Source organism: Thermostichus lividus PCC 6715, from assembly GCF_002754935.1.
Taxonomy (GTDB): Bacteria; Cyanobacteriota; Cyanobacteriia; order Thermosynechococcales; family Thermosynechococcaceae; genus Thermosynechococcus; species Thermosynechococcus lividus.
In genome coordinates, this window is the sequence record NZ_CP018092.1 from 1,087,776 (window position 1) to 1,203,118 (window position 115,343).

Below are 115,343 nucleotides of genomic sequence, written 5' to 3' on the forward strand. Positions count from 1 at the left end.
TTAACGGTTGAGCCAGTGGATGTTGCCGCTATTGGCGATCGCACCCAAGTTGTATTTTTATCCCTCCCCAATGGCCTTGCCCTCACCCTCGCTCCGCAACTGTTAGCGCGGGGCTGTAAGGTACTGGATCTCTCGGCGGATTATCGCTTTCAGAACCTCAAAACCTATACCCAGTGGTATGGCACCGAGCGGGATGATGCTGCGATTGCCGCACAGGCGGTGTATGGCCTACCGGAGCTTTATCGCGATCGCATTGCCAAAAGTTCCCTGATTGGCTGTCCAGGGTGTTACCCCACAGCCAGTCTGCTGGCGCTTGCCCCCTTGATCAAACAGGGGCTTATTGAACCTAATACCGCAATTATCGATGCCAAATCCGGCACCTCCGGCGGCGGGCGTCAAGGCAAAGTGAATTTGTTGCTGGCGGAAGCCGATAATTCTGTAGCCGCCTACAATGTTGCCCGCCACCGCCATACCCCTGAAATTGAAGCCATCTGTAGCGATTTATCAGGGCAGTCGGTGTTGGTACAGTTTACCCCTCACCTTATCCCGATGCCGCGGGGGATTCTTGCCACGGTGTACGCGACTCTGCGGGATCCAGGTCTGGTACGGGAGGACTTAATCACCATTTATCAAGCGTTCTATCGTCATTCGCCCTGGGTCAGTATTTTGCCGCCAGGCATCTACCCGCAAACCAAGTGGGCGTGGGGCACCAATGCCTGCTTCATTGGCATTGAGGTGGATGAACGCACTGGACGGGTGATCGTTATGTCGGCTATCGACAACCTGATGAAGGGGCAAGCAGCGCAGGCAATCCAGTGTTTGAATATCATGATGGGGTGGCCGGAAACCCTTGGCCTACCTCAAGTAGCCTTTTACCCCTAAACCTCGTCAGCATTCACTAGGGGCAGGCACTCCCCTCGGAGGAGTTCGGTACTCGCAGCACTGAGGTCTAAGCTGAACGCCCACAGGACACGGCCAACACACACCCCCACCAGAAAAGGCGCTGTGCCCAAGCTCAGTAGTAGGGTCGTGGGATAATGGGGCGATCGCGGCATTTTAGTCCCCAGCGGTCTCATCGGGTGGGTTAGGCTCATAGTCCAACAACATTTCGCGGGATTTTTTTAACTGCTTCCAGAGCGCTTTGATTTCGTTATAGGCCTCTTGAGGGGGCAACTTACCACCCGTTTCCAACCCACAGATGTAACTCACCCGCTGAGCAAACTCCTGCAAATTGGCATTAAATGCCAAATTTTGCGGCGTAAAGTTACCGTGATAGCGACTGGTAGGGTACAAAAACTTGTCTTTATCAAATTCTGGTTGGGGCAGTTCAGACACAGGAGTAGCCCTTTGGCAAATGAATCTACTAACTATTCTATCAACACTTGCGGGATCACTGGCGCTGTAGGGTTCCGACAGGGCTTAGCAAATACAAAAATCGCCCTTCTTTTTGGTGGGTTGGGGCGGCACCCCCATCGCTGCGCATGTGGGGCTAAACTAGACCGAGACCCAAACGTGGCAATCAACATAGGGCAGGTGGCATTCAATACCAAGAATATGTTGGAAATCATCTGCGTGATAGCCGAAATTATTGGGTAAAGGTGACTCGGTTTGAACCAGTTGCCTCATACCACCAAGGCTCTTCTCCCTCACGCCAATGAGGAGGGTCAATTGGTGAAATTTGGTTTATTTATGGAGTGTTGGTTGATGGCCACTGATGCTGATCTAGAGAAAGTTCGCCGCCAGTTTGACTATGGTCCGTATCCACGCATTGCCCTTGACAAGTCGCCTAAGGATAACCCCAATGTTCTGTTTGTTCATGATCTGGTCACCGCCTTTTATCTGAGGGATCGTCGTGTCCCCGAGACCCGTGGCAAACGCATTCTTGATGCGGGGTGTGGGACAGGCTATAAGTCCTTGGTGCTGGCGATCGCCAATCCGGGGGCAGAAATTGTCGGCATTGATTTGTCGGCGGAATCCGTCAAATTGGCGGCGGAGCGCTTGAAGTTTCACAACATTGAGAATGTCTTCTTTGAAACCCGCTCCATTTTAGAGTTACCCACCTGGGCAGAGCAATTTGATTACATTAACTGCGATGAGGTGCTGTACCTATTGCCCGATGCCGTAGAGGGGTTACAGGCGCTTAAAAGTGTCCTCAAGCCAGAGGGCATTCTGCGCACTAATTTGCACAGTGCGTTCCAACGGTTTCCCTTTTATCGCGCTCAAGGTCTCTTTCGTTTGATGGGACTGATGGATGGTAACCCCGAAGACTTAGAGATGGAAATCGTGCGGGAGGTGATGCAGGAACTCAAAGACGGCGTGGACTTAAAAGCACGGGCATGGAACCCCCATTACAACGATGTCAACGATGCCAGCAATGAAGCCCTGTTGGCCAATCATCTTCTCGTTGGGGATAAGGGCAGCACGATCCCTGAGATGTTTGCCTACTTGGCGGCGGCTGATCTGGAGTTCATTTCGATGGTTAACTGGCGCCATTGGAACCTGTTGGATCTGTTTAGGGATCCTGAGAATTTACCGACCTTTTTAGCCTTGAGCTTGCCAGATGTGCCCTTACAGGTACAACTCGAGATGTACGAACTGATTCATCCAGTGCATCGCCTTTTAGATTTTTGGTGTGGGCATGGTGGCACTAAGGCTGAGGTTGCGCCCCTTGAAGAGTGGTCAGAAACGCAATGGCAGCAGGCCACTATCCACCTCCACCCGCAGTTGCGAACCGCCGAGATCAAGGAGAAATGGCTCAATTACTTAAGCGATCGCCTGATTGTGGATTTAGGCACCTTCATGAGTGCTGCTAGCCCTAGCTCGGTGTACATCGATCCTCTTGGGTTGGCCACTCTCCTACCCTTGTTTGAGGGATCACTACCCTTTACAGCGCTATGCGATCGCTACCGGCAACTCTCACCCCGTGATCCCGTCACCCTTGACCCCCTTGAGCCTGCCGCTGCGCAACAGCAATTACGGGCACTGCTGACCCGCTTAGAAACAGGCTTATTTGTTCTTGTCAGTCCTAATTGGGGCGAATGAGAACGATGGGGGTTTGCTCATCGGCATTACCGGCCGGGTTTTTGCGCAGGGCAGCGGTCAATAGCTGTGGCGATACGCCCGCACTTGCCGCCAGCACTTTGACCGCACCGAGATCGTTGACATCGACAATGGCTACCCCAAGACCTGTTTTGGCCGCGAGGTCGTCCACTACCACTTGGGGGTTGGCAGGTCCCATGACAATAAATTGATCGTAGGGGGGTAAGGTGCCGGTGACATCATCAATGAGTCGCGCTTGCTCTCCGGCCAACTGGTAAAATCCACCCCGATAGCCAAATAGTTTGGCGATCGCCCCACCTAAGAAGGCCAGCAGCACCCGTAGCTCGCCTACCTCCTCAACCAGAGCTTGCATCCCACAGGCCGTGGCAAGGCTAGAGGTCGGCAAAAAGAACTGACACACCCGCGTAGCCACCCAGCCCGGTGTTAACTGCGCCGGATCCTTGAGGCGACCTTGGATGATGGCGATCGGCGTTTCGCCAATGGCCACAATATCTCCCGCTTGGGCGTGGGGGAGCACGTAGCGATTGACAACCTCCAGCGGCACATCTAGGGGTGTGAGTAAGTGGGTGCGAATGGGCAGCACTTGACAGCCTTCCGCCGGCCGCCACACACCGCTTTCCCCCTTGGCTGGAAATTTCAGGGGGATAAATTCATGGTGGGTCTTGGCAAAGCGACCATGGGGACCATAGGCAACGTAATGCACCTTAACCCAAGCTGCCTGCACGTCTGCCACATTCACCCCCCGCAGATCCACCCGCAGTTCAACACTGGTTTGCTTTGTGGATTTCACAATATAGGCAAACCAATAGCCATCGGCGCGGGGGGCAAATTCGGGTTCTGGGTGCCGGGGGGTAACGTACACCTCTGTTTGAATGGTGTCCACGGCGCTGTCGGCCAAGAGAACTACTTCAGCCGTGAGATTCGGCACCATGACTTCTAGCCCACGGTGCGGATTGCTCAGCCCCAACTGGCCGACAAAGCGATAGTGCTGCGGCTCGTAAATTTCAAGGTTCCACACGGCAGGAATAATCTCTAAGGGATGGGCTGGCCGCTTACGATAGCGCCATTCCAACCCTAGAGCCACTAGTGCTGCCAGTACCCCAACTCCGGCTGCGCCAAGGGCAATCAGTTGAGCGACCATACCGTCTCCTATTACACCGTTGTCCGCGTATTCGTTACATTACAGTTAATTGCGCACGTTTGGAGGTCAATCATTTTGGAATGGCAAGAGGTGCGTGGCAACTGGCTGTTGGTGCCACGTCGTCCCGTGGGCTGGATTCATTTTCTTGGGGGAGCCTTTGTGGCGGCAGCCCCCCAGTTGACCTATCGGCGATTGCTGGAGCACTTAGCCAGCGTTGGCTATGGCATTATCGCTACCCCCTTTGTGAATACCTTTGATCACGCGGCGATCGCCCTTGAGGTGCTCAACAAACTTGACTATGCCCTTGACTGGCTGGAGTACCGCCAAAACTACCCCCCTGGGTTGCCCATCTACGGGCTGGGGCACAGTATGGGCTGTAAGCTCCACCTGCTGATTAATAGCCTCTACGATGGCGATCGCGCCGGTAATATATTTATGGCCTTCAATAACTACGCCGCCAGTCAATCCATTCCTTGGATGGAGAACCTTGCGCCGGTGGGCGTTGAATTCAGCCCCAGCCCCAAAGAAACAGAACACCTGATCCAAGAGCGCTACCCCGTCCGCCGCAACCTCCTCATTCGCTTTCAAGAGGATGACATTGACCAAACAGCCCGCCTGCGTAGCCTCTTAAAAGCCAAATTTGCCGATCTGGTCACTGCCTTAAGCCTACCGGGCAATCACCTGACCCCCCTCAGCCAAGGACTCAACTGGCAAGTGGGGGCAGAATTTTCCCCTCTAGATGCGATCGGGCAATGGCTGCGGCAAAGCCTTTTTCCCGAAATGCAGGTTTTAGAGGCGTGCCTAGATGATTGGCTGAACCCAAGCCGCACCCTCAGCCGCCGTCTGCCATGACGTGGCACAATCCTATAAGACCCCCTCAACATTACTCGTGAAGGATTGTGCCTGTGACTGCTGCTTCTACTGATGCTTTGAGTACTGCTGCCCGCCCCGATCATCGTGGCCGCTTTGGTCGCTTTGGTGGTCAGTACGTCCCCGAAACCCTCATGCCGGCCTTGGCAGAGCTAGAAGCGGCCTTTAATCACTATCGTCAAGACCCCAGCTTTCAGCAGGAACTACAGCAGCTCCTCCACGATTATGTGGGTCGCCCTAGCCCCCTATACTTTGCTGAGCGCCTCAGTGCCCACTACGCCAATTCCTACGTTCAACCCCAAATTTACTTAAAACGCGAAGACTTAAACCACACCGGTGCCCACAAAATCAACAATGCCTTGGGACAGGTACTCCTTGCTCAGCGCATGGGCAAGCGGCGCATTATTGCCGAAACCGGTGCCGGACAGCACGGTGTGGCCACGGCGACTGTCTGCGCTCGTTTTGGCCTACAGTGCGTGATCTATATGGGCGTACAGGATATGGAGCGCCAGCGGCTGAATGTTTTACGGATGCGGCTGCTGGGTGCAGAGGTTGCGCCGGTGAGTGCCGGAACAGGCACCCTCAAGGATGCTACCTCTGAAGCAATTCGCGACTGGGTGACCAATGTGGAAACCACCCACTATATCCTTGGCTCTGTGGCTGGCCCCCATCCCTACCCCATGCTAGTGCGGGAGTTCCATGCCATTATTGGGGCGGAAACACGGCAGCAGTGTCAGCAAAAGTGGGGTGGCCTACCGGATATTCTCCTAGCCTGTGTTGGCGGTGGCTCGAATGCCATGGGACTGTTCCACGAGTTTGTCCCCGATACCCAGATTCGCCTCATTGGTGTTGAAGCCGCTGGCGAAGGGATCGATAGCTCTCACCATGCCGCCACCCTCACCAAGGGACAGGTCGGCGTGCTGCACGGTGCCATGAGTTACCTGCTCCAAGATCAAGATGGCCAAGTGGTCGAGGCTCACTCTATCAGCGCAGGCTTAGATTATCCGGGGGTGGGGCCAGAGCACAGCTACTTAAAAGACATTGGCCGGGCGGAATACTATAGCGTGACCGATGCCGAGGCGATCGCCGCCTGTGTGCGCTTAGCGGAACTCGAAGGCATTTTGCCTGCCCTAGAAACCGCCCATGCCCTTGCCTACCTTGAAACCCTATGCCCGCAACTTACAGGCCAACCACGGATTGTCCTCAATTGCTCGGGGCGTGGGGACAAGGATGTGGAAACCATTGGTCGTTACTTCGAGGCTCAGCAAGCATAATTTGCTCCGATGATTCATCAGATGATCTGAATCAACACTCTTGTCCATAGCAGGGTAAGCACCAATGGATGTCAGCAACCCCATTTTTGTCTTTACGGTTCTGCTGGCGGTGATTCTGCTGATTCCCCCAGTCTTTGAACGGCTGCACCTTCCGGGTCTAGTGGGATTGCTGTTGGCCGGGGTGATTCTTGGCCCCAATGGCCTGCGGTTTCTCTCACACGAGACCGAGACAATGAAGCTGCTGTCAGACATTGGCAAAGTCTATCTGATGTTTGTCGCTGGTTTAGAAATTGATCTCAGTCAGTTTCGCAAAACTCGCCAACGCTCGATGGCCTTTGGCTTTCTCACGTTTATTGTGCCAATTTTCACCGGTATTACCATTGGCCGTTGGTTTAATTTTGGCTGGAATGCGTCACTGCTCATTGGCTCTTTGCTGGCCTCCCATACCCTTTTGGCCTACCCCATTGTGCGGCGGTTGGGGGTGGTGCAAAACGAAGCAGTGACAGTGACCATTGGTGCCACCATTTTTACGGATACAGCCGCACTGGTCGTCTTGGCTATCTGCGTGGGGATTAACCAGGGGGAGTTTACCGCCCTAACGCTGGTGAATCAACTCATCACCCTAGGGCTGTACTGCGTCTTAGTGCTGTGGGGGTTTGACCGCGCTGGGAAGGAATTTTTCCGGCGATCGCGCGACGATCAAGGGAATCAATTTTTGTTTACCCTTTTGGCGCTCTTTGTGGCATCGGTGGGTGCGCAAGTCATTGGTGTTGAGCAGATTGTCGGTGCGTTCTTGGCAGGGTTGGCCGTCAATGACGTTTTAGGCGACAGCCCCGTCAAAGAAAAGGTGGAGTTTGTGGGCGGGGTGTTGTTTATCCCCTTCTTTTTCGTCGATATGGGGTTACTGATTGACATCCCGGCCTTTGTAAAGACGTTGGCATCCATTGGGATTACGGTGGCCATTGTGGTTGGCCTCATTGGCAGCAAGTTTATTGCCGCATGGCTCGCTGCGCTATGGTACCGCTACACACGGGTAGAGATGCTGACGATGTGGTCTCTTTCGCTGCCGCAGGTGGCAGCCACCCTAGCCGCCACCCTAGTGGGGTTTCAAGAAGGGATTCTCACCAAAGACATCCTGAACAGTGTCTTGGTGCTGATGGTGGTGACCTCAATTCTGGGCCCCATTATTACCGCCCGCACCGCCAATCGCATTCCCATTCCACAGCCGGAACAGGAGGCCATTGATGAAGTGGCGGCATGGTGGGATAGCTCCCATGGGGACGCTGAGGATCCGCAGCCGCCGTTTACGGTGGTTGTGCCGGTCAACAATCCCCAAACTCAGCGATCGCTCATTGAACTAGCGGCATTGCTAGCCCGCTATGAGTCAGGACGAGTCGTCTCGGTAGCGATTGTACGTGGTCAAGTCCACATGGACGATCCCCGACTCGAGGGTGAGTTGATCCGCAGTCGTAAGTTAATCCGTCGTGCAGTTGAGCTAGCGGATGCCTACGGAGTGGAAGTAACTCCGGCCATTCGCATTGATGATGATATTGCCTTGGGCATTACCCGCCTCAGTCGTGAACAAAATGCCAGCCTTATTGTTATGGGCTGGTCAGAAACCAGCAGTCTCAAGGCACGGTTGTTTGGCAGCATGATTGATAGCGTCCTCTGGTCAAGCCCTTGCCCTGTGGCCATTACGCGCCTGTTGGATGCACCAGAAAACATTGCTACCATCCTAGTACCCACGCGGGATTTAACCCCCATGACCCTGCGGATTGTTCGTTTTGCCCAAGCCTTGGCGGGAGTGAGTAACGCCAAAGTGATTTTGTTGCATGTGGTGCTGCCCAACACTCCCCAAGAGCAAACCTCTCAGTTTGAAGACGATTTAGGGAGCATCACTCAAGAGCAAGCCCCACAGATCACGACTATTATTAAGACTCTGGTTAGCAACGATATTGCCGCTGCAATTTTGCAAGAGGCACAACAGTGTGACCTAGTGCTAATGCGCTCTATTCGTCGCGGTACTGCTGGGGGGTTAACCGTAAGTGATATTACAACTCAAGTGGTTCAACAATTGCACACATCAGTGATTTTATTTGGTGAGCCTCATAAATGAACCGTTGCTGCCGTCAAAACTGGTTGTCTAATCGATTCAACTCCCCTCTCCCGTTCTAGGAGAGGGGCTGGGGCTGAGAGCGGATGCGATCGTTTAAGGGTAAGGTGGATGTGAACAATCGCTCTGTACCCCGATGCCCAACTCCTCTTCATCCCAAACGAATGGCGCCAACCTAGGTTATGAAGCCGAACTTTTCAAGGCGGCGGACAAATTGCGGGGCAACATGGAGCCGTCAGATTACAAACATGTGGTCTTGGGTCTAATCTTTCTCAAGCACATCACCGATCGCTTCGAGGCGCAACGGCGCAAATTAGAGGCATCATTTCCCAATGACCCAGACATCTTGGAAGATCGCGATGAGTACCTAGCAGAAAATGTGTTTTGGGTTCCGCAGGCGGCGCGGTGGTCGCACTTGCAAGCCAACGCCAAACAGCCAACCATCGGTAAACTAATTGACGAAGCGATGCTGGCGATTGAAAAGGATAATCCATCGCTGCAGGGGGTTTTGCCTAAAGAATATGCCCGTCCTGCCTTAAATGCGGTGATGTTGGGGGAGTTGATTGACTTGATTTCTAACATCGCGTTGGGAGAGGCACAGGATACCGCCAGGGATGTATTGGGGCGGGTGTATGAGTATTTTTTAAGCCAGTTTGCCGGGTCGGAGGGCAAGCGGGGGGGTGAATTTTACACGCCGCGATCGGTGGTGCGGGTGATGGTGGAGATGTTGCAACCCTATCGGGGACGGGTGTATGACCCCTGCTGTGGTTCGGGGGGAATGTTTGTGCAGTCAGAAAAGTTTGTGCAGGATCACCAAGGACGGATTGGGGATATTGCCATTTATGGACAAGAGAGCAACTACACTACTTGGCGCTTGTGCAAGATGAATTTGGCAGTGCGGGGGATTGATGCGGATATTCGCTGGAACTCGGACGGGTCATTTCACAAGGACGAATTCCCCGATTTGCGGTTTGATTTTATCTTGGCGAATCCACCGTTTAATACCTCGGATTGGGGCGGGGAAAGGCTGAGAGAATCTGCCCGCTGGCAGTTTGGCATTCCGCCGGTAGGCAATGCAAACTATGCCTGGTTACAGCATATCTGGCACCATTTGAAACCGACAGGGACAGCGGGGGTAGTGTTGGCGAATGGTTCGATGTCATCCCAGACCAGCGGGGAGGGGGAAATCCGCAAGGCAATGATTGAGGGTGAGGCGATCGATTGCATGGTTGCCCTACCGGGACAGTTGTTTTATTCTACCCAGATTCCCGCTTGTTTGTGGTTTTTGGCAAAGGATAAGTCCAACGGCATCGCACGGAATAAGAAATTAAGGGATAGGCGGGGGGAAATTTTATTTATTGATGCCCGCAAGCTGGGACACATGGTCGATCGCACACGGCGGGAATTGAGCGATGAAGATATAGCCAAAATTGCTGATACTTATCATGCTTGGCGGGAAGGGAGCGGCTATGAGGATGTACCAGGTTTTTGTAAGTCAGCAAGTCTAGAAGAAGTTCGGGGGCATAACTATGTGCTGACCCCTGGGCGGTATGTGGGGGCAGCAGCGGCTGAAGAGGACGATGTGCCTTTTGAGGAAAAGATGGCAGAACTGACGGCAAAGTTAGCGGAACAATTCGAGGAGTCGGCACGGTTGGAGGGTGTGATTCGTCAAAATTTGGAGTGGCTGGGGTATGAGGTATAAGATAGTATTCCAGCTCTGGAATTAGGAGAATCCTATGATTGCTGTCAAAACACAAGATCGTTACTTTACTCCCGAAGAGTATTTTGCTTGGGAAGCACAGCAGTTAGAAAAGCACGAACTGATTGACGGTCGGGTTCATGCGATGAGTGGTGGGACAAAAAATCATAGCGTGATTGCCATAAATTCCTTGTTGTTGATTCGATCGCACTTGCGAGGAAGTCAATGTCAGGTTTTCAACTCGGATTTGAAGATTAGGATTCTCCATACAGCCAACTACACCTATCCAGACTTGAGCGTAACTTGTGACGACCGCGATCGCGAGCATCCGCTCTATATTACCTATCCTTGCCTAATTGTAGAGGTTTTATTACCAAGTACCGAGGCTTACGATCGCGGCAAAAAGTTTGATCGGTACCGTCGCAATCCTAATTTAATTGATTATGTGTTGGTCAGTTCTGATGAGATGGCGATTGATATTTATCATAGAAAAGATACGGGCGAATGGGTAATCCTGAGTTATAGAGAGGGCGATCGCGTAGATTTGAAGAGTATCAATCTAAGTTTACCGATCGAGCAGTTCTACGAAGAAGTGGTTTTTGAGTCATCAACAACTGAAGATGAGAATGGTTCAGAGAAAATCACACTATAAAATCATGTTGATGCAAGAATTAAAACTAAAATTGCCCCTTGAAGTTTCACCAGATGAAGTCAAACTGTTATTAGCCATTAAGTTATATGAAGTTGGCAAACTCTCGATCGGTCAGGCGGCAAAAGTAGCGGGCTATTCCAAACGGGCATTTATGGAGATTTTGGGGCATTACCAAGTGCCTATATTTTCCTATTCCCCTGATGAATTAGCCGCAGAAGTTGATCTGTTGTCATGACTCAAACTCCGATCATTACTGACAGTGGATGCTTAATTGCTTTGGAGCGGATCGATCGCTTGGATATTCTATCTAGCTTGTTTGGTGAGGTGTGGATTCCCCCCGCTGTCTCTCAGGAATTCGGTAGTAGTTTATCTTGGCTTAAGGTTGTAGTTCCAAAAGATCAAGGAATGGTTGCGGCGCTTTCACTTTCGGTTGATGATGGCGAAGCACAGGCGATCGCCCTTGCCTACGAATATCAATATCGATTGATTGTGGATGACCTAAAAGCTCGGAAAGTAGCTCAAGGCTTGGGTCTAAAAATCACGGGAACTATCGGAATCTTGATTTTTGCTCAGAAAAGGGGAATAATTGCCTCGATTCAAGATGCGATCGTGTCGCTGGAAGCCGTTGGCTTTTATATGAGTGATGCCTTGAAATTACAAGCGTTAAAGTTGGTAGATAATGTTTCAGCAGATGTTAGCGGAGGTGGCGATTCGGTAAAGCCGACGCTAGGCGAACGATGAGTGAGTGGAAAATAATTAACATTGGACAACTAGGCAGTTTTCGTAATGGCTTGAACTTTTCTCAAGATGATTACGGCTCTGGTTTTTCAATCATAAATGTTAAACAGCTTTATGGTGGAAGGTTTGTACAAATCAACAATTTAATGGAGGTTAAAAAATCAACAGTTCGGAACCTTGATAGTTTAGCACTAAAGTATGGAGACATTTTATTTGCGCGGTCGTCAGTCAAAGCATCAGGTGCAGGTCAAGTCGCAATGGTTAATGTACATCCCATAAACTGTGTTTTTAGTGGGTTTATTATTCGTTTTCGTATTGAGGCACTTGATCAAGCTTATCCTCTATTCATAAACTATCTTCTAAGGTCGCCAGAATACCGAGAAATTCTGACTAGGATTGGGAGTGGGACAACTATTACTAACCTTACCCAAGAAACGCTATCTGGTTTAGAGATTTGCTTACCCCCACTTACTGAACAAAAAGCGATCGCCCACATTTTGGGCAGTCTCGACGACAAGATCGAACTGAATCGGCGGATGAACGAAACGCTGGAGGCAATGGCAAGGGCGATCTTCAAAGATTGGTTTGTGGACTTTGGACCCACCCGCGCCAAAATCGAGGGTCGCGCCCCCTACCTACCAGAGCCGATCTGGTCGCTGTTCCCTGATGCGATCGATCCTCAGTCGGGCTTGCCCGTTGGGTGGGAAAAGAAACCGTTGCCTGAAGTTATCGACTTTAAAGAGGGTCCAGGAATCAGGAATTGGCAATATACTAATTCGGAAGAAGGGACTCGTTTTATAAATATTCGATGTATTCAAGATAACGATCTAAATCTTAAAACAGCAAATCGCATAACTGATGATGAAGCAAATGGTAAATATTCTCACTTTCACTTGAGAGAGTGGGACATTGTTGTGTCCACTTCTGGCACGCTGGGTAGAAGTGCAATAGTGCGTAAGGAACATTTACCTCTCGTTTTAAATACCAGCGTCATCAGGTTTAGACCCATTGATCAGAAAATTACAAAATCTTTTTTGTTTTTATATTTAAATAGTCCATATTTTCTCGAAGAACTAATGGCGATGGCTTCAGGAAGTGTTCAAAAAAATTTTGGGCCAATGCACCTAAAAAAGATGAGAGTTTTAACTCCACCATTTGATCTTGTATGCCAGTTTGAAAAAAGAGCAGGTAGTCTTCTCAACAAAGTTATATGCAATCGATCCGAGTCTGATTCACTAGCAGAACTGCGCGATCGCCTATTACCCAAGCTCATGTCAGGGGAGATTCGGGTAAAAGATGCTGAGAAAATAGTAGAGGAAGTGTTATAGTGAGGGTTTACCTAGACACTAGCGTTTTTCACCGTCCATTTGATGACCAATCCCAAGCCAAAATCTTTTTAGAAACTCAGGCTACTATATTGATTTTTCAAGTCATTGAGAGTCGACAAATAGAACTTGTCGTTTCTGAGGTATTGGAATATGAAATCAGCCGCAATCCCAAGCAAGAGCAAACCTTATTTGTCCTTACATACTTTCGGTTTGCTACTCACAACCAGACACTTACACCAGCGATCAAAGATCGTGCTAAAAAACTACAAGAAAGTGGCATAAAATTATTAGATGCCTTACATGTTGCTTGTGCTGAAGCCGCAAACTGCAACTATATGCTAACCTGTGATAGACGGCTCATCAACCGTTGTACTAGCTTGACTATTTCCGTTCTTAATCCAGTAGATTTTATTTTGGAGTTGGGCAATGAGGGTTAACTTAGCATCCGATCAACAAATCCTAGCAGAAGCTCTAAAAATTTTAGTCAAAGAAATGGAGCCTTGGAAAGTTGCCCGTTTTGTTGCCTCTTTAGGCTTAGGAAGTGGCGACTATCTCCAAACCAAAGATGAACTATTTGCAGGCGAAACAGTAGATAGTTTGTACGAAAAAATCCAAGCCTTCACAAAAGAAAAACAAAACAATCCTTGCACCCAAGCTGATGTCAGGGCAGATTCGGATTAGGGATATTGACGGCTTGATTCGCTTGGCAAATAACCTACTATTGAAGAAAGCATCCATGCCTTAACCCACTGCTCGCATGAGTTATCTATCCGAAGCCGATATTGAACAACTGCTAATTGAGCAATTCCAAAATCTCGGTTACACCTACCTGCCCAATGTCATCGCCTCCCCCGACGGTTCCCAGCCCGAACGGGAATCTTATAGCGATGTTATCCTCGCCCGCCGACTCAAAGAAGCGATCGCTCGTCTGAATCCCACCATCCCCCCAGACGCCCGCGACGATGCCTTTAAGAAACTCATCGCCACCGCCAAGCCTAATTTAATCGAAGAAAACCGCCGCCTGCACCAAGCCCTCGTCGAAGGAGTTGATGTCGAGTACACAATAGACGGCACTATTCGCGGCGATAAAGTCTATGCGATCGATTTTGCTAACCCAGAGAATAACGACTGGCTGGTACTTAACCAATTTACCGTCATCGAAAATAGCTACAACCGCCGCCCCGATGTCGTAGTGTTTATCAATGGACTGCCGATCGCTGTCATTGAGATTAAAAAATCCCAGCAGTGAATCCGCTACCCTTACCGCCGCCTATAACCAACTGCAAACCTACAAAAACCAGATTACTTCCCTCTTCCGCACCAATGCCCTGCTCGTTATTACCGATGGTCTGACCGCTCGCATTGGCTCTCTCACTGCTGACCTAGAGCGGTTTATGCCTTGGCGCACCATTGACGGAGAACGCATCGCCCCCAAAGGCACACCAGAAATGCAGGTATTGATTGAGGGCGTATTTGCCAAACAGCGACTGCTCGACCTCGTGCAAAACTTCATCGTTTTTGGCGATACAGGCTCTGGCATCTACAAAATCATCGCCGGATACCACCAATTCCACGCTGTTAAAAAAGCTGTAGCACGAACCATTGCCGCAATTCAGAGCGATCGCAAAGTGGGGGTGATCTGGCATACCCAAGGTTCTGGCAAAAGCCTATTGATGGCATTTTATGCTGGGCAGTTGGTGCGCCGTCCCGAACTGGAGAACCCCACGCTCGTAGTGATCACCGATCGCAACGACCTAGACAATCAACTGTTTGCCACCTTTACCATGTGCCTCGATTTAATTCGTCAAAATCCCGAGCAAGCCGAAAATCGGCAAGACCTGCAAGCGATTCTCAGTCGAGCCGCTGGTGGGGTTATCTTTACCACCATACAAAAGTTTTTACCAGAGCGAGGAGAAAGCCGCTTTCCCCTGCTAAGCGATCGGCGTAATGTGATCGTGATTGCTGATGAAGCCCACCGTAGCCAGTACGGCTTCAGGGCAAAAGTAGATCAAAAAACTGGAGAAATTGCCTACGGCTTCGCTAAATATCTGCGCGATGCCTTACCCAATGCCTCCTTTATTGGCTTTACAGGCACGCCGATCGAAGCCACCGATGTCAACACCCCCGCCGTGTTTGGCGACTACATCGACATCTACGACATCAGCCGTGCGGTAGAAGATGGGGCAACAGTTCCTATCTATTACGAAAGCCGCCTCGCTCGGATTGAATTGCCCGAAGACCAAAAGCCCAAAATTGATGCAGAGATCGAAGAACTTTTGGAAGACGAAGAACAAACAGAGCAGGCGAGACTCAATCAAAAATGGGCAAAGGTGGAAGCCCTCGTTGGGTCAGAAAACCGATTAAAGCTGGTCGCCGCTGACCTAGTGAGCCACTTTGAAAACCGAGTCGCCGCCCTCGCGGGTAAAGCCATGATCGTCTGTATGAGTCGGGCGATTTGCGTCAAACTCTACCATCAAATTATCGCTCTCCGTCCCGATTGGCATTCTGACAACGACAATGAGGGCAAAATTAAAATTGTGATGACAGGTTCTGCCAGCGACCCCCAAGAATGGCACTCCCATATTGGCACTAAAGCCCGCCGCGAGCTATTGGCAAAGCGATTAAAAGACCCTAACGACCCACTCCAACTGGTAATTGTGCGGGATATGTGGCTCACGGGGTTTGATGCCCCCGCACTGCATACCCTGTATGTGGATAAGCCGATGAAAGGGCATAGCCTAATGCAGGCGATCGCCCGTGTGAACCGCGTTTTTCGGGATAAACCTGCGGGCTTAGTAGTGGATTACATTGGTATTGCCCAGCGGCTAAAAGAAGCCCTGCGGGACTATTCCCCCCTAGACCAAGGACAAGTGGGGATTGATGAGCAAGAGGCGATCGCCCTGATGCTGGAAAAATACGATGTGGTGCGCGCCATGTTTCATGGTTTCGATTACCAGCGGGGCTTGGTGGGTACGCCCCAAGAACGCCTAGCGGTGATGGCAGAAGCGATCGAGTGGATTCTGGAACAACAACACCAAGCCGCCCAAGGGGAAACGGACGACAACGCCAAAAAGCAAGCACACCGCGGCTATCAAGATGCAGTGCTGGCACTCTCTAAAGCCTTTGCTCTCGCCTCTGCCAGTGATGAAGCCCGTCAAATTCGCGATGAAGTCGGCTTCTTTCAGGCTATCCGTGCCGCTTTGGTTGGCTCCCGCACCCCTAATGGTAAGTCAAAAGCAGAGCGGGAATTGGCTGTCCAACAAATCATCGATCGCGCCGTAGTCTCTACCGAAATTGTCGATATTCTCAGTGCGGCTGGGTTATCCTCCCCTGACATTTCCATTCTCTCCGATGACTTCCTGCTGGAAATTCAGCAGATGCAAAAGAAAAACCTCGCCCTTGAAGCCATGAAACGATTGTTGAATGATGAGATACACTCCCGTACTCGGATAAATATAACAGAGGAGAAGAAATTTTCCCAACGGCTGGAGCAGGCGATCGCGCGCTATCACACCAACGCCATTAGTACCGTTGAAGTGATCCAAGAACTCATAGAACTTGCGAAAGACATTCGTAACGCCCGTCAGCGTGGGCAAGAGGAGAGACTATCGACTGAAGAAATCGCTTTCTACGATGCCCTAGCAGAGAATGAAAGTGCCGTACAAGTCATGGGGAATAACCAGTTAAAAGTGATCGCCCGTAAATTACTCAAAAGCCTGCGATCGAATATCACCGTTGATTGGGCGCATCGTGAGAGTGCTAGAGCCAAACTGCGGAGGACGGTTAAACACATTTTGAGGAAGTATGGTTATCCGCCCGATCTCCAGACTGCTGCTGTTCAGAATGTACTAAAGCAAGCAGAAGCGCTATCGGCTGCATGGGTGGCTGGTAGTTCGGTTCAAATTACCTAGAAGTCCTAAATATGAAGACAATACACCCAAGATCTCACTATGTCTTAGTTTATCGTTCTGCTCAAGAACCCGATCGCCTACTCAAATCCACTGATTCTCTCGATGGGGAAGACGTGATTCCCGGATTCACGCTGCCCGTCGCCGAACTGTTTCAAACCCTCTCATTCTAGGTTGGCTTATGTATGCTGTCATCTCCCGTGAAAAAATCCAACTTCCCCCCGGTAGCGTCATGCGAATGCCCGGCACCTGGCAAGACTACTGCACTCTACGCGATAGTCGCGGCGACGGCTCCATCCCCCGCATCAAGTATCGCGACGGAGAAATTTTGCTGATGAGTCCCCTACCCCGCCACGGACGCGAAGCTAATATTCTGGCTGATGTGGTTAAAATCCTCCTCGATAGCGAAAATCGCAATTACGAAGCCTTTACCCCCATCACAATGGATATTCCTGAAGTAGGGGGCATTGAACCCGACTACTGCTTCTACATCGATAACTGGCAGGCAGCCGTCGGCAAAGACCGCATCAATTGGCAGACCGATCCGCCCCCGGATCTGGTGATTGAAATTGACGTGACCACCTATACCGCTGCTGAAGATTATGCCCCTTACGGTGTTTCTGAAGTCTGGCTGCTCGAAAAAAGTGGTTTAAAGATGTATGCCCTGCAAGGGGAAACCTATGCACTTCAAACCCGCAGTCGCTATTTTCCAGGGGTGGATCTGCCTGAACTCATTGCTCAAGTGTTCGCTACCGCCGCTGAACAAGGTACAGGCGTTGCGCTCCGCAACTTGCGCCAACAATTAATGCGCTAATGATGAGCTAACCTCTGGGATACCTTGATCACTGTAAATGCGAGCTTTAGTGGATACGCAGCGGCCTAGCTTATGACCTCCTCCACCCTCAATCCCGCCGTTCTCGAACCCCTGTTTGCCCCTTGGCAAGAACCCAACGCCCATCGCGTGCGGGCGGAAAAGACCGGCGACCCCGCTGTGGTGAAACAGGGACGCAGAGCCTCCCCGATCGAGGTGGTCAACAACCTACGGGCAGCGGTGCGAGAGTGGCGAGAAGCCTTTTACATCGGCGCCAGTGATACCACGATTCAACTGCTGAACCACTGGTTTAACCGCGCTCACCGTAAAACCACGCCCGATGGGGAAGAATTTGAGTTTCGCTACTACTTCTGCCAGCGAGAAGCCGTCGAGACTCTGATTTATCTCAAAGAAGTGCGGCGGATTGAGTGCCTATCCCAAATCATTGCCGAATTTGGCGGCGCCAATGCCGAATTGCAAGCCCTGGGTATCACCGAAGATGAAGATGCCTGGAGCCGCTATGCCTTCAAACTGGCAACCGGAGCCGGAAAGACAAAGGTGATGAGCCTGTGCATCGTCTGGAGCTACTTCCACGCCCTGCGGGAATCCGATTCAGAAATGGCGCGGCATTTTGTCGTGATCGCTCCCAACCTCACCGTGTACGAACGCCTCAAAGACGACTTTGGCAACGGGCGCGTGTTTGACGAAGACCCCCTGATTCCTCCCGAATGGCGCGGCGACTGGAACCTATCGGTAGTGCTGCAAGACGAAGCCAGCGGTGCCGCTACGGGGGGGACGCTCTACCTCACCAATATCCATCGCCTCTACGACACCGCCAAACGCAAACAGAAAGCTGAGCAAGAGACCTATGATTGGCTGGGGCCAGCCGTCTCTAAGACGAAGGCGCTGGATACGGGGGCAGCCTTGCGCGATCGCATCACCGCCCACCGCCAGGTGATGGTACTCAACGACGAAGCCCACCACGTTTGGGACCCCGGCTCTGCCTGGAACGAAGCCATCCGCACCCTGCACGAAACCATCCTGTCTCGCAGCGGTTGCAAACTGGTGGCTCAACTGGATTTCTCTGCCACCCCCAAAGACAATAAAGGGTTACTGTTCAAACACATTGTTTGCGATACGCCCCTAGGGGAAGCAGTGGATGCCGGAATTGTCAAAACTCCCGTCATCGGGCAAGCCAGCCGCAAGCTGGTGGAGCAAGCCACCGACAACGCCGCCTACCGCTGGGAACAGCATTTGCTTTTGGGCTACGAGCGCTGGAAAAAAAGTTTGGAGGAATGGCAAGCCAGCGGTAAAAAACCCCTGCTGTTTGTCATGTGCGATAACACCGAAGCCGCCGATCAGATTACCCAACGCCTCAACACCGACCAGCTGTTTGAGCAACTCAATGGCAAAACGATCAACCTGCACACCAACCTTAAGGGCAAGCTCAAAAAAGTCGGACGGGGCAAAGAGGCGCGGTATGAATTTGTCGAAGACGAAAAAGCCATCAGCGATGAAGACCTGAAAGCTCTGCGAAAACTCAGCCGGGAACTGGATAGCAACGCCAGTCCCTATTTCTGCATTGTCTCGGTGCTGATGCTGCGGGAAGGCTGGGACGTGCGAAACGTGACGACGATCGTGCCCCTGCGTCCCTATAGTTCTAAGGCGAACATTCTACCCGAACAAACGCTAGGGCGAGGCTTGCGCCGCATGACTCCCCCCGGTCAAGCCAATGAACTGGTGACGGTGGTGGAGCATCCCGCCTTTGCCAGTCTCTATCAGCAAGAACTGGCTCAGGAAGGCTTGCCGCTGGATATTGTGGAACTCGATCGCGTTCCTGCCACGACGATTTCCATCTTCCCCGATGAAGCCCATAAAGATGTAAATGCTCTGAACATCCAGATTCCTACCCTTTCCGCTGGCTTTCGGATTGTGCCCAAGCTGGAAGGGTTGACGATTCAAGACGTGAAAAAAGCGTTTAAGCCCTACAAACCATTACCGTTAGGCAAACAGGGCAGCAACGAAATTCAGTATGAGGGACGGCACCTGTTTACAGGTGAAGTGGTGGAGAAACTACAACTCAATCTACCGCTGTTAGCATCAGGGATTGGCGCGGTTTCCTACTACGTCAAGCAACTGGAAACCATTTGCAAACTGCGGGGACTCCATCCCATCCTTGCTCCCCTGATCCAGACCTTCCTAGAAGAGATTCTGTTTGAGCAGAAAACCACCCTATTCGATCCAGTGCTGGTCGCTCGCCTAGCCGACTCCGATGTGGGCGAACACCTGCGGGCAGTGTTTGTGCCCCTGATTCGCAGCCGCACCATCACCACCGAAGAACGGCTGATGGTTGAACTGCCCAAATCCCTGAATGCCTGGAAACCCTTTCAAGTCACCCTGAGCGAACGCCGTCCCGCCCTGGAAGCGGCCAAGACCCTGTTTAACCTCGTCCCCTGCAACCGAGAGCTAGAGGTGGCAGTCGCAAAGTTCTGCGATCGCGCCCCCGATGTCGTTGCCTTTGCCAAAAATGCTGGCCCCCAGTGCTTGCGGATTGATTACCTGGCAAATGGAGACAGACTTGCCTTCTATACCCCCGATTTCTTTGTCCGCACGATTGATGGTCACTACTATCTGGTAGAAACCAAAGGGCGCGAAGATCGGGATGTACCCCTGAAAGCTAAAGCGGCGATCGCCTGGTGCGAGGCTGCTAGTCGCCCTCATCCCCTCACCCCTTCTCCCGTTCTGGGAGAAGGGGAACAAGAAAAAGCATTGGCTCCCCTCTCCCCACCTAGGAGAGGGGCTGGGGGTGAGGGAGTCCAATGGCACTATCTCTACATTCCCCAGGGCGTGTTTGAACGCATGGCAGGCGATACCATTGCCGAACTCGCCCGTGCCTGTGCTCCCGCTCTGCAAAACTTGCTCCAATCCGAGGAATTCCAAGATTTACCCCTGTTTGTGAATTTGGGGCAATCTGACGAAGAAGTTGCTATTGTGGATAGCCTGATTGACCCAGCCATTCTCAATGCGCTGCCTTCCCGCTATCGCCGTGCTGCCGATCAAGCCGTTATGCTCTATCGCTTCTTTGAAAACAAAGAAGGCATGAATTATGCTCCTGTCTTTACCGCTCTGCTGGGTTCAATCGATGAAGTGGCTAAAGGCTTCCTGGTACGTCGGCTACAACCGGAGATGCCTGCTACCGTAGATGACCAAAAAGCCTGGTTTGCTCCCTACCTGGGAGGTGTAGACCGTAAATCTGAAGACTATTATCGAAAACTCGCCCAAAATCTGAAACGAACGCTGGTGTTTAATAACGGGCTATCAATGATTGGCTTGCTGCGATCGTGCCTAGACTATGCGCTGAATGACACGACTAAAATCGGTGGTGTATTTGAAGCCTTGCAAACTCAGTTACGTTTTCAGGGCGGACGAAAAATTTTAGAAACCGTCACCCGCATCAATGATTTTCGGAATACTTACATCGCCCACCAGGAACAGGAGTTGACTGATAAAAACCTAGCTGAGCAAGAACTCAAGATCTGGATCGAGGCATTGCACATGATTGGAAAGTAAACCAAATGTACTTGCCAAGTAAGATAACAAATCGTTGGCGTAGCCTCGACCCAGGAGTTTGGAGCCGACCGCCGAAAGGTGAAGAATCTCTACGATCGCCCTTGTCCTGTCCCTACCCACCACGCCTATTCCATCCAGTAAGCAGTTGGGGCAGTGACTATAATTAATTGACGGCAGATATTTGATCCTCAGTGCCTTTTATGCCCCAGCAACCCACCTACGGCCCCCACAACCCCCACCCCCTCTCCCAAATGCGGACGGAACTGATCTGGGAGGGCAAGTATGACGAGTATGGCAACCGGCGAGAGGTGGATATTGCCGGGTGTGCCATGCCCATGCAGAAGATTGAAAGCATCGACGAACCGCGGCGGGCGGCGGCGGCAACGGGGCAGTTGGAACTGTTTGAGCAGCAGAATCCCCGTGTGGATGACTTTCGCAATCGGCTGATCTGGGGCGACAACAAGCTGGTGATGGCTTCCCTGTTGCAAGAGTTTAAGGGCAAGATTGACCTGATTTATATTGATCCGCCGTTTGATGTGGGCGAAGACTTTACGATGGATGTGCCGATTGGTGAGGATAAAGATACTCTTGAGAAAGATCAGTCCACTCTTGAAATGGTTGCATATCGAGATATGTGGGGTATGAACACAGATTCTTACCTTCACATGATGTATGAACGGCTGACTCTCATACGAGATCTGTTATCTGAAAAGGGAATTCTTTATGTTCATTGTGATTGGCACATGAACTATTTTCTACGTGCGCTTCTAAACGAAATCTTTCATGTTGATAATTTTCTAAACGAGTGTATTTGGTATTACTACAACAAGATGCATGACGTGAGGAAGCCAATCTTTCCTCGTTCACACGACACAATCCTTTCATATGCAAAACAGAAAGGGGGACATACTTTTAATCTCCAGCTAGAGAAGCGAGATAAACCTGTGACTCAACTTGTACGGAAAAAAGTTGACGGTCGAATGGTAAACGCAAGAGATCAGGATGGAAATGTTCTTTATCAGCAACGTGACGAAAGAACGGTAGATGATATATGGCGCATTCCGATGATTCAACCAGCAGACAAATCTCAAAATACAGGATATGCCACACAGAAGAATGAGCTTATCTTAGAACGCATCATCCAAGCCTCTTCCAACGAAGGCGATCTGGTTGCCGATTTCTTTTGTGGCAGTGGCACCACCGGGGCGGTTGCCGAGCGGTTGGGGCGCAGGTGGATTATGTGTGATTTGGGGCGGTTTGCCATCCACACCTCGCGCAAGCGGCTGATTGAGCTACAGCGCAAACTGCACAGTGAGGGCAAACCCTATCGCGCCTTTGATGTTTATAACTTGGGGCGCTACGAGCGGCAGTGGTGGCAAAAAGACCGCTTGCAGGGGGCGGATGAAGAACATCGGCGGGTGATTCTGGAGTTTTTCAAAGCCGAAATTCTCACCAACCCACCCTCACCCCTGCTGCATGGGCGCAAAGCGGGGGCATTTTGCCATGTGGATGGTATTGACTCCATCTTTACCCGTGAGGAAGCCAAACAGGTCGCCCAAGCGGTTGCCTCTGCGGGCGGGCGGGAGTGCTATTGCCTCGCTTGGGAATTTGAGATGGACTTGCACTTAACGGTGAATGCCCTGGTGCAGGAGTTGGGCGTAAAGCTCAAGCTGGTGCAGATTCCCCGCGAGATTATGGAGAAGAATCGCAAGGCACCGCCGCCATTTTTGGAAGTTGCCGTCCTTGCCGCCGAACCCGTTTATCGTTCTTCCCCCCTCTCCCCCTCTGGGAGAGGGGCCGGGGGTGAGGGACTCCGCACCGTAGACATCAAACTTACTCAGTTCATCCCATCTCTTGCCGAAGTGCCCACCAAAGAACTGGAAGCGATCAAGGAACGAGCTATTAAAAGCGGCTTTGATTTTATTGACTTCTGGGCGGTAGATTTTAACTGGCAACCGGGCAAGCCCTTCACCCACGACTGGCAAGATTATCGCACCCGCAAAGATCGCAGCCTCAAAACCATCAGCGATGCGGGCTACACCTACCCCGAACCGGGCAAATACACCGCCTGCGTCAAAGTGGTGGATACCTTCGGCTGCGACACCTCGATTACCGTAGAAATAGATGTTTAGGAGGTCAGACCATGCAACAAGTTGATATTGCCGACGCTCAAACTCAAATTAACCAACTTCTGCAATCTGCCCTGCAAGGCGAAGAAGTGATTATCACCCGCATTGACTTCTCCCCTCCTTGAAAGAGAGGGGATTCCCAAAGGATGCTACGCAACGGGCTGAAGCCGCGTTGCTTCGCTTTTCCCTTGAGCTGTCACCCACAACTTAATGCGGGTGGGGGCAGTCAAAGACCCCCTACTCACCTCAAGCATTTCTGCTATTGGGACTACGTTTATGTTTCGGTTCGTGGTTTCGCGCTTTTCAACACTAGCCAATTCGATACGCTCAACATCCTGCCATTGCTTGCAGTGGTTTAGGCTTGCCGCCAAAGCGGTAGTGACTTACTTGCCGGGATTTCTCCGTACTAGGATGTTTCTTCGCGTAGTTGATACGCCTACTTTCCACGTCTCTAGTTTAACACATAGAGAGGGCTAAAGCCCCCTGAGTTGGCTGTATTCCCTCGCTAAAGCGGAGGGGTTTTAGCCCGCCCACATCACTCCTATAACCAGCCTATTCTGAAGTTGATTCAGATTTTGTCTCCTGCCAAACGACGACAACGAGGCAGTGCCAAAGGTCAAATCTGGATGGCTCCTGACTTTGATGCACCCCTTGAAGACTTTCAGGAGTATAGGTCATGAAACTACTCCTGGATACGCATACCTTTCTCTGGTTCATTAACGATAGTCCCGAACTGAGTAGCTCTGCTGCCGATCTTTTGGAGTCTGATGTTGATTTACTCCTCAGTACAGCTAGTCTCTGGGAAATCGCGATCAAAGTCAGCCTGAATAAACTGATGTTACCTGATAGTTATCAAGGTTAAAGGTGGTATAATTTGGAAAATCGGTTTTGATGGGGAACAGCCATCAGACGCAAGGGGGAAAGTGCAGTGTGAATCTGCCGCTGTCCCGCAGCTGTGAAGAGAGGCGCAACTCTCTGAGTCAGAATGCCCGCCGAGCTATGAACCCGTTACGTATACATCTGCGAGGTACGGATGATGCAAACTTCAAGCTTTTGCGATTCGATTTTTGTCGGAAATTTAAAGGTTGTAGCGTTCTGTGTTGAACCTCTGAGCTGAACGCAAGGCTGACATTTAGCATTAGTGTTCTGTCTAGTGACGGACTGTTTCCCAGTCGGGGAACGGTAGTTTTTTCACGCTTATTCACAGAATTTAGGACGCTACAACCATGATCATTCAAACTGCAACGCTGGGATATCCCCGCATTGGTAAAAATCGTGAAGTTAAAAAGGCACTAGAAGCCTTCTGGAGCAGTAAGTCCGATGCAGAAACCTTACTGCAAACGGTGCGAGAGGTTGAATTTGCCCACTGGCAGACGCAACTCCAAGCCGGGATTGATCGCATTGGCATTGGCGACACTACCCTTTATGACCATGTGCTGGATTGGAGTGTGCGTTTAGGGCTAATTCCTGATCGCTTTCGTCATCTGACTGGACTGGATCAATACTTTGCAATGGCGCGAGGCAGGGATGGCATTCCGGCACTGGAAATGACCAAATGGTTTGATACCAACTATCACTATCTGGTGCCCGAAATCGACCCAGTTCTGCAACCAGCAGATTTTAGCGATTTCCTGGAAACAGTGCATCGTGCCCAAACTCTCTTGGGTCAACGGGCAATTCCCATCGTGTTAGGACCGCTCACACTGCTGCGACTCAGTCGTCTGGAGTTAAACGTAGAGCAAGCGGTTTCCTATCTGCTCGATCGCTATCTTGTCTTACTGGGTGAACTGAAAAATCTGGGTGTGGTCGAGGTACAAATCCATGAGCCTGCTCTGGTTCTGGGAGATGCCGACAATTTCAAAGGAGCTTATCAGTTAATCTATGATTCTCTCGGTCGAGTCGGTTTGCCAATCCATCTTGTTACCTACTTTGATGATTTGGGGTCTGCCTATCCCTGGGTGATGGAATTGCCTGTGGCTGGCATCAGTTTAGACTTCACCCGTGGGCGCAATTTAGACTTACTCCAGCAGCATGGTTTCCCAGCAGATAAACAGTTGGGTGTGGGCATTGTCGATGCGCGGAACGTCTGGAGAGTTCGACCTGAATCGGTATTATCAACGCTAGAAACCATTCAAAGCATCACGCCAAATATCAGATTGCACCCTTCCTCATCTCTGCAATTTGTGCCCTACGATGCCCAGCGAGAAGCCAAACTACCAGAACCCCTGAGAAATGTGTTGAGTTTTGCGGAACAAAAGCTGGAAGAAGTCGTAATTCTGGCACAAACCTTGGCTGGGGGTGATCCGAGCGACAAATTGGCAATGGTGCAAACGCAGTGGAAAGCCTTTGAGCAGTTCAGCCCCGTGAATCCAGCCGTACAGGAGCGACTCCGCAACCTGACTGTTCAGGCTCTGGAGCGTGCTATGCCCTACGAGCAACGCAAAAAACTCCAGCCAACGCTGCCGCCCTTGCCGACAACGACCATTGGCTCGTTTCCCCAAACCACAGAGGTACGGCAACTGCGAGTCAAGCTCAAACGGGGTGAAATCACTCAAGCCGAGTACGAAGCGGCGATCGATGCAGAGATTGCCAAATGCATTCAAATTCAAGAGGAAGCTGGGCTAGATGTGTTGGTGCATGGCGAGTTTGAGCGCACGGACATGGTGGAATTCTTTGGGCAGCAACTCTCTGGGTTCGCCTTTACCGAGCAGGGTTGGGTGCAAAGCTATGGCAGTCGCTGTGTGCGTCCGCCCATTATATATGGAGATGTAGCGCGAGCTGCACCGATGACGATTCGGGAGTTCAAGGTGGCACAATCCCTCACCGACAAAGTTGTCAAGGGAATGCTAACTGGCCCTGTAACTATGATCAACTGGTCGTTTACTCGCACGGATATTCCCCGCAGTGAACAGGCGATGCAGATTGCCTTCGCCTTGCGAGATGAAGTCGCAGATTTAGAAGCGGCGGGCGCGAAGATGGTGCAAATTGATGAACCCGCTCTGCGGGAGGGATTGCCCCTGAAGCCAGAACGCTGGAATGAGTATCTGTCTTGGGCAGTCGATGCGTTCCGTTTGGCGGCAGGAGTTGCCAAGCCGGAAACTCAAATTCACACCCACATGTGCTACTCCGAGTTTGGCGACATTATTCAGCACATTGAGCGTCTGGATGCAGATGTGTTGTCGATCGAGAATAGCCGCAGTAACAATGAAACTCTATTTGAAATTACGGATGCAGGCTACCAACATCAAGTTGGCAACGGTGTCTATGATGTCCATAGTCCAGCTATCCCTAGCACTGAACAGATGGTTCAGCAGCTCAAAACTGGGATTGCCAATCTACCGATCGAACAGATTTGGGTCAACCCTGATTGCGGATTGAAAACTCGCCGTTGGGAAGAAGTGATTCCGTCGCTGAAAAACATGGTGGAAGCCGCAAAAATCATGCGGGAGGAAATCAATGCGACCCAGGAGTGAGGTATGGCAAGGATGCTCTGGCTACTGGCAAAATCAATTCATTCAGGAAAACCTGTTACCCCTAGGACATGCGGCATGGCAGGGGTTTATGACTCAGGGAAGAGGCATGGTGGTATGCAATGTGATGATGCCTACAGCACGCTATGCCAATGTTGAGGCTGTCGATTGGCGCATTGACATTGTTGATTACACCGTTCGGTTTGTTCCTTCATCCCATGTTTCAGCCTATTTGCAATCTTTCAGCCTGGAGGCAAGCTTAATTGAATGTTTGACCGATACCGTTCAAATCTACGATCCTGAACGGGCAGTCCTGTTATTAATTAATGAAAACGGACGGGTAGATATTAATCTACTGCAAAACCTCAAGGTTTCTCCAGTTGATTGTTACCAACAGGTGCAACGGCATTGGATAGAGTTTCAACTTGATCAAATCCCCGGAGATTTATATGAACAAAGACTCTGATTTGATGGACTGGCAGCAAGAGTTTATAGCTACAAATTTGTTGGCGATCGGCTATAACGCTTGGGCAGGATACCTCGGTGGAGAACGAGGCGCACTCATTTGCAGCACTAATTCTCCAGCAGTTGGCGTTACAGGGGAATCTTTCCAAACTTACTTTATTCGGCGATCGCGCCTAGCTGCTTTTCTGAACGCCTGGTTAGTCGCTCCTGACACGGTGATTTTGCGCCATCACTTCATGAATGCCCACATTCTGGAAGCGGTGGATTCTTATAATCCAATGACGGAATTGGTCTTTCTGATGGAATCGTTTAACCAAGTGACGTTCTTTTACCTCAAGAATCTGCCCATCTCACCACCCCAATGCTACGAGCAAGTGTGTAAAACCTGGGAGGAGTTTCAGCCAGCAATTTGTGCCTTACAAAAGAATGTTGTGTCCTGACCCTGATGGTCAATAGCACTGCGACTACTGAATCTCTGAACCGATCACCCAACTCAAGATCTATTATGCTCAAGTATTACTTGCATCGCTCTGGAAAAATTCCTGCATCTATTCATCCATTCGTGAAAAATCAGGTCAACTCTCAATCTAATTCACCGCCTCAATTCGGTTTAATTCAGATGGTCGATCGCATTTACAGCTTTATTTTCTCTAAAGTTCAACCTATTTTTCAACAGAAACGCTAGCCACATTTATTCAAGGATTGAACATGAACATCTTCTTGGGGGCGATCGCCCTGCTAATCTCCTTTCTGCTGATTGGATCGATTCTTTACCTACTCTTTCCCCGCAAGTATCAGTCTGCTGATTCCGTTGCCAATTCCTATGACAATTGGACAAATGATGGCATTCTGGAGTTCTACTGGGGCGAACACATCCACCTGGGGCACTATGGCACTCCACCCCGCCGCAAGAATTTTCTCAAAGCCAAAGAAGACTTTGTGCATGAGATGGTGCATTGGGGCAAACTCGATCGCCTTCCTCCCGGCAGTACAGTTTTAGACGTGGGCTGTGGCATTGGTGGCAGCAGTCGCATTCTGGCACGGGATTATGGCTTCCATGTGACTGGCATTACCATCAGTCCACAGCAAGTAAGACGCGCCCAAGAATTAACACCGCCTGGGGTGAGTGCCCAGTTCCAGGTTGATGATGCCTTGGCACTGTCCTTTCCCGATGCCAGCTTTGATGTGGTCTGGTCGATTGAAGCAGGGCCGCACATGCCAGATAAAGCGCAGTTTGCTAGAGAGCTATTGCGGGTGCTGAAACCAGGTGGAATTCTAGTGGTCGCCGATTGGAATCAACGGGATGATCGTCGGCTTCCACTCAATTTTTGGGAAAAACTAGTCATGCGGCAACTGCTCGATCAATGGTCGCATCCAGCATTTTCCAGCATTGAGGGATTTTCAGAATTACTGGAGGCAACGGGACTGGTCGATGGAACTGTAACAACAGCGGACTGGACTGCTGAAACCCTACCCTCATGGCTCGATTCCATCTGGCAAGGCGTTGTCCGTCCAGCCGGAATTGTTCGATTTGGCTTGATCGGGTTGATTAAATCCTTGCGAGAAGTGCCCACCTTCCTGTTGATGCGGCTGGCATTTGGAGCAGGGCTATGTCGCTTTGGCATGTTTCGGGCGGTACGCGCCAATGTCTCTGCGAGTGAGGCGTTATCTGTGCAGACAAGGGATAGGCTTGCGGGATTTTCTTACGGAGACGCTGCACGAACATGAGTGAGATGAATGCTCTCGTTCCTGAAAATGCAGCCGATATTACCTATGATGTCATCATTGTTGGTGGTGGCATTGTGGGGTTAGTCCTAGCCTGCGGATTGTTATCTTCGGGTTTGCGGATTGCAATTGTTGAAGCGAAGACACCTCAGCAGGTGGCAGATCGCCTCCGCGCCTACGCCCTGTCGCCCCAGTCTGCCCACATTTTTCGTGCTTTGGGGGTGTGGGAGCAAATTGCGCCGGCGATCGCCCATTTTCCTAAAGTCGTCCTGTCGGATGCCGACTATCCACACTATGTGGAATTCTTGCCAGATGATATTGGCGAACCTGCTGTCTACTATTGTGCTGAGCATTCTATTCTGGTGCAGGCACTTCAACAGAAGGTTGCAACTTGCCCCGCTGTGACCTGCTGGTATGAAACTCAAGTCGTAGAAGTCAGTTATGGCACTGATCGAGCGACTCTGATGCTCAGCCATTCGCAACAACCAGAACGAACAGTTGCTGTGAATGCAGCCCTCGTCGTGGCGGCTGATGGCGCTAACTCTCAATTGCGAATCGGAGAAGAAATTAAAACCATTGGCTGGGATTACTGGCAATCTTGTGTTACAGCCTTTGTCTCACCTGCTCCACCTCACCAAAACATCGCCTATGAGCGGTTTTGGTCAAGTGGTCCGTTTGCCGTTTTGCCTTTACCTGACAATCGCTGTCAGATTGTTTGGACTGCTCCCCATGCGGAAGCGAGGGCGATCGCTGCTTTGCCATCTACCCAGTTTATTGCTGAAATGAGTCGTCGCTACGGCAACCAAGCCAGCGACCTTACCTTACTCAGTGCTCCCCTGGTGTTTCCTGTCCGGTTGGTACAGAGTCAAACCTATTGCAAACCTCGCCTTGCTTTAGTCGGAGATGCCGCCCATTGTTGTCATCCCATTGGCGGACAGGGGCTGAACATGGGCATCCGCGATGCCGCAGCCCTGGCTCAAGTTCTCCAAACAGCGCAGCAGCAGCAACAGGATCTCGGTAGTTTAGTGGTTTTGAAATCCTACGATCGCTGGCGGCGTTATGAAAACTGGCTCGTCTTACTCATGACCGATCTGCTCAACCGTACCTTCTCTAACCACTGGTTGCCTCTGGTCACCCTGCGGCGCATTGTCCTGCACGGAATGATCACTTGGACTCCTTTGCGGCAATTATTCCTGCGACTCATGACTGGACTCTGGGGCAGACAACCCTAGTTATCGAGTTTTGCACCGCTAGCCGCATTTATCGCCTATTGATTTGGTGAGTCTGCGGTTGAAGCGATAACTGCGATCGCGCAGTGTTGCCGGAGGCAAATCGCGCCAGCAGCCCAACAAGTCGATGAAGCGGACGGTTGAGAAATCTTGATTGTGTTGCGGATGTGACTTGCCGCCGCTTATCTTAATCGTTATGTTACACTAAAATAGTAGACCTTAGACCTGTTGGGAAATAACGAGCAGAATCGCTGAAACCCTTATACAGCATAGCTTTCAAGGATTCCTCGCCAAAATCGCTGAAACGCTTGCCAGGAAGGGCTTCCAAGGCTTTTCAAGCTTATTACACAACAACTCTCTTACACTTTTTTTGGAAATTCATGAAAACCAATCGACCTCTTTTATTCTTTACCATTCCATTATTTGCTGTAGTAGCTGCAGCAGTCACACAGCCTGCTGTCGGGCGACCTCCCGCGCCTTTTCCTCCTAACGGTCTACCTCCAGGCATCACTCCGAGTTATCGTGACCAAGAGCGGGCTTGGCGTGACATACGCAAAGCGGAAGAGACAGCGTATAGGCTCTCTTTCTTGGCAACACAAGCCTCAATAGCAAGGGCGAGCGATTTGACAAGTTTGGGCAATCGCCTCCTTAGTGATGCGCGGGGTCTATATGAGGCTGGAAGATACTTTCAAGCGACTGAAACCGCACTTGCTGCCAACAATGTTTATGAAGCCGCCCAAAACTTATACGAAGGCCAACTCGGCTATGTTCTGGGTCCTCGTGGGGAAGGAGTACTTACCCGTAGTTACTACGATGCGCCCTATCGAGTGTCAGAGGAGTTGTATAGAGCCGATTCAATCATGGCTTACTACAGATCAAACGACAGCACTGTGAGCAATTTACTTCGTTATGCCCGTGAGCTTGCAACACCATCCACATCTCCAACTGCTTCAATCCCATCCGCTAGTGCGCCTAACCTTAGCATCATGACTAATAATCGGGCAGCAATTCGCGTGGCAAAAGCAGCAATTCATCTGGTGCGAGCCGCGAACGGATTCTAGATTAAGTTAAAGAACAAGTTAATAGGTTGGTAATCCCAGTTTAGTGAATAGCAACCGTATGAGAGAAGATGGTACACAGCTAAAATCGACTCGTCGTTGCACGTATCAGTCAGGACATCACTTTGTCTAATGTCAAGACTGATTCTGCCTACTGCCGTAGGCGCGGGAACCGTTCTATATCTCCGTCGGGAACGAGCGAGGTTTTATCCGGTTCCCGAACCCTCCGGTTTCTATAAGGGAATTACGTAAACTGCTGGCTCAGCATTAGGGGATTGTGAACCGTGATTTTCTTCTTGTGAATTGAAATCATATTTTGATCGCGCAGTTCCCCCAGCAAACGAGTTACGGTGACGCGGGTGGAGCCAATCGCCTCGGCGATCGCCTGATGGGAGAGCTTCAGATCAACTGTCACGCCAGCACTGGTGGGGATGCCAAAATCGCGGCAGAGGATGAGTAAAAAACTCACTAGCCGTGACCCCATATCACGGTGGGCAAGGGTTTCAATCATCATTTCTGTCTGTAAAATCCGTGACGATAACCCCTGAATCATAAACATGGGCAGGGAGGGGTCTTCGTGCATGGCTTTTTCCACCTGTTCAATGGGAACCGCCAGCAACTCCACACTGGTAAAGGCAACGGCATGGTAAAACCGATCCGAGCGGGTACCCGTAATCAGGGACAGGACGCCAAATACGGTATTCTCCCGCAGCAGCGCCACGGTAATTTCTTCCCCCGCCTCATAGACCCGTGAGAGTTTAACGGCACCTTTGAGCAAAAAATAGACCTTTTCCGCTGGATCCCCCGGAAAGAAAATTGTTTTCCCCCGCTCATAGGTTTCAGTTGTGGCAGGAAAAAGCCCACTAGCCATGTGGCGAAAGACGGTTGCTAATGGTTGTTCTCTATTCATGACCTACTGTGGCTGTTCGATCCAAGGTAGTGGTTCAGTTGCCTGAGCCTCCCCCGCGTGTGGCATAACGTTCCTGAAAACAAAACTACACTACCGTTTGCGGAGAGTTTAGCTTTGAGAGATTAGTTAAACGGATTCAGGGGCACTTTTTTGTATCATGACACACATTTTTCCGAGAGAATTAACGGTGGCCGTCTCAGATAGTACAGTAGTGCCCCTACCAGTGGTAGCACGGTCCACCACCGCCACGGGCGATCGCCCATAGCGCGTCGCGCCCAATCATCCGGCAACAGGAGCGGAAACAACAGGGATAGCAGGCAAAAGTCAAGGGTCATGACGTGAATAAAGCGGCTAGAGCGCCATTGCTGCCAAAAGTCGGCCCACTCACCCCAAAGGAGGCCATAGCCGAGAAGTACCATCACTAGAAGTGATAAAAGGATAGCGGTTCCCCGCCACTCCCAGAGTTTGAGACCCTTGTCCAAGGTGCCGATCACCCGTGGATTGGGTTGGCGCAGCGCAAGGTAGGGCAAGAGGGCAAAGGCACCCACAAGAAAACTAGCAGCCACAAACGGCCATGCCGGGAACCGTTGACCGCGGCCATCCACTGCCAAAATGCCAGCGTAGAGAAGAGGCCATACCCCCATCAAATTAAAGAGGCTAACAATCAAGGGGTTAATGCCCTGCCAGTCGCCAAGCGCCAAGCGCTGAATCAGCTCCCATGTCTCGGGGCGATCGGGGGGGGCTAAGAACATACTGTAGAGGATAAGGCTGAGCCACAGTGCCCCTAAAAAGAAACGGTACCAAGAGGACACGAGCAAACTTGACAGGGTGGAGGGTAACGAGTTGTTCAATTCTGGCCTGTGTTCAACGAGACGCTAGAGTGTCCCGCAGTAGGGGATAGTCTTCACTAGTATATTAAAGAATTGTTTCCGGCGTGCAGACACAACAATAGACTTGAGACTCAGTAACCTGTCCCAAGCCTATGCTCAAAGAAACGTTGGTGCAGCCGCTCTAGTACGCCAAGCCCATACTGCGGGTGGTTTCAGCGCCCAGATAAACACGGATGCTTAAGAAATCGGTGGGGCAGGCGGTTTCGCACCGCTTACAACCAACACAGTCTTCGGTGCGGGGGGAGGAGGCAATTTGCCCAGCTTTACAACCATCCCAAGGCACCATTTCCAGCACATCGGTGGGGCAGGCCCGCACACACTGGGTGCAGCCAATGCAAGTGTCGTAAATTTTTACAGTGTGAGCCATGTAATAACCGCTCCTAAACGATCAGGATACAGGGGTTGCCCTGCGGATGCCGTGCACCAAGGTACTCCCCACGGGACGACAGTAAGGGCAGTCTGGAGATAAATACCGACAATTAGGATACCGCAGTGGCTGTAGTCTAAGTTGAGGAGCAGCAACAAACTTCAAAGAATGTAACTTTTTTGTAAAGTCTTATGAGGACTCCCCATTATGTCTCAGGTGCATCTTAAGGATTACGAGCAAGCTCAGCTAAACGTCATTCGCCGCTGGCTTGCCCATGATGAAGCAGGCATGGCACACCTGTTCGATCCATTCACCACTGCACTACAGGGGGGAATTGCCCCGTTGTTACCTCCAGAGGGGCTGACGGTTCTCCGTGCTGTGTGCGATCGCCTCCTTGGGGCGGGCCATCAGGAGTGGAATCATCTGCGGCGGCAACTCTCGGCAGACCTAGCAGAAATAAAGGATTGGCAAGACTTGCAGCAGCAACCGCTAGAGGTGTGCGATCGCCTGCAAGGACGGGTACAGGCGATCGCCTTGGGACAGGCCACCGTAGAAGGGCTGCTCACTGCCCCCCTAGAAGGGGTAGGGGAACTGGCGGATGTGGGGCTAACCCTTCTAGGGGGGCTAAAAACCATTCAGCGAGTTGGGTTATGCTATGGCTTTGGTTCAGCGGCAGTCTTTGAGCAGGAAATTGTTTGGAGCACCTTGGCAACCAGCTTTGCAGCCACAGCGGTGGAGCGGCAGCATACGCTTGGCAGTCTCTTGGTTCGGGATCCAGACCTACCCCGGCAGACGGTGGCCGAGTTATTGACAGACACCGCTCTAGAAACACTCACAGATACCACTGTTGAAGCAGTGTTTGAGCAAGCCATCATCAATTTAAGCGAGGAGCTGAGCGGTGAACTGGTGCCGCTGGTGGGGGTGGTGTTGGGGGTCGCTGCCAATGACCAATTTGTCATGCAAGTCACGACAACAGCTCGCTACGTCTATCAACTACGGTGGTTGTTGCGTACCTACGGCGGCAGGGACACCGATCGCGCCGTTAGCTGATCCCCCAAGTTGCACCTGTTGCTGGATAGCACGCTCACCCATGCCAAAGATCAAGAACAGGTGGGCGGCTAAAACTGGCTTCAAACTCCGGCTGAACAACTTCCCGTGCCCCCAACTGGTAGAGCAGTTCAATATCGCGATCGCCTTCCCCAACACACCTTACCGCCGAGCGCCTTTTGCTCAACCTTCAACAAGTGCAGGGCTAGCAGATGCGTTTAGGGGAGAAAAGAGGAGGGCAGGGTATAATTTGGGTAGCAGCCTTGCTCTCTAGGCATGATGCAGGAGGGGTTATGCCAACCGTACAACACTATTCCCACGAGTTTATTAATCAATTGACCCCCCAAGACGTAGCCGCCCTAGCGCAGCGACTAGAGGAGGACGACTACGACACTCCCTTTGCTGCTTTAGAGGATTGGCATCTCTTGCGCTCCTTGGCATTTCAGCGGCCAGAACTTGCAGAACCGTACCTATACCTTCTTGATTTAGAAGCCTTTGACGAGTCCTAAGGTTGCCCCCCATTTACTGGTGGGGGTGGGCGGTGGTATTGCTGCCTACAAAATCTGTGATGTTATTTCCACCCAAGTAAAAGCGGGTTGGAGTGTTTCAGCAATTTTGTCAGAAACTGCTGCCCACTTTGTTACGCCTCTCACCCTATCGACCCTCTGTCGGCGGTCTGTTCTTACGGATGCTGATTTTTGGCACCCCCAAGCGCCCCGGCCACTGCACATTGAGTTAGCGGAAACGGCCACGTTGCTGCTCATTGCCCCGTTGACGGCGAATACCCTTGCTAAATTAGCCTATGGCTTGGCAGATACCCTGCTGACGAGTACAGTGCTGGCCTCCAACATGCCTATCCTCGTGGCACCGGCGATGAATACCCGCATGTGGGAGCAGCCCACTGTGCAAGCCCACTGGCAGCAGTTACAGCAGCAGCCTCGCTACCATTGCTTACCCCCAACCCACGGCCGCCTTGCCTGTGATAGCGTTGGCATGGGCCGCATGGCTGAGACGAGCGAGATTATTGCCTACCTTGATTCCTTGGCGCACACCCACGGCCAGCGAGACCTCAGTGGCAAGCACTTACTGATTACCGCAGGGGGCACCCGCGAATACTTGGATGCAGTGCGCTTTATCGGCAACCCAGCCACTGGCAAGATGGGGTTAGCGTTAGCGCGCGCAGCGGTACATCGGGGGGCACGGGTCACGCTGGTTCACGGCATCCTCAGTGAACCAGTGCCACCGCAGGTCACGGCCATTGCTGCTGAAACAAGTGAGCAACTGCAAGCGGCGGTGATGCAGGTGTGGCCAACGGCAGATTGGCTGGTGATGGCCGCAGCGGTAGGGGATGTCCGCCCCGCCACCCAGTACGCTGGCAAATTACCGAAGGCGCAGCTACCGACGGCGTTGCCCTTAGCCACTATTCCCGATATTTTGACCATGGCTGCCCAAGGTCGCCAGCCCCACCAACGGCTGATTGGGTTTGCCGCTCAAACAGGAGACATTGAGCCAGCGGCACGGGCAAAGTTAGCCCACAAAGGTTTAGACCTGATGGTGGCCAATGCAGTAGATCAGCCAGGATGTGGCTTTGGCACACAGGAGAATGCGGCTCTTGTCCTCGGCAGTGATGGGCGTTCCCATCGGTTGGCACGGATGCCCAAGTTAATACTGGCGCATCACATTTTTGATCTAGCGCAGGCATGGCTAACCTGAAGCAGCAGCTAACGGTGCTTCCTTTACCGCCCCATGTGCAACGGGCGATCGCCGCGGCGGAAACCCTTGACTCCTTGGCCACCGTGGTGCAGGAGTTGGCCGAAAATGCCCTTGATGCTGGAGCGAGCCGCATTCATGTGCACTGGCACCCCCAACTGTGGAGTGTAGAGCTGACCGATAATGGCCATGGCATCCGTGTCGTTGACTTACCGCACGTGGCACTCGCTGCCACCACCAGTAAATTGCCCCAGAATGGGGATTGGATGCAGGTAACGACCCTTGGCTTTCGCGGCCAAGCTCTGCACAGTCTTGCCCAGATGGCTGAACTCACCATCTGTAGCCGCCATGTCGAGGCAGAGACAGGTTGGTGGGTTCGCTACGATCGCCACGGACATGTTCAAGCACAACGCCCCCAAGGGATGGCGGTGGGCACCCGTGTCGAAGTGCGACAGCTATTTCAGGACTGGCCGCAACGGCGACAGGGGCAACAGGCTAAACAGTTGCAGCGGCGACTTCAAGAACTCGCCCTGTGTTCGCCAGCGGTCGCATGGCATGTTCTGCGCGCCCAAAAACGCTGGTTGCATTGGCCTGCTGTCACCTCCCTTGGCGATCGCCTCCAGCAATTCCTACCACAACTGAATCCCGCAGATTTACGCCAGTACCAAGATCCCCAAATTGAACTGGTGCTGGGGCTACCGGATCGCCACCATCGCCCTCGCCCTGACTGGCTGGGTGTTGCCATTAACGGTCGCTGGGTCGAACTCCACAGCCAACCCACATGGCAGCAGATCCTGCTGGAAGCCTTTGGCCGCAGCCTGCCCCGGCAGCGATTTCCCCTGTGCTTGGCTCACCTGCATTTGCCACCCAGCGCCATTGACTGGAGCGCCCAGCCCCAAAAACGCACCATCTACTTGCGGGATGCCGAGCAATGGCAAGCGCTGCTCAAGGAACGGATTGCCGACCTGTTGCACTCTCCGGTGACCTTGAGTCCGCCTGCTAGCTACCAACTGCTGAAAACTGCCGAACCAGCGGGACGCTACCGCAGTATTGCCCCCCAGCCCTCGCTTCAGCACCTGAAAGCCGTGGCTCAATTGCATCAAACCTATATTGTCGTTGAGCAGCAGGATGGGGTATGGCTCATCGAGCAGCACATTGCCCATGAGCGGGTACTCTACGAACAAATTGAAGCAGATTGGCAGGTTGTCGAGCTGTCTCAACCTTTACTCATCGAGGCATTAACCCCTGAACAGGTGAACCGTCTCCAAGAGTGGGGACTCGACATTGTTCCTTTTGGCACCTGCGTTTGGGCGGTGCGTAGCCTGCCCCAGTTGTTGGAGTCTCGCGCAGATGCCACAGCAGCTCTGCTTGAACTCTCTCAGGTAGCTGATTTAACAGCAGCAAAAGTGGCAGTGGCTTGCCGTAGTGCTCTGCGCAATGGCACCCCCTTATCCTTGCCTGAAATGCAAACCTTGGTGGATCAGTGGTCTAGCTGTCGCCAACCCCATACCTGTCCCCATGGGCGACCGATTTGCCTACAATTGAGTGAATCGTCGCTTGCCCGCTTCTTCCGCCGCCATTGGGTGCTGGGCAAGAGTCATGGTCTGTAGGCCATACCTCACCCTTGGCTGTCAAGTGGGATTTCCCGACATGACTTGCCTAGAATGCCGAAATTGCAACAAAGCGTAATACCCCTTAAGGTAAGGACGGAACAACACTGCCTAAGCTTTAGCGGCTAGCTGGTGACTGTGGTGCAGTTATTTTAGGCAAGTTGTTTACCGCTGGCGATCGTGATGGAGTTCGATGTGGCAACAGTGTAAAAATCCCTGCCACATCTATTACTCGAGATAGCTATATCATTTGATTTCTTGATCTTAACCGAGCAACGGTTCGTTTGTTCATTCGTGAGTGGATTGGCAACTTGCCGAGTTTTAAGGAGGCATAAGGATGCGGATTGCTCAGATTGCGCCTTTGTGGGAACGTGTTCCTCCCCCAGCCTATGGCGGTACGGAATTAGTAGTTAGCTTACTAGCGGATGAATTAGTGCGGCGAGGGCATGAGGTGACCCTCTTTGCCACGGGTGACTCAAAAACCCTGGCACGGCTGGAAGCTGGATGTGCTGAGGCGTTGCGTCCCCAAGGGATTTTGCCACCGGAGTATGTGGTTTATGAGCAAATGCAACTGAGCAAGGTCTTTCAGCAGGCGGCGGACTTTGACTTAATTCATTCCCATGTGGACTACCCCGCCTTGCCCTATGCCAGCTTGACGAAAACACCCGTGGTTCATACCCTGCATGGTCTTTTCACCCCCCTCACGGAGCAGATATTTGTCCAGCATCATAACCAAAATTTTGTCAGTATCTCGAATTCGCAACGGCGTTCTGATTTAAATCTCAACTATGTAGCCACGGTCTATAATGCGATCGCCACCGATCGCTTCCAGTTTTACCCGCAACCGGACGAACCACCCTACCTCGCCTTTTTGGGGCGGATGTCCATCGAAAAAGGCCCTCACCTAGCGATCGCGATTGCCAAGGCGGTAGGCATCCCGCTGAAGATGGCTGGCAAGATTGATTTTTCCAACCAAACATTTTTTGAACGGGAAATTGCTCCCCACATTGATGGCCAGCAGATTCAATTTTTAGGGGAAGCCAACCATGCTATGAAGAATGAACTGATGGGGCGCGCCCTAGCAACCCTGTTTCCGATTACGTGGCAAGAACCCTTCGGCCTTGTGATGGTTGAATCGATGGCCTGTGGAACGCCTGTGATTGCCATGGCCTTGGGCGCTGCCCCGGAGGTGATTGCCCATGGTCGCAGCGGGTTCTTGTGCCACACCGTTGAGGACTGTGTTGCCGCTGTCCGCCAAGTATCACACATCGATCGGGCGGCCTGTCGTGCCTATGTCGAAGCCCACTTCGATGTTGATTGCATGGTGAATGGTTACGAAGCTGTCTATGAGGCTGTGCTGCGGGAACGCTTCGCCCAGAATGGTCATCTGCACACTCCCTTACGACTCGCCAGCTAAGTGTCTGGTGAATGTCTGCCAGCCGTAGATCGGGAAAGCTTCTCCCATCCCCACCGGCCTAACACGTATCAGGAGGAGATGGTCTATGACAGTCGCCCAGCAACCGTCAGTCACATTTCTTGCCCTTGACTATCCCCCCAGCCTACGCAGGGGCATTGGGTTCACTCGCTGGCCACTGCCTTAGGGCACCAAGGTTGGCAGGTGAATTGGGTTACAACCGCCGCCGGTCAATCTCCGCAGGGATTTTCCAAGGGAGACACCCCACAAACGCTTGCTTCAAAGGAAACGCTACCTGAACGCGAACTGACTAGCTTAGCCCCCACATGTCAACTGATACCCATAGAACTGGACATAGATCCGCAGCCGTGCGAGCGATCGCTCAAGCAGGCGGCCCAAGCCATCCTTGCCCAGCAAACTCAGCGCGGGTTGATCAGCCCCCTCTTCCATAGTTTTGATGATGCCTCAGCCCAGCTTGGCCAATACTTCAAAGCGTGCTATGGTTGGCGCTGGCTCCATACCCCGCCCCTAGGGCAAAGCCCGATGGGAACGATCCAGCACACCGGCGCTGAACCCGATCAGTGGCTCCTTTGGCAGGGGATGGCCACTGGTACTGGGGATGATGAGGTCAATCGGCAACGCCAGCGGCACTATGGGGGCTTCCGCCGCGATCCTTGGGTGGCGATCGCCACCCACCTGCATAATATTTATCGCCAGCACTTAGCCGCCTACGTAGGCGCTCGTCACGTCGAGATCCCACCTGTGGTAACCTTACCGATTGCTCCAGACCACCTACCCTACCAAGATCGCGAACTGATGCTGGCCCATGCCTAATCCATCCATGAATCATCCATCTGTTTTCCCTGATCCGCTACCCCCACCATCAACCGACCCAGGAATCGAGCCACAGGCCGATTCACCGCCAACGGCAATGCCCCCTGCCGACTCCAGTGACCCCATATCTGTTGTGGAGTTGGGGGATGGACGTACCTTCGCCCCTGTGCAGGAGGCAACAGAGACGCAATGGCCCTGTACCCAGAGCCGACGCCAGCAGACAACGTTGATCCTGAAAGATAATGACATCTTCTTAATCACGGATCCGCTGGGAAATATCACCTGCTTTGATAAACGGGATGAGACGCACCTCGGTCTCTTTTGCCGCGATACCCGTTTCCTTAGCCGACTAGAGTTGCAATTTGAGCGTCAACCGCTGATCCTGCTAAGCAGTTCCGCCCAGCGCGGGTTTGCCCTATCGGCGCAGTGTGCCAATCCGGGAACATCGCAGATTCCACCGGAAACGGTGAGTATTCAGCGGGAGCTGGTGTTGCAAGGGGGGCTGCTAGAAAAATTGACCCTGACCAACTATGGCAAGCAGCCCGTTAGCTTTGAACTGAGTTTGACCTTTGAGGCTGACTTTGCTGACCTCTTTGAGATTCGCGGCTGGGTACGGCAACGCACGGGGTTACGGATGCGCCAGCTTCGAGATGCCGAAGACGATGTATCGCTGAGTGCACCGTCGTCCGCCGCCGTCTCTCAAGATGCACCATCAACCCTGTCCTCCTCCCGCTCCCAGGCTCTAGTCCTCGCCTATCGCGGGGTGGATGGGGTCTTTATGGAGACCCGTATTGACTTCTATCGCCATCAGCCCGATCGCCTAGAGGGATATACGGCCATCTGGCACCTGCTGTTGCTCCCCCATGCCACAACGGTGTTGGGCTATCGGCTACAGCCCTTTGTAAATAATGAACCCGCTTCATCGGTGAGCATCCCAGCAACCGTCAGCCAAGCGCTAGCGGCGGAAACGATGGAGATGCAGCAGTGGCAAGAGTGTACTACCCAGTTTTACGCTGACGATCGCCCCTTGCAGCAAATCCTTGATCGCGCCACCCAAGATATTTACCTGCTACAACAGACCTTTCCCCTTGGGGACGACACCGATGAAACTGGGCAAGCCTTGGCAGCGGGTATTCCGTGGTTTTCCACCCTGTTTGGGCGCGATGCCCTGATTGCAGCGATGCAGACCTTGATTCTCAATCCGGATATTGCTCGCCAGACGCTGATGGTTCTAGCCGCCTATCAGGGACAGGCCACCAACGAATGGCGGGATGAGGAACCCGGGAAAATCCCCCACGAGTTGCGCCGGGGGGAAATGGCTCGCTGTGGCGAAATCCCCCATGATCCCTACTATGGCACGGTGGATGCTACGCCCCTGTGGCTGATGCTCTATGCCGATTACTATGCCTGGACGGGCGATCGCGCCTTTTTGGAACAGTACTGGCCCCACGCCGAAGCGGCGATGGCGTGGATTGATCGCAACTGTGCGGCTAGCGAGGGGTACTTAACCTACGAACGCAAGTCAGCGGGTGGGTTACGTAATCAAGGCTGGAAAGACTCAGGGGATTGCATTGTCAATGCCAAAGGGGACCTAGCAACGGGGGCGATCGCCCTCGTGGAGGTGCAGGGGTATGTTTATGCGGCTCGGATGCGCCTGAGTCAATTGGCTTACGCTCTTCACAAGCCGGACTTAGGCGATCGCTGGCAGCGGGCAGCTCAAACCCTCAAAGCCCAGTTCCAGAGAGACTTTTGGCTGCCGGAACAGGGGTACTTTGCACTGGCTCTCGATGGCGATGGCCACCCCGTAGATAGCATTACCTCTAACCCGGGGCAGTGTTTGGGGTTAGGGCTATTCAGTCGCGAACAGGCTCAGAGCGTTGCTGAACGCCTGAGTGCTCCGGATTTGTTCAACGGCTGGGGGATTCGCACCCTCAGCAGTACCTCCCCCGCCTACAACCCGATGGGGTATCACTTGGGTTCGGTGTGGCCCCACGACAGCGGTCTGATTGCCTTGGGGCTGCGCAGCCTAGGCTATACGGAACAGGCTCTAGAAATTGCCCAAGGTCTTTTGGACATGACCGCCCAGCAGCCGTACTACCGCCCGCCGGAACTCTTTTGTGGTTTTGCCCGCACTGCCGATAGCCCCCCAGTTCGCTATCCCGTGGCCTGCTCACCCCAAGCCTGGGCCACCGGCAGCATCTTTCACCTCATCCAAGTGATGGTTAATCTTGTTCCCGATGCTCCCAATAACTGTTTGCGGGTGGTGAATCCGACGCTATTACCCGACGTTTACTATTTATCCCTGCGTAACCTACGCATTGGCCAGACATGGTTAGATCTGGAGTTCGAGCGAGCCAATGGCGCAACGGCCTGCCGCGTAGTGCAAAAACGGGGCAATTTACGGGTCATTATCGAAGCCTGAGCTGGTGGTTTACAGATAGTACTGGTCTGGGGAATCGTCGCGATCGCGCTGGATCGCATAGAGATGGGCATACAGTCCCCCTTGTGCCAGTAGCTCGTCATGGTTGCCCTGCTCGCAGATGGTGCCTTCGTTGAGAACCACAATTTTATCGGCATCGCGAACCGTACTGAGGCGGTGGGCAATGATAATCATGGTGCGGGTACCAGTAATCGTCCGCAGCGCTCGCTGAATATCCCGCTCCGACTCGTAATCTAGGCTTGACGTTGCTTCGTCAAAGACCAGCACATCGGGATCCGCCAACAGCGCCCGGGCAATCCCTAGGCGTTGCCGTTGCCCCCCCGACAGCCGCAGCCCCCGCTCCCCCACAATTGTCCGATAGCCATGGGGAAGTTGTTCGGCAAATTCATCCACCCGCGCAATGGCACAGGCACGATAAACTGCTTCCGCATCGGCATCGGGGTGAGCGTAGGTGAGGTTATCCCAGAGGGTACCGTTAAACACGTCCACTTCTTGGTGCACGATCGCCAACCGTTTACGATAGGCGCGCACATCAAGGGTTTGAATGTCTTGGCCATCCACGAGAATCTGGCCTTGATCCGGCTGGAAATAGCGAAAGAGCAACTTAATGAGGGTTGACTTCCCTGAGCCGGAACGCCCCACCAAGGCGACGGTTTGACACGGCGGAATCAGCAAGGTAATATCCCGCAAAATTGGCCGTCCGGGGACATAGCTAAACCAGACGTGCTGGAAATCTACCTTGCCAGAGAGTTGAAGTTGGGGAATGGCAGCTTGCCCGAGGTCAATGCTGTCTCGCCCTGAGGGTAGCTCCATAAATTCATGGAACCGCAGCACTGAGGCATAGCGCCGCGCAAACACTTCCGCCACCTGCGAGAGGGGGGTAATTTCGGCGTAGGCCATACTGGCAAGGGTGTAGATGGTAATGAAATGGCCAAGGGAGACCCGCCCAGCAATCGTGGCGGCCAAGGAGAACCCCAACAAGCTAAAGAGGCAACACTGCACAAGGGTGCCTTGCCATGTAATGAGATACATGTAGCCGCGGTGGATGCGATCAATCACCATCTTGAACTCGCGATCCAGTCGATGGCGCTGCCGCTCTAGTTCGCGGGCTTCGTTAGCAAAGGCTTTGACGGTTTTGATGTTGGTAATGATCTCGGAGGTACGGCTTTCGGTGTTTTCAATGTGGCTGTCGAGAATTTCTTCTTTTTGAATAATTCGGCGCAGCGATCGCAACGTTAGCGCCAAGATCACACTAAACGAGACAATCAAACCAAGGGCAACCGGCCAGTCGAGCCACCATAAAATCAGGCTAATGCCCAGCACCCGCACCAGCTTAGGAATTAGTTGACCGGCAACTTCAGGATAGCTCCACGTATGGTTAGAGATGCCTTTGTTGACACGGTTGGCAATCCGACCGGGGTTATTTTCCTCAAAAAACTCTAAGGGTAGGCTGAGAATTTTTTCCACTGCTTTGCGGCTGTGATCTCGGCGCGCCGCAAGGGCGATCCACCAGTGGAACCACACCCCCACCCACGGCTGGATAGGAGCGCGGATCACCGTTGCTAAAAAGACCAGCGCACCCAGCACAGCAAGGTTCACCTGAAACGTATTGGTTACGCCAGTGAATCGGGTCACCGTTTCGGCGATCGCCACTATCGGCGCATCCAGTGGTTGCTGCGAGAGCAAATTGAGAATTTGACCAATGGCATAGGGAACCAGGAGATCCACTAGCTCGCAAACGCTAGCCGCAATAATACTTGTGAGGGCGATCGCCCGGTAAGGACGATAGTAGGACAAAATTGAGCGAAAAGATGCCATAACATCGATGCTCAGCAACAAATGTCTCGATTTTAACAAATTTTAATAATGCCGTTTTTTTCTAAGGTGGCGGTGGCTCACCATTGGCGGGATTAGCGGGCGGTGGCTCAGCGTTGCCTGCGTCATTGGTTGGCGGGGGGGGTGACTCAACCACCGGTGGGGTCGGCGATGGCGTAGCCACTGGCGGGACTGTGGGACTTGGCGTGGGGGTGGGCACGGTCAAGGTGGGTTCCGGCAGCGGTTGCTCTAACTCAGGCGTGGGGCTCTCCACTGGCTCTGGCGTCAGTGATGGGGTGGGTTCGGGTTCTGGCGTGTTTGTTGGTGTGGGGGTGGGGGTTGGGGTTACCTCAAGGGGGGGGACAACCGTCGGTAAGGTGGGGGGAAATTCCTGTTCTTGAGGCTGCAAGGGCGGCGGCACAACGGTGTCCACCGGCTGACTCCGTAACAGCAGACCCAGCCCTGCGCCAGCAAGCCCACCAATAAGTGCGGTTCCCAGCAGCCATCCCCAAGGTGACACGCCTGATCGCTGAGGGGAGGGTAGCACTGCCACCCCGCCCTCCGGCTGAGTTGCCCCTAAGGCAGTGCGATGTTTGGGCATCACCGCCACCGTTGCCGTAGTTTGACGAGCCACATTACCCCCTTCTAGGAGTTGTAACCATGCCCGCACACTTTGGGGACGCTCTCGCACATCCAGCGCCATCCCCCGTTCAATGGCGTCAATGGTGCGTTCACTGAGGTTGGGCTGGAACTGGCGCAGGTCTTCAAGGGGGACGCGATCGCGCAGCACCGACGCAACGGGCGGTTGACCGGCCAACAGGGCATAAAGCGTTGCTGCCAACGCATAGACATCGGTGGCGGGAGTCCATTGGTGGCGAGGTAAATACTGCTCAACCGGGGCATAGCCTGCCGACAGCAACCCCGTATTGGTTTCAGTGACTCCGGTTGTATATTCACGGGCAATACCAAAATCAATCAGCACCACCTGATTGGTGCCTTCGCGGAGCATGATGTTATCGGGCTTGACATCGCGGTGCAGAATGCCGTGCTCGTGTACCAAATCAAGGGCACTGGCCACTTGGCGAATGTAGTGCAACGCTGTTTTTTCCGGCAGTGGCCCCTGCTGCTGAATCACTTGAGCGAGGGTCTGACCCGCAATATAGTCCATGACAATAAAAGGCCGACCCGCCTCAATAAAGCAGTCGCTCACCCGCACAATATGGGGGTGCTGAAACTGAGCAAGGCGTTGGGCTTCTTGGATAAAACGCTCCGCCAGATCATGGATGCGCTTCGGCGGCTCCTGTTGCAGATTGAGGGTTTTGAGAACCACTGGCTGATTCAGCAGGGTGTGGGTGGCGCGGTAGGTAACCCCAAACCCTCCCTGACTCAACAAGGCATCAAGACGATACTTCCCGCCTTGAAGGGTACTACCTACACTCAGCATACTCAGGGAGGACATAGGCACCTTAAGGACGCAGCGTCGAAGAAGGGGGTTGCGGCATTGTTAACGGGGCTGGCCGTTGACTAAGAATAACCAAGCGATAGCCCAAGTATGCAGGTAATGTCGCCATTATCATCAAGATTATCACGGACAACAGCGACCCCCAGTGAAACCGGGAGCCATAGTAACTACGGTAGGGATCATAGCCAGCCTGAGGCACAATTTTTTCCCGTAGAGCCATCGGCCGCTTAAAGCGTAAGCGCCGATCATCCAGTTTTTCAAATAAGATCCATCCCCCTTGGGCTTCTTCACGACAAACCTGCCGCAGCACTTCAGGGTCATGGAACTGATTGCGCAGCGATCGCACAATTTTGAATTCCCAACCCCCTAACTGAGCCGATGGTTTCCCTTGGGGATCGGGTGGTTTTGAAGGGTAGGTGGTCAACTGTTCCTCTTCTTCATACGCCTGTTGGGTTTGGTCGTGTTGCCAGCACCACCACTGGCGGTACAGCAGGGCAGAAAAACCCAAGCTGCCGCTCATTAAGGATAATAGAATCACTTCGGCCATGGTGCTGCATTGGTGCTAGGGTCTGATCGGCGATCATACCGGAAAAGCAGATGGTTGTTAGGGTGGGTCACGACTGTCACGGCGACGGATAAAATGGCAAATTCCGCGCTCTGAGGCACTAATAAAATCGCAAAACTCTTGAATGAGGGGATGATCCAGTTGTTCCCGCAACTGCTGTACCGCTTGGGAGGTGTTCAGCGCAGAGCGGTAGAGCACATCAAGGGCATGTTTCAGTATGTGCCGCTCCTGAGCAGAAAACCCCGCACGCCGTAAGCCCACCACATTTAACCCCATGATCGTATTGGTGCTCAGGCTGCGGGTCATACAAAAGGGCGGGACATCTTTTTGTATGGCCGTTCCCCCAGACAGCATCGCTAAACGGCCAATACGGGTAAACTGGTGCACCAAACAGTTACCGCTAATAAAGACGCGATCGCCAATGTGGGCATAGCCGGCAATCAGTGCATTATTGGCGATCGTGACATAGTTCCCTACATGAACATTGTGGGCAAGATGACTATAGGCCATCAGTAAACAGTCGTGACCCACGTGGGTAACGGACTCAGCCTGCGTACCGCGATGAATCGTGACCCCCTCGCGCAGCGTACAGCGATCGCCAATGTGGACATAGCTCAGACCACCGCGGTAGGACACATCCTGCGGTAAGTCACCAATCACTGCGCCACTGTGAACCCTACAGCCTTCCCCCAAGCGGGTGTGCCCCAGCAATGTGACGTGGGGGGCTAACTGCGTACCCCTGCCAATTTCAACCGTACCGGCAACATAGCAAAAGGGACCAATCTCCACATCCTCCGCAATCCGCGCGCCCGCCTCAACAATCGCGGTTGGATGAATCCCCATTTCTTACTCCCCCGACCACTGGTTAATCGCCCGCAGCACAACCTGCCCTTGCTGATAAACCGCACTGAGTTGGGGAATGGGCTGGGGGGCACGGGAGAGCATTAACTCACAATAGCCAAGAATTACCGTCAAGGGAGTGCGCAGGTCATGGCGGTAGCGACTGAGATCATCGATCAGGGGGTGTGCGAGCTGGTCATTGAGTCGATCGCTAGCTGCTTGGATTTTGTGAATCAAGGCAGCCTCTTGGGCAGTCCATTGCAAGGATGTAGCCGATAACTCTTGGGCGATCGCCCCTAGCTGCTGTGCTTGCACCACCAGTTCTGCATGGGTTGAAAACAACTGCACGAAACGTCAAACCTTCTTACCATAAAAGAGATTACGCGATTTTGACCCCCCATGACTGACGACCTACGGCAATATCTCAAACTTTTGGAAGAGCGGCAACAACTGCGCCGAATTACTGTGCCCGTAAACCCCGATCTTGAGATGGCCGAAATTTGCAATCGCCTCTTGGCCGCCGGCGGGCCTGCCCTGCTGTTTGAACAGGTGATTGGTTCCCCCTACCCTGTAGCCATCAATTTACTGGGAACCGTCGAGCGCGCCTGTTGGGCGATGAAGATGAACCACCCCCAAGACCTCGAAGCCTTGGGTAAAAAACTTGCACTCTTGCAGCAGCCCAAACCCCCGAAAACCCTGCCCCAAGTCATCGATTTTGGCAAAGTGCTCTTTGATGTGGTGCGCGCCAAACCCAGCCGTGATTTGCTACCCCCTTGCCAGCAAGTGGTGGTCAAAGCCCCCGATCTCGACCTCCGCCAACTGCCCCTGATTCGCCCTTACCCACAGGATGCAGCCAAGATTATTACCTTAGGACTCGTCATTACCAAGGATTGCGAAACTGGCACGCCTAACGTTGGGGTCTATCGACTGCAATTGCAATCCGCCACTACCATGACCGTCCACTGGTTATCAGTGCGCGGCGGGGCGCGGCACCTACGCAAGGCGGCAGCACGGGGGCAAAAACTGGAAGTCGCCGTTGCCCTAGGGGTACATCCCCTGATTATCATGGCAGCCGCAACCCCCATTCCTGTGGATTTGTCGGAATGGCTCTTTGCCGGACTCTACGGTGGTGGTGGCATTCATCTGGCAAAGTGCAAAACCGTTGATCTTGAGGTTCCGGCACAGTCGGAGTTTGTCCTTGAGGGAACCATTACCCCCGGTGAACTCCTGCCCGATGGCCCCTGCGGCGATCATATGGGCTACTACGGTGGGGTCGAAGCCTCCCCGGTGATTCACTTCCATTGCCTTACCCATCGACGCGATCCCATTTACCTAACAACCTTTAGTGGCCGTCCCCCCAAGGAAGAGGCGATGATTGCCCTTGCCCTCAACCGCATTTACACGCCAATTTTGCGGCAGCAGGTCTCAGAAATTGTGGACTTCTTTTTACCGATGGAAGCCCTCAGCTACAAAGCCGCGATCATTTCCATTGACAAAGCCTACCCCGGCCAAGCCCGTCGCGCTGCCCTTGCCTTTTGGAGTGCCCTGCCCCAGTTTACCTACACCAAATTTGTCATTGTGGTGGATAAAAACATTAATATTCGCGATCCACGCCAAGTGGTTTGGGCCATTAGCTCCAAAGTGGATCCCAGTCGTGATGTCTTTATTTTGCCGGATACCCCCTTTGACTCTCTGGACTTTGCGAGTGAACGGATTGGCCTCGGCGGTCGCATGGGGATTGATGCAACCACCAAAATACCGCCGGAAACCGATCATCCGTGGGGGCAGCCCCTCACCTCTGACCCTGAGATCGCTCAACTAGTGGATCAACGCTGGCAGGAGTATGGCTTAGGGGATTTGGACTTGACGGCAGTGAATCCCGAACTGTTTGGCTACGAAATCGATTGAGAGCCTAGCTGCCGCTGCTAAGCTAGAAACAGCACGGTGAAGCATTTCCCTGTTGATTCCTGCTGTTCGGAGGATGCATTATAGGAGTGATGTGGGCGGGCTAAAACCCCTCCGCTTTAGCGAGGGGATACAGCCAACTCAGGGGGCTTTAGCCCTCTCTATGTGTTAAACTAGAGACGTGGAAAGTAGACGTATCAACTACGCGAAGAAACATCCTAGTACGGAGAGATCCCGGCACGTAAGTCACTACCGCTTTGGCGGCAAGCCTAAACCACTGCAAGCAATGGCAGGATGTTGAGCGTATCGAACTGGCTAGTGTTGAAAAGTGCGAAACCACGAACCGAAACATAAACGTAGTCCCAATAGCAGAGATGCTTGAGGTGAGTAGGGGGTCTTTGACTGCCCCCACCCGCATTAAGTTGTGGGTGACAGCTCAAGGGAAAAGCGAAGCAATGCGGCTTCAGCCCGTTGCGTAGCATCCTTTGGGAATCCCCTCTCTTTCAAGGAGGAGAGAAGTCAATGATCAAGAGCACCAGCAGCTTTTGCAGCGTTTACAGCAGTTAGCCGCGGCGATCGCCCACGGGGACGCCTTCACACAACCCTTGGTCAACTCGTGCTTCAGCACATTTGCGATGAAGATCTACCCATGCTCTATCTGTTAACCCACCCCGAAGAACTGGCCAAGCAGCAAGCTGAGCAGTTGACAGCAGAAACCTTTTTTTGATACCTTAAGCCCTCCTATTGCCAGTCGAGTCCCGTGTCCCAAGCTAAAGTGATTATCCATGGGGGAGCTGGGCCTTCCCTCCAAGATAAAGGTGGCCTGATTCCCGTCCGTGAGTCTCTCCACAGGGTTATTGTCCAAGTTACCCAAGCCTTAGAGCAGGGTGCCGCAGCGGTGGAGGCGGTCGTATTGGGGTGCCGCTTACTGGAGGATGACCCTCGCTTTAATGCAGGCACAGGGTCAGTCTTGCAGTCCGATGGTCAGATTCGCATGAGCGCCTCAGTGATGGATGGCTCGCAACAGCGTCTCAGTGGGGTGATTAATGTGTCACGCGTTAAGAACCCCATTGATCTGGCGCAGTGGTTACAAAACAGTAGCGATCGCCTCCTTTCGGATATTGGCGCAGCAGAACTGGCGCGGGAGTTACAGCTTCCGGTGTATCAACCCCTTACCGATCAACGGCTCTATGAGTGGATCGAGGAGCGCAAAGGCAATTTTCAAACCGCAATGGCTGGCGTTGTCGCCGAGGATGCCGGACGCGGCACCATTGGCGTGGTCGTACGGGATCAATTCGGCCAGTTGGCCGTCGGCACCTCGACGGGGGGCAAGGGGTTCGAGCGCATTGGCCGAGTCAGTGATTCAGCAACCCCTGCTGGGAACTATGCCAACAGTCTTGCCGCCGTAAGCTGTACAGGCATTGGCGAAGACATTTTAGACGAAGCCTTAGCCAGCCGTATCGTGGTGCGCGTTACCGATGGGTTGTCCCTCGAAGCTGCCTTTGCTAAGTCCTTCCAAGAAGCCGCCACCCGCCAGCGAGACTTTGGTGCCATTGGGCTCGATCATCAGGGAACGCTTGCATGGGGCAAAACCTGTGATGTTCTCCTCGCCGCCTATTGGGATGGTCAACACATTGGCGACACCCTAGAACTGCCACCGGGGCTACAGGTGGGATGCCGAGCATAACAGCCAAGAATAATTTATCCTTGCTGTCAATTTTTTTTATTGTGCCGCAGCCGCAATGGGGTGCATCCTTAGGGGCAACCCCCTATAATTTGATAGTGTTTTAACATTCATCTGGCCGATGTCCCTTGAGGGAACCTATGACCAATACGACCTCGCCTGCCATCCTCAATCCGATTGCCCGTCCCGAAGTTCCCCAAGAACTTGCCGAAAACATTATCCTCACCTCTCTAAACGATGTTTACGACTGGGCACGGCTGTCCAGTCTGTGGCCGCTGATGTACGGCACCGCCTGCTGCTTCATCGAATTTGCCGCCATGATTGGCTCGCGCTTTGACTTTGACCGTTTTGGTTTGGTGCCCCGCAACAGCCCCCGTCAAGCAGATTTAATCATTACCTCCGGCACCATCACGATGAAAATGGCACCGGCACTGGTGCGCCTCTACGAGCAAATGCCCAACCCCAAATACGTCATTGCCATGGGTGCGTGCACCATTACAGGCGGGATGTTTAGCTCCGATTCCTACTCGGCGGTTCGCGGTGTTGATAAGCTGATTCCCGTGGATGTGTATTTGCCGGGGTGCCCCCCCGCCCCGAGGCGATTATGGACGCGATTGTCAAACTGCGTAAAAAGATTGCCAATGAGCACCTGAGTGAACGGGGAAACCTTGCTCAGACTCACCGTCTCTTTACAGCTAAGCACACGATGAAGGCGGTGCCCCCCATTCTTACGGGTGAGTACCTTAAAGCCCCAAGCCGACAAGCTCCCCCTGCTGCCCTCGCAGAGGCCATGGGGATGGCTGTTCCAGCCTTAGCTGATCAAGTTGCTGAACCCACGCCCATCTCTGAGTAAACCTATCAGGAAATAATGTGATGGAAGTCTCAACTGAGTTACTGGTTTTAGGGGTGTACATTGGCCTTGCGGGTCTGTACCTGCTCATCTTGCCTGCCCTCACCTACGCTTACCTCAATAGTCGTTGGTACGTTGCCGGCTCCCTTGAGCGAGCATTTATGTATTTTCTGCTGCTGTTCTTCTTTCCGGGAATGCTGCTATTGGCTCCCTTTCTCAACTTTCGTCCCCAGCCCCGTTCCCTTGAACCCTAGTGCCAATGCGTCGCATTGATGTGCTTGGGATTGGCGTAGGCGTCTTTTTCGCTGGCGGTCTCCTCTATGCCGTGCTACGGCTGTTGGGTCTAGAGCCAACCCAAGCGGGAATCTGGAGTCAAGGCATTTTTGTCTTAGGGGTAATAGGCTGGCTTGCCACCTATCTGCTGCGGGTCTTTAGCGGACGCATGACCTATCACCAGCAGTTGAATGATTATGAAGAGGCAGTGCTTGCTCAGCGCTTAGCAGAGCTGTCGCCGGAGGAGCTAGCGGCTCTGGAGAAAGAGATTGCTGCTGAAGCAGCCCACGCCTCAGACAGCGATCCCTAATCGCGAGATAATGGAGCTAGACTTCCTAGGCGTTGCTATGCACTTTCCCCGCTCCTGTGGCTTACTTTTGCACCCAACCTCCCTTCCTGGGGGGTATGGCATTGGCGACCTCGGTGCGGGGGCACGGGCATTTATCGAGTTTCTCGTTGCTAGTGATCAGCAGTACTGGCAGGTGTTGCCCCTCGGCCCAACCGGCTTTGGCAACTCCCCCTACATGTGCTACTCGGCGATGGCGGGGAATCCGCTCCTGATTAGCTTGGATGAGCTGGTTGCGGCTGGGTGGCTCGCAGCAACCGATTTAGCTGGCCTGACCTATGAGAATGGCGATCGCGTCGATTATGATGCTGTTATTCGTCAAAAGCTACCGCTATTAAAACTGGCTAGCCAGCGGTTTCAGGCGCAAGCGACCGCCGCCGATTGGCAAGCCTTGGCCGACTTCCGCCAATTAGCTCACTATTGGCTGGAGACCTATGCCCTGTTCATGGCCTTAAAGGATCACCATGACGGGCAGCCGTGGTATGAATGGCCTGCCCCCTTGCGCGATCGCGACCCTGCCGCGCTGGCTAAGATGCAGGTGCAGCTCAAAGATCGCATTTTTGAGTACGAGTTCCAGCAATTTATCTTTTACCAGCAGTGGCATGCCCTCAAGGATGCCGCCAATGCCCAGGGGATTGAAATCATTGGGGATATTCCCATCTACGTGGCCCATGATAGTGCCGATGTCTGGGCGTTTCCTCAATTTTTTGAATTGAACCCGGACACGGGCGCAGCTGCCCTCATGGCGGGTGTGCCCCCCGACTACTTTAGTGCCACTGGGCAATTATGGGGCAACCCTATCTATAACTGGAGCGCCCTAGCCGCCGACGGTTACTCATGGTGGATTGAGCGCTTTCGCACACTGCTGTCCTATGTGGATATTATCCGCGTGGATCACTTTCGGGGCTTTCAAAGCTACTGGCAAGTGCCCGAGCGGGAAGAGACCGCCATCAATGGTGCATGGCAAGAGGGGCCTGGAGCTGCCTTTTTTGAAGCGTTACAAGCTGCTTTAGGTCGCCTACCTATCCTTGCTGAGGATTTAGGAGACATTACCCCCGATGTCATTGCCCTGCGAGATCAATTTCAGTTTCCGGGGATGAAAATTCTCCAGTTTGCCTTTGGCGGCGGCGCGGATAACCCGTTTTTGCCCTTTAACCAAGAGCGCAACTGTGTTGTTTACACAGGCACCCACGATAATGACACCACTGTGGGCTGGTACGAGAGCCTAGGGGATTGGGAACGGCAGCGGTTCATTGACTATCTGGGATACACCCCCAACGACCCCCACTGGGCGTTAATTCGCCTTGCCCTAGGAACAGTGGCTAACCAAGCCATTATCCCGGTTCAAGATCTCCTAGGGCTAGGCACCCATGCCCGCATGAATTTTCCTGGAACCAGCGAAGGGAACTGGTCATGGCGAGTCACGGCTGATCAACTCACCCTTGAATTGGCGGCTCATTTTAAGCATTTGGTGCACTTATTTGGGCGGCAAGCCCCACCGCGTCCCGAGCCTACCGCAGATTCTACCGCTAACGAGACCTAAGCACGACGGCGGCCATCGGGCATAATGGTGCCGCGCAAATCTACCTCGCTGAGGTTAGCCCCACTCATATCTGCCGCTGTCAAGTTCACTCGGGTCAAGTCTGCCCGGGATAAGTTAGATCCTGAAAGGTTGGCATCCGCAAGGTCTGCGCCACTGAGGTTAACACCGCTGAGATCGACAGTGCCCACTAAACTGCCACTGAGGGTGGCACGGCTGAGGGTAGCGCCACTGAGGGTGGCACGGCTGAGGTTGGCTTCCGAGAGGGTGGCACGGCTAAAATTAGCTCCAATTAAACGGGCACGGCTGAGGTTGGCTTCAATCAAGTCAGCGCGGCTAAAGTTTGCTTCCGTGAGCTCCACCTCCCGCAGATTTGCCCCACTCAGGTTGGCTCCCCGCAGTTTCACGCCGTTAAAGACAAGGGCACTGAGGTTGGCACTGCGCAAATCTGTTTGACTGAGATCTGCGCCGTCCAGTAATGCGCCCTGTAGATTGGCGCCTTGGAGATTGGCTCCCCGTAAATTTGTACCCACTAACTTGGCACGGCTGAGGTTGGCTCCCCGCAGGTTCGCCCCACTCAGGTCAGCACGGCTGAGGTTGGTGTCGGATAAATTTGCGCCGCTGAGGTTGGCTCCCCCTAAGTTGACATCTGCTAACTCTAAAGAAGATAAGTCGGCTTTCGCCAGTTCAGCACCCGTAAGATTCGCTTTGGTCAGATTGGCCTCACTGAGCTTAACCTCTGTTAGGTCAACGCGGCTGAGATTTGCGCCACTGAGGTTGGCCGCCGTTAAATTGGCACCCGTGAGGTTGGCTCCACTTAAATTAGCACCGCTCAGGTTGGCATTACTAACATCGGCTTGAATTAAATCTACCCGCATCAAATTTGCTTGGGTGAGGTCGGTGCCGTGAAGGTTCGTTCCTTGAAGATTGGCACCGCTGAGATTGACCCCTTGCAACCCGAGTCCGCGCAGATCGGCATTGGCCAAGTCTACACGCGTCAGATTTGCACCCTGTAAAATGGCTCCCCGGAGGGTGGTTTCCGCCAATTCTGCCCGACTTAGGTTGGCGCGCGTCAGGTTTGCCCAGCTAAGATCGCTGCGGCTCAGGTTGGCACCGGCCAAATTGGCATCCACCAGTTCCGCCTTGATCAGCATGGCGTTAATAATTTCAGCCCCACACAACACGGCACCGCTCAGGTTTGCACCGCTCAGGTTGACCCACTCCATGTCGGCGCGGGAGAGAATAATGCCGCGTAGGTCAGCGTTAATGAATTCACCGTTTGTTAAGCTGGCACGATTAAAATCCCGTTCACCACTGACGTAGCGTTTTAACAACTCCTGTGGATTCATAGGGGAGATACTCGTACCCGTCGCTATCTTTTCTAGTTTGACATACCGTTTTGGAAATCAGGGGCGATCGCCTAGGTGGTGTATTCAGCATTGATTTTGACGTAGTCGTAGCTCAGGTCACAGCCCCACGCCACTCCAGTGCCATTGCCTTGGCCAATTTTGACTGACAATACCACTGGATGATCCACCGATTGGCCGTTCTCTGCGGTTTGGTTGCGCTGGGCTTGATTCACCAGATAAGCATTGGCAGCAGCGCGATCAAAGGGGAGGGGCTGGCCTTGGCTTATCATTACAATGTCCCCTAGGGAAATAGCCAAATTACTCGGATCAAAGGGAACCCCAGCCCGACCCGCCGCCGCCGCAATGCGCCCCCAGTTGGGGTCACGGCCATAAATGGCAGATTTGACCAGCATTGACCCAGCAATGGTGCGGGCAACCTGACGGGCCGAGGCATCGTCACTGGCACCACTGACCTGTACTTCAATGAGACAGGTGGCACCTTCCCCATCTCGAGCGATCGCCTTGGCCAAATAGGTACACACCTCTGTGAGCATTTCTTCAAGAAGGATGGCGGCTGGTTCGGCGGCATCCGTCATGGCGGGGGTGCGCGACTGACCGTTGGCGAGGGCAATCACACTGTCATTGGTACTGGTGTCACCATCAACGGTGATTTGATTAAAGGAGCGATCGCAGGCGCGCTGGAGCATCGCTTGCCACAGGTGAGGCGAGACTGCTGCATCACAGGTAATAAACGCCAGCATGGTTGCCATATTAGGGTGAATCATCCCCGACCCTTTAGCCATGCCACCAATACGGATGGGTTGCCCCTCCCACTGGGCTTCTAGGGCGATCGACTTTGGCACGAGATCTGTGGTCATAATGGCTCGGGCAGCCGCATCGCCGCCGGTCTCACTCAGGGAGTTGGTGAGCGTAGGCAAGGCTTGGCGCAGTTTCTCAAGGGGAATTGGCTGACCAATTACCCCTGTGGAGGCGACAAGCACCATCTCCGGACTAATCTTCAGGGCAGATGCTACCATCTCCGCTTGTTCGAGTACAGCAGCCCATCCTTGAGACCCCGTAGCTGCATTGGCATGCCCAGCATTGCACAAAATCGCTTGAGCGGTTGCCTTAGTTTGGAGGCGTTGGCGACAGTAGGTCACCGGCGCAGCGCAGACGTGATTAGTTGTAAACACCCCTGCGGCGATCGCTGGCAAATCAGAGACAATGAGGCTTAGATCCGGTGCACCGGACGCTTTTAAGCCAGCCCGGATACCATTTGCCCGGTATCCCCTAGGAGCAGTGACTCCTCCAATAATGCGTTGCCAGCGGGTCATAGTCTTGGTCAATTCAGTAGATAACCGCTGCGATTATATCAGGCTGATTTTGCCTCGCAACCAAGTGTTAACAGAACTTGTAAAATGCCGCCCTTGCATCCCATGGCAAAAACCTCAACATTGGCAACCATTGGCGCAGTTACCGCCTCGGAAATTGTTGTGGCACGATGTTGGTTAGCCTAAACGCTAAAACATTATGGCGAGAAAACCCTTTCACATGTGGGAATATAAGAGGAGGCTCTATCGTCCGAGTTATGCTTAATCAATAGCTAAATGCCAGCAAATTAAGCAACGTAACTGAAAATTGTCAAAGTTCCTGAGCCCATAACCTGACCGCTTGATCAGCTTCAATTTATTGTTAATACCTTCAACAACACCACTATTTGTGTGATTATCAAAATAAGCGGTGACTTCACCAAACCATCGACAAATTGTTCTTACGCTCTCTTGAAAAGAATCCTGAGCTTGAGCTAACCAATCGAGCAATTGAAAGGTTCCATCTTTCCAATCTTTTGCTGGCTCAAAGATGGCTCTAAACGATTCCTTCTCCTGATGCATTCGAGCCAGACTTGGCACTACTTCTCGAATTTCTTCCAGTTTTGCTTTTTGCTTCTGAGTTAGATTTTCCTCCGGCTTCAGTAACGCATATTTACTTTGTTTGAGCGCGGCTGCAATCTGGGCTTTCTGGACTTCATTTACCGTCTGCTCATTCGCTTTACAAATACTTTGTCGAGCCTTATCCAATTCCTGATTCACAATTTTTATAACATGAAATCGGTCGGCAACCACCGTAGCATTCGGTAGGAGTTCATGAACCAAACTTTTATAGTTTCCAGACAGGTCAATGCTCACCTCAATAATTTGATTGAGTACTGCTGCTCCCCATGCCTCAAGCACTTGCCTCACATCTTCCTGCTTGCGAGAAGGGGCAAAGGCAAGGGGAATTCGCCGCTCTAAATCGACCAAAACAACTATGTAATCTCTTTGTCCTTTACCTAAGGAAATCTCATCTATACCTAATCGTTTTACTGAACTCACATCGACGTGGAGTTTTTTTTACTGACATACTGTACCATTGACCATACTTCTTCATCAGTGAGACCATTTGAAATTGCAACATTATGAATGTTGCTGTGCAAAACCTGTTGCACGATTGACTGAGCAAATCGATCCGTTTGCTTGCGACGATTGCCGATGAAATCGAGCGTTTCACTGAATGGCTTACCACAAGTTCGACACTTAAACTGGCGACGATTGATCTTAAGAAATACGGTTCGTCCACTGATGCTTAAATCTCGCACTAGATACCAATGATTCTGGTGTAAATGACAACTTTTTTGTTGGCAACGTGGGCAAATCGCCTCGGTTGTCTTTGCTTCCACTATAAGAATCAATTCTCCCGCAACATCGGTATAATCTTCAACCTCAATTCCAGGTAGGTTGAGTAGATCAGTTAGAAGTAGCTGCATATCTCAGATTTCGTATAGCATGTTACATTAGCATACCAAGTCCGATAGACCCCACAAAGCTCAATATCGATTTGAGTGGAGTGTGTAGAGGGGCTGTGGCAGCCCCTTCTAAGGTCAAGTTAGAGCAGATTGGCTTTGCTCTAGCCTAACTCAGAGAAGCCTCGCCGTTCCACGGCGGGGAGTGTCACATGCTTTGGACATACCGTTTGAATGTTGCCGCCAATGCTGATGGCCAACTGGGTTAGTAACCTTCTCATTGGGTTGATCCGCGCTTATCAGCGGTGGATTTCGCCGCTGTTTTTACCGACCTGTCGCTATACACCTACCTGCTCTAGCTATGCTGTTGAGGCGATCGCCCGTTTTGGGCCGTGGCAAGGCACCTATTTAGCGGTAAGACGCATTTTGCGCTGCCATCCCTTTGCCGCCGGTGGGTATGATCCAGTCCCTGAGGCATCGTCCCCAGAGCAGTCGCGAGGCGATCGCCCCACACCCTGCGATCAGCACTCAGAACCGCACTGACCCTGAACTGCGGATTGCGGATCCGGATTTTCTCTTGCTGAGGGATGTTGCGCTGAGGTTTATGATGAAGGAGTCTGTTTTCGCTCTAATTGCGTGAAAGAGCTTTTTACGACCCTACAGCAGCGGCTCAGTGAGATTGTTATTGGTCAAGCGGCGATCGCCAACGGCCTTTTAGTGGCACTTCTAGCTGAGGGACATGTTATTCTTGAAGGCGTTCCCGGCACTGCCAAAACGCTTTTAGTAAAGTTACTCGCGCGGTTAATTCAAGCCGAATTTCGCCGCATTCAACTCACGCCCGATGTCTTGCCCGCCGATATTTTGGGCACCAGTATTTTTGACTTTAATAGCCGCACCTTCCGCCTGCGTAAAGGCCCGATTTTTACCCAAGTGCTGCTGGCAGACGAAATTAATCGCACGCCGCCAAAAACCCAAGCTGCCCTATTAGAGGCAATGGAAGAGCGGCAAGTAACGCTTGATGGCACAACCCTGCCATTGTCAGGACTGTTTTGGGCGATCGCCACCCAAAATCCCCTAGAGTTTGAAGGCACCTATCCCCTGCCGGAAGCCCAGCTAGATCGCTTTCTTTTTAAGTTGGTGGTGCCCTACCCCGCCGCCGCCGCTGAGCGGCAAATGCTAGATAATGCCCTTGAGGGGTTCGAGGCACGGAATCTAGACCAGCTCAATTTGGTACCCCTCGTCACGGTGGATCAGGTGCTAGCGGCACGGCAGCAAGTGCGGCAAACCCACGTAGAGCCACCCGTGTTGGACTACTTGTTAGCCTTGGTGCAGGCCAGTCGGCAACATCCAGAACTGTTGCTGGGGGCATCCCCGCGGTCTGCCATTGGTTGGTTACGCGCCACCCAAGCCCAAGCATGGCTAGAGGGACGGGAGTATGTGACCCCCGAAGACGTGAAAGCGATCGCCGTGCCCCTGTTGCAGCACCGCCTCATTCTCAAACCCGAAGCGCAACTGGACGGCACCACCGTTGAGCAAGTGATTCACGGTATTCTTGCCAAAGTACCTGTGCCCCGATGAGTGTCTCCGCTAGCTATCGTTTTGGAGCTCACCGACCACGGGTTGTTCCCACAACCCGATTTTATGGCCTGTTGCTCCTAGGCATGATATGGCCGGTACTGACCAGTTTCCTGCCCCCAGAGCTACTGCCCCTGTCATCGCTGCCGCGGGGGGAACTGCGGCAATTGCTCAGTTACTGGCCCGTTGGGTTAGGGTTAGTGCTGATGGCGCTCTACGATCTCCTTGTAGGGGCACTGACCCTCTGGGACTATTACCAATCGGGTCAATGGCAAATAACCCTGCAACGACAGTGCGACCCTCGGCTTTCGATTGGTCGCCAAAATCCCATTCACCTAATTGTGCAGATAGGAGCCAGCCTTCCCTTGACGGCCACGACTCGCGTTGAACTGTACGATCACGTCCCCGCCGAGATACAGAGCGAGGTTCCGTATTTTCTTTTCAATGCAGTGCCCAACGGTGAGCTAACCCTGCTCTACCATGTGTTCCCACCACGACGGGGAACCTTTACGTGGTCTGGCTGTGATGTGCGTCTGCGCAGTCCGTGGGGCTTAGCGTGGCGGCAGTGGTTTGCAGCTCTCAACACCAACGTAGACGTGTATCCCGACCTAGTCGGGTTGCGATCCCTGTCCATTCGTCTCAGTCTTGAGTCCAGCGGCAGCCTACGGCGACGACGGCACGCCCTTGGGGGCACAGAATTTGCTGAACTGCGGGACTACCACCTTGGAGATGATCTGCGGATGATAGACTGGAAGGCGACCGCGCGGCGCGGGCGACCCCTCGTGCGCGCTATGGAGCCAGAGCGAGATCAACTGCTGATTATTCTGTTGGATCGCGGTCGCTTAATGACCGCCACCGTCGCTGGCTTAAAACGGTTTGACTGGGGCTTAAATGCTGCGTTGGCACTCGCCTTAACTGGGCTGCGGCGCGGCGACAAGGTGGGACTTGGGATCTTTGATAAGCAACTGCACACATGGCTTGCCCCCCAAAGTGGTGATTCTCATTTGGGGCATATTCTTAGCCATGTGTATCAGTGCGAACCTGTTTTTGAAGAGTCTGACTACATGGGTACCGTTAGTGCCATTTTAGGTCACTACACCCGCCGTGCCCTTGTGGTTGTGCTCACGGAAATTATTGACGAGGTAGCATCTCAAGAGTTGCTCGGAGCAATGGCGCGGCTCACCCCCCGCTTTTTACCCTTTTGCGTGGCGCTGCGCGATCGCCACATTGAATCCATTGCCCACCAGCCCCTGACCCCCCAAGCAATCGATGTGCCCGATCAAGTTACTGCCCTGTACGAACAGGCGGTCGCGCTGGATCTGCTTCATCAACGCCAACGAGCGTTTGCGCGGCTAGAGCAACAAGGTGTACTGGTATTAGATGCCCCCGCCGATCAGATCAGTACCCTGCTCGTAGATCGCTATTTACTCCTGAAGGCACGTGGCCGCCTCTAAGGGGTGGTATAACCATGAGTAAGCAAATATCGGCGACTGAAGCCAAGCACATTATGGGCTGACTGCAATCTATGGATCAGACGCTAGAACTCCATAATGTAAAAAATACCAAAGCTTGCAAGCACGGATAGATTCAAAGTCGATCCTTCAAGATAAAAGTAAAAGTAAAAGTAAAGTAACGATGACCTGACGCTCCCTGCCCAGCATGGGGATACTGCCTCTAGCTGGCACCTGTACATTATTCGCCTCAAGCTGGATCAGATAGGATGCTCTCACCGTGAGGTGTTTGAGGCACTTCGCGCTGCCGGAATTGGTGTGAACCTGCATTACATCCCTGTCCATACCCAGCCCTACTATCAGCAGCTTGGCTTTCGCTGGGGAGAGTTCCCCGCCGCTGAAGCCTATTACCGCGAAGCCATCAGTTTACCGCTGTACTATGGGTTAACGGTTGAGCAGCAGGATTATATTATTCAAGTACTGCGCACCCTGATTCCATAGACCCAGAGGAAAACGACGTTCTCAATGGGTTTTCTGGCTCAGCCAACGGCAAGGGATATAAGGGGATATAATCATAGAGTATTTTGCCCTCTACGCGGTCTTCAACGGATATGGCCTTTGAGATTAATCACGGTCTTGGTCGCTTCAACTCCAAACGTGATTTGCACGCTGCCCTTGGCATTCCTTTATCGGCACAGCCCGGAGAGATTCGTAAGCGGTACCTCAAAATTGCCAAAGCCCTGCACCCGGACAGCCGTGATGAAGAATCGGGGAAGAAATTAGCCAGTGACTTGCTCTCTAAATTCGTCAACCCAGCTTACGAAATTCTCTCTCAAGATAAAGAACGGGAAGAGTATCAGGTTATTCTGCGGTTACTTGAAAAGCAGCTAGTATCTGCCAATATGGTGCCCGAGCCAACTTTCAGTTTGGCTGAAGACCTGTTTAACGCTACGAATGTTGAGGAAGCCTACCAACAAGCTCTGGAAAAATTGGCTAAGGAGCAATACAGCGATCTGGCCAATGCCCTGACCGTCAGTGAACAAATTAGTGAACTCAATCTGATTTATCTGTGGCGATCCTCGGGGGGGAAAGCAGCCGCCCCAGTTAGTGCTGCCCCACCGGCGACCCGCCAAACAATGGCTGATACTCAGGTTCGCCCAGCATCAGAGCCTGTAGTGGCTGCTACGCCGGAGCCGTCCAAGACTGACCAATATACCGAGCAATACTATCGCCGTGCTGAGGAATTACTCAATAAAGGCGTTTATCTAGAGGCTATTAAGGAGCTTAAGGATGCTCTGAAAATTGACCCCCGCAGTGCCCGTTGCAATGCTTTACTGGGGAAGGTGTACTTGCAGCAGGGTCAAAATAGTATGGCAAAGATACATTTCAACCAAGCCCTCAAGCTGAACCCCCAAGAAATTGTTGCCATTCAAGGCATGGAAATCCTTGCCAAAAAGGAGCGCAAGGCACAGCAGAAAAATACGCAGCCGCCACAAGGTAAGGAGGGGCGAGATAAAAAGGGTGGCTTCTTTGGTGGTCTTTTTGGGAAGAAGTAGCCTGCTATGGTGTATCAACCGGCCTGTGGTGCCCGTGATATTTTGCCGTTGGATGTTGCTCGTCAGCGCTGGCTGGAGCACCGCCTAGAGCGCGTTTTTCAAAGCTGGAGTTACCAAGAAATTATTACCCCAACTATTGAAACCTTGGCGACCTTAACTGCTGGGGGCGCACTCAAGCCGGAAACCGTCATTCAGGTGCACTCAGGGAGTGATGAACTCCTTGGTTTGCGTCCAGAGCTAACCGCCTCCATCGCCCGGGCGGCAGTGACTCGGATGGCAGGAATGCAGCTGCCCCAACGCTTGTACTACAAAACCAATGTCTTTCGGCGTTCGGCTATGGGGGGGTCCACCGCAGGGGACTTAGGCAGTCAGCAAGAATTTTTTCAGGCTGGGGTTGAACTGTTGGGGGCAACCGGCCTAGCAGCGGATGCTGAAATTCTTTGGTTGGTGCAGGAGTGCCTGAGTGCGCTTGGGGTTGACAATGCTTATCTGATGGTCGGTGATGCTCAGTTAACACAGCTATTATTGGCAGAATTTCCGACTGAGTTGCAAAACGTGGTGCGGCAATGTTTGGCTAGTTTAGACCGTGTTAGTTTGCAACAGTTGCCGTCACCTTGGGCAGAGCGCGCCTGTCAACTCTTTGATCTGCGGGGTTCCCTCAGAGACGTTGAAGATGAATTAGAGAGGTGGCGCGTGTCCGCAGAGATCCATCAGCGTTTTCAAGCTCTCCGGCAACTTTTGGAACTGGTGGGCGATCGCCTCACGGTCACGCTTGACCTCAGTTTAATTCAATCCTTTAACTACTATACGGGGATTGTTTTTGAAGTCTTAGTTGCCACCGAAACAGAACTGCGCTTGGTGGGTCAGGGAGGGCGCTACGATCAACTTCTCAGCGTGTATCATCCTGATGGGACGGCTCTACCTGGCATTGGCTTTGTTTTTAACGTTGAACAATTGCTACAGGCGATCGCCAGTCCTCCGGCCTCTTTACTGGCGGCCCGCAGTCAGTGGCTAGTCGTCCCTCTGAATCCTGCTGCCTTAGGGGCTGCCCTTCAGCATGCCCAAACCCTGCGACTCGATGGCTCAACCCGAGTGGAGCTGGCTCTTTTGGAACTTGCGCCAGAACAAATCCGTTCCTACGCTCGCGATCGCCAAATTCCCTATATTGCTTGGATTGATGTTGATACCCCCCCGCAAATTGAATCTCTTATCGACCCGCTCACGCTGACGCAAAGCCGTGAAACAGCGACCCTTTTGCCACCACGTTCATAGCTTCGCTCCAGTACAAGTTATTGGCGGCTATAGCATTGCAGTCAACGCCTCTGTTAGAATAAAAAGCCGCAGCAATGTGGGCGGTTAACTCAGTTGGTAGAGTATCTCGTTTACACCGAGGCTGTCGGGGGTTCGAGTCCCTCACCGCCCATACACAAACAATCTGAAGTTAAGCTCCTATCAGGTACTGCTCGCCCAACGCAGTATAGGCAGAGCACTGCGACGGATTTTTGGTAGGCGCACTCAGCGCTGCACAAGGGCTGGCAACTCGGGAGAACTTTGCTGCAAGTGGGCTAACTCTTCGACAAAATCACTAATGCCTTGAAATTGACGATAGACCGAGGCAAACCGTACGTAAGCGACTTCACTAATCTGTCGCAGACGCTGGAGAGTCGCTTCTCCGAGTTCGCTACTGCTCACTTCGCGCCGCGATCGCAATTGCAATTCCGCCTCAATATCGTCCACAAGGGCTTCAATTTGCTGTTGTGGGACATTGGTTTTACCACAGGCGGTCATGATCCCCCGCAATAGCTTCGAGCGATCAAACGATTCACGATTGCCATCCCGCTTAATGACAATAATAGGGACAAATTCAATCCGCTCGTAGGTGGTAAAGCGTCGCCCACATTCTAGACACTCCCGTCGCCGCCGGATACTTTGCCCACTTTCTGCGGAACGGGACTCTAGCACACGACTATCGGTATGGTTGCAAAAAGGACACTGCATAAGCACTCAGCCACAATGAGGAGGAGCAGCGCATCAAAGGCTTGTTTGTATCATAGCTGATTCTCTCGGTGCCCTAAGAAGGTATAGGGCAATACCATGATTTGCTACGCTGAAGCTAGACCACGGGTATCACACCATGACCAATTCTGAGCCTCCGAAAAAAAGCGGCCAACCTGCTATCATTAACATTGAACCGGAAACCCTTCTATTCATTGTTGCCTTGGGAATTTTTATTCCCCTGATTGTGGTTGGCTTTTTTGCACGCTAATCAATCAGTTGCCCAGTTTGCAATTGCCAAAGGCTGTAGTACAGTCCTTCCTGAGCAAGTAGCGCTTCGTGGGTGCCCTGCTCGACAATATTCCCCTGTTCCATCACGTAAATACAGTTGGCATGGCGAATCGTTGAGAGCCGATGGGCGATCGCGATCGTCGTGCGGTGCTCAGTAATGTGGGCAAGGGAGCGTTGAATCGCCGCTTCGGTTTCGTTATCCACGGCTGAGGTGGCCTCATCCAACACCAGAATAGGCGGATCCTTGAGAATGGCACGGGCGATCGCCAACCGTTGACGTTGCCCCCCAGAGAGTTTTTGCCCCCGCTCCCCCACCACCGTGTCATACCCTTGCGGCAATTGCTCAATAAACTCGTGCGCCTCCGCCATCTTGGCGGCTTGGATGACCTCCGTCAGTGTGGCATCAAAGGTGCCGTAGGCAATATTTTCAAAAACAGTGCCATGGAACAAAAACACATCCTGACTTACCCAACCAATAGCGGCTCGCAAATCCTGCAAGCGATACTCGCGAATGTCAATACCATCAATACACACACACCCCTGCTGCACCTCGTAAAAGCGCAGGAGCAACTTCACCAGTGTACTTTTGCCAGAGCCAGTGGAGCCAACAATGGCCACAGTCTGCCCAGCGGGAATCGTCAGGTTAATATGTTTGAGCACAGCAGAGCGCCCAGCATAGGCAAAGCTTACATCCCTAAAGGCCACCTCTCCCTTCACCCGAGATGGGTCTAGGGGGCGATCGCCCGTCCGAATGGCAATAGGGGTCTCCAGTAAATTCAACACCCGCTGCGTAGAAGCCATCGCCCGCTGATACTGATCCAGCGTTTCCCCTAGACGCGTCAAAGGCCACAGCAAGCGCTGAATCAGGTACACCATCGTACTGTAAGCCCCTACATCAAGATGGCCGTTAAACGCCGCAAAGCCCCCCAGCACTAGCGTTCCCGTAAAACCAAACAAAATCACAAATCGAATCAGGGGAATATAGGCAGCACTAAGGCGAATGGCACGGCGGTTACTCTGCCGGTAGGCATCACTGTCAATACGCAGTCGCTCCAGCTCATAGCGCTCAGCCGTGAAACTTTTAATGGTTTGAATGCCAGTAATATTATTTGCTAAGCGTTCGTTGAGTCGCCCCGCCTTTTCGCGCACATCCGCATAGCGCGGCGCTAAACGCCGCTGAAATACCAGCGAACCCCACAGGATAAACGGCATCGGCAGCATTCCCCAAAACGCCACCGTCGGTGCCAGCACAACGAAAATCCCACCAATGGCAATAACAGTGGTCGTCACTTGTAGGATTTCATTGGCCCCGCCATCGAGGAAGCGTTCCAACTGATTAATGTCATCATTGAGAATCGCCAAGAGTAGCCCACTACTGTGGGCCTCAAAAAACGCCATATCCATCTCCTGGACATGGGCGTAGGTTTCTAGGCGCAAATCGTGCTGAATCTGCTGTGCCAAATTGCGCCATGCCCGCGCATAGGCATACTCAAACAGCGACTCAAGGCTCCAAATAATAAAGGAAATCAGGGCAAGAGCAAGGAGTTGGTGCTCAAAAGACACAAGACCCCAGCGGGAAAACAGGGAATCTTGCCGCTGTACAACCAAGTCCACCGCAATCCCAATGAGAACCGGAGGAGCTAAATCAAAAATTTTGTTAAGAATAGAATACAGGGAGGCCAGCCCAACCTGTCGCCGATAGCGTTGAGTGTGATGTAGTAGCCGAACAAACGGATGCAATGGCCAGCAACTCCCTTCAATGATCTTAGCCTAGCGCGTTACCGGCGCAGACTCTTGAATCGGCACCCATTCGGTGTGAAATGTGCCGGGCTTATCAAGGCGCTCGTAGGTGTGGGCACCAAAAAAGTCGCGCTGCGCTTGGGTCAAATTTTGCGGCAGGCGATCGCGCCGATAACTATCAAAATACTCTAAAGACGCACCAAAGGCTGGAGCAGCAATACCTAAACGAGTAGCCTCCAGCATCACCTCCCGCCAAGCTGCCTGTTTATCCAGAATAGTTTGCTTAAACTCCGGTGCCAGCAATAGGTTTGGCAGATCAGGGTTTTCATCATAGGCCTGCTTAATTTTGTTCAGAAAACCAGCGCGAATAATGCAGCCTCCTTTCCAGATGCGGGCAATTTCACCCAAATTCAAGCGGTTGTCAAACAACTCCCGCGAGGCTTTGGCAATCAGTGCCATCCCTTGGGCATAGGAGCAGATCTTTGAGCAGTAGAGAGCATCGCGAATCTTATCAATAAACGCATTCACATCGCCACTAAAGCTAGCACTTGGTCCTGGAAGCTGTTGTGCTGCGGCCAGTCGCTCCGCCTTGATTGACGACATAATGCGGGCATTGACCGCTGCAGTGATCGTTGGAATAGCCACCCCCATATCAAGAGCCGTTTCCACCGTCCAGCGACCCGTCCCCTTTTGACCAGCCGCATCCACAATCACGTCCACCAAGGGCAGTTGAGTCTCAGGGTCAATATAGGTAAAAATCTGGCTAGTAATTTCAATTAAAAACGAATTGAGTTCCGGAGTGCCGTTCCATTCCTTAAACACCTCGTGGAGTTGCTGATGATTCAGCCCCAGCACATTCTTAAGGAGGTCGTAGGCTTCGGCAATGAGTTGCATATCGCCATACTCAATGCCATTGTGCACCATCTTCACATAGTGACCTGCTCCCCCAGGCCCAATGTAGGTCACGCAGGGGCCATCATCCACCTGCGCCGCAATTTTCGTCAAAATGGGCTCCAATGCCTTGTAGGCATCGGGACTCCCGCCAGGCATGAGGCTAGGGCCATTGAGCGCCCCTGCTTCACCGCCACTCACCCCCATACCAACAAAGCACAGACCTACAGCTTCTAGTTCAGCACCTCGCCGCTCAGTATCGGTATAGAGCGAGTTACCCCCATCAATCAGAATGTCTCCGGGTTCAAGAAGGGGCTTGAGTTGGGCAATGAGATCATCCACCGGCTGTCCTGCTTTCACCATGGCCAGAATTCGCCGCGGACGAGAGAGAGAGGCTACAAATTCTTCGAGAGTATAGGTCGCCTTAAATTTACGGCCAACAGCGCGCTCGGCCATAAACGCCTCCGTACGGGCAGGGGTACGATTGTAAACGGCCACTGAAAAACCATTGCGTTCGACGTTGAGGGCAAGGTTTTCCCCCATAACAGCGAGGCCAATGAGTCCAAAATCTTGCTGTGACATAAATTCGTCCTGCGCTTGCAGTGGCAAATATCATTTCCACCATAGCGGGAAGCTCTGGGAACGCAATGGAAGAAGACGTTAACTTTTACCCACAGAACTGAGAGGATGCGGACTTCCATGCCCCTTAAAGGGTGAAGGCATCGACACTGTCCGCATAACTGTTACTGCGTCTCCGCTCAGTTTTGGTGCGAGGTTGCTGGTGTGTGCGTTCTCGAATCCCTGTTAAATCCTCTAGTGCAATGCTGGCAGAAAGAGACGTTGCGCTTTCAACGATGCGCTCGGAAACAGTGTGGTTCACGTTGGAACCAGTGCTCAGAAGCATCAATGGCACGAGGTTGGGACGCCCTGTTTGCTGGCAACGGGGAAGATGTTACTGACGGTGTTGATGCCTAATGCTTTACTAAAGCATTTAGTCAGGTCGAAAGAGGTGATGATGTTCAGGGCTGTAAAGGCAGGATCGCCCTTGAAACGGTGTGACATGCTGGGCGGCTAACGCAGGACTAATCAAATATAGGGTAGTGCGTGTCAGCCGTTGCTGTTGGCTAACGCTGGCCATCTCTGACAACGGCACCAGCCACAACTGCTCATCGGGCCAGCCTAAGCGATAACCAATAGCCACCAAGGTGTCTGGAGGGTAGTGGGCAAGCAACTGTTGTTGTGCTCGTTGGACACAATTGGCACTCAGATAAAGGCACAGGCTAGCTTGATGAGCCGCTAAACTCGCTAATTCCTCGGCAGCAGGCACGCGAGTGCGACCGCTAGCACGGGTAAGAATAATGGTTTGCACCAGCTCTGGCAGTGTTAATTCTGCCTTCAGGCGAGCGGCAGCTAACTGATAAGCACTAATTCCGGGAACCACCTCCACCTCAATACCGGCAGCGGCTAAGCGTTGAATTTGCTCGTGAATCGCACTGTACAGACTGGGATCCCCTGATTGTAAGCGCACGACCACCTTGCCCGCTTCGACGGCACTAATCATCAGTGGCAGGATCTCTTCGAGAGTCAGTGCTGCTGTGGGGATACAAGTTGCTGTTGCTGCTGCAAATTGCAAAATACCACTCGGCACTAAGGAGTCGGCATAGACAATGACATCTGCCTGCTGGATCAGGCGCTGTCCCTTCAGGGTTAATAATTCTGGATCTCCAGGCCCAGCCCCCACAAAATAGACACCAGCCTTGGGTTGAGTACCGTTTTCAACAATCAACGTAAATACTCTCTTGAATGACGTTCTGTAACTTAAGGAATTTTATGGCCTGAGGTATGTGTTTTGTGCAGGCTGTCTCATCCTTGGGTTCGAGCAACTCCAGTAACTAGCTGCGGGGACGAATCAAGTAACCACAGCGATGCTCGCCATCCACAATCCAGTGGGTGCGCTCAACGGCACAGTCTTCCAAGGCGATCGCAAACATCTGCAACTCGTGATCGCACACTGCCGGAAAGGATTGTGCCACTGCTGAAATAGCGCAATTATATTCGGTAAAGAGATAGGCGGGGGGCTGACCGACCTCATGCACCGGGTAAAATTCTGCCATGTACCCCTCCTGTTGGCGCAGTGCCACCAATCGGGCGAGGCGTTCGCAAAGGGAGCCATTCCCCATTTGTTGGCGGTAGTCTATGGCCTTGCGTCGCCATGCCACCTGCAAAACATCATGAACCTGATCAGGCCCCAGCGTGGCTGCCACCGATTCTAACAGCTCTAGGGCAAAGCCTTTAGAGCCACTGGTGTGCTGCCGCCGCTGCAATTGCCGCAGTTCCTCGCGCCCTGCTTCACTAATGGTATAGCGATACTGAGGACGACCCACTGTCCCCGACAAAACGTCGTAGGTCACCAGTTGCGCCGCTTCCATCTCCTTGAGATGACGGCGCACCGCTTGGGGGCTAATGGCCAACTGCACCGCTAACTCTTGGGCGCTCAGGTGCCCATCCCGGAGCAGACAGTGTAAGATGTCGTGTTTTGTGTCCGATGTGAGAGTCACTGCTGTTTCAATCCTCAGATCGACCCGTTGACCAAGTCTGCGCAAGGAGAATTACCCCTAACCCTAACTAACCCTTGACTTAAACAACCATTTTATTGCTAAATTAGTCCTAGAGATAAAGCAATCCTTTTGTTGCTTAATATACTCGAAACTCTGCCCTTCTTCACCCATAGAGAACACTCGATGTCGGCAACGGTACAATCCCTCGTCAACCAGCCTTACAAATACGGCTTTGTGACTCAGATTGAGACAGATAGTATCCCTCGTGGTCTCAACGAGGATGTCATTCGTCTCATTTCCGCCAAGAAGAACGAGCCGGAGTTTATGCTTGAGTTCCGGTTGCGAGCCTATCGGCAGTGGCTCAAGATGACTGAGCCAACGTGGCCGCGGGTTAGCTATCCCCCCATTGATTATCAAGATATTGTCTATTACTCAGCACCAAAGCAAAAGGAGAAGCTCAAGAGCCTTGAGGACGTTGACCCGGTGCTGCTAGAGACGTTTGAAAAACTGGGCATTCCCCTCTCAGAGCAAAAGCGGCTGACCAATGTGGCCGTGGATGCCATTTTTGATAGCGTCTCAGTGGCCACCACCTTTCGCGAAGAGTTGGCCAAGCAGGGGGTTATTTTCTGTTCGATGTCCGAAGCGCTACAGGAGTACCCCGACCTTGTGCAGAAGTACTTGGGGAGTGTGGTACCCATTGGCGATAACTTCTATGCCGCCCTTAATTCGGCGGTATTTTCCGATGGGTCGTTTGTTTATATTCCCAAACACACCCGCTGTCCGATGGAACTGTCCACCTATTTTCGGATTAACAACGGTGAGTCAGGGCAGTTTGAGCGCACCCTCATTATTGCGGAGGAGGGAAGTTACGTCAGTTACTTGGAAGGCTGCACAGCACCAATGTTTGACACAAATCAACTCCATGCGGCGGTGGTGGAGTTGGTCGCTCTCGATAACGCTGAGATTAAATACTCAACGGTTCAGAACTGGTACGCTGGGGATGAAAATGGCAAAGGCGGCATCTACAACTTTGTGACGAAGCGCGGCCTATGCCTAGGGCGCAACGCCAAGATCTCTTGGACTCAGGTGGAAACAGGGTCTGCCATTACGTGGAAGTATCCCAGTTGTGTTCTGGTAGGGGACAATTCTGTGGGTGAGTTTTACTCGGTTGCTCTTACCAACCACTGTCAGCAGGCGGATACTGGTACGAAAATGATTCACATTGGCAAGAATACCCGCAGTACCATTGTGTCTAAGGGCATTTCGGCGGGGCGTTCTACAAACAGTTACCGTGGCTTGGTGAAAATTGGCCCAAAAGCAGCGGGAGCGCGCAACTATTCCCAGTGTGACTCGATGCTGATCGGTGATCACTCTGGTGCCAATACGTTTCCCTATATCCAAGTACAAAACTCTACCGCCCAGGTGGAGCACGAGGCCTCGACATCCAAGATCGGTGAGGATCAGCTATTCTACTTTGCCCAGCGGGGCATTTCGGCGGAGGATGCTGTCTCGATGATGATTAGTGGGTTTTGCCGCGATGTCTTTAACCAATTGCCGATGGAGTTTGCGGTGGAAGCCGATCGCCTCCTCAGCTTGAAGCTCGAAGGCAGTGTGGGCTAGGTTTCGGGTAAAATTCGCCACACTTTAATGGTGGTATCCTCACTGGCGGAGATCAGTTGGTCTTGGCCAAACACAACGCTATAAACCGAACCAGAGTGACCTTTGAGGGTGCGTAGCAGGTCGCCGGAGAGTGACCAAAGCTTGACGGTTTGATCGCCATGGCCACTGGCAATGGTGCTGCCGTCGGGGCTGACCGCGACGCTAAAGACTTGACCACTCTCAGCGGAAAACTGATGTTCGAGTTCGCCTGTGGTCAAGTTCCATACCTTAATGCCATCTTTATCGCTGCCGCTTACGAGTTGGGCGTTGTTGGGGGTAAAGGCAAGGCTATTAACGTCACTGGTGTGCCCTTCAAGGGTGCGCAGCAGCCGTTGAGCCTGTAAATCCCAAAGGCGAATCTGGGTATCGACCCCACCGGTAGCTAAAAATCGGCCATCGTTACTAATGGCAACGGTGAGCATAATGCCGTTGTGGCCGCCTAGGGTGGCAATTTCTTGGAGGGTACTCAGATTCCAGAGCTTGACGGTATGATCGTAGCTGGCACTGGCTAGGGTACGCCCATCGGGAGTGAGGGCTAAGCCATTGACAAAGTCGTGGTGACCGCTGAGGGTGTGGCGCAGTTGGCGATCGCCGGTGCTCCAAAGCTTAATGGAGTTGTCTTTACTGCCACTGATCACCGTTTGACCATCGGGTGTGATGACAAGGGCATAAATCCAGTCAGTATGACCGCTGGCTTGCCCAAGTTCTGTGCCAGTTGCTAAGTTCCAAAAGTGGAGGACGCGATCGTCGCCGCCACTGACGAGTAAATCACCGCTGAGGGCAACGGCATTGACTTCATCGTCGTGCCCCCGCAGTGTCATCGCCAGTGCTACTTTTTGCCATCGTGAGGGCTGTGCTGTGGAGGGGCTGACGGGGTTATCCCCTGTCCAGCGGGTACTTAACTGCCAGTAGGCCACCCCAGCCACCGCAGCACTTAACACAAGGGTGCCCAAGAGAAGACCAATCTCAGAACTTCGTTTGTTGGTCATGGGGGGAAACCTCCAAAACGCAGGTGCTGAGCCACTCCAAAATGATCTGGTTCACTTCGGTGGGCTGCTCATCGTGGGGACAATGCCCTGCCGCAGCTAGTCTCACTAATTGTAGGTTGGTATGTACCTGCTGGAATAGGGCGGCAAGCTGGGGGGGAATGAAGCGATCCTGCTGTCCCCAAATTAATAGTAAAGGCTGTGGTATGGCTTGCAGCATGACTTTAGCACTGGTGCCGAAGCTTGGGCGGGTCATAGCCTGAATAATTTGGCTAAAGGCGCGATCGGCATGGCGATCGTAGGCAGGGGTGAGCAGAATCTCGAGCAATTCGGCATCCACACAGGTGGGGTTGGCATAGGCCAGTTGTGCCCACCGTTTGACAATAGCGGGGCGACGGATGGCATAAAACAGCCCCCGCAGCAGCCACTGAGCCGTAAAGAGCCACTCAATACTGTTCACAAGAGGGGCGATCGCCCGCGGGATTAGCTCATCCCGGATGGCAGGATCCGGCAAGCTGAGCATCACGACCCCAGCCGCCATTTGGGGGTAGCGGTAGGCACAGGTCAAGGCAATGAGAGCACCAATGGAATTGCCAATAAGAATGGTGGGTTTACCGATGAGGTGCTGCCAGAAGGCATGAACCTGCGCTGCCCAAAAGTCAGCAGTGTAGGGGGCGATCGGTTTTTCGGCGGCTCCTAGCCCCATTAAATCTAAGGCGTAGGTGGGGTGATGCGTGCCTAAGGTTCGTAAATTATGTCGCCAATGCCGTAGCGAAGCGCCAAAGCCGTGCAGCAACAACAATGGATAGTCAGATGGAACCGGCGGTTGCCAAAAGCTATAACGGCTCTGCCACCCCCGCCAGCACCAGTCGCGCTCAATGCCGTAGCGGTAGGACGCGATCGCAGCTAGTTGTCTCATGCCCCTATCCCATCGATAATGACTTCTATGTTATGAAGTTTTGCAACGATCGACCGCAAGGAGTTTAATGTTGAGCGACGTCAGTGAAATAAACGATGCGATCGCCCCCCATGGGGGTATCTTGGTGAATCGAATTCTGTCCCCTGAACAAAAGCAGTACTGGCGCGATCGCGCCGATCAGCTACCGCGCGTGCGCCTTGACGAGCGAGCCGTGTCCGACTTAGAACTTATTGCCATTGGCGGCTTTAGCCCCTTGACAGGGTTTATGGGACAGGCGGACTACGAGCGGGTAGTTACGGAGATGTACCTAGAGAACGGCCTACCGTGGTCAATTCCCATTACCCTCTCTGTTACTGCTGAGGTCGCCGCGCCCCTAGAGCTGGGTCAGACCATCCGCCTTGACAACGCCGCCGGTGAGTTTCTTGGTATTCTCGAGCTGACCGAAAAATATACCTACGACAAACGCCACGAAGCCCGCTGTGTCTATCGTACAGAAGACGACAAGCATCCGGGTGTCAACGTTGTCTATCAACAGGGAGAGGTGAATTTAGCCGGCCCCATTTGGCTCTTGGAGCGGCACCCTCACCCGCAATTTCCGAGTTACTGTATCGATCCGGTGGAGTCCCGCGCCCTGTTCCGCAGCAAAGGCTGGCGCACCATTGTGGGATTCCAAACCCGTAACCCCATTCACCGCGCCCACGAATACATCCAAAAATGCGCCCTAGAAATCGTCGATGGCCTATTTCTGCATCCCCTTGTCGGCGCAACGAAGGAAGATGACATCCCAGCGGACGTACGGATGCGCTGTTATGAAATTATGCTAGAGCACTACTATCCTCGGGATCGGGTCATTTTAGCCATTAACCCGGCTGCCATGCGTTATGCTGGCCCGCGGGAAGCGATTTTCCATGCCCTTGTTCGTAAAAATTACGGCTGTACTCACTTTATTGTGGGGCGCGACCATGCGGGGGTAGGGGACTACTATGGCACCTACGATGCCCAGCACATCTTTGATGAATTTGATCCGGCAGCTCTTGGCATTGTCCCCTTAAAATTTGAGCACGCCTTCTACTGCACCCGCACCCAGTCTATGGCCACAAGCAAAACCAGTCCTAGTAAACCAGAGGAGCGGATCCATCTGTCTGGCACTAAAGTGCGAGAAATGTTACGCCGGGGTGAACTGCCGCCTCCAGAATTTTCTCGCCCTGAGGTGGCTGCTGAACTGGCTCGGGCAATGCGACAACCGCACCTGAGCGCTCTGTGATCTAGCACAGGGGGTGGGGGACACTGCCTCCGTCTCTGACATTAGCAAAACGAGGGGGTCACGTTGACGGCAACCTGACCCCTACAGCTGTTAGCAACGATAGTTTTTACTCAACAACTAGTGTGGACAAAATGTGGCTTTTTGTAACAACTCAGACCCCTCTTCGCATCTTAACCGATTAGGCTTGGAGTCGTGCACTCTTGGCTGTCTTTCAGCGTACTCTCTGTGTCAACGTTGACGGTACTTTAATGTGCTAGCAACTATTATTAACTGAAAGTTAGCTAAGCTTGCCTTAACCTCCCTGTTTGCAACAACGTGGGGACTTCGACAACAGCCACTAAACGACAAGGCTGGACAAAGCATGAAAGGAAACAGTGATCGCGGACATGAACTACATGGGTTGAACACTACTTTCAAGACAGAACCCTCAAGATAGAGTTGAGGTATCTTGTAGTAGCCTTGCTTTGTCCCGAACCCAAGAGCGAGGCGGCACAAGCTCTAAGTTCACTCTTGTCGTTAACTTGTTATTTACTGTGCCTACTTTTAAGTTAGCATAGCCGTTTTAAATCTGCCAAACGTTAAGTTGAAATTAAATATCTGTTATATTCCTTAACCTATGCTGCAACATGGTGTTAACCTGCTCTTTTACGGGCTATTGCTGGTATTATTAGGCGGCTGTTGGGGCGGTAGCTATCTATTACTCCCCACGGAACCTTTGGGTGGTGGCTTGAATTCCTTGGCACGCGAAGAATCACCACAGCTTTCCTATGATGGCCGTTATCTCGTCTTTGTGAGCGATCGCCCCGGGTATCGTGCCATTTTTCTATTTGATGTAGCGCAGCGGCAACTGATCCCCTTGCCCGGCTTAAACCGCCCGGGCATTGTCCAAGATCAACCAAGTATTAGTGGTGATGGTCGCTATATTGCGTTTCGCTCAGAAGCCCGCGGCAGGTCAGATATTGTGGTGTACGATCGCCTGACGCGGCAGCAAGACATTATTACCGCCACATGGCAAGGAGAGGTACAATTTCCGGCAATTAGCGGTGATGGCCGCTTTGTGAGCTTCCAATCTGACCGTAATGGCCAATGGAATATTGAAATTTATGATCGCGGTGTACGCTCTCCGCTACCTGTGGCACCGGATAATTGAGACATTAACTAGCTTTTGCGGGGACGAGTTCCCGAAAAGGGTTGCACCCCAGTGGAGGGATAATGGTCATTGCGAGGGGTAAAGATCCGCCCAAAGGCTTCCATCAAGAACTCCATCATCCCCTGTAGTTTTTGTCGTAATGATTTCAACATAGGTCAACTCCTAAGCAAGCAATTCACGCTCTACTTTTACTATAGAAAATTGATCCCCGTTGCTGAGAAGGGCTGAGATAATTGTTGATAACTTCCCTAAGGAAGGTATTGATATGTAAAAGAGTATTGTGTTATGTTTCGTGCGGCTCGGCGGTAGAATAAAACAGCGGTTGTACGCTAGGAGTCCAACATTGATTGAGTGCCATCCTACATGACAAATTTGAACGTATGGGATCATCTCTCCCTTGCCCAGCAGGTTGCGCAAATGGTGGTGGTGCGAGCCAGTGGTTATCGCTACGATCGCCAGATTCAGTATCCGGCTTGGGAACCCGATGCCACCACCCTCCAGACATGGGTGCAAGAGTTAGGGGTAGGGGGTGTGATCCTTTTGGGGGGCAGTGCAGTTGAAGTGGCCGAGCGCTGTCGTCAATTGCAAGGATGGGCCAACCTACCGCTGTTGCTAGCAGCTGATATTGAAGAAGGCGTGGGTCAACGTTTTAGTGGTGCCACGGAATTCCCGCCCCCAGCGGCATTAGGGGCAATTGCGCAGCGAGATCTAAATCGCGCCATTGAACTGGCAACGGCCATGGGAGCCTCTACCGCAGCGGAAGCCCTTGCCTTGGGGCTGAACTGGGTGTTAGCGCCGGTGGTGGATGTCAATAATAATCCGGCTAATCCGGTCATTAATGTCCGCGCCTTTGCGGAAACCCCAGCCTTGGTGAGTGCCCTTGCCCAAGCCTTTATTCGTGGTGCCCGTCAGTTCCCAGTTCTCACGGCGGCGAAGCATTTTCCGGGGCATGGCGATACCGCCACCGATTCCCACTTAGAACTGCCAGTTCTCCCCCACGATCGCGATCGCCTTGACGTCATTGAATGGCCTCCCTTTCAAGCAGCCATTACCGCCGGGGTAGATAGTGTTATGAGTGCCCATGTGCTCTTACCCGCCTTGGATGCAGAGTATCCAGCCACACTCTCATCTGCCATCTTGACGGGAATTCTGCGCCAAAAGATGGGGTTTGAGGGGTTAATTGTCACCGATGCGCTGGTGATGGGGGCGATCGCCAATACCTATGGCACCGCCGCCGCTGCCGTCAAAGCCGTGGAAGCGGGTGCCGATATTTTACTGATGCCCCCAGATCCGCCTGCCGCCATTGCGGCGGTGGTAGCAGCAGTGGAGTCGGGGCGGATCTCCCCAGACAGGATTCAGGCCTCGCTGCAGCGCATCCAAAAGGCAAAAGCTCGTTTGCATAACCTAGCAATTGATTTAGACTACTGCCAGACTACGCCTGCGGTGGCCATTGCAACCGCCATCCAAGAGGAAAGCTTACAGCGCGCCGGCAAAGAACTCTTAGCGGTGCCCCTTGGGGTGAACTGCCTGATTGTGGATGATGCCCTGCGAAGCAGTTTTTTACCCCGCACCTGCCCTGCCCTCACCCTTCCCCCCCAGTGGGGCTTTCAAGAACGACTGGTCATCGATCAATTCACGCCCGTGGATGCCATTACCGCCCTAGCGGCTAAACCTACCCTTGTGCAAGTATTTAGTCGCGGCAATCCCTTTCGCGGCAACGCTGGACTCAGCACGAGCGCGATCGCCACTCTCCAGCATTTGCAACAGCAAGGGGCAGTGGCAGCGTTAGTAGTCTATGGCAGCCCCTATGTCTATAGAGAACTCACTGGTGCATTGCCAGCCAACCTGCCAAGGGTGTTTAGCTATGGTCACTCACCCGCTGCCCAAGCCATCGCCCTGCCAGCTCTTGCAGGCTAGTGGGGCAGCCTTCTGCACTGGAATGTTACATCGCAGCCACACTGAACTGGCTTGAAAGTACCCCTTGTAGAGACTCGAAGATTCCAGTATCCTGACTGCTATAGCAAATCTGGCAGAGGAGATCCCCTTAGAGCATCATGGAGATAGACATCGGCAGCAGATGTAGCAGTGCCTCAAGTCCTCCTGAGCACCAACAATGCTGTAGAGGAACGTTTACTCTGGTGGTATCTCTAGAAGAGTAACTGGGATGTCTGCCGCTGGCCTTGAAGTATTGTTCGTGCTGCTGCTCATCATTGCGAATGGCGTGTTTGCAGGGGCTGAAATTGCCGTTGTCTCCGCTCGTAAAATCCGTCTTGAACAGTTGGCAAAGCGCGGCAAACGCAAAGCTAAAGTTGCTCTGAAGCTGGCCAATGCGCCCAATAGTTTTCTCTCGGCAGTGCAAATTGGCATTACCCTCATTGGCATTCTCAGTGGTGCAGTGGGAGGGGCAACCCTTGCCCAGCGGTTAGAGGGGGCACTGGCTCCGGTGCCATGGCTGGGGCAGTACAGTCAGCCCTTGAGCATTGCCATTGTGGTAACGGGCATTACCTATCTTTCGTTGGTGATTGGCGAGCTAGTCCCCAAGCGCATTGCCATGACCTATCCCGAAGTGATTGCCTGTAACATTGCCAAGCCAATGATGTGGCTCACGAAATTGGCTGCCCCGATTGTCCATCTCCTGAGTGTATCTACCGACGGTATTCTGCAAGTGTTGGGAATTTCCACAACCGCAGAACAAACCGTCACCGAAGATGAAATTAAGGTGTTGATTGAGCAAGGCGCACAGGCGGGGTTGTTTGAAGTGGCGGAACAGGATATGGTGGCGCGCATTTTCAACCTCGGCGATCGCCCTATTCAATCCATGATGACCCCGCGCACCGATATTGTCTGGTTAGATATTGAGTCCCCGATTGAGGAAATTGAAGCAGAGATTCTGGGGACGTTTCACTCCCGCTTTCCAGTGGCCGAGGAAACGATTGACCAGTGCCTTGGTATTATTTCTGCAAAGGATTTCCTAGCGGCACGGCTCACCCAGCAGGAGGTGAACCTGAAGGAACTGTTGCAGCCTGCCCTGTTTGTGCCTGAAAGTCGTCGCGCGCTTGATGTCCTCGAGTTATTTCGCCAGTCTAGTCAGCACATGGCTCTGATCACCGATGAGTACGGCGGCATTGAGGGCCTAGTGACCCTGAATGACTTGATTGAAGCAATTGTCGGCAGCCTCCGCCATGAGGAAGGGGAAGAACCCCAGATTATTCAACGCGAAGATGGCTCGTGGTTGTTGGATGGCTTGCTCTCGGCCTATGAACTGAAGGAACTCCTGCGGCGAGAGACGTTGCCAGAAGAAGAGAGTGCTAATTACCACACCCTTGGGGGGTTGATTATTACCCTCTTTGGCCGTATCCCCCAATCTGGGGATTACATCGAAACCGATGGACTACGGTTTGAAGTGGTGGATATGGACGGCAACCGCGTTGATAAGGTGTTGGTGAGCGAACTGCTGGGGGAGGACGACCCACAGGATGAACAGGATCATCAGGATTAGGGCGGCAAGTTAGCGCAACTGCTCCCATACAGCTACAGTTCCCTGCGCTGTTGCGATCGCGATCGCAGTTCCCTGAACAGCCATACAGGTGATGTCGGTGCAGCCTGTGTCCCAAGCCTCCTGTAGTGTGTTAGCGGCATAGCGATACACCACCCCTTGGCGATCGCCGCGCAATATCCCACGATCGCACCACACCCCCACCCCCTTAAAGGTATCCTCCAGTGGTTCCAACTCGGCCAGTTGTGTTGGCGGGTTCACTTGCCAGTGTGAATTGTATTTACTCAACGAAGATGAGTGTCGGGGGTAGGTGACACCGGACATCCCCATCCTCAGAACAGAAGCCGGATCAACGGGTGCGCTCCATTTCAAGACGATAGCGATTTTTCTTTGTGGTTTGAATCCCTTGGATCACGAGTCTGCCTTTACCTCGAATAGTGATGAGGTCGTTCACTTTGACGGCATACCGGGGGTGCTGCACAACGTGCCAGTTGACGCGCACCATACCACTGCTAATCCATTCACTCATTTTGCTGCGGGAGAGGCCAAATCCAGCTGAGGCAACGGCATCGAGGCGCAGGGAAGCTTCGACGGTGGTGAGATGCTTGGTTTGCGGCGGTGCAACGGCCAATTGATCCCAAGGACAGGGGTCAACGGTTACAGGCACTGTGCGAACCTGCTTGAGTGCGGTAGTGATTAAGGGAAGGCTGTCGGGGTTGACAATTGCTTGCGCACCTCGCTCTCCTAAAAGGATAATATCACCGTAGTCATCAGCAGCTACACCCGCTGCCTCTAGGGCTGACTCAAAATCGATATAGGTGGCGGGGTCAAACAGAAAGTTACCGCTAATGCGCACCAAGGCTAGGGGAGGACGCTGATCGTCTAGGGATAGCTCCGCAGGGGCGATCGCCAACCGGCAGCGCTCTGCTTGGGGATACCCACCCCAGGGCTGAGCATGGACATCGACCCGCTGCCCGATGTCAGTCAGCACCGCTGCTAGCTCATCCGGCGGCAGAAAGGGGGTATGGAGGACTGACCACGTTTTAAGCGCTGTATCAACCAGTGCCGCGATCGCCGACATAATTCTTCCACCTAAAGAGTTGTGATCTGCGGTACATCCAGCCACTGCGCTAGATAGTGCTTCAGCTGCTGGCAAAACCGGGGGCGATCGCTAAACTTCTCGGTGCGAATGGTTTTGCGCTGGGGGTCTAAACTCCAGCCGTAGTCACTGCTCAGGCGAATTTTGCCCTGCCAATCTGCAATGGAGATCACAAGCTGGGAGGCCGGGCTGTTATCGACCCCCTCAACTCGAAACACATAATTAAAGGTGTTTTGCCGTCCTGCCGCTACGGTTGACGCTTGGCCAAACCGCTCCTGAAGGCGCGATCGCATCTGCTCGACCAAGGCTGCATCACCGATGTCTTCGAGGGTGCGCACGGCTAATGTCAAGGCAAAGTAAAATTCTTCAACGGGAATAAACCGCAGTTCCATGGGGGCGCAATCTTGCCAAAACTCTTCTCAAAATAGTACACTAGAAAACTGTGTCTAAAATAGGGCAAGACTATGCCAAAGCTGAAAACTCGTCGTTCTGCCGCCAAGCGTTTTCGAGCTACCGGCAGTGGCAAATTTATCCGCCGCAAGGCCAATAAAAATCATTTACTTGAGCACAAGGGGAGCGATCGCAAAAATCGCCTCTCCCAAAAAGCGCTGGTGGACGAACGGGACTTTGAGCGGGTCTCGTTGATGTTGCCCTACGCTTAAAACACACTCGGCTCCCTATCATGAAGGATTAACGTATGGCAAGGGTTAAACGGGGTAACGTTGCCCGCAAACGGCGTAAAAAAATTCTCAAGCTAGCCAAAGGTTACCGAGCTGGCCACTCCAAATTATTCCGCACCGCTAATCAGGTGGTAATGAAGGCGCTGTGCAACGCCTATCGCGATCGCCGGCGGCGGAAACGGGACTTCCGGCGACTGTGGATCGCCCGCATTAATGCAGCGGCGCGGCAACACAGCATGAGCTACAGCCAACTCATTGGCGCCCTCAAAAAGGCCGATATTCAACTCAACCGCAAAATGCTGGCACAGCTTGCCGTGCTCGATGCCGATGCCTTTGCAACAGTGATTAGCACTGCCCGCTCCACTTCAACTCCTTGACTCACGAGGTAGTTGGGGCATGATTGCCACTTTTCAGTCCCCCGGTGCCATGCTGAATCTGGGGGTAATCTCCCTCCGTTGGTATGGCCTGCTGATTGCCGTTGCTGTTTTTATTGGTATTTGGCTCAGTCAGCGCCTCGCTCGGCAGCGGCAACTGGATCCCGATGTGATTGCCGATTTAGCCATTTGGTTGGTTATCGGTGCCATTCCAGCGGCGCGCCTTTACTACGTTGCGTTTAACTGGGCTTATTACCAAGAACACCTTGATCAAGTAGTTCAGATTTGGCGCGGTGGGATTGCCATTCACGGTGCCATCTTGGGGGGAATGGCAGCAATGGCCTTATTTACTTACTGGCGACGGCTCTCCTTCTGGCAAATAGGGGATGTCATTGTCCCCTCTTTGATTTTGGGGCAAGCCATTGGCCGCTGGGGCAATTTTTTTAACTCCGAAGCTTTTGGTGCCCCCACAGATTTACCGTGGAAACTGTACATTCCTGCCCACCACCGCCCGCCGGGGTTACTGGCAGAGGCCTATTACCATCCGACGTTTCTCTACGAATCCCTCTGGAACCTAGCGGTATTTGCCCTGCTGCTGTGGTTGTTTGGCCAGCCCCGCTACCAAAAGCCAGGCACGCTGCTGCTGACCTACGCTATTGCCTACAGCCTTGGTCGCTTTTGGATTGAAGGCTTACGCTTAGATAGCCTGATGCTGGGGTCGCTGCGCATTGCTCAAGTGGTCAGTTTGGCGTGGATTGCCCTAGGTGTGTGGGGGTTATTTCGTCTCTACAGCCAAGGAAAAACCTTGCCGGACTGGCAGTCGCATTAGGCGACTACTTCCTCGGCAAAGCTTTGCCAACGCACAAAGTGAAATGGACCTGCTACAGACCCCCAAACGTGTTCATCGGTGTTAGGATCCCGACCGCGATCATGGCTGATAAAGCGATCGCCATCAATTTCAAACGTACTATCCAGATAGGTATCGCGGCCTTTGCGCACCACTTTACAGGCCTTACCGGGTTCTACTTCCCCACGGAAGCTATGCCCAGTCCAGTAGGTGAGCATATTACAACCGCACAGCAACTCTAGGTCATCGGCGCTTAATTGCGCTAAGCGTTGGCGATCGCGGGCGGCGCCGAAAAAGCGCTTCTCGTCCTTAAGCACATAGTTTTTAATGACAATGTGATCCCTAGCGGGCAAAAGTTCCAAGACTCGCGTGCGGTAGGGCACCCCCAGCAGATAGTCGTAGGCTTGCTCAACGTACAGCCCAATCCCCTCTAGCACGCCCCTAGGCAACGGTCGCATACACACGCGAATATGGGCATAAAAAGGCGGATTTTCAAAGGCTTGGGCTTGATTGCTAAAATCAGCGGCCATCCAACGGCCAAGGGTTAACACATCGGTGGCGTGGCTCATACAGCAGCTATCAATTGACATACTCCCCGTGCCTAACGGCAGGGGATTCTTATTCTTGGTTCTGCGACAGCACTTATCGCATCAGGCTGCCCTGCTACAACAGCGGTGCTTATCTCCCCAAGCGTTCCCCCTTGCGGGGCAGTTCCCTTTTGCCCAAAGGTACTGTTAAACCAACCAAAAAAACTTAGGTTGTTTTCTAGCCGTTAGGCTATTGGGTTTTTAGAGAGGTTGATTACCCTTACCTCTGGTTTTAGTTTAAACTAAAACCACTCTAAAAGACGAGTTTTTAGACCCAAAATTTTCGATAACACAACATGCGCCTTCATATCCCCATGCCTGAAGGCAGGGGCTTTACGGCGTTTTCGGTAATGGTGTCCTTCATTCACAGTAGCCGAATTGGGACTCTTGCTCAACGATCCCGTACTAACCGAATGGGTGCCACTAGGTTGACGGCAATTACTTCAAAGCGATACTGAGGAGTCAGTGCGTGGGTTTCCTAGGTTCCGTCCATATACAACAGCATATCTAAGACTTCATCTACGATCGCGTCGACCACCGTTTCTATGCCTGCCAAGTTAGATAGATCTACCTGTACCCATTCGCCTACCGGAGCCGAAGTGCAGGACACCGCCAATAGGCGATCGCACTGATCCACCAAATGGCCTGCAACCGCAAGTCCAATACCGCGACTTGCACCCGCCACCAAAACCGTCTTAAAAGGAAAAAGGTAAAAGGAAAAAGTAAATGAAGGATATACGGGAAAGGGCGTTTGAGCTTGCAGTGCGGATTGTAAAGGTCTGTCAGTTTTTGGATGAACAGCTAGGGGTGGGTGGAACGTTGGGTAAACAACTGATCCGGTCTGGTACTTCGATTGGTGCCAACCTAGAAGAAGCACAGGCAGGGCAAAGTAGAGCCGATTTGATTAGTAAAAATGCGATCGCCCTCAAAGAAGCCCGTGAAACTCACTACTGGCTCAGACTTTTTTTTTGAGCCGACAAAGGTTTCCAACTCATCGAGTTTTGCTACCTCAGGACTTGCTTCAGGGTCATTAGCATTCGGCAACTATATGATGCAATACCCCTTGGACGCGCCTAATACCCACAAAGGTAGTTAGTTACACCGGACGCTGGCGAACATAACACAGGCCGCAAACTCCCCAAGAGTGTAACTCAGTGGCTGGGGTGGGACACTGACACACTGGGCAGGTGCCGAGCGATCGCGATCGCTGTTGTACTTGCTGTTGCCAACGCTGAAACGCCTCTTGAGGTGTTTTGGCCGGATTCTGAAGTTTTGGCAAGGTAGTGGCTCGTTGCAACGGAGTAGTGGTTGCAGGGGGGGCAGGGCGTGGCGCCGACCAGTAGCGATGGGAAAAGCGAATATCCTGAAGCTCAATGCCAAGGGTGTGCTGAATCTTGGCTAAGAGTTGCGATCGCAAAAATGTGAGGTGGTGTGCCCAGGTACTGCTGGCTACTGCCACCGTCAGGATTCCCTGTGCGTTCAGATTAACCGGAAATGACTGTTGCGCAATTATTTCACCAGCAATATGAGGCCACTGCTCAAGTAATCGCAAAAAATGCTGCGGCTGCTGCCATTCGCTTGTCTGCCCTAGGCGATCGAGAAGAGTGGCTAAAGAGGAGTAAGCCATCGTTGAGGAGCAAGATAGGGGTCACCACAATTTTAGGCGGTGGGCAGCGGGATCACCATCAGAGGGCAATAGCCGTTGGCAGGACTAGGCCGGTTTCTAGAGGCTATTCCTTGCTTGACAGGTGATAAAAGACAGTGATAATGATAATCAAGGAATAGCCACAGCATGAGTATAGTCAGGGTGTGGTTGAAAAAAGGAACCGTGTGGGGAAGTGAGGTAAGTTATGAGTCGGAAGACATCAATTTTCTTAGCGCCTACTGTCGCAGCCAGTTTGCTGGTTACTGGGGCAGGTAGTCTTGCGCAACCCCAATCGTTCCTGAACCGTGGTCAAGGTCTTACAGAGCTAGAGCAGTTTGCCCCTAATAGCCACCGCATGGGACAAGTTACTTCAGTGTCGCAACTGTCCGATGTGCAACCCACCGATTGGGCGTATCAGGCACTAGCATCATTAGTGGAAAAATATGGCTGTATTGCCGGTTATCCCGATGGCAGCTTTCGCGGCAACCGCGCCGTGACCCGTTTTGAAATGGCTGCCGCCTTAAATGCCTGTTTAGATGTTGTGAGCGATCGCTTTGCCACCAAAGAAGAGCTAGCCACGCTACAGCGACTCGCCGAAGAATTTAGCACAGAGCTAGCCACGCTGCGGGGTCGCATAGATAACGTTGAGGGACGCATTGCCAACCTAGAAGCCACCCAATTTTCTACGACCACTAAACTATCGGTGGATGCGGTCATGGCCTTCCAAGCAGGGGGGAACACCGGTAGCGTCTTTGATCCTGTGACTGGAACCGTACTGACGGGGGGAGGGTATAACCCCACGGTTATTAGTCGGGTTGACATTAACCTGAATACCAGTTTTCGTGGCACTGATCAATTGACAACGACTCTACAAACTGGTAACGGCGGTCTAGATGCGATTGCTGCCAGTGGTGTGGGGGTTGGTGGCTTTGTTAATGCTGGTGCGGTTGACTATTTCGGTGCTGGCCCTGCTCTCAATTTTTACCGTCTCTACTATAGTTTTCAGCCCACGGAACATTTAACCATTGGGGCGGGCCCTCTCTTTTATCCCAGTGACATTATTGATGGCAATAGTTATGCAAATGATTCGTTCAGTGACTTTAGCTCCGGTTTCTTTATCAACAACCGTCTGATTGTTCCTTTTCCTGTGGATGGACCGGGTGGTGCAGGCGGCAGCATTGTCTGGAATCCTGGGGGAGGCTCCTTTACATTGCGCGGTGTTTACGTTGCAGCGACCGCTGGAGCACCCACGAATGCGATCGCCGCTGGAATTGCTGGTGCACCGGTGAACGGTGGGCTGTTTGGGGATCCTTACCAAGGCAGCATTGAGTTGGAGTACGCGCGCACCTTTGGCGCAAATGAGCAAAATAATGTTGCGGTGCGGTTACAGTACACGAACTCTTCTACCCTCAATATTTCCCAAAATGCAGGGGGGCTAAACGTCGAGTTAACCTTAGGCAGGTTTGGCCTGTTTGGTCGCTATGGCTACTCAGGGGTCAAGCTCTACGGCGCAGGGGCAACGATTTTGGGACTGGGCCCCTTTGCCGTCGATCCGGGGGTCTTTGTCATCCCAGCAGGTGGACAGGTAAATACAACCGCACAAACCTGGATGGCAGGGCTTGCCTATCGGGATCTATTCACAGAAGGTACCTTATTGGCTGGGGCAGTGGGTCAACCCTTTATTAACTCGCTTGGCTCAGTGCCGGGCATCAATGACTCAACCCAGACGAACTACGAACTTTTCTTCCGCTACCCCCTCAGTGATAACATTGCTGTCACGCCAGTGTTCATGGCGATCACGAATGCCAACAACAGTTCAACCAATAGCCCAATTTTGCAAGGGTTAATTCGCACTACGTTCAGTTTCTAAGCCTCTGTTTGGGGGAGGTTCACTATCCCTCTGAGGATGGGGCTGAGGTTGCGATCGCCACCGGCGCAGGGGGAGACTGCTGTACAAAGCGAACAAAATTTTCCAGTATTTTTAGACCGATGGCACCCGATTTTTCGGGGTGGAATTGACAGGCAACTACATTCTTGTGGGCGATCGCTGCTGTCACCGTTTGCTGACCGTGCTGGACAGTCGCGGCCACCAATTGTGGAGCGGCCGGCACAACAACGTAGGAGTGAACAAAGTAAACCCACGGCCGGGGGGGTAACCCCTGCCACAGGGGGGCATCCGATTGCTTCAGAGTGAGTTGATTCCAGCCCATGTGAGGAATCGTCAGGTTGGGTTCCGACTGCAACCGCTTCACCGCACCCGCAAACACGCCTAATCCTGCGGCTGTACCTTCTTCGCTATACTCAAACAAAACTTGCAGCCCCAAACAAATGCCTAAAAAAGGCATCCCCTTAGCAATGACTTCATGGATAACGGTTACTAGCCCCCGTTCCTGTAAACGAGCCATTGCGGGATCAAAGGCACCCACTCCCGGTAAAACGACAGCATCCGCACTCAAGATGTCAGCAGCGCGATCGCTGACAATGGGCGTAGCGCCAACCACATCAAGGGCTTTAGCCACGGAATGGAGATTCCCCATGTCATAGTCAATAATAGCGATCGTGGCAGAAGTCACAAGCGTTCTCTCTCAAAATAGGTCAGCTTAGGATACGCCTCTCTAGTGTAAATTACCTCACACCAAACACTGGAGCGCCTAGGAATGGATCATGAATGACGCACTAGTAACGCTACTAACAGATTTCGGCAATACGGATGTCTATGTTGGGGTTATGAAGGGAACAATGCTGGCAGTGAATCCTCGGGTACGATGGGTGGATCTCAGCCATCAGGTGCCGCCTCAGGACTGCCGCACTGGTGGGTTTCAACTGTTGCAGGCACTGCCCTATTTTCCACCCCAAACGGTTCATCTGGTTGTTATTGATCCGGGGGTGGGCACGTTGCGGCGGGCGATCGCCCTCAAGCTAGGGACAGGATACTGCGTCGGCCCCGATAATGGAGTATTTACCCACGTTTTGCACCGCTACCCTGTTGAAATCGCGGTGGAGCTGAATCGCCCCCAGTTCTGGCGTCATCCCAACCCTAGTGCCACATTCCATGGCCGCGATATTTTTGCTCCCGTGGCAGCACATCTAGCAGCCGGTGTTCCTTTACTGACCCTAGGTACCCCCCTTGACCCCAACAGTCTCATGTGCTTACCCCAGCTTGACTATCAAGTGACCCCAGAGGGAGTGCGGGGCTGGGTACAGGCCATTGACCACTTTGGCAATGTCATTACCACCCTACCTGCAGCGCTACTCCATGGCTGCCAAGGGGTTGTTGAAATTGCCGGACACCGGGTTGCCTTGGTTAATACCTACGGCGATCGCCCTCCCGGTTCCTGCCTTGCATTGGTAGGCAGTCACGGTTTCATTGAAGTGGCGGTCAATGGTGGCAGTGCCGAAAAGGTTCTGGGTTGTCGGAATGGTGACACCGTTTGCTTGCTCTAGCGATGGATGCACTCCCCCGCCGAAGATGGGGAAGTCTGCAACCCTCAATTAAGGAGACTTGCTCAAGACCGTCTTCGAGGCCATACGGGTGCGCTTGCGAGCAGACTCACTCAGGGCAGACTGTTGCTGTAGTTCAGTAGCCGATTCCTGTAGCACCTTTGCCGCCTCGGTATCCCCCATTTGCAGGGCAGTTCTAGCCGCACTTTGCAAAAACGTGGCCGCACCGGCGGTGTCACCAGACTGTAATTTGGTTTCTGCAATCTGGGTTTTACGGTATTTCTCGACCGTAAAAATACTTTGCTGCACCTGAGGATCAACCGTTGGGGTATGGTCGGCTACCGCCTCGAGGGTAAGGGGAATCCGCTCAGATAGTAGGCCAGACTGCTGACGCACGGGATCGTCGTAGCGTACCTGAACCGCCCCAATGACGTGGGTACCCAGCGGTAGGGGTTGGGTATAGAGGGTAATCAAGAGGGTACGCTTAATGGTGGCCGATAGATCTCCCACACGAATCGTGTACTGATCGGTACCGTGGGTTTCGTAGTTAAGTTCAATCGTGTCGGGAGCGACTTGGGTCACGGGTTTGAAATCTGCCAGTTGGGCGAGGTTGCTCAGGGTCAGCACAACATGGGCATTGGTAAAGTCCACGGTACTAATGTGCTGAAAGAGGGATTGGAAACTGGCGATCGCCTGTTCAGCGTATTCAATAAAAACCAGGCGACCTCTAGCCGCATCGGCAATTTGCTCAAGAACATCCTGATTCCAATGAACCCCAAACCCCAAGGTGTTCAGGGTGATGTTGTACTCTGCGGCCAGTTTAGCTAAATCTAAACAGCGCTTATTATCGCCGTGCTCATTCTCGCCATCCGTGAGTAAAAATGCTTGGGAAATCGTGCCCTGTTTCCCCTGAGCCAGTTGCTCTAAACCCAACTTCATTCCATGATCAATGGCCGTACCACCATTGGCTTCGAGGGTAGCAATTTTAGCTTTGATGGTCTCTTTATCCCGCACAACTTGGTTGGGCACCAGCACCTTCGCGTGGTGATCAAAGGCAACCACCGCGAGGCGATCGCCGGCCACCAGACGATCCACTAAGGATTGAGCAGCCCGTTTAACCATTGCTAGGGGTTCGCCCGCCATCGAGCCACTGTGATCCAAAATCAGGCAGAGATTGAGGGGGGCGCGTTCCTGCTGTTGTCGCTGCGCCGTCAAGGTTAGCTCTAATTGGCGTTGCGCGCCCTGCTGAGCCGAAACAACAGCATCGCTAAGTCTGGCAACCAGTTCAACCGTCATAGCTATTCCTTGTGCAATTTTTTTTCATCAAGCATAGTTTTAACCTAGCGCTCTCCCAAAGGAGAGGGAACAAGAATCTTAGCTCCCTTCTCCCTGGGGAGAAGGGTTGGGGATGAGGGCGATTCATAGCCACATTCAGCAACACCCAATAGCGGTAGTTCACCTGCGCTACATATCCTATGGTACGTTCTTGGAGAATCCTACCTCGACGTAACAGGGCAGATGTGATAAACATCATGTCCTACAGGTGAGAACTGCCACTCCGCTGTATTGTGGCTCTTCCTAAGATAAGGAGTATCAACACAAAAGGCTTGAGCCAGCAGTGTTGATAGCACTCTCTCACCAGCAACTAAGGGTACACCCATGTTCAAGAACACTAGCTTACTGCTTGCCTGCCTAGCAACCGTTGTGGTACCAACCTTAAGCAAGGCAGTTCCTGCCCCCTCTACCATTGCACCGACCGGTTCAACACCAGCACAATTCAATGTTCCCAATAATATCCAGGTTAACCCTACGATTATGGGTAAAATTGATAAGCCCCCTTCTGTATCCTGCAACGACTTAACAGTTGGGATGACGAAATACCCACACACGCCCGGAGACTTCCCCCAACAAGAGGGCAGCACTGCCGTTCTCAGCAATGCAACTCGCACCAGTTGTACCTACAAGATCCAAGTTCCTAAAGGGTTTCTGGGGGAAAACGTGTACCTCTGGGGTAACCTGAAAAAGCCTTCACCGCTGGTCACGGTTCAGCCAGTGGGCTGGAATAACCCTCTGCCTATACCGCAGGAGTTGGGCGTTGTACAAGGCTTTAACTTCGTGGTTAAGGAAACCATCATACATTAACAATGCGGCCAAAACTCTCGGCTTCTAGGCTGGCTCCCCCCACCAAAACGCCATCAATTTCAGGTTGCGCCATAATGGCCTCAATGTTGTTGACATTGACGGAACCACCGTACTGAATGGGAACATCGGCGTTGGTTAGTTTACTACGGATGAGGCCAATCACGCGGTTGGCTTCATTTTCGTTACAGGTCTCTCCGGTTCCGATCGCCCAAATGGGTTCGTAGGCAATCACTAGGTTAGTTTGATCAACCCCTACCAAATCTAAGGCTAACTGATTGAAAATGTGCGCCTCGGTTTCGCCAGCATCGCGCTGGGCTTTCGTTTCACCCACGCAGAGAATAGGGGTTAGACCGTGCTTTTGAGCCGCTTTGAGCCGTTGGTTAACGGTGGCATCGGTTTCGCCAAAGTACTGCCGCCGCTCACTATGGCCAATGATGACATAGCGCACTCCTAGTTCCACAAGCATTGGGGCAGAAATTTCACCCGTAAAGGCGCCCTGCTCTGCCCAGTGAACGTTCTGGGCACCTAGTTTAACCCGGGTGCCGTGCAGGCTTTTGGAAAGTACACTTAAACTTGTAAACGGAACACACAACACCACGTCGCGATCGCCGGGGGTGTCCGCCAGATAGCCAAGAAACTCTCCCAGAAATGCAATTGCTTCCTGTTGAGTTTTGTGCATTTTCCAATTGCCAGCAAGAACCTTCGGACGCACTCGTAATTGATCTCCCCTGCGAAACAGTTGGCGTATTTAAGCGTACCATACCCACTGTCCCCCTCAGTGTTTCTTGAGGTTGCCTCGGCGAGTTGAAGATGCCCTAAAAGCTGCATTATAGTAGTGATGTGGGCGGGCTAAAACCCCTCCGCTTTAGCGAGGGGATACAGCCAACTCAGGGGGCTTTAGCCCTCTCTATGTGTTAAACTAGAGACGTGGAAAGTAGACGTATCAACTACGCGAAGAGACATCCTAGTACGGAGAAATCCCGGCAAGTAAGTCACTACCGCTTTGGCGGCAAGCCTAAACCACTGCAAGCAATGGCAGGATGTTGAGCGTATCGAATTGGCTAGTGTTGAAAAGTGCGAAACCACGAACCGAAACATAAACGTAGTCCCAATAGCAGAAATGCTTGAGGTGAGTAGGGGGTCTTTGACTGCCCCCACCCGCATTAAGTTGTGGGTGACAGCTCAAGGGAAAAGCGAAGCAACGCGGCTTCAGCCCGTTGCGTAGCATCCTTTGGGAATCCCCTCTCTTTCAAGGAGGGGAGAAGTCAATTACTCTATTTACTGCCAACAAGGGATGGCTAGCCCAACTTATCCCACACTGCCGCCACCCGAGGTGACTGCCGCTTGGATTGAATACGCGGAGTCCGCCGACCTAACTTTACTTGGTAGGTGTCATTCTCGGTAGTGACATAGCCCAACTGCAACAACTCCGCCATGACGGGGGCAATCTCTTCAGAGGGCACGTTAAGCTGCTCAGCAATCTCTGTTAGGGTTAGTGCGCTTTGGCGCCGCATCATCATGGTTAAAATCGTACGCTGGGCATCGGGCAGCATCAGCAAATCAGCGGGGTTTAACCCCACTCCCTGCGTGGAACCATTGCTGAGGTCTTGACTGTCGGTCATAGGGAGGTTCCTCAACGGACGTAGGGCGCCAAAATAGATTTCTATAGATTGCCTGCTCAGCCTAATGTCTAAGCTATCCTAATCTAACAAGTGCTGCACAATACTCCTGATGACCAAGCTATAGGGATGATCAGGGTAACGCAAACAAAAGATGTCGCTACTGCCCAATTGAAACATCTCTTCACAGACGGGGAGCACCCCTGCCACTGGCACAGAGTAAGTGCTCTCAATTTGTTGCTTCAGGGAGTCTTTGTTGAAGACAGCAGGGACTTTGTTGGCCACTAATACCATTTTAGGCACATCTAATTGCCGCGCAACATCCACGGTTACGGCTGTGCCCTGAAAATCTTGGCGATCGGGGCGCAAAATGAGCACCAGTGCATCGGATACCGTAATGGACAGCAGGGTTTCTTCATTCAGGCCTGGGTGAGTGTCAATCATGAGAAAGTCTAGGTCTAGTCCTTGCAGTAACTGCTGGAACCCATCATTGAGTAACCCTACATCGTAGCCTTCCCGTAGCACCCGCGTAATTTCGCTTGTTTTCAGGCTGGAGGGAATCAAGAAGATGGAGCCTTTATCGGGCTGGTTGTGGGAGGTGAGCAGATGACTGACATCCCGGGCAACATCCGTGATGTCGCAACGCCCCCAAAGGTAATCGTTGAGGGCGTGCTCAGTATCTTCTGATTCCAAGCCAAAGAGAACGTGAATGCCGGGAGACTGAATATCTGTATCTACAATTCCAACGCGATAGCCCAAGATGGCTAGGGAACAGCCGATGTTCGCCGTGGTGTTCGATTTGCCGGTACCACCGCGAAATGAATGCACTGAAATGATATTACCCATTGATTAACCTTGCTACGCACTCTTGTCCAGCGTACCATCGCTGTTCTTGGTCTATTTGGTCTATTTTAGGGTGGTTGCGGCAGTGTCTCGGCGGAAGCTCAGATAAAAATTTTGAGCCGCTGCTCCTAGTGAAACAACGGCTCAGACCCTCGGTAAGATGGTATGGCGAGCTAGGCAAACTGCTGCCACTCGTCTTCTAGCAGGTTGATCAGGTCTTGATTTCCCTGAGTCCGGGCGACATTCAGGCGGTGTTCTAAGCTCTTGAGAATTGCATGGCGGTGAGTTTCAGCAATGGGATCGCGAGCGCGCTGACGAGCGGGCAGGATGGGAGCCTCCATCGCTGCGGCAGCGGCCACTGGTTCACCATTCGTTTGGTACACCACGCCACGCCAGCAAAGGGTGTGATTGGGCTGGGGCACTACACTCGCAGCTTTGTAGCCGACCCATTGCGCTCCACGATAGCGGCCTGTTGCTCCGGATTCAACGACAGTAGCCCGATGATCACTCACTTGATAGTTAACACCACGATATGTTAGTTGCATAATTAAAAACAAAGCTCCTAGGTGAAGGAAAGGGTGGGTCGCCTCAACAGCGGACATTACAAAAGGATTGTAATTTTAGAGAAGAGCCTTGTCCAGACTTTCTGTATCTTATTATACGGTTTTCTGAAAACCCATGCCAGTTGCTGGACTTTTGTAATAAATCTTCAGATCGTTGATATGAATGTTGATATGGATAAAAGGATAGCTGCGCCATTGTGAATACCGTAGAGTCTCTCGTTGATGATTGGTCTGGGCAGTTGCGTCCCGGGCAGCGAGAGATTGCCCAATGGCGAGGCGGGTTGCTGGCAGTTTCGGCGGTGCCGGGGGCAGGTAAGTCCCATGGGATGGCGGTTGGAGCGGCGATCGCCATTGCACGACAGCGGTTAAACCAGCAGCAACAGTTGGTTGTGGTGACCTACAGCCGTTCGGCAGCGGCCAGCATTAAGGTGCGAATTCGCCACTATTTGAACCAGATGGGCTTACCCCGCACTGGCTTTAGTGTGCAAACCCTGCACAGCCTAGCCTTAAAGATTGCTATGGGTGCACCAAACTGGCGCGGAAGTGCCGAGAACTTGCTTTCTGAGTATGAACAGCAGCGCTTGTGTCGTCGTTGCGTGGATCAATGGGCGCGATCGCATCCTGACCAGATGCAGCACCTCATTCAGGGGATGGATACACAGCCGCCTATCCACAGCGAGCAACTGACCCGCCGCCATGCGTTGATCAGCAGTATCCTGACAAGTTTTACTAAAACCGTGGTCACTAGTGCCCGCAGTGCCTTTCTTACGCCAGCAGAGCTACGCCAGTTGAGCCACCATCCGGCTATTGCAGCTGACCCTTACCCCTTTTTAGAGATTGCCGCAGACCTTTTAGAGCTATACCAGCACCAACTCTACGAACGGGAGCAAATTGACTACGATGAAATGATCTTAGCGGCGGTTCAATGCCTAGACGCAAATGCCAGCTACCGGCAGGAGTGGCAGCAGCGAGTCTATGCCGTCTTTGAGGACGAAGCCCAAGACTCGACACCGTTGCAGTCCCGCTTGCTGCGGTTATTGGCGACTGATGTTATGGATGACCGTATCGTTAATGTTGTGCGGGTGGGCGACCCCAACCAAGCCATTAACTCCACCTTTACGGCTGCGGATCCGCTCTTTTTTAACGCGTTCTGCGATGAGTGTGCGCAGCAGAACGCATTTTATACGATGACTCAGGCGGGGCGCTGTACCCCTTTGGTGATCAAAGCAGCCAATTACCTAGTGGAATGGGCTAACCACACCTATGCACAGACGGAGCCGCCGTTCCGGCCTCAAGATATTCAACCGGTGCCCCCTGGGGATCCACAGCCTGATGCCAACCCGCCCGCATGGGGGCAGGGGGTAGAACTTGTTTACCCCAAAACAATCTTTGAGACGGCGCACGAATTGGCGGTGCGAATTGCTAGGGTCTTTGAGGCACACCCCAAGGCCACGGTGGCGATTTTAGTCCGCCAAAACAAGCAAGGGCACTTTTTAGCAGACCTGTTGCGATCGCCCGCTGACTTTGGCCTGAACCACAATCTGCCCTCTCTTGGCATTACTATCTTCGATGTTGCTGGTGTTGAGCGGCGCTCCCATGTCCCCGAAGAACTATTTCACATTCTCCAGTTTCTCTACTGTCCCTATTCTCCCGATAGGGTTAAAAATGCCCTGACCGTTCTGGTGGAGCGGGGGGTGGTGCCACCCCAAAACCTAGATCGCTTAGCAGCCCAGCCGGAAGTGTTCCTGTACCCGGGGCCTTTAGATCCACCGGCAACCGCAGAGGCGGTGCAGGCACAACATTTTTGCCATGGTTTGTTACAGGCTCGCTTACAGCTATCGCTTTTTCCGTTGATTGCCTACTGTGCCCAGCGCCTTGGGTATGATGCTGCGGAGTTGGCAACCACCGATCGCCTCATTTACTACCTCAGTCAATCGCAGGAACCACAGCTTTGGGAGCGGTTGGCACCCATTTGGCAGGGAATTGTTGCGGAGAACACCTTTGAACCGGTAGATATGGAAGACCTCCACAGTCGCTACGTTCGCCCCGCTCAAGTGACTATTTTGACGATGCACAAAGCCAAAGGCCTAGATTGGGATGCGGTGTTTGTACCCTTTTTGCAAGCAAAGAATCTGCCCGGAGACCTATGGGTTCCGGCTAACGCTCGCTTTCTTGGGGAGGTGGACTTTATTGCTGTGACCCGCGCCCAAATTCGTGCCCATTCCCATGGTCAACCGATTCCCAATTATCAAGAGGCATGGCGAAACGCAGCGGCGGCAAAGACCGCTGAAGAATATCGCCTGCTGTATGTTGCCATCACCCGCGCGAAGCGGCTGCTTTGGCTTGCGGCAGCTCAGCAAGCGCCGTTTTGGCCTAGCTTTGACTGGCATCACCACTACGAACTACAACCTCAAGCTCCCTGTCCTTTTTTACCCGCTTTACAACAGCAGTTGGCTAAATGGTTATCTCCTATTCGCGGCGATCGCTAAAGGAATCGCGCCCCGGTAAGCGTTCCATGGCCGCCAGCACTGCCCGTTGTGCCGCCAAAATATCCCGCTCTGCCCCCCCAAAAACAAGCGCCCAAAACTTCCCACCGCCGAAATTTGCAGAATGTTAATCAGCGCCGCCTTTTCCGCTTCATTGGCAGCAAGGGCGGCATAGGCCGCAGGCTCCACCTCAAACACATAGAGGGTTTGCCCTGCCAAGATCATATTCCCCCGGCGCGATCGATTAATGAGTTGGGTGTGGTGGGCATCAATATTACGGATCACCTGACTGGAAATCACCCGTGGCCGCAAACAGTCCTGTATTCGCGCCCCCATCGCCTGCAAAATCGCATCGCCAGCAGCCCGCACCTCCCCTTGGTTACCGGAGTGCACCTCCAATAAGCCGTAGAGCCGCTCAATAAAGAGCACTCCCGGGCGCACCACCGCCGCCTTCAGCGCAATATCCAACAGACGGTTCACATCAATCCCTGGAGAAATCTCCACCCACAGGGAGCAGTCCCCAGGCAACGGCAAGAATCCCTGTGCCACGGTGCCCAGATAGGCTGCATGCTGCGGTTGTAGTGAATCAAGGTAAACGTAGCTGCGTAGATCAACGCCCAAAGCAGTATGTCCTGAGTACAACAAAATCAGCTTAACTGCACACTGCGTAAATGTCTCCTAGGGTAGCCTTTCGTTGAACGGCGGCAGATCACCTTGAACTCAGCACCAGTAGCTTTCGTCCGTCCGCTGCATTGGGGTTGTTGGAATGCTGGCTGTAACCCACTTGAAAGTGAACGACTCCCGACACTCATCTTCGTTGAGTAAACACAAGTCACAAATACGGCGCGGGTCTTCCCGCCGATTTGGCTAAGGGAGACTTACTTGCCATTGTGGGATACCCCCAGGGGAATTCGAATCCCCGTCGCCTCCGTGAAAGGGAGGTGTCCTAGGCCTCTAGACGATGGGGGCAAGACGCAGCATTAACTACGTTAACCAATCCATAGCGGCCTTGTCAACACTTCCCTCGGATTTTGCATGAACGGCCACAGTGCTAGGAAAATCAAGGCAGTCCTGTGGTGGCATCATAACCATGACTCTTGCTGGCCTCAGTTCCTTCTCCATTGTTATGCCTGCCTTTAATGTTATTGAGCAGCGAGGAGAGGTCGTCTTTCGGGAAACCCTTGAGAGTATTGCTGCTAGTTGTTACTACCTGCAACGCACCTATCCCCAGCCGCTGTCTGGTGAGCTGATTATTGTCAGTGACGGTTCTACCGATGCCACCTGTGCGGTGGCTACTGCTGCATGGCCGCAGGTTGTGCCGCTACAACTGATAGGGCTACCTACAAATAGGGGGATTGCTGCTGCGCGTAATATTGGGGTTCGTTTTGCCAAAGGGGAGGTCATTTTCTTTTGCGATGCCGATGATCTCTACCGGCCAGAGCACCTATTCTTGGCGTTGTCCATCCTCAACCAGCCGCTGCCAGAACCCTACAGTTCCTCAGCAGCCCCCACCTACTTTGGCGCAGTGCGGACGGGAATTTACTGTCGCGATCGCCTCCATCCCTACTGGCACAAGACACTAGAGCAAACCCTTGTCCTCAACTTAGCTGTCCGTCGCGAAGTTCATGAGTTTATTGGTGGCTTTCCTGAAGATGACGTATTCCGCCAATTTCGCTTTGGGGCAGAGGATGCCGCCTATGCCCATTGGCTGCGCCAGTTTTGCTATACCGCCCACCTTGAACAACAAACCGTCGAGTATCGCCGCTTTGCCAATAGCTTTTTTGATCGCCAATTGGCCAAATTTCAGGCTGCGCCAGGAACGGTAACCCTCCCTGTTGACGTTGTTGAGCAGCAGCATCAGCAACAGATTGCAGAGATTATGACAACACGGTTCGGCAACTACAGGAACAGCTAAGTCAGCAGGTACGATGAGGATCGGAATCAGCGCCAACCAAAGAACAATAGGGCGGATGCTTCACCAAGACTTTGTAACGGAGTAACGGGGATCCGCCAGCGCGATGGGTCGTGGCTAGATAGGATACAAGGATCAAGGATCGCTTGTGATGGCCTCCTCTTCGTTTTTTGGCGGCGTGGCTACAACGGCTGAACTGGGAGCCGGGGGTTCTGGACTGGGCAGGGTTTGCTCCAACGTGGTGGCGTGGAGCGCCAAGAGTTGCTGCTCGAGGTCTTGACTGGAGGAGAGTAACCGATTTAAGACCTGAATGAGGCGGCGTAAGTCAGATTGAAACGACTGATCACCAGTGATTTTTAGTAAGTCATTGGTGAGTTTTTGGGCATTCACAAAGGTGGCGCGTGCTGCGTCTAACGTTTGGGCAATCGAGAGCATAATTACTGGGCTACTCAAGGTTCCCGATACTCGGTTGAGGTTGGCAGCCGCTTCAGCACCATTTTTGACCAAGGTTTCCAGATTGGTGAGTAGCTCTCCCTGCTCCAAGCGATTGATAAACGGAGACAAGGCATTCAGGGTTGTTCTTAGGTCTTTTGCAGCACCATCAATATTGCGCAGAGCTGAGTTGATGGTATTGCGGTTCACTTCAACCAGTTCATTGATTTGATTGGCGGCGCGGGTTACTGCTTGGGAGGCATTGCTAAAGTTCCGCAGTTCAGCGCGCGCTTCGCTACTGAGGGCATTAAAGCTCTCGACGGCGGAGTCAATTTTGGCTAAGGATTGATCGGCACGGCTCACCGTCCGTGTGGTGCCCAAAATGAGGGTATTGGCGTTATTAATGATGCCGGACTGCTCAAGGGCAGTAGTAAAGTTCGTGGCTGCCCGCACCAGATCGTCAAGGCTAGTACCGCGCACCCCCGCAATGCGATCGCCATTGCAGTAAATTAACTCTGGCTGACACGTGGGTGCAAATGCGGTCATCCCTTCAGGAATCTCTGGTGCCTCTGCCGTTGGCGTAAAGTCCAGATAGGCTTGGCCAATGAAGCCGGATTGGCGAATTTCCGGTACCGCTCCCCGTGGAATTAAGACATTGTTGACCCGTACCCCAATTGTGACACCGTTAGGGGTAAAGCCAATCCTCGTCACTCGCCCCACCTGAACACCGCGAAACCTAACTTGCGTGCCTACTGCCAACCCAGGTGCCGACTCCAAGTCCACTTCTAGGGTATAACTATTGGCACCAGCGATATTTCCCCGCAGCCACAGAAGCGAGACCCCCAAAATCCCCAATCCCGCAAGAATGAGTAGCCCGACTAAACTCTCTTGCACACGCCGTGACTGCATCATGGGGGGTTCACTCCTGCCCGAACCGGTTCTAACACTAGAGCACTGCGCTGTATCCTGCAGCCTAATGCAACTATAGTCGATGGCGATTCCTGCTGATCCAGCACCATGCAGGGAAAGGAGGAACGGTACAATACAAAAATGTTACTGTGGTTGCGATCGCGCTTTGCTGATTGCTTGCCTTCGTCCCCTGAGAGATCTATGGATTTATTGACGCTTGAAAGCTGGCTAGATAACACCGCCTTTGCAGTGCTGTTTATAACCATGTTGCTGTACTGGCTGGGGGCAGCGTTTCCCCGCTGGTCAGGCTTGCCAGCGGCAGGTCGAACGGGCATGGCGATCGCCAACCTCTGTATAGCTGGGCTACTGGCAGCCCGCTGGATTGAGGGGGGCTATTTCCCCATCAGTAACCTGTACGAGTCCCTCTTTTTTCTGTGCTGGGGGCTAACCGCGATGCACCTAGTCGCCGAATCGATGAGTGGTCAACGCTTGGTGGGGGTCGTGACTGCGCCGGTGGCCATGGGAATTACGGCCTTTGCGGCTCTCTCGCTGCCGCCAGAAATGCAACAGTCGGCTCCCCTTGTGCCCGCACTCAAGTCGAATTGGCTGATGATGCATGTCAGTGTAATGATGCTCAGCTATGCCACGCTGATGGTGGGGTCGCTGCTGGCGATCGCCTTTCTAGTCGTCACATGGGGGCAACCCGTCAGCCTCAAGGGGAGTTCTGTGGGCACAGGTAGTTTTCGCCACCTGCCGCTTGAGCCAACACAGTCCCTAGGCTCTAGTTCGGGCAGTGGCACAACGGTACTCACCCCCCCCACAACCCAACTGAGTTTGCAGCGCCTCACCCTAGCCGAAACCCTAGATAACCTGAGCTACCGCATGATTGGTTTGGGGTTTCCGCTGTTGACCATTGGCATCATCTCCGGTGCGGTCTGGGCAAACGAGGCGTGGGGGGCACCGTGGAGTTGGGATCCCAAAGAAACTTGGGCCTTAATTGTCTGGTTGGTGTTTGCCGCCTATCTCCATGCGCGCATTACCCGCGATTGGCAGGGGCGCAAGCCAGCGATTTTAGCTACGGTGGGCTTTGGCGTGGTCTGGGTTTGTTATTTGGGGGTGAATCTTCTGGGAAAAGGCTTACACTCCTACGGTTGGTTCTTCTAGGACAGCACGGTGTGGAGCCTCTACCATGCCCGTTTGCACCGCCGCCTAAAAGAGGAGCAGTGGCTACCGCAGCACGCAAGGATTCTCATCGCCGTATCCGGGGGGCAGGATTCTGTCTGTTTGGCAAAGCTGCTGCGTGACTTGCAGCCCCATTGGCACTGGCACCTCGCGATCGTCCACTGCAATCACAGATGGCGGCCAGATAGTACGGCCAATGCTCATTTTGTTAAAGGGTTAGCGCAACAGTGGCAACTGCCCTATAAACTTGTGACGGCTCTGGAGCCACCGGCAACGGAAGCAGCAGCGCGCACGTGGCGGTATCAGGCCTTTAGGGAGGTTGCTTGCGCCTTAGACTGTAGCCATGTGGTGACCGGTCACACCCAGAGCGATCGCGCCGAAACCGTCCTATTAAATCTGTTGCGGGGAGCCAGTGTGACGGGCATCGGAACCCTCCAGCCTGTTCGCCCCTTAGGGGAGGTACAGCTCGTGCGCCCTCTCCTCGACCTGAGCCGCACCGACACTGCCGCGGTTTGCCAGCAACAGCGGTTACCCATCTGGCAGGATACAACGAACTTGGACTGTCGCTACCGGCGCAATCGCCTGCGGCAGGACGTGATCCCCTACCTACGAGAGCACTTTAATGCCAAGGTTGAAACTGCCCTTGCCCAAACCGCAGAGCTGCTGGCAGCCGATCGAGCCTATTTTGCCGCTGAAGTGGCTCGTGTTGCTCCAGAGGTCATCCGTACGGCACCACCGGCCTTGGATCGCGATCGCCTCCGCCAACTGCCGTTAGCCTTGCAACGCCGTTTAATCCATCACTTTTTACAAGCGCACTTACCGGGCACCCCCACGTTCACGGTGGTAGAGGCAGTGCGCCACCTCCTGAATGCGGGGAACGGCTCGCAAACCAGCACCCTGCGGGGGGGGTACTGCCTGCGGGTGCACGGACAATGGCTCCAGCTTACTGCAATGCCACCACAGCCACAATCTGCTCCTGCGGATTCAGCGTTGTAAGGGGAACCCCCACGCCTTCTTTGTCGAGCACTGGCACGCCCTCCCCCGTCGTGATCCAAGCGCGTTCTTGGCTAGTTACTACCGCCATCATCATTCCGCAGCAGCCAATGCCCGCGAGTCGATCCTGTTTCTGCCGCAGTGGCATGGTCAACTGCCCTAAATGCCCTAGGGGGACTGGCTCAATCAACGGCAGCGGCACCTGTTTGGCCAAGCCAGCCGCACTGACCAAGAAGAGATGATCCAATTCCCCCATGGCGATCGCCCCCACAAGGGTTTCTTGAATACTCAGGCGCAGGGCAGGTTGGCCTTGGTTGAGTCGGCCAAGGGCAGGAATGGAGGCTGCCAAAAAATGAAAGACCCGTCCCCGAGACGTGGCCAGCACTAAATGCCCTGTGGCAGGCGTAAGGGGCAAGACCCAGCTAAGGCTATCGCCTGCTTTTAACTTCGTCAGTTGCAACCCGCGGCTACTGAGATCGTCAAGTTCCGCTACTGGCATCGCCTTGATGCGCCCGTGACGAGTCAGCACAATCAGGGTAGTCACGTCCTCGCCCCTAGGGAGCACCGTTAATAGAGTTTCCGATTGGGCGGCGTCTGGCAAAAGCGTCAAAATGGGTTGGCCGCGATCGCGGCGGTTGGTCAGGGGGAAGCGCTCTACCTCCAACGGATAGACTTTGCCCCCCGCCGTAAAGACCCACAGGCGATCGCTTCGCTGTACCGACAACGTCAGCGGCAGGGGATCCGACCAAGGGAGCCACCTCTCGCCCTCTAACTGCGGACGACTGCGCTGGGGAAAGCAGCGACCATAGCCGCGCGCAGTAATTTCCAGACACAGCGGTTCGTTTGCCAAGGGTAGCGCATTCAAGGCACTAGAGGAGGGGGGAGCCTCCCGCAGAATTTGGGTGCGGCGCGGATCCCCAAACTGCTTTTTGAGCTGTCGCAAGTCTTTTTTCAATGCTTTAAGGCGCTCAGGACGCTGACTAATTAGCATTTCTAGGGTTTGGATGCGCTCCCTAAGGGTCGCCTGTTCCGCCTCCAGTTGGCTGCGCTCCTGCTGGGTGAGCCGCCGTAGGGGCATGGCAATCAGCGCACTGGCTTGGCGATCGCTCAGTCCCAGTTGCGCGATGAGGTCTCGCTGCGCGGTCGTGCCATCCACCGCCGATCGCAAAATAGCAATCACCTGATCCACTGCATTTAACCCCACCAGCAGACCGGTCACAATGTGTAAGCGTGCTTGGGCACTCTCGAGGTCATGGCGGTATTGTCGCAGCAGCGTGGCCTCGCGAAACGACAGAAACTCACATAACATCGCCTTGAGGGAGAGCTGGCGCGGTTGATTGCCCACCAAGGCCATTAGGTTAATGCCATAGGTGACTTGCAACGCCGTCAGGCGATAGAGCTGCTCTAACACCTGGTCTGGGTCTGTATCCCGCTTGAGTTCAATGACCACCCGCATGCCGTCGCGATCGCTTTCGTCCCGCAAATCCGCAATCCCCTCTAGGCGACCCTGATTCACCAGTTCCGCCATTTTTTCGATCCAAGCCGCCTTATTCACCTGATAGGGTAACTCCCGCACAACAATGACGTGGCGGCGGTGTCGTCCGCGTTGAGCTTCCTCAAGACTCACCACCCCTCGCAGCGTAATCGTCCCTCGACCGGTGCCATAGGCGCGCTCCAGTTCAGCACCATCCACAATAATGCCCCCCGTGGGAAAATCTGGCCCCGGTAGATGCCTCAACAACTCTGATAACTCAATCTCCGGCTGGTTGATCAGGGCAATGAGCGCATCCACCACTTCACCGAGATTATGGGGAGGGATATTCGTCGCCATGCCCACAGCAATCCCCGTTGCCCCATTGAGCAGGAGAACGGGTAACTGAGCCGGCAACACCAGGGGTTCCTGTTGCGAGCTATCAAAGTTAGGGACAAAATCCACAATGGCATCGCTAATACCCGCTAAGAGCGTTTCGTGGGCGATCGCCGCCAAACGGGTCTCCGTATAGCGCATCGCTGCTGGCGGATCATTATCGATCGAGCCAAAATTCCCATGACCCGCCAAGAGGGGGTAGCGGCTACTAAAGGGCTGCACGAGGCGCACAAGGGCGTCATACACTGCCTGATCCCCGTGGGGGTGGTATTTCCCCAACACATCCCCAACCACCCGCGCACACTTGCGAAAGGGACGATCCGGCGTCAACCCCAATTCGTACATTGCATAGAGAATGCGGCGGTGCACTGGCTTGAGGCCATCCCGCACATCCGGTAATGCCCGCCCCACGATCACACTCATGGCGTACTCCAAATAGGAGCGCTGCATTTCGCTATGGAGCGCTGTGGGAATCACCTGTCCGTGAGCCAGTAAATCCAGTTGTTTCGCCATGCCTACACGCCAACACTCGCGAGAGGGTCATTCCCCACGATACAGGAGTTTTGCGAATTGTAAACTAACCCTTAGACGGCTCTAGGTCTCTGCTGGGGTTGATTCTTCCCCCTTATCCTTCGTGAAACGGCTCACCAACTCCTTAATCAAAATGTAGATAACGGGCACCACAAAAAAGCTCAAAACGGTGGCCGCGATCATACCACCTGTCACACTTGTGCCTAGGGAATGACGGGAATTAGCCCCTGATCCGGTGGCAATTACCAAGGGGAAAATCCCCAAAATAAACGAGACCGCCGTCATCAAAATCGGGCGGAGGCGCTCTTCTGCCGCGCTAATCACTGATTTCACAATCGAGGTGCCCTTACTGTCGCGAATCTGGTTAGCAAACTCCACAATCAAAATCGCATTTTTACTCGAGAGGCCAATGAGCATCACCAACCCAATTTGGCAGAATACATCATTGCTTAAGCCCCGCAACCATTGAGCTAGCAGTGCCCCCATAATGGCCAAAGGCACCGAAAGAATAATGATCAGCGGGTCAATATAGCTTTCGTACTGAGCCGAGAGCACCAGAAACACAAACACCAAACCCAAACCAAAAATCAGCGGTGCTTGGCCACCAGAGCGGGTGGACTCCAAGGACAGCCCCGTCCAGCTATAGCCTAGCCCATTGGGGAGTACCCGCTGCGCCAAGGCCATCATTGTATTCATTGCCTGCCCTTCACTGAGGGGTGGCGTATTTTGCCCCGTCACCTCCGCTGAGCGGAACAAGTTATGGTGATAGATAATGGGTGGCGCTGAGGTTTGCTCAATCGTCAGCAAATTGCTTAGAGGAACTAAGGCATTTTGGTTAGAGCGCACATAAATGCGGTTAATATCGTCAGGATTGGCTCGAAACTGCTTATCCGCTTGGACAATCACCTGGAAACTGCGGGCAAAGATTGTGAACTGGTTGACGTACGCCGATCCTAAATAAATTTGCATAGCGTTGAAAATATCGCTGAGATCAACCCCCAGAGCAAGGGCACGGGTGCGATCGACAGTGACATTCAACTGAGGCGCATTAATAGAAAAAGGCGTGTTCACCGCCACCAAACCTGGGGTGCCATTCGCTTGGCGAATCAGTTCACTGACAGACGTATAGAGCGTTTCTAGCCCTAGGTCCTGCTGATCCATAATCTGCATATCAAAGCCGCCAAGGCCACTGCCGCCGAGGTTAATTGTTGGTACATTAGCCGAGAAAACAGCCGCACCCAGTTCACCGCCCACTGCCTTTTGAAACTGCGGCAGCAGCGCGTCAAGCGGCGGTCGCTTAGACCATGGCTTCAAACTGGTAAAAATAATTCCCTTGTCTGAACCATTCCCAAAGAAGCTAAACCCACCAATGGCAAAGGTGTGATCAACCGCTGGGTTCTTGGCAATAATATCGGCAGTCTTGAACACAATGTTACTGGTATATTCCAGAGAAACCCCCTGCGGCGACTGCACCAGCGTGACAAAGTAGCCCTGATCTTCCTCGGGTACAAAACCGCCCGGAACAATCTGAAACAGCCAGTAGGTGAAGGCCAGCAACACCATAAACCCACCCAGCACCCAGTACTTGAAGCGCACAACTACCTGTAAATTGCTTTCATAGCCCCGCCGCATTGTGTCCAGAAAGCGGTTAATCCAACGAAAGAGGATAAACTCTGCCATGGCTGATCGCTCTCGCCGCAGGAGCAGGGCACACAGCGGTGGCGAAAGGGTAATGGCGTTAAACGTCGAAAGAGCAATCGAAAAAACAATTGTCAGGGCAAACTGTTGATACAACCGCCCTGTAACTCCTGGAAAAAAAGCCACTGGAATAAACACTGCCATCATCACCAAGGAGGTGGCAATCAGGGCACCGGTTACCTCCTGCATCGAACGGCTCGCGGCGGCGGGGGGTCTAGCCCTTCTTCCTCCATCAGGCGCGTCACGTTTTCCACCACCACAATGGCATCATCGACCACCAGACCCGTGGCCAGCACCAGACCAAACATGGTCAAACTATTGATGGAAAAGCCAAAGGCCTTCATAAAGGCAAAGGTGCCAACAAGGGAGACAGGAATGGTGACCGCGGGAATAATAGTGGCACGCCAGTCTTGCAAAAACAGAAAGATCACGGCAATCACCAAGATGATCGCAATAATCAGGGTGATGACCACTTCTTTGATGGACTCTTGCACTGCATCGGTGGTACTAAACCCAACGCTCCACTTCAAGCCAGGTGGGAACTTCTGGGCTAGGATGGCCATTTCCTCTTCCACGGCGCGGCTAATATCAAGGGCATTTGCCCCGCTGAGTTGGTAAATACCAATACCAACAGCATCACGACCATCAAACTTAAAGTTGGTGGTGTAGCTTTGGGCACCCAATTCTGTGCGACCCACATCCCGCACCCGGATCACCGATCCATCTTCGCCCCGCTGAATAATAATATCGGCAAATTCTTCAGGGGTAGTGAGGCGACTTTGGGCTTGAATCGAAATTTGGAATTGCTGCCCTTCGGGGGCGGGAGGGGCACCAATAATGCCAGCGCCGACCTGGACGTTTTGATCGGAGAGTGCCCGCACGACATCTTGGGCAGTTAAGCCGCGACTGGCTAAGCGGTTGGGATCCAGCCAAAGGCGCATGGCATAGGTGCGCTGCCCAAAGATCTGGACTCGACCGACGCCCTCTAGGCGCTGCAGGGGCTGAACGACGTAGAGGGTAGCATAGTTACTAATAAAGGTGGAGTCGTAGTCAAAGCCTTCGTCGGGGTAAAGCGCTAAGGCAAGCACAATTTGAGTGGTAGCTTTACTGACGTTAACGCCAGTGTTAATCACCTCCGGTGGTAGTTGGGAGGTCACCGATGAAATCAAGTTGTTGACATCAACAGCGGCAATATCCTGATCGTAGCCTTCTGTGAAGGTGATCGTGATGTTGCTGTTACCAAAGCTGTCGCTGGTGGAGTCAATGTAGTCCATCCCCTCCACGCCATTGATTTGGGTTTCCAGAACGGTGGTGACGTTGGTTTCAACGGTTTCGGCATTGGCACCCGCATAGTTGGACGACACCTGAATAGTAGGTGGCGTAACGTTCGGATAGTACTCAATGGGAAGGGTTGGCAGGGCGATCGTCCCCACAAGGATAATTAGCAGGGAACAAACGGTGGCAAACACCGGACGCTTAATAAAAAAATCGCTAATCATGATGCCTTAGGACTCAGGGGTAATGGGGACACCATCGCGCAAGCGTTGAATGCCGGAAACAACGATTTGCTCGCCGGGCTGAAGACCTTTAAACACTTGGTAGCTATTGCCTTGAATAGAGCCAACTTGAATGGGTTTTTGCTTGGCAATCATTTTACCCTCGTTATCTTTTTCGGCCACAAACACGAAGGTTTGACCGGCAAGATTGGATACAGCAGTGGTGGGAACCAAAATTCCGGGCTGCTGACCAAAAATAATCCGCGCTTGAATTTGTTGGTCGGCGCGGAGGTTGTTCTGGGTGTTTTCGTAAAGGGATTTAACTAAAATAGTTTGGGTATTGTTGGTGGTGTTGGGGGCGATGAAAAATACGGAACTGGTGCCAACCACATTTCCAGCCATATCAATGAGTTCAACAGGAGTACCTAAACGAATTCGGGGAATTTGCTCAATTGGTACCTGAATATAGACTTCAAGGGGCTGGTTGGAGGTAAGGGTCAGCAAATTGGTTTGAGGGGTCACGAAGTCGCCAACTTTGGGGGAATATTGCCGACAACCCCACTAAAAGGCGCACGCACCTGAAACCAATTGAGGACAACTGCCTGTTGCTGGGCGTTGGCTTGGGCTTCGAGGAGGACTTTTTCTAACTGGGCAATGGTAGCCTGTTGGGCACGAATATCGGCTTCGGTTTGTTGGAGATCGGCTTGGGCGGTGCGGAAGCTGGTAATAAAGGATTGTGCTTGCTCCTTAGACACGGCTCCTTCTTCAAAGAGGGCGGTGTAGCGCTCGGCTTGGATGCGGTTAAACTCAACGGTAGCAAGGTTGGCACGGCGCTGAGCTTCAAGGGATCGCAATGTAGAGCGGGCATTTTCGACGTTGGCTTGGGCCGATTGAATAGCGGCAATATTGCTGGCAACAACTGCCTGTTGCTGTGAGGGATCAATGAGAATCAGGGGTTGTCCTTGAGTAACAAACTGGCCGTTTTGAACGTTGATTTGGACAATGCGCCCAGAGACTTGCGGCAGCATTGTTACGGATTGACGCGATTGTAAGGACGCGTTATAGATTGCGGTCTGGGGCAGGTTTTCGGATCTGACGGCTGCCAGTTGCACTCGAGCTGGTGGTGGGGTCGTTGCTTCTGGCTTGCCACAGGCGGTGGCGATGAGGCAGGCACTACCAACAATCAGTGATGAGAGAATTTGCCGCTGCACCATACCCCAACCCCAAACACCCCAATCACAAATGGAAATGAGTCACCCTCAGTCTAGCCTAGAGCGGTGTGCCACAGCACTCTTGGTACACGCTTAGCGATCGCCCACGGGTTTGATGCCGGTTTTGCGCTCAAGAATTTCTTTGAGAATGAGGGTAACCAGCGCAAGCAACCCCAAAATAATCGCGGCAGCGTAGGCAGACTCAGTATTGTAGTTTTTGTAGGCATCTTCGATGAAGAGGGGGAGGCTTTGGGTTAAACCGGCAACGTTACCAGAAACCACCGCCACTGCGCCAAACTCCCCCATGGCACGAGCATTGGTCAGGAGCACGCCATAGAGCAGCCCCCAGCGAATATTGGGCAGGGTAACGCGCCAAAAGGTTTGCCAGTCGTTGGCTCCTAGGGTTTTGGCGGCTTCGTCTTGCTCCGTACCAATTTCCTCAAGGACAGGAATGACTTCGCGGGCAACAAAGGGAAGGCTGACAAAGGCAGTCGCTAAAACCATCCCCGGAAAGGCAAAGATAATCCGCAGATCCACAGCTTGCAGCCAACCGCCAAACCAACCGTTGCGACCATAGACCAGTACCAGCATTAAACCCGCCACAACGGGTGAAATCGAAAAGGGTAAGTCAATGATGCTCAATAGCAGGGTGCGCCCCCGAAAACGATGGCGGGCGATCGCCCACGCTGCACACAGACCAAACACGGTATTGATCGGTACCACCACCACAGCCAAAGCAAACGTCAACCACAGGGCATGGAGAAAATCTGGCTCTGTCAAGTTCTCGAGGAAGGGCATCACTCCCTTGCGAAAGGCTTGAAAGATCACATTGGCAAATGGAATCAACAGGACAAGGCTCAGGTAGGTGAGGGCGATCGCGATCAACCCCCCTTGAATCCAAGATCGGTGTTTAACGCTGTGCATAGCGGCGACCCCACGCTTGCAGGAAATTAATCACAAACAAAATACAGAGCGATACCAACAGCATCACGGTGCCAATGGTGGTGGCCGCCTCGTAGTCGTACTGCTCCAGACTTTGAAACACCAGTACCGGCGCAATGAGATCTCGAAATGGGGTATTTGAGGAAATGATGACAATGGAGCCAAACTCACCCACGGCTCGCGAAAACCCTAGGGCTACCCCTGTGAGAATGGCGGGCAACAACGGCGGCAAGATCACCCGCCAAAAGGTTTGCCAGTGGCTTGCCCCCAAAGACCAAGCGGCTTCCTCCACATCCTTTTCCATTTCAGTAAGCACTGGTTGAACGGTGCGGATCACAAAGGGCAGCGAAATAAAGAGCATGGCCACCGCTACCCCCCAGCGGCTAAAGGCGATCTTAATTCCCAAAGGAGCAAGTAGCCCGCCAATCCAGCCATTCTCGCTATAGACAGTTGCTAGGGTTAGCCCAGCAACCGCCGTGGGTAAGGCAAAGGGCAGATCCACTACCGCATCAAAGAAACGCTTGCCAGGGAACCGGTAGCGCACCAGTACCCAAGCAACGAGGGTACCAAAAATTCCATTGATCGCCGCTGTGATTAAAGCGGTCACAAACGTCACTTCGTAAGCCGATAGGGCGATCGCCCGCGTGGCCACCTGCCAAAACTTTAGCGGCCCACCCGCACTGGCATGGGTCAGCAATGCTGCGATGGGAATAAACAACATCCCGCCCAAATACAACCATGTAACTTTCCAGACCCATGGCATACGCCACAGCCACCCACAAGGCATTGCTCGATCCGTCTTAGCTGATGCAGCAGGGGTTATCACCTCAATCTTGTCCTCCCATCAATCACCTTGCCACTATGCCTGATTCTCTTGCTGGATTTGATCAAAGAGCGCACCATTGGCAAAAAATTGCCTCTGTACCGTTTCCCAGCCCCCCAAGTCCGCCACGGTAAAGAGTGTGGGCACCACTGGAAACTGTTGCTGATGCGCAGCAAGTACCGCTGCATCGATGGGGCGAAACCCATACCGAGCAAAAATCTTCTGCGCTTCTGGCGTAAACAAAAAATCAATATAGGCCTTTGCGACCTCGCGGGTGCCATGCTTATCAACATAGCGATCCACAAGGGCAATCGGATTTTGAATGAGCACATTCACCTTGGGGATGGTATAGGATAAGGCCTGCCCCTTGAGTCCAGCCAAGATCACCTCGTTTTCATAGTTAATGAGGGCATCTCCTTGGCCTTGCTTTAAAAACGCATCGGTGGCTTCGCGGCCATCCCGGGGCAGAACCGCCACATGGCGAAATGCCTCAGTCACAAATTGCCGTGCCTGGGCAGGGGTGCCCCCTACCGCAGTGACAGACCCCCAAAGCGCCAGAAAATTCCAGCGGGCTGCACCCGACGTCTTAGGATCGGCGGTGACAAAGGTCACCCCCTCTCGCGTTAAATCCTGCCATGTTTGCAGGTGTTTGGGGTTGCCTGGCCGGGTGATTAAGGCACAAACCGAGGTGGTAACAATGCTATTGTTGGGGGCTTGAGTAGCCCAGTCGCTGCGGATCAGCCCCGCTTTGGCAATGCGATCAATATCTAGTCCCAAGGAAAGATGCACAATATCTGCCTCAAGGCCATCAATCACCGCCCGCGATTGACTCCCTGAAGGCCCATAACTGGTACGGAAGCGCACCGTTTGTTGATGTTCTTTCTGCCATTTTTCTACAAACAAAGGAATAATGGCTTCATGGGCTTTTTTGGTCACCGCAAAGGAGGAAAGGGTGAGATAGACCCGTTCTGGCCTACCGTCGGGAAGCGTCTGTTGCACCTCGCAGGTCGCAAGGAGACCACTGAGGCCAAGCCCTGCCCAAAATAGGATGAACCAAGACGCTAAGCGCCGCCACCGAGTCATGGTGCTAAGACTGATCACTAATCTACGATAAATTGGTCGGAATAATGTACAACGATTATACTTGGAAGGGGAGGATTGCCAAGGCTGGCTCAAAATGTAATTTTGACTGTCTGCCATTGCACGTGGGGATAGAGGCCTTGCAACTCGTCAAGGCTAGTAAATTTCTGGCGGCGGCGACGCTCAAGAATTGCCAGCGCAGTGGCTTCATCCATGCCACCGATCTGCCGCTGCATTTGGGCGCGAGTAGCGCGGTTGATCGCAACAGTTGCCAAGGGAGCTGCAGCTACTTGAGCGGTCTGAGCAGAGTTTTGCGAATCAGTGATGGGGGCGTCCTCACCGTGACGGGGAATGCAATAGTGCAGGAAATCTCGGGCAAGGCGGCTATTAGGAAAAATAGCTTGGGCTTCTGCGAGCAGGTTCTCGACCTGTAGGGCGTTACCAGGAGCATAGCGGGCACTAAAGTGGGTGAGAAAGAGAAGTTTGACCTGAGCTAGGTAAGCCACCTGTGCCGCCATTGTTGAGGTGGAGTGGAGCCGTTCAAACGCCAACGCTGCCTCCTGGTGGGAGAATGTGGCTTCATGGATCAGGACATCGGCGTTGTGGGCTAGCTCTACGGCGCTGTCACAGAAGACTGTGTCGGTGCAATACACCAAGCTGCGTCCGGGCTGGGGGGATCACAAAGGTCTTGCCCAGCCACTTGGCGGCCATCCTCTAGGGTAATGGTTTTGCCCTGCTTGAGTTGGCCGTACAACGGTCCTGAGGGAATCCCGAGGGCTTGAGCTTTTTCAACATGGAAGCGCCCAGGGCGATCGCGCTCCGTCACTCGATAGCCAAAGGCGGGTACCCGGTGGTGCAGCAGTCGGCAGGTAACCGTAAATTCACTATCGCTAAAGACCTCCCCCGGCTCAACCGTATGCACCTGCAACTTGTAGGGCAGCCGCATCACGGACCAGCGCAAACAGCTTTCGATATAGCGATCCAGTGTGGGCGGGCCATAGACATCCACCTGAGTCACGGTGCCCCCCAAGCCCAAACTGGCGAGCAATCCCATTAAGCCAAAGATGTGATCGCCGTGCATGTGGGTAATAAAAATGCGGCGGATCTGGCTAGTACGCAAATTACTGCGCAGCAGCTGATGCTGCGTGGCCTCACCACAGTCAAACAGCCAAATTTCCTTGCGCTGGGGCAGGCGCAGAGCCACACTGGACACATTCCGCGACCGCGTTGGCACGCCTGAACTGGTGCCGAGAAACGTAACCTCCATTAGGCTGCTGGCAGCAGTTGCAGATCGTCAAAGCAAATCTTTACGGTACTGGTGGTGCCCCCTTCGTGGGTGGTCACGACCTGCTGACGCATGAGGTAGTAGTTGCCGACTGGTACATAGGTATCTTCAAATTCCATTTGCCGTACCACCTCGTTGGTTTCAGGATTGCGGAATACGGCAACATAGTTGGTGGAAATGTAGCCAGCGCCAGTATCCAGCGCCTGACGGTGAGTAATGGCAAAGGCAACCCGCCCCATCACCCGGCTGACATACACAATTTGGTTGTCGCGCACTTTGTAGTTAGACCCCATAGCGTCGCCGCTGACAAGGATTTCCACCGCACCACTGGCATCCGTTGCGCCAATACTAAAGGTATTTTTACCGTGGGCGGCCTCAAAGCTGTTGCGTTTGCGGTGAACGATCACATCCCGCAGTTGGTTGTAGAGAGACTCCCGCACTTGCTCATCGTCAATGCCCGTCACTTCAACGGTATAGTCGGCAGTTACTTTGACCTGACCCTCGTAACACTGCTCACCATCGATCAACTTTACTGTGGCCGTAAACCCCGGAAAGTGCTCGTCCCATGTATAACGATTTTCGTAAGCGGCACGAAAAAGGGCTTGGGCATCCAGCGCCGATGTCGTTGGCATGGGGAGTTCCTCAAATAACGATCGCTACTGATCTAGGATAGCTGATTCTTCCCCCCTTGACGGTTGAGTATATCTAGTGTTCACTGGGGTTAAATCACAGCATACTACACTAGATTTATGCCTCTAGTGGCGAATGCGCTGTTGTTGTTGGGCAATAATCAGTCATGGTGGCACAACTCTCGGTTCCAGTGTCTGATGTCTCCACACCTTCTAGCTATGGAATTGAGGGGGTGGTGCAGGTGTTTACCTGTTCGCAGCGACATTTTTTTACCACGGTGATGGCACAGGCGTTGCGGGTCGCTGGCCAAGGCAGTGGTGTGATCATTTGCCAATTGCTCAAGGGAGGGATTCAAACAGGGGTGGAGCACCCCGTTCAGTTGGGGCAGCATTTAACGTGGTTCCGTCCGGCCTTGGGGCGATCGCTCGGGGTGGGGGATGACCTTGCAGCGGAGGACATCACGGCGGTGCGATCGCTGTGGCAGCATGTACAAACACTGGTTCAGGAAGGGAGCTATCGCTTGCTAGTGCTGGATGAACTGAGTTTGGCGATTCAGATGGGGCTGCTCCAAGAAGCGGAGGTCTTAGACTTTTTGCAAAGCCGCCCCCGCACGCTGGATGTTATCCTAACGGGGTCTGCAATGCCGGAGTCGGTGTTGGCGATCGCCGATCAGATTACCCAACTGCGCCGCCTGGTTTAGCCGTTGGTCGGGCATCCAGCCACTCTAGCAAGTATTGGTTCACTAAATCCGGCTGCTCTTGCTGCACAAAGTGGCCACAGTGATCGAGGTAGTGAATATTAAGCGCTTTGACGTAGGCCTCGGTATTATAGGTGAGTTCCATCCCTAGAACCGGGTCTTGGCGACCCCACAGCATTTGGGTAGGAACACTAAGGTTCCCCCACTCGTGAGCCAAAATACTGGGTAACGTACCGCGGTAATAGTTCAGCATGCCAGACAGAGCGCCCCGCTGTGCCGCTGCATCTTGGTAAAGGGCAATATCCGCAGGACGGATAGCACTCTGGTTTACCGCTGCCCACTGCAACAGGTGGGCGATCGCCCCGTAGTTCCCCCATTCCAAAAGGAGTTCTGGCAGCCACGGCAGTTGAAACAGCAGCAGATAACTGCTGCGTAACCACTGATCCCAACCACTGGGCACCTGCTTGAGCACACTTGGGTGCGGACACGCCAGCACACTCAACGTCTGAATCCGGTCTGGTACTGCGTAAGCCACCCCCCAAGCCACCATGCCGCCCCAATCGTGACCTACCAAGTGGCAGCGGCGATAGCCTAACCCGTCAATGACACCCACAATATCGAGAATGAGTTCATCAAGAACATAGCTAGCTGGATCCTGCGGCTTATCACTGAGGTTATAGCCGCGCAAATCGAGAGCCACAACCTTATGGTGATCTGCAAGCTTCGGAATTTGTTGTCGCCACGAGTACCAAAATTCAGGAAAACCGTGCAGCAATAGTACGAGGTCACCCTCTCCCTGAGTCACATAGTGTAAGCGGATGCCATTCGAGACGATGAACTTGTGAATCCACGGCCCATCAAGGAGAGACATACATCAATTCCACAGTCGGCATTTACACTATACACAGCCTGCTAAAGGGGGTGGAGTACAGTGATAAAGCAATGATGCTGTTTTTAGCTAAATCGGCGGCAAGCCCCACACTGTATGTGTGAATTGTGTTGACTCAAGAGCAAGCTCAGTTTTCCCGACCAGCGCACTGGATTTGCCCCCTCGGGCTGGTTTGGGAGTCACGTCTGCGGTTTCCCGTTGCAACTTCATCAGCGTGTGGACGGTTGTTTTACTCACTTGAAACTGGGCGGCTAGTTTCCGGATAGACGTTGTTCCTGACTCATCAGACGTCACAATGCGCGTCCGTCAATCGAGAGCTAAGGCAGCCATGAACACACTCTCTTGCTGAAACACCATGAAAATAGAGTGTACCCACTTATTAAGGAATCTGCTTTATGAGCTTTATTAACCCTATTTTGAAAGCCACTGGAAAACTCAATAACTTGTGCTTGACCCTCTGTGTAGTTGGGTCACGTAAAATTTACACTGCAGACGACTTTGGAGCATCCCCGTGGCATATCTTTGCCCCCAATCTAAAAATCTATGGCATCGATGCGGATCCGGAGGCTTGCGAACAGGCAAATGCAGCCCTAGCCGCACAGAGGATCGATTGGTTTGAGCAGCATTACCCCCTTGCCTTTGGGGGAGAGGTTGGGCAATCCACACTTTACGTTACCCATGCGGTGCATTGCAGTTCGCTCTATCTCCCTAATGCTGAGTATGTGTCTCGCTTTCAGGGGTTTAGTACGGGTTTGAGCCTAGAGGCCAGCATTGAAGTTGAGACCACGACCCTAGATGAATTTGCTAAACGTGAGGCTATTGAGGCTATTGATGTGCTCAAGGTGGATGTGCAAGGGGCCGACTTAGATGTGCTGCGGGGGGGCAAAGACATTATTCACAAGAGTACGTTAGCAGTGGTGGTGGAAGTAGAATTTTCCGAGGTTTATAAGGGTCAACCGTTGTTTAGTGATATTGATCAGTATCTGCGTCAGCAGGGGTTTGTGCTTTTTGATTTAGTTACCGAGGATGCATGGTGCCG

At 52.9% G+C, this 115,343-nt stretch carries 102 protein-coding genes, 2 tRNA genes, 9 pseudogenes and 1 riboswitch (2 of these 114 cut by a window edge); of the genes and pseudogenes, 64 read left to right on the forward strand and 49 right to left on the reverse strand.

The window, feature by feature from the left end; all coding sequences use genetic code 11:
* Positions 1 to 882 carry the 3' portion of an N-acetyl-gamma-glutamyl-phosphate reductase gene (argC, locus tag BRW62_RS05485; protein ID WP_099798611.1) on the forward strand. The gene continues 171 nt to the left of window position 1, outside the view, so the window shows 882 of its 1,053 coding nt (coding positions 172-1,053); its start codon lies beyond the left edge, outside the window; its stop codon occupies positions 880 to 882.
* On the opposite strand, the gene BRW62_RS13300 is transcribed toward argC, so the two are convergent.
* Positions 879 to 1,076, reverse strand: a complete 198-nt coding sequence (locus tag BRW62_RS13300; RefSeq protein WP_227517704.1) for a hypothetical protein — start codon at positions 1,074 to 1,076, stop codon at positions 879 to 881. The two genes, argC and BRW62_RS13300, sit on opposite strands and share 4 nt — an antisense overlap.
* Entirely contained in the window at positions 1,057 to 1,326 is a 270-nt protein-coding gene (locus BRW62_RS05490) for a DUF7219 family protein (RefSeq protein ID WP_099799851.1), read from the reverse strand. Before BRW62_RS05490 ends, BRW62_RS13300 begins: the two co-directional genes overlap by 20 nt.
* A gap of 282 nt (positions 1,327 to 1,608) precedes the next feature.
* On the opposite strand from BRW62_RS05490, the gene BRW62_RS05495 reads away from it, so the two are divergent.
* Entirely contained in the window at positions 1,609 to 3,042 is a 1,434-nt protein-coding gene (locus BRW62_RS05495; RefSeq protein WP_227517603.1) for a class I SAM-dependent methyltransferase, read from the forward strand.
* Here the strand turns inward: BRW62_RS05495 and BRW62_RS05500 are convergent.
* Entirely contained in the window at positions 3,026 to 4,201 is a 1,176-nt protein-coding gene (locus tag BRW62_RS05500) for a F420-0:Gamma-glutamyl ligase (protein ID WP_099798612.1), read from the reverse strand. The genes BRW62_RS05495 and BRW62_RS05500 overlap by 17 nt on opposite strands.
* Positions 4,202 to 4,276: 75 nt before the next feature.
* On the opposite strand from BRW62_RS05500, the gene BRW62_RS05505 reads away from it, so the two are divergent.
* The 23 genes and pseudogenes from BRW62_RS05505 to BRW62_RS05610 all read left to right on the forward strand — a co-directional run bounded on the left by BRW62_RS05505 (position 4,277) and on the right by BRW62_RS05610 (position 30,185).
* Positions 4,277 to 5,053, forward strand: coding sequence for a DUF1350 family protein (locus BRW62_RS05505; protein ID WP_099798613.1), 777 nt, complete (start codon positions 4,277 to 4,279; stop codon positions 5,051 to 5,053).
* 53 nt (positions 5,054 to 5,106) lie between these two features.
* A complete protein-coding gene (gene trpB / locus BRW62_RS05510) occupies positions 5,107 to 6,345 on the forward strand; it encodes a tryptophan synthase subunit beta (protein ID WP_099798614.1) in 1,239 nt (412 codons plus the stop codon).
* Positions 6,346 to 6,409: 64 nt separating this feature from the next.
* Positions 6,410 to 8,461, forward strand: a complete 2,052-nt coding sequence (locus BRW62_RS05515) for a cation:proton antiporter domain-containing protein (RefSeq protein ID WP_099798615.1) — start codon at positions 6,410 to 6,412, stop codon at positions 8,459 to 8,461.
* Positions 8,462 to 8,594: 133 nt separating this feature from the next.
* A complete protein-coding gene (locus BRW62_RS05520; protein ID WP_099798616.1) occupies positions 8,595 to 10,160 on the forward strand; it encodes a class I SAM-dependent DNA methyltransferase in 1,566 nt (521 codons plus the stop codon).
* Between the two features lie 34 nt (positions 10,161 to 10,194).
* Positions 10,195 to 10,809: a Uma2 family endonuclease gene (locus BRW62_RS05525; protein WP_099798617.1), complete on the forward strand. Its 615-nt coding sequence runs from the start codon at positions 10,195 to 10,197 to the stop codon at positions 10,807 to 10,809.
* Between the two features lie 4 nt (positions 10,810 to 10,813).
* Complete coding sequence (locus tag BRW62_RS05530) at positions 10,814 to 11,044, forward strand: UPF0175 family protein (protein ID WP_099798618.1); 231 nt, start codon at positions 10,814 to 10,816, stop codon at positions 11,042 to 11,044.
* Positions 11,041 to 11,550, forward strand: a complete 510-nt coding sequence (locus BRW62_RS05535) for a DUF3368 domain-containing protein (RefSeq protein ID WP_198406178.1) — start codon at positions 11,041 to 11,043, stop codon at positions 11,548 to 11,550. Before BRW62_RS05530 ends, BRW62_RS05535 begins: the two co-directional genes overlap by 4 nt.
* Positions 11,547 to 12,875 (forward strand): restriction endonuclease subunit S, encoded by a 1,329-nt coding sequence (locus tag BRW62_RS05540; protein WP_099798619.1) that lies wholly within the window; start codon positions 11,547 to 11,549, stop codon positions 12,873 to 12,875. The genes BRW62_RS05535 and BRW62_RS05540 overlap by 4 nt, the downstream gene beginning before the upstream one ends.
* A complete protein-coding gene (locus BRW62_RS05545) occupies positions 12,875 to 13,312 on the forward strand; it encodes a type II toxin-antitoxin system VapC family toxin (protein ID WP_198406179.1) in 438 nt (145 codons plus the stop codon). The genes BRW62_RS05540 and BRW62_RS05545 overlap by 1 nt, the downstream gene beginning before the upstream one ends.
* Complete coding sequence (locus BRW62_RS05550; protein WP_099798621.1) at positions 13,302 to 13,556, forward strand: hypothetical protein; 255 nt, start codon at positions 13,302 to 13,304, stop codon at positions 13,554 to 13,556. The genes BRW62_RS05545 and BRW62_RS05550 overlap by 11 nt, the downstream gene beginning before the upstream one ends.
* A 76-nt stretch (positions 13,557 to 13,632) precedes the next feature.
* A pseudogene (locus BRW62_RS14385) lies at positions 13,633 to 16,786 on the forward strand (type I restriction endonuclease subunit R).
* Positions 16,787 to 16,806: 20 nt separating this feature from the next.
* Positions 16,807 to 16,956 (forward strand): annotated as a pseudogene (locus tag BRW62_RS15125) (Uma2 family endonuclease); the annotation flags it as partial.
* Between the two features lie 8 nt (positions 16,957 to 16,964).
* Complete coding sequence (locus BRW62_RS05560; protein WP_099798622.1) at positions 16,965 to 17,597, forward strand: Uma2 family endonuclease; 633 nt, start codon at positions 16,965 to 16,967, stop codon at positions 17,595 to 17,597.
* Positions 17,598 to 17,669: 72 nt separating this feature from the next.
* Positions 17,670 to 21,164 carry a DEAD/DEAH box helicase family protein gene (locus BRW62_RS05565; protein ID WP_099798623.1) on the forward strand — a complete coding sequence of 1,165 codons (3,495 nt, stop codon included), beginning with the start codon at positions 17,670 to 17,672 and terminating at the stop codon, positions 21,162 to 21,164.
* A gap of 251 nt (positions 21,165 to 21,415) precedes the next feature.
* Positions 21,416 to 23,296, forward strand: coding sequence for a DNA methyltransferase (locus BRW62_RS05570; protein ID WP_198406180.1), 1,881 nt, complete (start codon positions 21,416 to 21,418; stop codon positions 23,294 to 23,296).
* Positions 23,297 to 23,307: 11 nt separating this feature from the next.
* The gene (locus BRW62_RS15130; RefSeq protein ID WP_376787924.1) at positions 23,308 to 23,418 is read left to right on the forward strand and encodes a type II toxin-antitoxin system Phd/YefM family antitoxin; all 111 of its coding nucleotides are present in this window, start codon (positions 23,308 to 23,310) and stop codon (positions 23,416 to 23,418) included.
* 450 nt (positions 23,419 to 23,868) lie between these two features.
* Positions 23,869 to 23,973 carry a DUF2281 domain-containing protein gene (locus tag BRW62_RS15135; RefSeq protein ID WP_227517604.1) on the forward strand — a complete coding sequence of 35 codons (105 nt, stop codon included), beginning with the start codon at positions 23,869 to 23,871 and terminating at the stop codon, positions 23,971 to 23,973.
* A complete protein-coding gene (locus BRW62_RS05580) occupies positions 23,970 to 24,155 on the forward strand; it encodes a type II toxin-antitoxin system VapC family toxin (protein ID WP_198406181.1) in 186 nt (61 codons plus the stop codon). The genes BRW62_RS15135 and BRW62_RS05580 overlap by 4 nt, the downstream gene beginning before the upstream one ends.
* Positions 24,156 to 24,159: 4 nt before the next feature.
* Positions 24,160 to 24,304, forward strand: a riboswitch (cobalamin riboswitch).
* Between the two features lie 215 nt (positions 24,305 to 24,519).
* Positions 24,520 to 26,766, forward strand: a complete 2,247-nt coding sequence (metE, locus tag BRW62_RS05585; protein WP_099798626.1) for a 5-methyltetrahydropteroyltriglutamate--homocysteine S-methyltransferase — start codon at positions 24,520 to 24,522, stop codon at positions 26,764 to 26,766.
* On the forward strand, positions 26,750 to 27,229 hold the full coding sequence (locus BRW62_RS05590) for a hypothetical protein (RefSeq protein ID WP_099798627.1): 480 nt from the start codon (positions 26,750 to 26,752) through the stop codon (positions 27,227 to 27,229). Before metE ends, BRW62_RS05590 begins: the two co-directional genes overlap by 17 nt.
* Positions 27,213 to 27,668: a hypothetical protein gene (locus BRW62_RS05595; RefSeq protein WP_099798628.1), complete on the forward strand. Its 456-nt coding sequence runs from the start codon at positions 27,213 to 27,215 to the stop codon at positions 27,666 to 27,668. Before BRW62_RS05590 ends, BRW62_RS05595 begins: the two co-directional genes overlap by 17 nt.
* 268 nt (positions 27,669 to 27,936) lie before the next feature.
* Positions 27,937 to 28,956, forward strand: a complete 1,020-nt coding sequence (locus tag BRW62_RS05605; RefSeq protein WP_099798630.1) for a methyltransferase domain-containing protein — start codon at positions 27,937 to 27,939, stop codon at positions 28,954 to 28,956.
* A gap of 5 nt (positions 28,957 to 28,961) precedes the next feature.
* On the forward strand, positions 28,962 to 30,185 hold the full coding sequence (locus BRW62_RS05610) for an FAD-dependent hydroxylase (RefSeq protein WP_099799854.1): 1,224 nt from the start codon (positions 28,962 to 28,964) through the stop codon (positions 30,183 to 30,185).
* Between the two features lie 1,299 nt (positions 30,186 to 31,484).
* Here the strand turns inward: BRW62_RS05610 and ntcA are convergent.
* From ntcA to psaC, 3 genes are all read right to left on the reverse strand, one after another.
* Complete coding sequence (ntcA, locus tag BRW62_RS05620) at positions 31,485 to 32,150, reverse strand: global nitrogen regulator NtcA (protein WP_099798632.1); 666 nt, start codon at positions 32,148 to 32,150, stop codon at positions 31,485 to 31,487.
* 155 nt (positions 32,151 to 32,305) lie between these two features.
* A complete protein-coding gene (locus tag BRW62_RS05625) occupies positions 32,306 to 32,902 on the reverse strand; it encodes a DUF2834 domain-containing protein (protein ID WP_198406229.1) in 597 nt (198 codons plus the stop codon).
* Between the two features lie 259 nt (positions 32,903 to 33,161).
* Positions 33,162 to 33,407: a photosystem I iron-sulfur center protein PsaC gene (gene psaC, locus BRW62_RS05630; protein ID WP_011056855.1), complete on the reverse strand. Its 246-nt coding sequence runs from the start codon at positions 33,405 to 33,407 to the stop codon at positions 33,162 to 33,164.
* Positions 33,408 to 33,614: 207 nt separating this feature from the next.
* Between psaC and BRW62_RS05635 the strand changes: the two genes are divergently transcribed.
* Entirely contained in the window at positions 33,615 to 34,457 is an 843-nt protein-coding gene (locus BRW62_RS05635; protein WP_099798634.1) for an EcsC family protein, read from the forward strand.
* Positions 34,458 to 34,491: 34 nt separating this feature from the next.
* Here the strand turns inward: BRW62_RS05635 and BRW62_RS13055 are convergent, their stop codons facing one another.
* Entirely contained in the window at positions 34,492 to 34,641 is a 150-nt protein-coding gene (locus tag BRW62_RS13055) for a hypothetical protein (RefSeq protein ID WP_157768331.1), read from the reverse strand.
* A gap of 106 nt (positions 34,642 to 34,747) precedes the next feature.
* On the opposite strand from BRW62_RS13055, the gene isiD reads away from it, so the two are divergent.
* The 6 genes from isiD (at position 34,748) to BRW62_RS05670 (ending at position 42,444) form a co-directional block, all read left to right on the forward strand.
* Positions 34,748 to 34,963: a protein IsiD gene (isiD, locus tag BRW62_RS05645; protein ID WP_099798636.1), complete on the forward strand. Its 216-nt coding sequence runs from the start codon at positions 34,748 to 34,750 to the stop codon at positions 34,961 to 34,963.
* Complete coding sequence (coaBC, locus tag BRW62_RS05650; RefSeq protein ID WP_227517606.1) at positions 34,950 to 36,167, forward strand: bifunctional phosphopantothenoylcysteine decarboxylase/phosphopantothenate--cysteine ligase CoaBC; 1,218 nt, start codon at positions 34,950 to 34,952, stop codon at positions 36,165 to 36,167. Before isiD ends, coaBC begins: the two co-directional genes overlap by 14 nt.
* Positions 36,155 to 37,774, forward strand: a complete 1,620-nt coding sequence (gene mutL, locus BRW62_RS05655) for a DNA mismatch repair endonuclease MutL (protein WP_099798637.1) — start codon at positions 36,155 to 36,157, stop codon at positions 37,772 to 37,774. The genes coaBC and mutL overlap by 13 nt, the downstream gene beginning before the upstream one ends.
* A gap of 337 nt (positions 37,775 to 38,111) precedes the next feature.
* Positions 38,112 to 39,191 carry a glycosyltransferase family 4 protein gene (locus BRW62_RS05660; RefSeq protein WP_099798638.1) on the forward strand — a complete coding sequence of 360 codons (1,080 nt, stop codon included), beginning with the start codon at positions 38,112 to 38,114 and terminating at the stop codon, positions 39,189 to 39,191.
* A 201-nt stretch (positions 39,192 to 39,392) separates the two neighbouring features.
* Positions 39,393 to 40,022, forward strand: coding sequence for a hypothetical protein (locus BRW62_RS05665; protein WP_099798639.1), 630 nt, complete (start codon positions 39,393 to 39,395; stop codon positions 40,020 to 40,022).
* 97 nt (positions 40,023 to 40,119) lie between these two features.
* The gene (locus BRW62_RS05670; protein ID WP_099798640.1) at positions 40,120 to 42,444 is read left to right on the forward strand and encodes an amylo-alpha-1,6-glucosidase; all 2,325 of its coding nucleotides are present in this window, start codon (positions 40,120 to 40,122) and stop codon (positions 42,442 to 42,444) included.
* Positions 42,445 to 42,453: 9 nt separating this feature from the next.
* Here the strand turns inward: BRW62_RS05670 and BRW62_RS05675 are convergent, their stop codons facing one another.
* From BRW62_RS05675 to BRW62_RS05695, 5 genes are all read right to left on the reverse strand, one after another.
* Positions 42,454 to 44,280, reverse strand: a complete 1,827-nt coding sequence (locus BRW62_RS05675; protein WP_099798641.1) for an ABC transporter ATP-binding protein — start codon at positions 44,278 to 44,280, stop codon at positions 42,454 to 42,456.
* 61 nt (positions 44,281 to 44,341) lie between these two features.
* Entirely contained in the window at positions 44,342 to 45,736 is a 1,395-nt protein-coding gene (locus BRW62_RS05680; protein WP_227517608.1) for a serine/threonine-protein kinase, read from the reverse strand.
* A gap of 7 nt (positions 45,737 to 45,743) precedes the next feature.
* Positions 45,744 to 46,286, reverse strand: coding sequence for a hypothetical protein (locus tag BRW62_RS05685; protein WP_099798643.1), 543 nt, complete (start codon positions 46,284 to 46,286; stop codon positions 45,744 to 45,746).
* Between the two features lie 57 nt (positions 46,287 to 46,343).
* Complete coding sequence (gene lpxA, locus BRW62_RS05690; RefSeq protein ID WP_099798644.1) at positions 46,344 to 47,147, reverse strand: acyl-ACP--UDP-N-acetylglucosamine O-acyltransferase; 804 nt, start codon at positions 47,145 to 47,147, stop codon at positions 46,344 to 46,346.
* Between the two features lie 3 nt (positions 47,148 to 47,150).
* Positions 47,151 to 47,492 carry a histidine kinase dimerization/phospho-acceptor domain-containing protein gene (locus tag BRW62_RS05695; protein WP_099798645.1) on the reverse strand — a complete coding sequence of 114 codons (342 nt, stop codon included), beginning with the start codon at positions 47,490 to 47,492 and terminating at the stop codon, positions 47,151 to 47,153.
* Between the two features lie 51 nt (positions 47,493 to 47,543).
* Here BRW62_RS05695 and BRW62_RS05700 point away from each other — a divergent pair, with 51 nt between their 5' ends.
* The 6 genes and pseudogenes from BRW62_RS05700 to malQ all read left to right on the forward strand — a co-directional run bounded on the left by BRW62_RS05700 (position 47,544) and on the right by malQ (position 53,745).
* Complete coding sequence (locus BRW62_RS05700) at positions 47,544 to 49,052, forward strand: UbiD family decarboxylase (protein WP_099798646.1); 1,509 nt, start codon at positions 47,544 to 47,546, stop codon at positions 49,050 to 49,052.
* 757 nt (positions 49,053 to 49,809) lie between these two features.
* Positions 49,810 to 50,736, forward strand: a complete 927-nt coding sequence (locus BRW62_RS05705) for an isoaspartyl peptidase/L-asparaginase (protein ID WP_099798647.1) — start codon at positions 49,810 to 49,812, stop codon at positions 50,734 to 50,736.
* Between the two features lie 137 nt (positions 50,737 to 50,873).
* Positions 50,874 to 51,586 (forward strand): annotated as a pseudogene (ndhK, locus tag BRW62_RS05710) (photosynthetic/respiratory NAD(P)H-quinone oxidoreductase subunit K).
* Positions 51,587 to 51,606: 20 nt separating this feature from the next.
* A complete protein-coding gene (gene ndhL / locus BRW62_RS05715) occupies positions 51,607 to 51,837 on the forward strand; it encodes a photosynthetic/respiratory NAD(P)H-quinone oxidoreductase subunit L (protein WP_099798648.1) in 231 nt (76 codons plus the stop codon).
* A 5-nt stretch (positions 51,838 to 51,842) separates the two neighbouring features.
* The gene (locus BRW62_RS05720; RefSeq protein ID WP_099798649.1) at positions 51,843 to 52,166 is read left to right on the forward strand and encodes a DUF3007 family protein; all 324 of its coding nucleotides are present in this window, start codon (positions 51,843 to 51,845) and stop codon (positions 52,164 to 52,166) included.
* Between the two features lie 37 nt (positions 52,167 to 52,203).
* On the forward strand, positions 52,204 to 53,745 hold the full coding sequence (gene malQ, locus BRW62_RS05725; RefSeq protein WP_099798650.1) for a 4-alpha-glucanotransferase: 1,542 nt from the start codon (positions 52,204 to 52,206) through the stop codon (positions 53,743 to 53,745).
* Here the strand turns inward: malQ and BRW62_RS05730 are convergent.
* The 3 genes and pseudogenes from BRW62_RS05730 to BRW62_RS15485 form a co-directional block, all read right to left on the reverse strand.
* Positions 53,742 to 55,091, reverse strand: a complete 1,350-nt coding sequence (locus tag BRW62_RS05730) for a pentapeptide repeat-containing protein (protein ID WP_099798651.1) — start codon at positions 55,089 to 55,091, stop codon at positions 53,742 to 53,744. The two genes, malQ and BRW62_RS05730, sit on opposite strands and share 4 nt — an antisense overlap.
* 71 nt (positions 55,092 to 55,162) lie before the next feature.
* Positions 55,163 to 56,425 carry a bifunctional glutamate N-acetyltransferase/amino-acid acetyltransferase ArgJ gene (gene argJ, locus BRW62_RS05735; protein WP_099798652.1) on the reverse strand — a complete coding sequence of 421 codons (1,263 nt, stop codon included), beginning with the start codon at positions 56,423 to 56,425 and terminating at the stop codon, positions 55,163 to 55,165.
* Positions 56,426 to 56,683: 258 nt separating this feature from the next.
* Positions 56,684 to 57,894: pseudogene (locus BRW62_RS15485) on the reverse strand (ISL3 family transposase).
* A gap of 228 nt (positions 57,895 to 58,122) precedes the next feature.
* On the opposite strand from BRW62_RS15485, the gene yidD reads away from it, so the two are divergent.
* The 7 genes and pseudogenes from yidD (at position 58,123) to BRW62_RS05775 (ending at position 63,875) form a co-directional block, all read left to right on the forward strand.
* On the forward strand, positions 58,123 to 58,413 hold the full coding sequence (gene yidD / locus BRW62_RS05745) for a membrane protein insertion efficiency factor YidD (RefSeq protein WP_099799856.1): 291 nt from the start codon (positions 58,123 to 58,125) through the stop codon (positions 58,411 to 58,413).
* Between the two features lie 93 nt (positions 58,414 to 58,506).
* The gene (locus tag BRW62_RS05750; protein WP_099798653.1) at positions 58,507 to 59,448 is read left to right on the forward strand and encodes an AAA family ATPase; all 942 of its coding nucleotides are present in this window, start codon (positions 58,507 to 58,509) and stop codon (positions 59,446 to 59,448) included.
* Complete coding sequence (locus BRW62_RS05755; protein ID WP_099798654.1) at positions 59,445 to 60,899, forward strand: DUF58 domain-containing protein; 1,455 nt, start codon at positions 59,445 to 59,447, stop codon at positions 60,897 to 60,899. The genes BRW62_RS05750 and BRW62_RS05755 overlap by 4 nt, the downstream gene beginning before the upstream one ends.
* A 186-nt stretch (positions 60,900 to 61,085) precedes the next feature.
* Positions 61,086 to 61,397, forward strand: a pseudogene (locus BRW62_RS05760) (DegT/DnrJ/EryC1/StrS family aminotransferase); the annotation flags it as partial.
* Between the two features lie 110 nt (positions 61,398 to 61,507).
* Positions 61,508 to 62,452, forward strand: a complete 945-nt coding sequence (locus tag BRW62_RS05765) for a J domain-containing protein (protein ID WP_099798655.1) — start codon at positions 61,508 to 61,510, stop codon at positions 62,450 to 62,452.
* 6 nt (positions 62,453 to 62,458) lie between these two features.
* Positions 62,459 to 63,724 (forward strand): ATP phosphoribosyltransferase regulatory subunit, encoded by a 1,266-nt coding sequence (locus tag BRW62_RS05770; RefSeq protein WP_099798656.1) that lies wholly within the window; start codon positions 62,459 to 62,461, stop codon positions 63,722 to 63,724.
* 78 nt (positions 63,725 to 63,802) lie between these two features.
* Positions 63,803 to 63,875 (forward strand) — tRNA-Val (locus tag BRW62_RS05775).
* A 92-nt stretch (positions 63,876 to 63,967) separates the two neighbouring features.
* On the opposite strand, the gene nrdR is transcribed toward BRW62_RS05775, so the two are convergent.
* Positions 63,968 to 64,450 carry a transcriptional regulator NrdR gene (nrdR, locus tag BRW62_RS05780; RefSeq protein ID WP_099798657.1) on the reverse strand — a complete coding sequence of 161 codons (483 nt, stop codon included), beginning with the start codon at positions 64,448 to 64,450 and terminating at the stop codon, positions 63,968 to 63,970.
* A 136-nt stretch (positions 64,451 to 64,586) separates the two neighbouring features.
* Here nrdR and BRW62_RS14725 point away from each other — a divergent pair, with 136 nt between their 5' ends.
* The gene (locus tag BRW62_RS14725; protein WP_257790497.1) at positions 64,587 to 64,718 is read left to right on the forward strand and encodes a hypothetical protein; all 132 of its coding nucleotides are present in this window, start codon (positions 64,587 to 64,589) and stop codon (positions 64,716 to 64,718) included.
* Here BRW62_RS14725 and BRW62_RS05785 read toward each other — a convergent pair.
* The 4 genes from BRW62_RS05785 to sufR form a co-directional block, all read right to left on the reverse strand.
* Positions 64,715 to 66,478: an ABC transporter ATP-binding protein gene (locus tag BRW62_RS05785; protein WP_198406184.1), complete on the reverse strand. Its 1,764-nt coding sequence runs from the start codon at positions 66,476 to 66,478 to the stop codon at positions 64,715 to 64,717. The genes BRW62_RS14725 and BRW62_RS05785 overlap by 4 nt on opposite strands.
* Positions 66,479 to 66,508: 30 nt before the next feature.
* Complete coding sequence (gene gndA / locus BRW62_RS05790) at positions 66,509 to 67,951, reverse strand: NADP-dependent phosphogluconate dehydrogenase (protein ID WP_099799857.1); 1,443 nt, start codon at positions 67,949 to 67,951, stop codon at positions 66,509 to 66,511.
* A 409-nt stretch (positions 67,952 to 68,360) separates the two neighbouring features.
* Positions 68,361 to 69,155, reverse strand: coding sequence for a precorrin-4 C(11)-methyltransferase (gene cobM, locus BRW62_RS05800; RefSeq protein ID WP_198406185.1), 795 nt, complete (start codon positions 69,153 to 69,155; stop codon positions 68,361 to 68,363).
* A 106-nt stretch (positions 69,156 to 69,261) separates the two neighbouring features.
* The gene (gene sufR / locus BRW62_RS05805) at positions 69,262 to 69,927 is read right to left on the reverse strand and encodes an iron-sulfur cluster biosynthesis transcriptional regulator SufR (protein WP_099799859.1); all 666 of its coding nucleotides are present in this window, start codon (positions 69,925 to 69,927) and stop codon (positions 69,262 to 69,264) included.
* Between the two features lie 183 nt (positions 69,928 to 70,110).
* Here sufR and sufB point away from each other — a divergent pair, with 183 nt between their 5' ends.
* The gene (gene sufB, locus BRW62_RS05810) at positions 70,111 to 71,547 is read left to right on the forward strand and encodes a Fe-S cluster assembly protein SufB (protein WP_099798659.1); all 1,437 of its coding nucleotides are present in this window, start codon (positions 70,111 to 70,113) and stop codon (positions 71,545 to 71,547) included.
* Here the strand turns inward: sufB and BRW62_RS05815 are convergent.
* Positions 71,544 to 72,575: a WD40 repeat domain-containing protein gene (locus tag BRW62_RS05815; protein ID WP_099798660.1), complete on the reverse strand. Its 1,032-nt coding sequence runs from the start codon at positions 72,573 to 72,575 to the stop codon at positions 71,544 to 71,546. The genes sufB and BRW62_RS05815 overlap by 4 nt on opposite strands.
* Positions 72,553 to 73,491 carry an alpha/beta fold hydrolase gene (locus BRW62_RS05820; protein WP_099798661.1) on the reverse strand — a complete coding sequence of 313 codons (939 nt, stop codon included), beginning with the start codon at positions 73,489 to 73,491 and terminating at the stop codon, positions 72,553 to 72,555. Before BRW62_RS05820 ends, BRW62_RS05815 begins: the two co-directional genes overlap by 23 nt.
* A gap of 67 nt (positions 73,492 to 73,558) precedes the next feature.
* Here BRW62_RS05820 and sat point away from each other — a divergent pair, with 67 nt between their 5' ends.
* Entirely contained in the window at positions 73,559 to 74,755 is a 1,197-nt protein-coding gene (gene sat / locus BRW62_RS05825; RefSeq protein ID WP_099798662.1) for a sulfate adenylyltransferase, read from the forward strand.
* 616 nt (positions 74,756 to 75,371) lie between these two features.
* Positions 75,372 to 75,905 carry a TolB family protein gene (locus BRW62_RS05830; RefSeq protein ID WP_099798663.1) on the forward strand — a complete coding sequence of 178 codons (534 nt, stop codon included), beginning with the start codon at positions 75,372 to 75,374 and terminating at the stop codon, positions 75,903 to 75,905.
* Between the two features lie 8 nt (positions 75,906 to 75,913).
* Here the strand turns inward: BRW62_RS05830 and BRW62_RS05835 are convergent, their stop codons facing one another.
* Positions 75,914 to 76,057 (reverse strand): nicotinate phosphoribosyltransferase, encoded by a 144-nt coding sequence (locus tag BRW62_RS05835; protein ID WP_099798664.1) that lies wholly within the window; start codon positions 76,055 to 76,057, stop codon positions 75,914 to 75,916.
* A gap of 211 nt (positions 76,058 to 76,268) precedes the next feature.
* Between BRW62_RS05835 and BRW62_RS05840 the strand changes: the two genes are divergently transcribed.
* Both BRW62_RS05840 and BRW62_RS05845 read left to right on the forward strand, forming a co-directional pair.
* On the forward strand, positions 76,269 to 77,822 hold the full coding sequence (locus tag BRW62_RS05840; RefSeq protein ID WP_099798665.1) for a glycoside hydrolase family 3 N-terminal domain-containing protein: 1,554 nt from the start codon (positions 76,269 to 76,271) through the stop codon (positions 77,820 to 77,822).
* Positions 77,823 to 78,069: 247 nt separating this feature from the next.
* Positions 78,070 to 79,404 carry a hemolysin family protein gene (locus BRW62_RS05845; protein WP_099798666.1) on the forward strand — a complete coding sequence of 445 codons (1,335 nt, stop codon included), beginning with the start codon at positions 78,070 to 78,072 and terminating at the stop codon, positions 79,402 to 79,404.
* 9 nt (positions 79,405 to 79,413) lie between these two features.
* On the opposite strand, the gene BRW62_RS05850 is transcribed toward BRW62_RS05845, so the two are convergent.
* The 3 genes from BRW62_RS05850 to BRW62_RS05860 are packed head-to-tail and all read right to left on the reverse strand — an operon-like array spanning position 79,414 to position 80,892.
* Complete coding sequence (locus BRW62_RS05850) at positions 79,414 to 79,725, reverse strand: hypothetical protein (RefSeq protein ID WP_157768332.1); 312 nt, start codon at positions 79,723 to 79,725, stop codon at positions 79,414 to 79,416.
* A 25-nt stretch (positions 79,726 to 79,750) separates the two neighbouring features.
* On the reverse strand, positions 79,751 to 80,482 hold the full coding sequence (locus tag BRW62_RS05855) for a photosystem II S4 domain protein (RefSeq protein WP_099798668.1): 732 nt from the start codon (positions 80,480 to 80,482) through the stop codon (positions 79,751 to 79,753).
* Positions 80,483 to 80,493: 11 nt separating this feature from the next.
* On the reverse strand, positions 80,494 to 80,892 hold the full coding sequence (locus BRW62_RS05860; RefSeq protein ID WP_099798669.1) for a hypothetical protein: 399 nt from the start codon (positions 80,890 to 80,892) through the stop codon (positions 80,494 to 80,496).
* A 72-nt stretch (positions 80,893 to 80,964) separates the two neighbouring features.
* Between BRW62_RS05860 and rpmI the strand changes: the two genes are divergently transcribed.
* The 3 genes from rpmI to lgt are packed head-to-tail and all read left to right on the forward strand — an operon-like array spanning position 80,965 to position 82,383.
* On the forward strand, positions 80,965 to 81,162 hold the full coding sequence (gene rpmI, locus BRW62_RS05865; RefSeq protein ID WP_099798670.1) for a 50S ribosomal protein L35: 198 nt from the start codon (positions 80,965 to 80,967) through the stop codon (positions 81,160 to 81,162).
* Positions 81,163 to 81,197: 35 nt separating this feature from the next.
* Positions 81,198 to 81,557, forward strand: a complete 360-nt coding sequence (gene rplT, locus BRW62_RS05870) for a 50S ribosomal protein L20 (protein ID WP_099798671.1) — start codon at positions 81,198 to 81,200, stop codon at positions 81,555 to 81,557.
* Between the two features lie 19 nt (positions 81,558 to 81,576).
* Positions 81,577 to 82,383 carry a prolipoprotein diacylglyceryl transferase gene (gene lgt / locus BRW62_RS05875; protein ID WP_099798672.1) on the forward strand — a complete coding sequence of 269 codons (807 nt, stop codon included), beginning with the start codon at positions 81,577 to 81,579 and terminating at the stop codon, positions 82,381 to 82,383.
* Here the strand turns inward: lgt and BRW62_RS05880 are convergent.
* Positions 82,380 to 82,970 carry a chromophore lyase CpcT/CpeT gene (locus BRW62_RS05880; protein WP_099798673.1) on the reverse strand — a complete coding sequence of 197 codons (591 nt, stop codon included), beginning with the start codon at positions 82,968 to 82,970 and terminating at the stop codon, positions 82,380 to 82,382. The genes lgt and BRW62_RS05880 overlap by 4 nt on opposite strands.
* Before the next feature lie 496 nt (positions 82,971 to 83,466).
* Positions 83,467 to 83,673, reverse strand: a complete 207-nt coding sequence (locus BRW62_RS05890; RefSeq protein WP_227517610.1) for a Rossmann-fold NAD(P)-binding domain-containing protein — start codon at positions 83,671 to 83,673, stop codon at positions 83,467 to 83,469.
* Positions 83,674 to 83,714: 41 nt separating this feature from the next.
* Here BRW62_RS05890 and BRW62_RS05895 point away from each other — a divergent pair, with 41 nt between their 5' ends.
* Positions 83,715 to 83,960, forward strand: coding sequence for a four helix bundle protein (locus BRW62_RS05895; RefSeq protein WP_099798674.1), 246 nt, complete (start codon positions 83,715 to 83,717; stop codon positions 83,958 to 83,960).
* Here the strand turns inward: BRW62_RS05895 and BRW62_RS15140 are convergent.
* Both BRW62_RS15140 and BRW62_RS05905 read right to left on the reverse strand, forming a co-directional pair.
* A pseudogene (locus BRW62_RS15140) lies at positions 83,952 to 84,032 on the reverse strand (IS1 family transposase); the annotation flags it as partial. The gene BRW62_RS05895 and the pseudogene BRW62_RS15140 overlap by 9 nt on opposite strands.
* A gap of 52 nt (positions 84,033 to 84,084) precedes the next feature.
* On the reverse strand, positions 84,085 to 84,615 hold the full coding sequence (locus BRW62_RS05905; protein ID WP_099798675.1) for a DUF721 domain-containing protein: 531 nt from the start codon (positions 84,613 to 84,615) through the stop codon (positions 84,085 to 84,087).
* A 223-nt stretch (positions 84,616 to 84,838) separates the two neighbouring features.
* On the opposite strand from BRW62_RS05905, the gene BRW62_RS05910 reads away from it, so the two are divergent.
* Positions 84,839 to 86,503, forward strand: coding sequence for an iron uptake porin (locus BRW62_RS05910; RefSeq protein ID WP_099798676.1), 1,665 nt, complete (start codon positions 84,839 to 84,841; stop codon positions 86,501 to 86,503).
* Positions 86,504 to 86,525: 22 nt separating this feature from the next.
* Here the strand turns inward: BRW62_RS05910 and hisH are convergent, their stop codons facing one another.
* The gene (gene hisH / locus BRW62_RS05915) at positions 86,526 to 87,206 is read right to left on the reverse strand and encodes an imidazole glycerol phosphate synthase subunit HisH (RefSeq protein WP_099798677.1); all 681 of its coding nucleotides are present in this window, start codon (positions 87,204 to 87,206) and stop codon (positions 86,526 to 86,528) included.
* 91 nt (positions 87,207 to 87,297) lie between these two features.
* Here hisH and BRW62_RS05920 point away from each other — a divergent pair, with 91 nt between their 5' ends.
* Positions 87,298 to 88,077, forward strand: coding sequence for an SAM hydrolase/SAM-dependent halogenase family protein (locus BRW62_RS05920; protein WP_099798678.1), 780 nt, complete (start codon positions 87,298 to 87,300; stop codon positions 88,075 to 88,077).
* A gap of 48 nt (positions 88,078 to 88,125) precedes the next feature.
* Here BRW62_RS05920 and BRW62_RS05925 read toward each other — a convergent pair whose 3' ends face one another.
* Positions 88,126 to 89,370, reverse strand: a complete 1,245-nt coding sequence (locus BRW62_RS05925; RefSeq protein ID WP_099798679.1) for a vWA domain-containing protein — start codon at positions 89,368 to 89,370, stop codon at positions 88,126 to 88,128.
* Positions 89,371 to 89,778: 408 nt separating this feature from the next.
* Between BRW62_RS05925 and BRW62_RS05930 the strand changes: the two genes are divergently transcribed.
* Positions 89,779 to 90,216, forward strand: a complete 438-nt coding sequence (locus BRW62_RS05930; protein ID WP_198406186.1) for a hypothetical protein — start codon at positions 89,779 to 89,781, stop codon at positions 90,214 to 90,216.
* Here the strand turns inward: BRW62_RS05930 and tpiA are convergent.
* The 4 genes from tpiA to pirA all read right to left on the reverse strand — a co-directional run bounded on the left by tpiA (position 90,206) and on the right by pirA (position 93,223).
* Positions 90,206 to 90,928: a triose-phosphate isomerase gene (tpiA, locus tag BRW62_RS05935; RefSeq protein WP_099798681.1), complete on the reverse strand. Its 723-nt coding sequence runs from the start codon at positions 90,926 to 90,928 to the stop codon at positions 90,206 to 90,208. The two genes, BRW62_RS05930 and tpiA, sit on opposite strands and share 11 nt — an antisense overlap.
* Positions 90,929 to 91,514: 586 nt before the next feature.
* Positions 91,515 to 91,838: an Rrf2 family transcriptional regulator gene (locus BRW62_RS05940; RefSeq protein ID WP_099798682.1), complete on the reverse strand. Its 324-nt coding sequence runs from the start codon at positions 91,836 to 91,838 to the stop codon at positions 91,515 to 91,517.
* 78 nt (positions 91,839 to 91,916) lie between these two features.
* Positions 91,917 to 92,681, reverse strand: a complete 765-nt coding sequence (locus BRW62_RS05945; RefSeq protein ID WP_099798683.1) for a MinD/ParA family ATP-binding protein — start codon at positions 92,679 to 92,681, stop codon at positions 91,917 to 91,919.
* Positions 92,682 to 92,851: 170 nt separating this feature from the next.
* Positions 92,852 to 93,223: an arginine synthesis PII-interacting regulator PirA gene (gene pirA / locus BRW62_RS05950; protein ID WP_099798684.1), complete on the reverse strand. Its 372-nt coding sequence runs from the start codon at positions 93,221 to 93,223 to the stop codon at positions 92,852 to 92,854.
* 215 nt (positions 93,224 to 93,438) lie between these two features.
* On the opposite strand from pirA, the gene BRW62_RS05960 reads away from it, so the two are divergent.
* Positions 93,439 to 95,730 (forward strand): ATP-dependent helicase, encoded by a 2,292-nt coding sequence (locus BRW62_RS05960; RefSeq protein WP_227517611.1) that lies wholly within the window; start codon positions 93,439 to 93,441, stop codon positions 95,728 to 95,730.
* Here the strand turns inward: BRW62_RS05960 and BRW62_RS05965 are convergent.
* Both BRW62_RS05965 and BRW62_RS05970 read right to left on the reverse strand, forming a co-directional pair.
* Positions 95,711 to 96,348, reverse strand: a pseudogene (locus BRW62_RS05965) (hypothetical protein). The gene BRW62_RS05960 and the pseudogene BRW62_RS05965 sit on opposite strands and share 20 nt — an antisense overlap.
* A gap of 275 nt (positions 96,349 to 96,623) precedes the next feature.
* A tRNA-Glu gene (locus BRW62_RS05970) sits at positions 96,624 to 96,696 on the reverse strand.
* Positions 96,697 to 96,817: 121 nt separating this feature from the next.
* Here BRW62_RS05970 and BRW62_RS05975 point away from each other — a divergent pair.
* Positions 96,818 to 97,642 (forward strand): glycosyltransferase family 2 protein, encoded by an 825-nt coding sequence (locus BRW62_RS05975; protein WP_198406187.1) that lies wholly within the window; start codon positions 96,818 to 96,820, stop codon positions 97,640 to 97,642.
* Positions 97,643 to 97,774: 132 nt separating this feature from the next.
* Here the strand turns inward: BRW62_RS05975 and BRW62_RS05980 are convergent, their stop codons facing one another.
* Positions 97,775 to 98,983 carry an MlaD family protein gene (locus BRW62_RS05980; RefSeq protein ID WP_099798686.1) on the reverse strand — a complete coding sequence of 403 codons (1,209 nt, stop codon included), beginning with the start codon at positions 98,981 to 98,983 and terminating at the stop codon, positions 97,775 to 97,777.
* Positions 98,984 to 99,181: 198 nt separating this feature from the next.
* Here BRW62_RS05980 and ccsB point away from each other — a divergent pair, with 198 nt between their 5' ends.
* Positions 99,182 to 100,144: a c-type cytochrome biogenesis protein CcsB gene (ccsB, locus tag BRW62_RS05985; protein ID WP_099798687.1), complete on the forward strand. Its 963-nt coding sequence runs from the start codon at positions 99,182 to 99,184 to the stop codon at positions 100,142 to 100,144.
* A gap of 9 nt (positions 100,145 to 100,153) precedes the next feature.
* Positions 100,154 to 101,158 (forward strand): tRNA lysidine(34) synthetase TilS, encoded by a 1,005-nt coding sequence (gene tilS, locus BRW62_RS05990; protein ID WP_099798688.1) that lies wholly within the window; start codon positions 100,154 to 100,156, stop codon positions 101,156 to 101,158.
* Here the strand turns inward: tilS and BRW62_RS05995 are convergent.
* The 9 genes and pseudogenes from BRW62_RS05995 to BRW62_RS06030 all read right to left on the reverse strand — a co-directional run bounded on the left by BRW62_RS05995 (position 101,106) and on the right by BRW62_RS06030 (position 112,720).
* Positions 101,106 to 103,535: a DNA gyrase/topoisomerase IV subunit A gene (locus BRW62_RS05995; protein ID WP_099798689.1), complete on the reverse strand. Its 2,430-nt coding sequence runs from the start codon at positions 103,533 to 103,535 to the stop codon at positions 101,106 to 101,108. The two genes, tilS and BRW62_RS05995, sit on opposite strands and share 53 nt — an antisense overlap.
* A gap of 81 nt (positions 103,536 to 103,616) precedes the next feature.
* A pseudogene (locus BRW62_RS15145) lies at positions 103,617 to 106,750 on the reverse strand (efflux RND transporter permease subunit).
* A gap of 6 nt (positions 106,751 to 106,756) precedes the next feature.
* A complete protein-coding gene (locus BRW62_RS13330) occupies positions 106,757 to 107,269 on the reverse strand; it encodes an efflux RND transporter periplasmic adaptor subunit (RefSeq protein WP_198406190.1) in 513 nt (170 codons plus the stop codon).
* Positions 107,266 to 107,961 (reverse strand): efflux RND transporter periplasmic adaptor subunit, encoded by a 696-nt coding sequence (locus BRW62_RS13335; RefSeq protein WP_198406191.1) that lies wholly within the window; start codon positions 107,959 to 107,961, stop codon positions 107,266 to 107,268. Before BRW62_RS13335 ends, BRW62_RS13330 begins: the two co-directional genes overlap by 4 nt.
* Positions 107,962 to 108,051: 90 nt before the next feature.
* Positions 108,052 to 108,882 carry a sulfate ABC transporter permease subunit CysW gene (gene cysW / locus BRW62_RS06010; protein ID WP_099798690.1) on the reverse strand — a complete coding sequence of 277 codons (831 nt, stop codon included), beginning with the start codon at positions 108,880 to 108,882 and terminating at the stop codon, positions 108,052 to 108,054.
* Positions 108,869 to 109,687, reverse strand: a complete 819-nt coding sequence (cysT, locus tag BRW62_RS06015) for a sulfate ABC transporter permease subunit CysT (RefSeq protein ID WP_099798691.1) — start codon at positions 109,685 to 109,687, stop codon at positions 108,869 to 108,871. Before cysT ends, cysW begins: the two co-directional genes overlap by 14 nt.
* A gap of 72 nt (positions 109,688 to 109,759) precedes the next feature.
* Positions 109,760 to 110,806: a sulfate ABC transporter substrate-binding protein gene (locus BRW62_RS06020; protein ID WP_099798692.1), complete on the reverse strand. Its 1,047-nt coding sequence runs from the start codon at positions 110,804 to 110,806 to the stop codon at positions 109,760 to 109,762.
* An 89-nt stretch (positions 110,807 to 110,895) separates the two neighbouring features.
* Positions 110,896 to 112,070 (reverse strand): annotated as a pseudogene (rnz, locus tag BRW62_RS15150) (ribonuclease Z).
* Positions 112,070 to 112,720 (reverse strand): DUF3386 domain-containing protein, encoded by a 651-nt coding sequence (locus BRW62_RS06030; protein WP_099798693.1) that lies wholly within the window; start codon positions 112,718 to 112,720, stop codon positions 112,070 to 112,072. Before BRW62_RS06030 ends, rnz begins: the two are co-directional and overlap by 1 nt.
* Positions 112,721 to 112,884: 164 nt before the next feature.
* Here BRW62_RS06030 and BRW62_RS06035 point away from each other — a divergent pair, with 164 nt between their 5' ends.
* Positions 112,885 to 113,418, forward strand: a complete 534-nt coding sequence (locus BRW62_RS06035) for a P-loop NTPase family protein (RefSeq protein ID WP_099798694.1) — start codon at positions 112,885 to 112,887, stop codon at positions 113,416 to 113,418.
* Here BRW62_RS06035 and BRW62_RS06040 read toward each other — a convergent pair.
* Complete coding sequence (locus BRW62_RS06040) at positions 113,393 to 114,286, reverse strand: alpha/beta fold hydrolase (RefSeq protein WP_099798695.1); 894 nt, start codon at positions 114,284 to 114,286, stop codon at positions 113,393 to 113,395. The two genes, BRW62_RS06035 and BRW62_RS06040, sit on opposite strands and share 26 nt — an antisense overlap.
* Positions 114,287 to 114,699: 413 nt before the next feature.
* Between BRW62_RS06040 and BRW62_RS06045 the strand changes: the two genes are divergently transcribed.
* Positions 114,700 to 115,343: the 5' portion of an FkbM family methyltransferase gene (locus tag BRW62_RS06045; protein WP_099798696.1), read on the forward strand. Its footprint extends 340 nt past the window's final position; only the first 644 of its 984 coding nucleotides appear in the window; the start codon lies at positions 114,700 to 114,702; its stop codon lies beyond the right edge, outside the window.

Coding starts and splice junctions, on each gene's coding strand:
- BRW62_RS05550 (WP_099798621.1), top strand. CDS start 13,302: ATGAGGGTTAACTTAGCATCCGATCAACAAATCCTAGCAGAAGCTCTA.
- BRW62_RS05685 (WP_099798643.1), bottom strand. CDS start 46,286: ATGGCCGAAGTGATTCTATTATCCTTAATGAGCGGCAGCTTGGGTTTT.
- BRW62_RS05815 (WP_099798660.1), bottom strand. CDS start 72,575: ATGACCAACAAACGAAGTTCTGAGATTGGTCTTCTCTTGGGCACCCTT.
- BRW62_RS05590 (WP_099798627.1), top strand. CDS start 26,750: ATGCGACCCAGGAGTGAGGTATGGCAAGGATGCTCTGGCTACTGGCAA.
- BRW62_RS05975 (WP_198406187.1), top strand. CDS start 96,818: ATGACTCTTGCTGGCCTCAGTTCCTTCTCCATTGTTATGCCTGCCTTT.
- isiD (WP_099798636.1), top strand. CDS start 34,748: ATGCCAACCGTACAACACTATTCCCACGAGTTTATTAATCAATTGACC.
- BRW62_RS05500 (WP_099798612.1), bottom strand. CDS start 4,201: ATGGTCGCTCAACTGATTGCCCTTGGCGCAGCCGGAGTTGGGGTACTG.
- ccsB (WP_099798687.1), top strand. CDS start 99,182: ATGGATTTATTGACGCTTGAAAGCTGGCTAGATAACACCGCCTTTGCA.
- BRW62_RS05720 (WP_099798649.1), top strand. CDS start 51,843: ATGCGTCGCATTGATGTGCTTGGGATTGGCGTAGGCGTCTTTTTCGCT.
- BRW62_RS05610 (WP_099799854.1), top strand. CDS start 28,962: ATGAATGCTCTCGTTCCTGAAAATGCAGCCGATATTACCTATGATGTC.
- BRW62_RS06020 (WP_099798692.1), bottom strand. CDS start 110,806: ATGACTCGGTGGCGGCGCTTAGCGTCTTGGTTCATCCTATTTTGGGCA.
- BRW62_RS05980 (WP_099798686.1), bottom strand. CDS start 98,983: ATGATGCAGTCACGGCGTGTGCAAGAGAGTTTAGTCGGGCTACTCATT.
- BRW62_RS05595 (WP_099798628.1), top strand. CDS start 27,213: ATGAACAAAGACTCTGATTTGATGGACTGGCAGCAAGAGTTTATAGCT.
- yidD (WP_099799856.1), top strand. CDS start 58,123: ATGGCCAACTGGGTTAGTAACCTTCTCATTGGGTTGATCCGCGCTTAT.
- argJ (WP_099798652.1), bottom strand. CDS start 56,425: ATGACCCGCTGGCAACGCATTATTGGAGGAGTCACTGCTCCTAGGGGA.
- BRW62_RS05925 (WP_099798679.1), bottom strand. CDS start 89,370: ATGACGGTTGAACTGGTTGCCAGACTTAGCGATGCTGTTGTTTCGGCT.
- BRW62_RS05530 (WP_099798618.1), top strand. CDS start 10,814: ATGTTGATGCAAGAATTAAAACTAAAATTGCCCCTTGAAGTTTCACCA.
- sufB (WP_099798659.1), top strand. CDS start 70,111: ATGTCGGCAACGGTACAATCCCTCGTCAACCAGCCTTACAAATACGGC.
- rplT (WP_099798671.1), top strand. CDS start 81,198: ATGGCAAGGGTTAAACGGGGTAACGTTGCCCGCAAACGGCGTAAAAAA.
- BRW62_RS05830 (WP_099798663.1), top strand. CDS start 75,372: ATGCTGCAACATGGTGTTAACCTGCTCTTTTACGGGCTATTGCTGGTA.
- BRW62_RS05755 (WP_099798654.1), top strand. CDS start 59,445: ATGAGTGTCTCCGCTAGCTATCGTTTTGGAGCTCACCGACCACGGGTT.
- BRW62_RS05995 (WP_099798689.1), bottom strand. CDS start 103,535: ATGGCGAAACAACTGGATTTACTGGCTCACGGACAGGTGATTCCCACA.
- gndA (WP_099799857.1), bottom strand. CDS start 67,951: ATGTCACAGCAAGATTTTGGACTCATTGGCCTCGCTGTTATGGGGGAA.
- BRW62_RS05770 (WP_099798656.1), top strand. CDS start 62,459: ATGGTGTATCAACCGGCCTGTGGTGCCCGTGATATTTTGCCGTTGGAT.
- BRW62_RS05560 (WP_099798622.1), top strand. CDS start 16,965: ATGTATGCTGTCATCTCCCGTGAAAAAATCCAACTTCCCCCCGGTAGC.
- BRW62_RS05860 (WP_099798669.1), bottom strand. CDS start 80,892: ATGGAACTGCGGTTTATTCCCGTTGAAGAATTTTACTTTGCCTTGACA.
- BRW62_RS05570 (WP_198406180.1), top strand. CDS start 21,416: ATGCGGACGGAACTGATCTGGGAGGGCAAGTATGACGAGTATGGCAAC.
- BRW62_RS05680 (WP_227517608.1), bottom strand. CDS start 45,736: ATGTCCTCCCTGAGTATGCTGAGTGTAGGTAGTACCCTTCAAGGCGGG.
- BRW62_RS05605 (WP_099798630.1), top strand. CDS start 27,937: ATGAACATCTTCTTGGGGGCGATCGCCCTGCTAATCTCCTTTCTGCTG.
- BRW62_RS06040 (WP_099798695.1), bottom strand. CDS start 114,286: ATGTCTCTCCTTGATGGGCCGTGGATTCACAAGTTCATCGTCTCGAAT.
- BRW62_RS05845 (WP_099798666.1), top strand. CDS start 78,070: ATGTCTGCCGCTGGCCTTGAAGTATTGTTCGTGCTGCTGCTCATCATT.
- cysW (WP_099798690.1), bottom strand. CDS start 108,882: ATGCACAGCGTTAAACACCGATCTTGGATTCAAGGGGGGTTGATCGCG.
- ndhL (WP_099798648.1), top strand. CDS start 51,607: ATGGAAGTCTCAACTGAGTTACTGGTTTTAGGGGTGTACATTGGCCTT.
- BRW62_RS05855 (WP_099798668.1), bottom strand. CDS start 80,482: ATGTCGGCGATCGCGGCACTGGTTGATACAGCGCTTAAAACGTGGTCA.
- BRW62_RS05525 (WP_099798617.1), top strand. CDS start 10,195: ATGATTGCTGTCAAAACACAAGATCGTTACTTTACTCCCGAAGAGTAT.
- BRW62_RS05625 (WP_198406229.1), bottom strand. CDS start 32,902: ATGTTCTTAGCCCCCCCCGATCGCCCCGAGACATGGGAGCTGATTCAG.
- BRW62_RS05910 (WP_099798676.1), top strand. CDS start 84,839: ATGAGTCGGAAGACATCAATTTTCTTAGCGCCTACTGTCGCAGCCAGT.
- BRW62_RS05835 (WP_099798664.1), bottom strand. CDS start 76,057: ATGTTGAAATCATTACGACAAAAACTACAGGGGATGATGGAGTTCTTG.
- metE (WP_099798626.1), top strand. CDS start 24,520: ATGATCATTCAAACTGCAACGCTGGGATATCCCCGCATTGGTAAAAAT.
- BRW62_RS05880 (WP_099798673.1), bottom strand. CDS start 82,970: ATGAGCCACGCCACCGATGTGTTAACCCTTGGCCGTTGGATGGCCGCT.
- psaC (WP_011056855.1), bottom strand. CDS start 33,407: ATGGCTCACACTGTAAAAATTTACGACACTTGCATTGGCTGCACCCAG.
- BRW62_RS05730 (WP_099798651.1), bottom strand. CDS start 55,091: ATGAATCCACAGGAGTTGTTAAAACGCTACGTCAGTGGTGAACGGGAT.
- BRW62_RS05945 (WP_099798683.1), bottom strand. CDS start 92,681: ATGGGTAATATCATTTCAGTGCATTCATTTCGCGGTGGTACCGGCAAA.
- BRW62_RS05820 (WP_099798661.1), bottom strand. CDS start 73,491: ATGAGACAACTAGCTGCGATCGCGTCCTACCGCTACGGCATTGAGCGC.
- BRW62_RS05700 (WP_099798646.1), top strand. CDS start 47,544: ATGACTGACGACCTACGGCAATATCTCAAACTTTTGGAAGAGCGGCAA.
- BRW62_RS05535 (WP_198406178.1), top strand. CDS start 11,041: ATGACTCAAACTCCGATCATTACTGACAGTGGATGCTTAATTGCTTTG.
- pirA (WP_099798684.1), bottom strand. CDS start 93,223: ATGCAACTAACATATCGTGGTGTTAACTATCAAGTGAGTGATCATCGG.
- BRW62_RS05670 (WP_099798640.1), top strand. CDS start 40,120: ATGCCCCCTGCCGACTCCAGTGACCCCATATCTGTTGTGGAGTTGGGG.
- lpxA (WP_099798644.1), bottom strand. CDS start 47,147: ATGGGGATTCATCCAACCGCGATTGTTGAGGCGGGCGCGCGGATTGCG.
- BRW62_RS05520 (WP_099798616.1), top strand. CDS start 8,595: ATGCCCAACTCCTCTTCATCCCAAACGAATGGCGCCAACCTAGGTTAT.
- BRW62_RS05635 (WP_099798634.1), top strand. CDS start 33,615: ATGTCTCAGGTGCATCTTAAGGATTACGAGCAAGCTCAGCTAAACGTC.
- mutL (WP_099798637.1), top strand. CDS start 36,155: ATGGCTAACCTGAAGCAGCAGCTAACGGTGCTTCCTTTACCGCCCCAT.
- BRW62_RS05515 (WP_099798615.1), top strand. CDS start 6,410: ATGGATGTCAGCAACCCCATTTTTGTCTTTACGGTTCTGCTGGCGGTG.
- BRW62_RS13335 (WP_198406191.1), bottom strand. CDS start 107,961: ATGGTGCAGCGGCAAATTCTCTCATCACTGATTGTTGGTAGTGCCTGC.
- BRW62_RS05580 (WP_198406181.1), top strand. CDS start 23,970: ATGAAACTACTCCTGGATACGCATACCTTTCTCTGGTTCATTAACGAT.
- BRW62_RS05675 (WP_099798641.1), bottom strand. CDS start 44,280: ATGGCATCTTTTCGCTCAATTTTGTCCTACTATCGTCCTTACCGGGCG.
- nrdR (WP_099798657.1), bottom strand. CDS start 64,450: ATGCAGTGTCCTTTTTGCAACCATACCGATAGTCGTGTGCTAGAGTCC.
- BRW62_RS14725 (WP_257790497.1), top strand. CDS start 64,587: ATGACCAATTCTGAGCCTCCGAAAAAAAGCGGCCAACCTGCTATCATT.
- BRW62_RS05895 (WP_099798674.1), top strand. CDS start 83,715: ATGAAGGATATACGGGAAAGGGCGTTTGAGCTTGCAGTGCGGATTGTA.
- lgt (WP_099798672.1), top strand. CDS start 81,577: ATGATTGCCACTTTTCAGTCCCCCGGTGCCATGCTGAATCTGGGGGTA.
- BRW62_RS05905 (WP_099798675.1), bottom strand. CDS start 84,615: ATGGCTTACTCCTCTTTAGCCACTCTTCTCGATCGCCTAGGGCAGACA.
- BRW62_RS05540 (WP_099798619.1), top strand. CDS start 11,547: ATGAGTGAGTGGAAAATAATTAACATTGGACAACTAGGCAGTTTTCGT.
- BRW62_RS05850 (WP_157768332.1), bottom strand. CDS start 79,725: ATGTCCGGTGTCACCTACCCCCGACACTCATCTTCGTTGAGTAAATAC.
- BRW62_RS13300 (WP_227517704.1), bottom strand. CDS start 1,076: ATGAGACCGCTGGGGACTAAAATGCCGCGATCGCCCCATTATCCCACG.
- BRW62_RS05565 (WP_099798623.1), top strand. CDS start 17,670: ATGACCTCCTCCACCCTCAATCCCGCCGTTCTCGAACCCCTGTTTGCC.
- sat (WP_099798662.1), top strand. CDS start 73,559: ATGTTGAGCGACGTCAGTGAAATAAACGATGCGATCGCCCCCCATGGG.
- BRW62_RS05920 (WP_099798678.1), top strand. CDS start 87,298: ATGAATGACGCACTAGTAACGCTACTAACAGATTTCGGCAATACGGAT.
- BRW62_RS15130 (WP_376787924.1), top strand. CDS start 23,308: ATGCAACAAGTTGATATTGCCGACGCTCAAACTCAAATTAACCAACTT.
- rpmI (WP_099798670.1), top strand. CDS start 80,965: ATGCCAAAGCTGAAAACTCGTCGTTCTGCCGCCAAGCGTTTTCGAGCT.
- BRW62_RS06030 (WP_099798693.1), bottom strand. CDS start 112,720: ATGCCAACGACATCGGCGCTGGATGCCCAAGCCCTTTTTCGTGCCGCT.
- BRW62_RS05940 (WP_099798682.1), bottom strand. CDS start 91,838: ATGACCGACAGTCAAGACCTCAGCAATGGTTCCACGCAGGGAGTGGGG.
- ntcA (WP_099798632.1), bottom strand. CDS start 32,150: ATGAATAGAGAACAACCATTAGCAACCGTCTTTCGCCACATGGCTAGT.
- malQ (WP_099798650.1), top strand. CDS start 52,204: ATGCACTTTCCCCGCTCCTGTGGCTTACTTTTGCACCCAACCTCCCTT.
- BRW62_RS05765 (WP_099798655.1), top strand. CDS start 61,508: ATGGCCTTTGAGATTAATCACGGTCTTGGTCGCTTCAACTCCAAACGT.
- BRW62_RS05660 (WP_099798638.1), top strand. CDS start 38,112: ATGCGGATTGCTCAGATTGCGCCTTTGTGGGAACGTGTTCCTCCCCCA.
- BRW62_RS05840 (WP_099798665.1), top strand. CDS start 76,269: ATGACAAATTTGAACGTATGGGATCATCTCTCCCTTGCCCAGCAGGTT.
- BRW62_RS06035 (WP_099798694.1), top strand. CDS start 112,885: ATGGTGGCACAACTCTCGGTTCCAGTGTCTGATGTCTCCACACCTTCT.
- cysT (WP_099798691.1), bottom strand. CDS start 109,687: ATGCCTTGTGGGTGGCTGTGGCGTATGCCATGGGTCTGGAAAGTTACA.